Genomic DNA, 115,343 nt, shown 5'->3' with positions numbered 1-115,343 from the left:
GAACTCCCCGACCGCACCCGAAAGCATCACCCGATTGCCCACCTCCAGGTCGCGTTTCACCTTGTGCGGGTGGAAGAACGTGGCCTGCACGGCATGTGGCGCGCTGCCCAACATGACGGAGAGGAACTGGCCCTTGCGATTACGCATGCTCTTCAGTTCCGCCGAGGTGATGAAACCCACCAGCGTGGTGTGCTCCCCAGGCTTGGCGCGTTCCCCGTCCTGCTCGTCACGCAGGCTGAAGTCAGTGCTGTATCGGCGTGGGTAATGGTGAAGAAGGTCTTCGACCGTCAGCAGACCGAATTCGGCATCGAGGACGTCGGAGGCCTTGTGGCCCAACACATGATCCAGGCGGTCGGAAAGATTTACCACTGTGCCCCGTCACTCAACACCGATGTGGACAATATCGGTGTGCTGCCCGGTGCGATAGATCATCACCTCGACGCCGCCGTGGTGCGATCGGGTGTGCTCGATCAATGACTCGGCAAGGGACTCATCCACCTTGTCCGACAGCAGCACCGTCACCAGCTCACCGCCGGAGGACAGCATGATGCTCACCAAAGCCTTTGTGGCATTGGCGACGTCATGGTTGAGCACCAGCACCTCGTCGCCGATGATGCCCATCGCGTCACCCGGCTCACAGGTGCCGGACCAGGTGAGAGCCCGCTCGGTAGCGACCCGCACCAACCCGAATCGGGTGGCACCCGCGGCGCGCGCCATGGTGTAACTGTCGTCGACCGCCATCCGTTCCGGGTCGTGCACCGCCAACGCCGCCAGCCCCTGCGCCATGGACGCCGACGGTAGCGGGATCACCGTGATTCCCCAGCCGCGCGCCGCCGCACAGACCGCCACCAATTCCTCGGCTGCCATCAAACCGTTGGGCAACACCATGATCTGGTGTGCCCCACTGTCAACTACCGCATCCAGCAGACGTTTCGCACTCGCCGGCGGTTCATCGACACGCAACACCTGGGCACCCTCGCTGGAGAAGAGCGTGGCTGCGCCGTCGCCCTCCGCCAACGCCAGCACCCGGCGGTGCCGATGCCGCCCATCGTGATGTCCCCCGCCCACATCACCGCGCAATGAGGAGATCTGGATCGACTGCGGAACGCCGAATTTCATCCCGGCCTCGATGGCCGCCCCGGCGTCATTGACGTGCGCATGTACGGAGTACCCCATCGAGCCGTCACCGGCGATGGCAATCGAATCCCCCATCGCGTCCAGCTGCGTGCGCAGATCGGCGATCTGCAGCTCGTCACAGCCGCACAGCAAGTACATGACTTCGAACTCGGGTGGCAGCTCACGCGGCGGATCCAGGTTCAGGCCGCCCGAACCGCGCGCCGGTCCGGACACCCACACCTGTGAGGGTGCGCTCTTCGGGGGTGACGGGCTGTACTCGCGGCGGGTCGGTAACTCCCCCGCCACCACGGATACCAGGGCGTCAAGGATGACGACCAGACCTCGCGCCCCGGCATCGACCACACCGTTGTCGGCAAGCACATCGAGCTGCTTGGGCGTCTTCTCCAGCGCGGACACCGCGGCATCGGCGGCGATGGTGACGAGCACGGGCAGATCGTCCGCCTGGGCGCCATCGGCGACCCGGTCAGCCGCCTCGGCGGCGGCGGCGAGCACCGACACGATGGTGCCCTCGACGGGCGTGCTCATCGAGGCGATGACGAACTGCGTCGCCTGACGCAGCGCGCGGCGCACCACCTCGGCCCCGATGAAGTCCTGATCATCGGCGGCGTCGGCGATGCCGCGCACGATCTGCGACAGGATGACCCCGGAGTTGCCGCGGGCGCCATGAACTGCGCCTCGGGCCAGCGCCGCGGCGACCTGCGCAACCGTGGCGCCCTCGCCCAGCGCCTCGGCAGCGTTGACCGCCGAGCGCATGGTGAACAGCATGTTCGTGCCGGTATCGGCATCGGCGACCGGGAACACATTCAATCGGTTGATCTCGTCGCTGCGAGAGATCAGTCCCTCGACAGAGGCGCGCGCCCAATCGAGCAGCGCGGCGCTATCCAATACCGAGAGCCGCATGTGGGAAAGCCTATCTACCGGAGCTGACAGAGTTGAATGGTCTCGACGAAGCTGGGGATCCGCCCTCCGCCGGAGGCCTCATCTTTACCCACATCATCTTCGCCTCAGCGGCTCCTCTACACCCATTTTGGTGTTCACGGGCCGGTCAAGCTATCCTTGCAGGGTTGTGGGCCACCCTGACTGAACAGGTCGTTGGCCGGAATCGCGAGTTTGAGGAGTTTCACTATGGCTGCCGTCTGCGACGTGTGCGGCAAGGGACCCGGCTTCGGCAAGTCGGTTTCGCACTCGCATCGGCGTACCAACCGTCGCTGGAACCCGAACATCCAGACGGTTCACGCCGTCACCTCCCCCGGTGGCAACAAGCAGCGCGTCAACGCCTGCACCTCCTGCATCAAGGCCGGCAAGGTAGTCCGCGGCGCGTAAGCGGCGTGAACCACTGTGTCTTCGCAGTCTGCTGATTACGTCGCCGTTCACAACGGCGTTCTGCACATCACCGTCGCTACTGCGGCCGCTGGTACGTCACTGGACTTCGCCGGTGTAGATGCGGCAGTACCACTGCTGCGCGATCTGCCGACCGAGGTCGGTGCGATCCTGCTGAACAGCAGTGGAGCGAACTTCTGCGCGGGCGGCAATGTGCGCGACTTCGCGTCTGCCGAAGATCGGGCAGCCAAGCTCGACGACCTCGCCGGTCGACTGCATGACTTCGTCCGCGCGGTGGATGCCGCCGATCGCCCCGTGGTGGCCTCGGTGCACGGATGGGCAGCCGGAGGCGGGTTGAGCCTGGTGCTACTCGCCGATATCGCGATCGGTGGCGAATCAACCAAGCTGCGCGCCGCCTACCCGGGAATCGGGTACTCCTCTGACGGTGGCATGTCCTGGGCACTGCCCCGAGTTGTCGGCAAGGCCCGCGCCGCCGACATTCTGCTCACAGACCGGGTTGTCGAGGCTTCTGAGGCACTGTCCATCGGGCTGCTGAGCCGCGTGGTCGCCGACGACGAAGTCCAGGCAACCGCTGTGGCCACCGCCGAGAAGCTGGCGGCCGGTCCCCGCGAGGCGCAGAACCGTATCCGACGGCTGCTGCGTCTGAGCGCCAACAACACCCTCGACGCACAACTGGACCTGGAGCAGGCCAGCATCGCCGAGGCGTCGGTCAGCCCGACGGGTATCGAGGGCGTCGATGCCTTCGTCGGCAAGCGCAAGCCCGTCTGGCCCTGATCTAGCTGACCGCGACGGTCTTCGCGCAAGCGCTCATCCCCGTTCGACGGTCTTCGCGCAAGCGCTCATCCCCGCAGCTTCTTGCGAATCCAGTTCACAACCCACGGGATCGCGACCATATCCGCGGTGACATGCTCACCGGGCAGCGCCCAATAGTCGACCTCAGCGCCATTGGCACGCCACGTATCGCGCAACGCCAAGGCTCCCTCTTCGGGAATGAACAAATCGCCGATCGCCTTGCTGCGTGAGCCGTGATACAGCAGCACCGGCATGGTCGGGGTGAGGGCACCCGGCCGGTTGGCGGCGATAACGTGTTGCCCCAGCTCCGATTCGAACGGCTTCGTTATCGCCGAGAGCAGGTCGAGATCGAACCGCAGTAGACCCGCCGCGGCCAGTGGAGGCTGCGGCATGTCCCTGGCCAGGATTGCGCAGTAGAGCGCGAAGTCGCCGAAAATCTGTACCAATTCCGGGAACTCGCGGGCCTGACCGATGGTGGCGGCAGCGAAAAGCCCCGCCCCCAAACCTCGGTTCATGCTGCCGTACAGCAGGGCGTAATCGGTAGGCGTTCCTCCGGCGGCTGCGGCTGCGATGCGTAACTCCGGTGCGTACGTCGGCTGCAACTGCGCCGCCCACGCGGTGGCGATTGCTCCACCGCTGTATCCATGCATGACGATCGGCGAGTCCGCGAGATCTGGTCTTTCGGAAAGCATTCCACGCACCGAGTCCAGTACCGCGTGTCCCGCCATCTTCCCGGCCGCATACGACATTCGCGGGCCTTCGTGATCCGGGAACAGCACTGCATAGTTCTGTGCCGACAGAAACGGGAACATCGGCGGGTTGTCCCGGTACCACAGGTGCGTCAAGCGATAGGACGGCGTGAACTTCAGTCCCAGAGAGTTGATCGCCTGGTTGCGCACCACCACCGGACGCGAACCCGGCCCATGCCACGGACGCTCCGGCTCGATCAGCGCCGCGGTCACGGGCACGGCATTGCCGGCGGTATCGGTGGAGCGCACCATGATCCGCTGCATGGTCGCCCTGCGTAGCGGAAGGCGCGGCGACACCTGGTCGGTACGGATGACCTCCCCCGGCTGCAGCAGACTCAGATCGCCTGGATCACTGTAGAAGTCGTCGCCCGTGATCGGCGTCGGAAGGATGGCCGAGTAGGGGTCGGCGAGTTGTTCGGCTGAGAGCCGGCGCGCGGCCCAGTCGTTGAGCCGATCCACCACGGCCGGGCTGCGCAGCGCGGTACCGCCCGTCGCCAGGGCGGCCGTCGCACCGCCCAGGGCCGCCAATGCTCCTGTCGACCAACGCATTACGGCAACCGCCAATCGATCGGCTGGGCACCCAACCCGACGAGCAGTTCGTTGGACCGGCTGAAGGGCTTGGAGCCGAAGAATCCGCGTGAGGCCGACAATGGCGACGGATGTACCGATTCGATCGTGGGCACCCCCGCCCCCAACATCGGCTTGAGTGTGGCCGCATCGCGTCCCCACAGAATGGCGACCAACGGTGTGCCCCGCTCGACGAGCGCCCGGATGGCACATTCGGTCACCGTCTCCCAGCCCTTACCGCGGTGTGAGGCCGGGCTGCTTGGTTGCACCGTCAGCACCCTGTTCAACAGCATCACCCCCTGCTGCGACCACGGCGTGAGGTCGCCGTTGGCGGGCTTGGACAGACCAAGATCGCTCTGGTACTCGTCAAAGATGTTGGCCAGGCTGCGCGGCACCGGCCGCACATCGGCCGCCACCGAGAAACTCAGCCCCATGGCGTGCCCGGGCGTCGGATAGGGATCTTGCCCGACGATGAGCACCCGAACGTCTGCCAACGGATAGGTGAAGGCGCGCAGCACGTTTGCCCCGGTGGGTAGATATCCGCGGCCGGAGGAATTCTCCTCGCGGAGGAACTCTCCCATCTTGGTCACCTGATCGGCTACGGGGCGCAGCGCGTCGGCCCAGCCCGGATCAATCAGCTCGGCGAGAGGTCGGGCGGTCACGAAGAGTCAACTTAGCTCACGGATGAGCCGCATGCGCGAAGACCTCTGGTCCGGATGAGCCGCATGCGCGAAGACCTCAAGCGAACGAGTCCCACCCGGTTGCTCGAGTCCACGCGGCACCGTCGACCGTCACTCCCACATCCCCCACCGTCACCCGGCCGATGGCAACCCAGCCCGCCGGGACGGCCCCCGGAAACGTCGCGACAAGGGCGTGGTCCTCTCCGCCGGTCAAGATCCACTCCCAGGGATCGGCGCCGAGCAGCGCCGCGGCACCGGCCAACGGCGCCAAGTACGGCTCCATGCTCGGTGTGCTCAGGTCGATGTGGACCGCGCTCAACTCCGCGATATGTGCCAGATCTGCCAACAGACCGTCGGAGACGTCCGTCATCGCCGTCGCTCCGGCCAGCGCGGCGGCCGGCCCCTGTCCGTACGGCGGCTCAGGCACCAGATGCACCCGTCGCAGCTCAGAGAATTCGTCAATCCCGTCCTGCCACAACCGGAGTCCGGCCGCTGAGGTGCCCAGCACGCCGCAGACCGCGACGGTATCCCCTACCGTGGCTCCGCTACGCGTCACCGGTGTGCGCCCCTGAAGGTCGCCGAGCACCGTCACCGAGACCACCAGTTCACGCGAGCTCACCAAATCTCCACCCGCGATCGATGCCCCCACCCGGGTCGCCTCGGCCCAGACTCCCTCATTGAGCTGGTCAAGGAACTCGATATCCGTCTGGGCGGGTGCACCCACCGCGACCACGAAGGCTGTGACCCGCCCGCCCATCGCCTCGATATCCGCGGCGTTCTGCGCCACCGCTTTTCGGCCGATATCCGAAGGGGACGACCATTCGAACCGAAAATGCCTGTCCTGCACCAACATATCTGTGGAAACCACCACTCGACCGTCGGGCGCGGCAACCACCGCGGCGTCGTCCCCCGGACCGAGTAACACGTCGGCACTGAGATCACGACCCGCGGTGAGACGGCTGATCACGCCGAACTCGCCGGTATCGCCCAGATTTGGCACTCGGTTAGTGTAGGCCCGTGCAATCCGAAGACGGCCCACCACGCAAGCTCCTCATCGGCATCGCGGTGTTCGGTGCCGTCGCCGCCTTGGCCGTGCTCTTCGGTGTGCTGAAGTTCGCACAGTTCCAGGACGACAAAAAGCCCCTGGCGGTCACCAACATCCCAGCACCACAAGCCAATTCACCGCTGTGTATCGACATGACCAAGGCGTATCCCGGCAACATGGCGGGAGATTGGAAGCGGGCGCAGATCCTCGAACCCAAGCCGCCGGCCACGGCCGCATGGCGCCGGGGCAAAGATTCCCTGGTCGCACGCTGCGGCGTCGACCGGCCTGCCGAGTTCGCCGTCGGCACCTCTGTAGAGCAGGTCAACTCCGTGCAGTGGTTTCGGGTCACCGATGCCGCGATCGCAACCACGACCTGGTTCGCCGTGGACCGCGGCGTCTATATCGCGCTGACCATGCCCGATGGTTCGGGTTCGGAGCCCGTGGTCGAGATGTCCGACGCCATCGCCAAAGCGCTACCCGCCGTCAAACCCGACCCGAATCCCCTGCCTCGCTGAATCAGGCGTGGCACCCCACCGCGAACATGCCCGAATATCCGGCAATCGGACCATTCCACGCACTTTTGAGCATGCTCACGGGGTGAGTTAACGCAAGCCGGTGCCGCGCGCCAGCGCGGTGCGCACCATCGCATCCAGCAGTGTCGGATAGTCCACACCGGTGGCCGCCCACATCCGGGGATACATAGAAATGGTGGTGAATCCGGGCATGGTGTTGATCTCGTTGATCAACGGGCCGTCCTCGGTGAGGAAGAAGTCCACCCGGGCCAACCCCTGGCAGTCAATCGCGCGGAACGCCGCCACCGCCAGCTCACGGATCTGATCGCTCACGTCGTCGTCGACCTTGGCCGGCACATCCAATTCGGCGGTGTCGTCCAGGTACTTGGTCTCAAAGTCGTAAAAGGCGCCCGCAGCCGTCTCACCCTGATCCACGCCTTCGACCCGAATCTCACCGAGCACGCTGGCCCGGATGTCGCCGTCGGGGAACTCCAGCACCCCGCACTCCAGTTCTCTACCGACGATGGCGGCCTCGACGATCACCTTCGGATCGAACTGACGCGCGTGTGCAATCGCGGCGGGCAGCTCCTCCCAGGTGCTCACCCGAGAAACACCGAACGACGAGCCCGCCCGAGCGGGCTTGACGAACACCGGCAGCCCCAGGTCCTCCCGCTGATCCAGGGTCAAGGTGGTGTCACGCGGGCGGATCACGATGTACTTGCCGATGGGAAGTCCCTCGGCGGCCAGCAGTTTCTTGGTGAACTCTTTGTCCATACCGGCCGCACTCGCGAGCACGCCCGCGCCCACATAGGGCACTCCGGCCAGCTCCAACAGTCCCTGAATGGTGCCGTCCTCGCCGTAGGGACCATGCAGGACCGGGAACACCACATCCACCGAGGCCAGCACCTGGCCGGCGGCACTCGAATCGACGTTGACCAGCTGACCCGCACGACGCGGATCGGTGGCGAGCACCAACTCGGTACCGGATGCATCGGTGACCTGCGGCAGCCTGCGATCGCTGATCGCCAACTGTGACGGGTCGCCATCGGTCAGCACCCAGCCGCCCTCGGGAGTAACCCCCACCGCGACCACCTCGTAGGCGAGCTGGTCCAGATTGCGCAGGATGCTGCCGGCGGACACGCACGAAATCGCGTGCTCACTGCTGCGACCGCCAAAGACGAGCGCGACCTTGATCCGCTGTTGGTCTTCGCGCGCGCGGCTCCCCGAGGAATTCACAGTGTCAGACCGTACCGGCTGTGAGCGCAGACTCAATGTCGGCCAGCAGATCGTCGGTGTCCTCGATGCCCAGGGAGATCCGCGCGAACCCCTCCGGAACCGCGTCTCCCCAGCGCGCCCGGCGATCGACCGAGGTGTGTACACCGCCGAAACTCGTCGACGAAGCCAGCAGCTCGCTGCGTTGGATCAGCGTGTGCACCGCCTCGGCGCTGGCCAGTTCAATCGAGACCAGCGAACCGAACCTGCTCATCTGCGCGGATGCCACAGGATGTGATGGGTCGCTCGCGAGACCCGGGTACCGCACCGAGGCCACCACGGGATGTTCACGCAGCATCGTCGCGAGCGCGAGCGCGTTCTGGCATTGGCGCTCGAATCGCAACCCGGCAGTGGCGAGGCTGCGCGCACCCAGCCAGGCTTCGAACGGACCCAGGATGGCGCCGGCCCGGGATCGCTCCTGTGCGACGGCCGACACCAAATCCTCACGCGATCCCGCGACATATCCGGCGATGAGGTCGCTGTGCCCGGAGAGTGCCTTCGTCGCGCTGGCGACCACCAGATCGGCACCCAACTCGAGCGGCCGCTGACCCATCGGGGTGGCCGTGGTGTTGTCGACCACCAGCACACCGCCGCGCGCATGGGTCTGGCGGGCCAACAGTGCCAAGTCGACGACATCGAGCCGAGGGTTCGAGGGGGTCTCCGCCACCACCACATCGGCCTGTGCGGCCGCGGCCACCATCTGATCCGAACGTGCCGCGATTACGTTGATCCCCAACGCAGCAAGGTTTTCCGTGGCGTATCGCCGGGTTTGGTAGTAGCCGTCCTCCGGGACCACCAGGGTCTGCCCGGGACGGACCAATGCCCGCAATGTCGAGGCGATCGCGCCCATTCCGGAGCCGAACACCAGCGCGGCATCGGCGTGCTCCAGTGCCGCCAGACCCGATTCCCATTGTCTCCACGAGGGATTCGATGCGCGCCCGTAGGTGTCCAAGGAGTCATCCTCGGGAACCGGCAGATGATAGGCAGAGGCGAATACCGGCCCCGCAAGGAAGGGTTGTCCGGCAACGGGTTCGGCGGTGGCGGCCACTACGGCCCGGGTAGATATCCCTGGCTCTGGCATGTTCTTACTCCGGTTTGGTACTGCGCCCCAACAGTTGGGCGACGGCATCGGTGACGCTCAGTCCGCGATGACAGACGCCATGAACAGCCTCGGTGAGGGGCATCTCGACGTCATAGCTCGATGCCAGCGCCAAGATGGACTCACACGAGGTAACTCCTTCCGCGACCCTACCGCCGGCCGCGTTGCGCGCCTCCTGCAACGTCTCACCGTTGCCTAGCCGCATACCGAAAGTCCGGTTTCTAGAATGTGCCGACGTGCACGTGGCCACCAGATCTCCGACACCTGCCAGCCCCGCCAAGGTGGTGTGGCTGGCTCCCAGCGCCAGTCCCAGCCGGGTGATCTCGGCCAATCCCCGGGTGATGATGGTGGCTATCGTGTTCTCCCCCAAGCCAACTCCGGCGGCCATGCCACAGCTGAGGGCGATCACGTTCTTGCACGCGCCGCCCACCTCACAGCCCACGACATCGGAATTGGTGTAGGGACGGAAGTATCGCGTGGAGAACGCGCGCTGCAGGGCGACGGCCCTCGTCGAATCGGTGCACCCGATCACGGTGGCGGCGGGCTGGCCCGCGGCGATCTCACTGGCCAGATTCGGACCGGTCAGCACCGCGACCCGACTGGGGTCGGTACCCAGCACCTGCGTCACGACCTGGCTCATCCGCATGAGCGTGCCCACCTCGATGCCCTTGGCCAGGCTCACCACCGAAGACCCAGGCTCGATGAGGTCGGCCCACGGGGTCAGATTCGCGCGCAGCGACTGCGACGGCACCGCCAACAGCACCAGCTCGGCACCCTGCAGAGCCTGTTCGGCCACCCCGGTGGCCACTATCGAGGACGGCAGATCCACATCACTGAGGTACACGGAGTTCCGGTGCGTCGCATTGATCTCATCAGCCAATTCGGATCGGCGTGCCCATAAACGGACATCGTGGCCCGCATCGGCAAGCACCTTGCCTAACGCGGTCCCCCAGGAACCAGCACCCATCACCGCAGCTTTGACTGATCGTCTTCCCGCAAGCGGCTCATCCGTGGCCATGGCAGACACCCTAGCGGGGGCTGGCACCATGGAGTACGTGGGCAGACAGGCTGACGCGGACTTCGGCGTGATCATCGCGGTCAAGAACCTGGCGTCCGCGAAGAGCCGGCTGGCCCAATCCCTGACCGGACCCGAGCGAGAGCGGTTGGTGCTGGGCATGCTGAGGCACGCCATCTCGGTGGCGTTCAGCGCCGCCGGCACCGTCGCGGTGGTCAGCCCCGATCCTGCCGCCAAGGCGGCTGCCGGCAGAGCCGGAGCACGGTTCATCTTCGATGACACCCCCGAGGGCCACCTAGATCCGCTGAACAACGCGTTGCGCAGCGCAGCGGTACAGCTACGTGCATCGTCACCGAATCTTGTTGTGTTGCAAGCCGACCTTCCGGTGGTGACGAACGAAGAATTCGCCTCGGCGCTGGCCTCTGCACGCGGATACCCACGCAGTTTCGTCGCCGATCGGCACGGCACCGGCACCGCGGCACTTTTCAGCACCGACGGCGACCTGAACCCGCTGTTCGGAATCGATTCAGCACGGCGCCACCGGGATTCGGGGGCCGTGGAGCTCACCGGAGACTGGCCGGGATTGCGCTGCGACGTGGACACCCCGGAAGATCTGGCCGTGGCGCGCGAGCTGGGCGCCGCACTACCACTCTGAGCCGGTCCGATAACTCTATGATCACAAGGGTGACCACACCGAGTGTCCCCCCGGCCGCAACCACGATCACCTCCGGTGAGGAGCTGCCCGAAGACCGGTACCTCAATCGGGAACTCTCGTGGCTGGATTTCAACTCGCGCGTACTCGCACTTGCCGCAGATGAATCGCTGCCGATCCTGGAACGCGCCAAATTCCTGGCGATCTTCGCGTCCAACCTTGACGAGTTCTACATGGTGCGCGTCGCCGGCCTGAAACGTCGCGACGAGACGGGGCTGTCGGTGCGTTCAGCCGATGGCCTGTCGCCGCGCGAGCAGTTGAAGCTGATCGGCGAGCGCACGCAGGAGATCTCGATCCAGCACGCGCGGGTTTTCAGTGACTCGGTACGCCCCGAGCTGGCCGAGAACGGCATCTTCGTCGTCACCTGGGCCGACCTGTCCGAAGACGAGCGGAGCTATCTCTCCTCGTACTTCACCGACCAGGTCTTCCCGGTGCTGACCCCGCTGGCCGTCGACCCCGCGCATCCGTTCCCCTATATATCCGGTCTGAGTCTGAATCTGGCGATCACCGTTCAGGTCCCCGAGACGGGCGGTCAGCATTTCGCCCGAATCAAGGTGCCCGACAACGTGGATCGTTTTGTCCGGCTGCGTAGCCCCGACGGAACCGGGACCACCCAGACCGCGCGCTTCCTGCCGATGGAAGAGCTCATCTCCGCGCACCTCTCGGCGCTGTTCCCCGGCCTGGTCATCATCGAGCACCACGCGTTTCGCATCACCCGGAACGCCGATTTCGAGGTCGAGGAAGATCGGGACGAGGACCTTCTCCAGGCGCTCGAACGAGAATTGGCCCGACGACGGTTCGGGTCGCCGGTACGCCTCGAGGTCGCCGATGACATGACCGAGCACATGTTGGAACTGCTGCTACGCGAGCTGGATGTGGATCCTGGTGATGTGGTGCAGGTTCCGGGGCTGCTGGACCTGTCGTGCCTGTGGCAGGTCTACGGGGTGGATCGCCCCGCACTCAAGGATCCGACATTCGTGCCGGCGACCCATCCGGCGTTCGGGCAGGGCGAGACCCCGAAGAGCATCTTCTCGACGCTCCGGGACGGCGACGTACTCGTCCATCACCCTTACGACTCGTTCTCCACCAGTGTGCAACGGTTCATCGAGCAGGCCGCCGCCGATCCACAGGTACTGGCCATCAAACAGACGCTGTACCGGACCTCCGGCGACTCCCCCATCGTGAACTCGCTCATCGATGCCGCCGAGGCCGGTAAACAGGTGGTCGCCCTGGTGGAGATCAAGGCCCGCTTCGACGAACAGGCCAATATCAAGTGGGCACGCGCACTGGAAGATGCCGGCGTGCACGTGGTCTACGGCTTGATCGGTCTCAAGACACATTGCAAGACCGCCCTGGTGGTGCGCCGCGAGGGATCTGCCATCCGCCGGTACTGCCACATCGGCACCGGGAACTACAACCCGAAGACCGCCCGGCTCTACGAAGATGTCGGCTTGCTGACCAGCGCACCAGAAATCGGTGCGGACCTCACCGACCTGTTCAACTCCCTGACCGGGTACTCACGAAAGGTCTCCTACCGCAACCTGTTAGTGGCGCCGCACGGGATACGCGCCGGAATCGTCGACCGCATCGACCGCGAGATCGCTGCGCACCGAGCCGGCCAGGACGCCCGAATTCGGCTGAAGATGAATGCGTTGGTCGACGAGCAGGTGATCGATGCGCTCTACCGAGCCTCCCAGGCCGGAGTCCCCATCGAGGTGGTGGTGCGTGGGATCTGCGCACTGCGACCCGGGGTTCCCGAGTACTCCGACAGCATCACCGTACGATCCATTCTCGGCCGGTTCCTTGAACATTCGCGCATCATTCACTTCAACGCCATCAACGAATTCTGGATCGGCAGCGCCGACATGATGCATCGTAATCTGGACAGACGGGTCGAGGTCCTCGCACGCGTCACCGACCCGAAGCTCACCGCACAGCTCGACGATATGTTCACCTCCGCGTTGGACTCCCGGACCCGCTGCTGGGAGCTGCAGCCCGATGGCCAGTGGTTGGCCTCGCCTGCGGACGGCGAGGAAGTGCGCGACCATCAGGTCGAAATGATGAAACGGCACCGCTCGCAAAACGTGACATAAACCAGGTTCTCCCGGCTGAACAACTCTCCCCTGAAGGAGCTTTCGTGCCCGATCCGACCACGCGGACCGGTGCGGCGGTCCTTGCCGCCGGAGCCGCCCTCTGGCGGTACCAGGACAGCCCTGGCCAGGAGGACGCTGCCGGCGCCATCGAAGTGGCCCTGGTGCACCGACCACGATACGACGATTGGTCACTACCCAAAGGGAAACTCGACCCCGGTGAGACGGCGGCGATCGCGGCGGTCCGGGAGATCGCCGAGGAGACCGGATTTACCGCTCGTCTCGGCCGTCGACTGCCGTCGGTGAGTTATCCGGTGAGCCAGGGAACCAAGCGCGTCAGATACTGGGCGGCGCAGGCCATAGACGGCAAGTTCGAGGCCAATCACGAAGTCGACGAGATCAAGTGGCTTCCCGTGGCAACTGCGATCAAAACGGTCAGCTATGCGGTAGACCGGAAAGTACTGCGAAACTTCGCAAAGCATGAAATTGACACCCGGACATTGATTATCGTGCGCCACGCAAAGGCGGGGCGAAAGGAACGCTATTCGGGGGACGACACCCTGCGGCCACTGGATAAAAAGGGCCGCGCCCAATCCGAGGCGCTTACCGGCCAATTACTTGCATTCGGGGCCAGTGCGATTCATGCCGCCGATCGACTGCGCTGCCGCCAGACCGTGGAACCGCTTGCCGAGGAGCTGAACACGGTGATATTCAGCGAGCCGGCGCTCAGTGAAGAGGCCTATTGGGCAGACCGCAAGCGGGCGCATCGCAGAATTCTCGAAATCGCGGGATTGGACGGCGTGCGGGTGCTATGCACACAAGGTCAGGTCATCCCGGACCTCATCGAGTGGTGGGCGCAGCGCGACGGTGTCCGCCCCGATAAGTCGCGTAACCGCAAGGGCAGCATGTGGGTGCTGTCGATCTGCGGCCAGAAGCTGCTGGCCGCAGATCATCTGGACAGCCCCCTGCCCGCCGTCGGCTGGCAGCAGCACTAGCCCACAAAGCAACATCGGGCCCCACCTGCACGGTGGGACCCGATGTTGTCTTGTGAAACTACTTGCGGCCCTTCTTGGCCGGAGCCTTCTTGGCCGGGGCCTTCTTGGCGGGAGCCTTGGCCACAACCTTCTTGGCGGGAGCCTTCGCCACAACCTTCTTGGCGGGAGCCTTGGTCACGGCCTTCTTGACCGGAGCCTTCTTCGCGGGAGCAGCCTTCTTGACGACTGCCTTCTTGACCGGAGCAGCAGCCTTCTTGACAACTGCCTTCTTGACCGGAGCAGCCTTCTTGGCAGGCGCGGCCTTCTTGGCCGGAGCCTTCTTGGCCGGGGCGGCCTTCTTGGCGGCGGCACGCTTGGCCGGGGCGGCGGTGGAACCACGCTTCACAGCGGGACCGTCGGCCGGAAGCTTCTGCGAGCCAGAGACAACTGCCTTGAACTGTGCACCGGGACGGAACGTCGGTACCGACGTCGGCTTCACCTTGACAGTCTCACCGGTACGCGGGTTGCGGGCGACACGAGCGGCGCGGCGGCGCTGCTCGAAAACGCCAAAACCGGTGATTGTCACGCTCTCACCCTTGTGCACGGTGCGAACGATGGTGTCGACGACGTGCTCCACCGCAGCGGTGGCTTGCCGGCGATCCGAGCCCAACTTCTGTGTCAGAACGTCGATGAGCTCTGCTTTGTTCATGTAAAACCCTCCGAAGCCAGTGGTCCACTTTGAACCGACTTCGAACACGGTAAACCCAACTGCACGTGATTTCCAAGTGCCACGCGTAATTTCGGCAAAATTCTCTGAGCTTTTTATCGGGCCATATGCCGACCAAAAGCAATGCCCTTGCCCCCCAAGGGCGCCCAATCAGCTACTCAGAAGGCTCCAAAGTGCGGGGTTTGAACTCCGGTCGCGAGGCCTCAAAAGCCGCAATTTCATCGACTTTTCGCAGCGTAAGGCCTATATCGTCCAATCCTTCGAGCAGCCGCCACCGGGTGTAGTCGTCAATCTCAAACGGCACCACCACCGTTCCGGCGGTCACTGTCCGATCCTCAAGATTCACAGTGAGTTCCAAACCTGGATTCTGCTCGATCAGTTTCCACAGCAGCTCGATGTTGGACTGATCCACCAGTCCCGCAACCAGACCGGCCTTACCGGCGTTGCCCCGGAAGATGTCTCCGAAACGGGACGACAGTACTACTCGAAATCCGTAGTCCATCAACGCCCACACGGCGTGCTCACGGGATGATCCGGTGCCGAAATCAGGCCCAGCGACCAGCACACTGCCTCGGTTGAACGGTTCCAGATTGAGAATGAACGAGGGATCGGTACGCCAGCCGGCGAAGAGTCCGTCCTCGAAACCCGTTCGGGTGACACGCTTGAGGTACACCGCCGGGATGATCTGATCGGTATCGACGTTGGAACGACGCAGCGGCACACCAATTCCGGTGTGAGTGTCGAATGCCTCCACTATTTCCTCTCCCTGCTGGCCTAGAGCGCGGATTTTGCCAAATCAGCTGGCGATGAGAGCTTTCCCCGCACCGCCGTGGCCGCGGCGACGGCCGGTGACACCAAGTGAGTCCGGCCGCCCTTACCCTGGCGCCCTTCGAAGTTTCGGTTCGATGTCGAGGCGCACCGTTGCCCTGGTGAGAGCTGATCAGGATTCATGCCCAGACACATCGAGCAGCCCGCCTGGCGCCATTGAGCGCCCGCGGCGGTGAAAATCTCACCCAGCCCCTCGGATTCGGCCTGCGCGCGCACCCGCATCGAGCCGGGAACGATGAGCATGGTGACCCCATCGGCGACCTTCCGCTCTCGTAGCACGTCCGCCACCGCCCGCAGATCCTCGATCCGCCCGTTGGTGCAGGACCCGACGAACACGGTGTCCACCGGGATCTCACGCATCGGGGTACCCGGCGTGAGATCCATATAGGTCAGCGCCTTCTCGGCCGCCGACCGCTCCTCTTCGTCAGCCATCTGCTCCGGATCGGGCACCTCGGCACTCAGGGGCACTCCCTGACCCGGATTGGTGCCCCAGGTGACGAAGGGCGTCAAAGTACTGGCATCGATGTGCACTTCCGCGTCGAACTGAGCGCCCTCGTCCGTGCGCAGCGAGTCCCATTCGGCCACAGCGGCATCCCACAGCTCACCCTTGGGCGCGTGCGAGCGGTCCTTCAGATAGGCATATGTCGTCTCGTCGGGAGCGACCATCCCCGCTCGCGCGCCCGCCTCAATAGACATATTGCACATGGTCATTCGGGCCTCCATCGACATCTCCTCGACGGCCTGCCCTCGGTACTCCAGGACGTATCCCTGACCGCCACCGGTGCCGATCTTTGCGATGACCGCCAAAATGACATCCTTGCTGGTGACACCGACCGGGAGGGGGCCATCGATGTTGATGGCCATGGTCCGAAATGGCCTCAGCGGCAAGGTCTGCGTGGCCAGCACGTGCTCGACCTCGGAGGTCCCGATGCCCATCGCCAGTGCTCCGAAGGCTCCGTGCGTGGAGGTGTGGCTGTCACCGCATACGACAGTGGTACCCGGCTGGGTCAAACCCAGCTGCGGTCCGACCACGTGCACGATGCCCTGTTCCGCGTCTCCCATTGGGTGCAGGCGGATACCGAATTCTTTACAGTTCTTCCGGAGGGTCTCGACTTGAGTGCGGGACACCGGATCGGCGATCGGCTTGTCGATATCGATCGTCGGCACATTGTGATCCTCGGTCGCGATCGTCAGATCCGGACGGCGCACCGGGCGTCCGGCAAGACGCAGACCGTCGAACGCCTGCGGACTGGTCACCTCGTGGACCAAGTGCAGGTCGATATAGATGAGGTCGGGCTCACGCGCCTCGCCCTCACCGGTTCCGCGTACCACTACGTGGGAGTCCCAGACCTTCTCTGCCAGGGTCCTGGGCTGTTGGACACTAGTCATCATTGGCTCCGTGCTGATTGCGTCTCAATATTTGGAACGTTAGTATCGTCCTGTGAGACAGCATAGCGGCATCGGCGTCCTCGACAAAGCGGTGCAGGTCCTGACCGCCATAGGCGACTCGCCCTGCGGGCTCGCCGAATTGTGCGATCGCACGGGACTGCCCCGCGCCACCGCCCACCGACTCGCGGCGGGGTTGGAAGTGCACCGACTCCTGTCCCGCGACGGCGACGGACAGTGGCAGCTCGGCGCCGGACTGACCGAACTCGCGGCCCATGTCAACGATCCGCTGCTGAGCGCCAGCGCCCAAGTGCTGCCCAAGCTGCGCGAAATCACCGGCGAGAGCGTGCAGCTGTACCGGCGAGAAGGCACCGTACGGATATGCGTGGCGGCACTCGAACCACCAGCGGGGCTTCGCGATACCGTCCCGGTCGGCTCGCGGCTACCCATGTCCGCCGGGTCGGGCGCCAAAGTGTTACTTGCCCACAGTGATCCGGCCACGCAGGCGGCGGTGCTCCCCGGCGCGACGTTCACCGAACGCGCGCTTGCCGATGTGCGCAAGCGGGGTTGGGCCCAGAGCGCGGCCGAGCGCGAGGCCGGAGTCGCCAGCGTATCGGCGCCCGTTCGCGATCGACACGGCAATGTCATTGCCGCGATATCGGTTTCCGGTCCGATCGATCGGATGGGCCGGCGGCCGGGGGCACGCTGGGCCGCCGATCTCGTTGCCGCCTCCGAGGCGATAACGGCCCGGCTTTAAGCTCCGAATATGGGAAGCAATCAGCGCTCGCAGATCGTCATGTCCGACGAAGAGATCACCGAGTTCATCAACAACTCACGCACCACGACCATGGCCACCATCGGCGCCGACGGGCAGCCGCATTTGGTCGCCATGTGGTACGCGGTGCTCGACGGCGAGGTGTGGTTCGAAACCAAGGCCAAGTCGCAGAAGGTGGTCAATCTCAAGCGCAATCCCACCATCACCTGCCTTATCGAGGACGGACTCACCTACGACACCCTGCGCGGGGTCTCCATTGAGGGCCAGGCCGAGATCGTCGAGGATCCGGACGTGCTGTTCCAGGTGGGCATCAGCGTCTTCGAGCGCTACACCGCGCCGTACACAGAAGAGATGAAGCCCATCGTCGAGACGATGCTCAACAAGCGCATCGCGGTCCGGGTCCGCCCCGCCCGCATCCGGTCCTGGGATCACCGCAAGCTCGGTCTGCCCGCGATGCCGCTCGGCGGCTCCACCGCCCCGCAGCAGTAGGTGCGACTGTGGGCCAGCTTGCGCGCGACGCGTTCGACTCCTTCCGCGAGGGTCTGCGGCATAAGAAGATCAAACGGCCATTGAGCGACGCGCTGGTCCACCACCTGGGCTCCGGTGCGGAGGCCGGACAACATGACGATCGGGTCCGCGAGCTGTGCGCCGAGACCCTCGACATCGACGTGGACGTCGAGAAGGCCGGCACGACTCAAGCGCGCAAATTCGTGATCTGGACCCTGCGTGAGCGCCATCCCGAATTGACCGAGGAGGCGCTACGCGCATTGGGTGATTATCGAGCCAAGAGCTGGCTATAGGTTCCGCATGAAGAGCTGGTACCCCCGATGGGATTCGAACCCACGCTACCGCCGTGAGAGGGCGGCGTCCTAGGCCGCTAGACGACGGGGGCTAGAACATTCCGTGCAATGCGCGTGGCGCGCAGACTTGACAGTCTAGCCCACCGGGGCACATCCACCAAATCACTTGTCGTGCAAATGATTTGCGCTGGGGTACCAGGACTCGAACCTAGAATGGCGGTACCAGAAACCGCTGTGTTGCCAATTACACCATACCCCAATGGCTTCGCAGAACCGCAGGTCAGCGCGCTGACAGCGGACTTTGGAGCCGACGAGCAGACTACCAAACCAAGGGCCATTAACCCGAATCGGTTTGGCCCTCACCCCCATTTTCCCAGGTCCGAGCGTTTCTCAGCCGCGTCAAGGTGCGCTCGGGGCCCAGCAGTTCCATCGATTCGAACAGTGGCGGGCTCACCGTCGCACCGGTAACCGCGACACGCAGCGGCCCGAATGCCTTCCGGGGTTTGAGCTCGAGCCCCTCGATGAGTGCGCCCTTGAGCGCCTCCTCGATGGCCGCGGTAGTCCACCCCTGAAGCGACTCCAGCGCACCGATAGCCGCCTCCAGAACGGGCAGCGAGGCCTCCCCCAATTCCTTGCGAGCCGATCCCGGGTCGATCGCGTACACGTCGTCGTTGAGGAACTTCAGCAGGCCCCAGGCGTCTCCCAGCACCACGACTCGCGTCTGCACCAGATCCGCAGCCACCGCGAAGGCGGTGTCGTCCAGTCCGAGCTCGTATCCGTGCGCGGCGAAGAAGCTGCGCAGCCGCGCCACAAACTCCTCTGGGGCCAACAACCGGATGTGCTCGGCGTTGATGGCATCGGCCTTCTTCTGATCGAACCGTGCCGGATTCGAGTTCACATCGGCGACATCGAAGGCGGCGACCATCTCGGCAAGCGAAAAGATGTCGTGGTCGTCGGCGATCGACCACCCCAACAGGGCAAGGTAATTCAGCAGCCCCTCGGGAATGAATCCTCGATCGCGATGCAGGAACAAGTTGGACTGGGGATCACGCTTGGAGAGCTTCTTGGTGCCCTCGCCCAGCACCGACGGCAGGTGAGCGAACGTGGGTATCGAATCTGCCACCCCGACCCGGATCATGGCCTCATACAAGGCGATCTGGCGCGGCGTCGACGGCAGCAGATCCTCGCCACGCAGCACGTGCGTGATCTTCATCAACGCATCGTCGACCGGGTTCACCAAGGTGTACAACGGATCTCCGTTGCCACGGGTCAGCGCGAAATCGGGCACCACACCCGCCGCGAACGTGGTCTCCCCCCGCACCAGGTCGTTCCAGGTGATGTCGTGATCGGGCATCCGCAGGCGGACGACGGGATCGCGCCCGTCGGCCCGGAACGCCGCGCGCTGCTCATCGGTGAGATCACGGTCGTAGTTGTCGTACCCCAGTTTGGGATTGCGCCCCGCGGCGAGGTGCCGGGCCTCTACTTCTTCCGCCGTGGAAAACGCCTCATAGGCCTCCCCCGCCTCCAGCAGCTTGCGCACCACATCAAGATGCAGCTCCTTGCGCTGCGACTGCCGGTACGGCGCGTACGGACCGCCGATTTCGGGACCCTCATCCCAGTCCAGGCCCAGCCACCGCAGCGCGTCCAGGATCGCCAGATAGCTCTCCTCGCTGTCACGCCCGGCATCGGTGTCCTCGATACGGAATACGAAGTCGCCCCCGCAGTGTCGCGCGTACGCCCAGTTGAACAGTGCGGTGCGAATCAGACCGACATGCGGGGTGCCCGTCGGCGAAGGACAGAAACGAACCCGGACCTTGTTGGATCCAGTGGTGTCACTCATTGTTACTTCGCCTTCCGCACAACGGGATTGGACAGAGTTCCGATGCCTTCGATGGTCACGCTCACCGTGTCGCCGTCGACGATGGGCCCGACGCCCTCGGGAGTTCCGGTGAGGATCACGTCGCCCGGCAGCAGGGTCATCACGGCGGACACCCACTCGACGATCGCTCCGACATCGTGCAACAGCAACGAGGTTCGGCTGCTCTGCCTCACCTGGCCGTTGACCTCGGTCCGGATGGCGAGATCCGAGGGGTCGAGATCCGTCACAATCCACGGCCCCAGCGGGCAGAAGGTGTCGTGCCCCTTGGCTCGTGTCCACTGACCATCGGCTCGCTGGTGATCACGCGCGGACACGTCGTTGCCAATCGTGTATCCCAGAATGTTCTCGGCCGCCCGGGAAGCGGGAACGTCCTTGCACGGCCGGCCGATCACGATGGCGAGTTCGCCCTCGTGGTGCACCTCGGATGCGCTGGGCGGCAGCTGGATCGGCAGACCCGGACCGATGATCGACGTGTTGGGTTTGATGAAGATCACCGGCGACTCCGGCGGGGCACCACCCATTTCGGCGGCATGAGCGGCGTAGTTCTTGCCCATGCACACCACCTTGCTTGCCAGGATCGGTGCCAGCAGCCTGACATCGGCGAGCGGCCACTGCCGCCCCGTAAAGGTCGGGGTACCGAAGGGGTGCTCGGCGATCTCCCGGGCGGTCTCGGTGCCGTCTTCTCCTTCGATACTGACGAAGGCGACACCGTCTGGGCTGGCAATACGTCCTAGGCGCATTTACATGAGCCTAGTTGCCAGGCTTTGCGGCTTCCGCTGTGTCCGTCTTAGCGTCCTCCGCCGGTGTATCACCCCGGATGTTGGCGCGGGTGACCAACGCCACGAGGAAATCCTCCAACCGGTCGCGGGTGATGTCGAGCTCATGGCGAAACCAGGTGGTGACCAGGTCCAGCCCGCCGGAAACCAGCGTGAACGTGGCCAGGTCCAGGTCGGGATCCAACGCGTCATCGGCGGGAAGCAACACACGCCCTTGGTCGGCCATCACCTGCGCCAGGGTCTTGACCAGATCGCGCCTGCGCGCGGCCAGCCCCTCGGTGGCCTGCGATTCGACCAACAGCCTTCCCCGGCGCGGGTCGGCGGTAAGGAACCTGAGGCCGGTGCCGACGGCGGCACGCGTGCGCACCACCGGATCTTTCGATGTGGAGCTCTTGGCGATGGCCTCGATGATGGCGGCCGATCCCGCGAGCATCTGCTCGTCGAGCATCGCGAGCACCAGCTCGTCGGTGCTGCGAAAGCTCTCGTAGAAGTACCGATCGTTGAGTCGGGCCTCGGCGCATACGCCACGGACCGTCAGACCCTTCACACCGCTGCCGGCGACCAGGTCCAGCGCGGCATCCAGCAGCGCCGCGCGTCGTCGTGCGCGTCGTTCACCGGATGTGGCTCCGCCATAGGTCCGGGATGGCATCCGCCGATTGTCGCACTACGGTGCTTGACCTCACGGGTTTTTGTGGTGATGATTCTCACCAGATGGTGAGACCTGTCACCAGATGGTCGCTTTCGACGAGGAAAGGACGCCCCGATGGGGTCAAAGACGGCTTCGAGCCGGGAGAAGCTGCCCAATCCACCGCAGCTTCGCGAGTTCCCGTTCAACGTGTTCGCGCGCTTTCTGCCCGGCCGCGACATCCGCGCAACCGCTGAGCAGCGGGAGTCATTCCGGCACTTCGCGCATATCGGCGACCCGCTCGCCGACGCCGTGGTCGCGATGTTCGCCCGCTTCCCCGCCGGACAGGGGCGTCGCATGTTCGAAACCGCAGTCGAAGAGGGCATCGACGCGGTCGAGAACCCACCCGAAGAGCTCATCGCCTTCTTCGAACAGATCGATGCACGGCCGTACTGGCTCGATGACAAGAAACTCGAACTGGCCGCACGGGTCAGCATGCGCACCGGCGTGGTGGGACTTGGCCTGGCCCTTCCCGGCCTGGCACTGACCGGCGGGTATCTGTCGTCTCGTGCCGACAAACCCCTCGTCGGCACGGGCAATCTACAGGCGATGGCCCCACGCAGGCTCAACGAGACCGCGCAATGGCTCATCGATGTCACCTCGCCCAACGGACTGGATCGATTCTCGGCCGGGTTCAAGGGAATTCCACGCGTACGGCTCATGCACGCGCTGGTGCGCGCGGCCATGAACCGGCGCGACGACTGGGACTTCGAAGCCTGGGACGCCCCCGTCAACCAGATTCAGCTCGCCGGCACACTCATGCTCTTCTCACTGGCCAATCTCGCCGGTTGCCAGGCCATGGGAATGAGCTTCTCCGACACCGAGCGCGAGTCCGTGTTCCATTTCTGGCGGTATGTGGGGCTGCTCATGGGAATTCACCCCGAGCTCGTACCCACTAGCGAGGAAGACACGTGGCGCCTGTTCTGGCTGGAGGCCGATACCGAATTCCTTCCCGACGAGGATTCGTATGCGCTCACCCAGGCATTGCATGCCCCGCTGCCCGGCGAGCCGGTGTTCATGCGGCTCTCGCGCACCTACCTGTCGTCGTACAGCAGGCTCATCCTGGGCAAGACCAATGCCGATCGACTGGGCCTACCCGACAACAAACCGATGCAGGCGGCCGTCGTGGGCACCTCGGTCGTGAACTGGTTCTTCGAGCGCCGCAATGTTCTGCCCGGCATGACCCGTATCAGCGAGGAGATCGGCCAGTTCGCACGACGGCAGATCGTCTCGCAGGGCATGTCGCAATCCGGCGGGGATCGCACGTACCGGCGACACGACAGACTCGCGACGGCAAGCTGACACATCTCATATATTGAGACATCCATTCAACAATCTGGGATGGATGTGGAACCATGGTCACCATGGTTCACGTCGATGAGGTTGGCACAGCGCGCCGTTGGGCGATGCTGGCCATTGCCCTGGGATCCACGGCCGGTGCGAACGTCTTCATCAACGGTGTGGCATTCCTCATACCGGCCCTGCACACCGAGCGTGGGCTCAACCTCGCCAACGCGGGTCTGCTGTCCGCCATGCCCAGCTTTGGGATGGTGTTGACGCTCATCGCCTGGGGCGCACTCGTCGACCGGTTCGGTGAGCGGATCGCGCTGGTGAGCGGGCTCGCGCTGACGGCGCTCGCGGCATTCGCCGCAGCCGAGGCACCGTCGTTGGTGATCACAGGTGTCTTCCTGCTGTTGGGCGGAGCGGCTGCCGCGGCATGCAATTCGGCCAGCGGCCGCGTGGTGGTCGGGTGGTTCCCGCCACATCAACGCGGGACCGTCATGGGCATCCGTCAGATGGCCCAGCCCTTGGGCGTCGCGTTGGGTGCGTTGGTCATTCCCCGCATCGCCGAAAGCCACGGCGTGGCGACGGCACTGCTCTTTCCGGCGGTCGTGTGCGCGGTGTCCTCCGTTGTGTGCCTGGTCGGCATCATCGACCCACCGCGACCGCCCCGTTCGGAAGCACCCCAGGAGCATCTGGCCAATCCCTATCGCGGGTCCCGCATGTTGTGGCTGATCCACGCGGTGTCGGTGCTGCTGGTGGTCCCGCAGGTGGTCGTGTGGACCTTCACGCTGGTGTGGCTGGTGACCGACAGGGGTTGGAGCATCGGGGCGGCCAGCGTCATGGTGACCGTGGCACAGCTGGTCGGCGCCCTGGGCCGGGTCGCGGCCGGAATGTGGTCCGACCGTTGGGGTTCACGCATGAAGCCGATCCGGACCATCGCCGCGGCAGCGTCCGCCACCATGGCACTGCTGGCCATCACCAACCAGCTCGACTGGTCCATCAGCGTCGTCGTCATGCTGGCCGCGTCGGTGATTACCGTGTCGGACAACGGCCTTGCGTACACCTCCATCGCCGAGATCGCCGGACCCTTTTGGAGTGGCCGCGCCCTGGGTGCGCAGAACACCGGTCAGCTGCTCACGGCCGCTGTCGCTCCCCCGGTCTTCGGAGCGCTGGCGTCGGTGGCGGGATTCTCGGCAGTATTCGCGGTGTGCGCGCTGTTCCCCTTGGCGGCAGTCGGTTTGGTGCCGGTGAAGCTGGAGCGTCCGGCCCACTAACGCCGAATGCGAGCCTGACGCGGATTTCCGACTGGATTTCCGCGCGAGGCTCGCACTCGATCAGGACTACAGGAAGCTGGCGATCCGATCACCGGTCGCCGAGGTGGAGAGCTTCTCCTCGCCTCGGGTGGCCAGGTGCTGCTCGACGGCCTTTTCGACGCGAGCAGCGGCCTCGGTCTCACCGAGATGGTCCAGCAGCAGCGAGACCGACACCACGGCGGCGGTGGGATCGGCGATCCCCTGGCCCGCGATATCGGGCGCACTGCCGTGCACGGGTTCGAACATCGACGGGTTCTTACCTGAACCATCGATGTTTCCGCTTGCGGCCAAACCGATTCCACCAGTGACGGCGGCGGTCAGATCGGTGATGATGTCGCCGAACAGGTTGTCGGTGACGATGACGTCGAAGCGGCCCGGATCGGTCACCATATGGATGGTGGCGGCATCGATGTGCTGGTAGGACACCTGCACATCGGGGTGCTCGGCGGCGATTTCGTTCACCGTCCGCGTCCACAGGGATCCGGCGTACTTGAGCACATTGTTCTTGTGCACCAGCGTCAGGTTCTTGCTCCGGGCCTCGGCGCGCTGGAAGGCGTTGCGTACCACGCGCTCCACCCCGAACCGGGTGTTCAAGCTGACCTCGGTGGCCACCTCGTGCGGGGTCTCCACACGGATCGCACCGCCATTACCGGTGTACGGCCCCTCGGTGCCCTCGCGAACCACGACCAGGTCGATGGCCGGGTTGCCGGCCAGCGGCCCGGTAACGCCCGGGTACAACTTGGCCGGCCGCAGGTTGATGTGGTGATCCAGCGCAAAACGTGTGTGCAGCAGCAGACCGCGCTCGAGTACTCCACTCTGCACCGATGGATCACCAATGGCGCCAAGCAGAATGGCGTCGTGGCCGCGTAGCTCGTCGAGCACCGAATCGGGCATCAGCTCGCCGGTGGCCAGGTAACGCTTGGCACCCAAGTCGTATTCGGTCTTCTCGACACCGGGCAGTACGGCATCGAGAATCTTGACGGCCTCGCCGATGACCTCGGGACCGATGCCGTCACCGGCGATGATCGCGAGCTTGGTCATGAAAGATCCACCAGCTCAAGGGTTGTCGCGCCGACGGCGGCGCGGATCTCGTCCAGCACGGCATCCGGGGCGCTGCGGTCGATACGCAGGATGATGGTGGCCGCCTCGCCGGAAGCGTCCTGGCTCAGCTGCGCGGCCTGGATGTTGACGTCGGCAGAACCCAGCACGGTGCCGATCTTGCCGAGGGCACCGGGCACGTCGGCGTAGTTGATGACGAGGTTTTCGCCCTCGGCACGCAGATCGAAGTTGCGCCCGTTGATCTGAACGATCTTCTGCACTTGCTGCGGGCCGGACAGGGTGCCCGCCACGTTGATCACCGAACCATCGGCGTACACAGCGCGCACGTCGACGACACTGCGGTGGTTCGGGCTTTCGGTGGCAGTGCTGATCTCCGCACTCACACCACGCTCTTCGGCGATCGACGGAGCGTTGACGAAGGTCACCTGGTCCTCGATCACCGAGGAGAAGAGTCCACGCAGCGCGGAAAGCTTCAGCACCGCAACATCTTCGGAGGCAAGCTCACCGCGTACGTCGACCGACAACGAGGTGGGCAGCTGCTCGGAGACGGCTCCGATGAGCACACCGAGCTTGCGCACGACCTCAAGCCACGGCGCGACCTCTTCGCTGACAACTCCCCCGCCGACGTTGACGGCGTCCGGTACGAACTCGCCGGCCAGCGCCAGCTTCACGCTGGCGGCCACATCGGTGCCCGCGCGATCCTGCGCCTCGCTGGTGGAGGCGCCCAGGTGCGGGGTCACCACGACCTGGTCGAGCTCGAAGAGCGGGCTGTCGGTGCACGGCTCGGTCGAGAACACGTCGAGCCCGGCGCCGCGGACATGTCCGCTACGGATGGCGTCGGCCAGCGCTGCCTCGTCGATGAGCCCACCGCGTGCGGCGTTGACGATGATGACGCCCGGCTTGGTCTTGGCCAACGCCTCCTTGCCGATGAGGCCCGCGGTCTCCGGGGTCTTCGGCAGGTGCACCGAGATGAAATCTGCCCGACCCAAAAGTTCGTCGAGGGTCAGCAGCTCGATGCCCAGCTGGGCGGCGCGAGCGGCCGACACGTAGGGGTCGTACGCGACGATGTGTGTGCCGAACGCGGCGAGCCGCTGCGCGAACAGCTGCCCGATGCGGCCCAGGCCCACGACGCCGACGGTCTTGCCGAAGATCTCGGTGCCGTTGAACGACGAGCGCTTCCAGGTGTGCGCCTTGAGCGACGCGTCGGCGGCCGGGATCTGCCGCGCGGTGGACAGCAGCAGGGTGACGGCGTGCTCGGCGGCGCTGTGAATGTTGGAGGTGGGTGCGTTGACCACCAGGACACCACGGGCGGTAGCGGCCTTGACGTCGACATTGTCGAGTCCAACGCCGGCGCGTGCGACGATCTTGAGCTTGGTTCCGGCGGCCAACACCTCGGCGTCAACCGTGGTGGCCGAGCGCACCAAGAGTGCATCAGCATCGGGTACCGCGGCCAGCAGCGCGGGGCGGTCGGGGCCATCGACCCAGCGCACCTCCACACCATCACCAAGTGCTTCGACGGTCGACTGGGCAAGTTTGTCGGCAATCAGCACGACTGGACGTTCGCTCACGTCGTCACAGCTTAGTGCCGTGTGCGACGAGGCTCACGTCACACCTGGTCTAGTACCCGATCCGCGTGGCCTCGGCGCGCAGCGCCCCGACGTCAGGATTGGGGTGAAATGCGCGAACAAGCTCGTCAGTCAGTGCCGCCTGGTCCATAACCCGCTGTACAGCGGACTCGGGTATGACGTGGCCCTGCGCGGGGTACAGCCAGTCCAGCTCCCGGGACGCCCGCCATACGACAAGCGGCTCGAACAGGTCCTCACCGCCGTTCCCGTAGTAGCCCCACTGCGTCGGCTTCGGGCTTCCGTGGCGCCATGCGATATCCGCCGGGCTGCGCCACACACAGACGGTCATTTGTGGGGCGCCGTCGTAGTAGTCATACAAGTCGGGGTTCTTCAGATCCGACTTGAACGGCCCCGGCAGATCACCGACGAGGCCCGACCAGTAGTCGTCTTCGTTGTAGGTACTCAACTCCGATTCGTGGTCAAAGCCGCGAATGAAGACACCCTCCTTGGCCGAGAAAATGATCGACCAGTCGTCACCGCCCCCGTCCGTGTACTTCACGAGATCGTCGCCGGGGCGCCAATTCGGTTGGTAGACAGTGCCGGTATCGCCCTTACCAAGCACTCGGCCCTCGACCAAAGCATCGAGCATCGCGATCACGCGGCATCGCCTGCGCAGTTCCGCCGGATCTGGAAGCCTCCCAGCGAACTCCACTACGCTGCTCCCCCGTGTGGCTTTGCGTAGGGCCTTCGGAGTCGAGCACGCAAGGATAATTAAACCCGACAAGACAACTGCACCCGTAGTGAGAAATCCCCGACGGCTTGTGATCCTGCCCACGCGCACAGCCTATTCGCACCTGGGCAAATATCAATCAGTCCGTACCGAGTGTCGATAACTCGGCGTGATCGCGGAAGCCAGTGGCTACCTCACCGATATCGCGTTGTGGTGGGGGTATCCATTCGGTGGTGCCGTCTTTGCGTTTTCGGGTGTTCCAGCCGTGATTGAGCAGGCGGTGGTGTGGTCCGCAGGCGAAGGTGAGGTTGTCGATGTCGGTGGGTCCGCCCTGGGCCCATTCGGTGAGGTGGTGGACCTCGCAGAGATATCCAGGGATCGAACATTCTGGGTGGGTGCAGCCACGATCCTTGGCGTGTAACACGATGCGCTGATCCGGGGAGGCGATGCGTTTGGTGCGTCCCAGATATAGGGGTCTGCCGTCGTCGTCGAAGATCGACAGGTAGTGGTGAGCATGCGATGCCGCGCGGATCAGCTCTCGCATAGGCAGGCGGATGCCGGCGCCGGTAGTGGCGATACCGGCCGCGTCTTCCAACTCTCGCAAGGTGGTGGACACGATGACGGTCACCGGTAGGCCATGATGCGAACCGAGTTCACCAGAGGTGAGAGTGGATCGTAGGCAAGCCCTCAGGGCGTCGTGGTTGCGTTGCGCCGGGGTGCGGGTGTCGTGTTCGGCAGCTTCCGGTGACGGCTCACCATCCACTTGTGGGCTTTGATCGGCCGGATTACACATGCCGGGGGCGGCCAGTTTCGTAAACACCGCATCCAGATAGGCCCGGGTCTCCGGATCCAACAAACCCGAAATCGGGGACATGCCATCAAAACCCTGCGGCCCGATACTCACCCCGCGGCGCCGCGCCCGATCCACATCGCAGAATTCCCCGTCCGGATTCAACAACGCCATCATCCGGCCGGCACCGGTACGCAACTGTTCCGGCCGAAACTGGGAGGCCATGACAGCCAACTGCGCCTCGGCCGCTTGGCGGGTCGGGGCATCGACCACCACCGGCAGCCGGTCAAAGAACTGCCGAATGACTCGGAGGTGTTCCTCGCCGATATCGCCGCGCTCCAACGCTTCGGCGGTGCACGGTAGTTGAGGTTCAAGCACCTCACCGGTGATCGCCCGCCGCGGGGCGAGATGCTCGGCGTCGGCGATCCGCCGCCGGGCCACACCCCTGCTGATATGCAAGCGCCGGGACAACACATCCGGAAACGACGTGCCCCCAAGCTCTACCGGAGACGCCTGCCGCACCAACTGCGCAATCCCGGCGTGTGAGGCAGACAGCAGCCGCCGTTGGGCCACTTCCACCCGCGCCAATACCGCCAGCAGCTCCGAGTTCGAGAACCCGTCCAAGGTGTCAGCGCACACGGCATCAACCGCCGCCTCCAACACCTCAACCGAACTCATGTTCGAATCATAAAGACGTCCACCGACAAAACTGCAGCATTTGTTACCAATGAAGTTATTGGGACAGAAGTGATTTCACACTCCAGAAGAATCAGGGCCATTGCGTTGGCGCCTGCTTCAACGCACCAACGGTGATCCCGACCGACGTGTGTGCCACCGGCGAAGATCAGCGCAGCGATTCAATCCTCGCAGCCAGTACGGTCGTCCATTCGGCGATGTAGTCCTCGTCGGCGATGGTGGCGGTCGGCGCACGGAAGACGGTGCTCGTCGCCCGCTTCCCCAAGAGGGCGTTGACACCCAGTGCCCCAATCGATTCCGCTTCCCGCTTGCCGATACCGGGAGCCCAGCCATGCACCCAATCAGTCAGCTCGGCATAGAGACCGTCGAAGAGTGCGGCATAGGCGTCGTCGAGGCGGGCCAGATGGCCAGCAGGAACACTCGACGCGATTTGCAGCAGCTGCGACTCTTCATCGAGCACCGTCAGTAAGTACCGGCCCATCATCGTCAGCTCATTGCGCAGGTCTCCGAGCCCACCGAAGAGCGCACGGATGTCACGCATCGCACGACGGCGATCGAGCTGACGATCGATACCGGCCTCGAGCAACGCTTCCTTGGACTTGAAGTGGTGATAGAGCCCGCCCGATCCGGGAGTAAGGCCAGCCGCCTTCTCGATCTGCGCGACGCTGGTGGCCTTGTAACCCTGCTCGCCGAAGAGCCGCATGGCCTCGGCGACCAGGCGTTCTTTGGTGGAAATCTCTACCATTGACGTCTCCCAAGTAATCACTTAGTGTCACTCAGTGAGTACTTTAACAGCTGGTTTGGGTCACCGGTAGGAGGTAGTCATGACAAACGGTCAAGTCCCCCGAGGACGGATCCGGCGCACCATGCCACTGGCGGGCTTCACCGCCCGCGCCGCAGGCGGACGACTCGTCGCAGGCCTACGCGAAAAAGCCGGTGACACCGGAGCCGTCGACCGCTTCCACGAAAAGACAGCAGAGCGCTACACCGAACTACTCGGCCACTCCAAAGGCGTCCTCATGAAAGCCGGCCAGATCTTCTCCACCCTCGACACCAGCCTCAGTGGCTCCCTGACTCCGTACGCCCGCGCGCTGACGAGGTTGCAAACGCAATCGCCCCCGATGGACTCCAGCTTGGCCCGCCGGGTACTCGAGGACGACTTAAATCTCTGTCTAGGTGAGCTTTTCGCAGACTTCGACGACGAGCCAATATCTTCGGCCTCTATCGGCCAAGTCCATCGCGCGACGCTTCATGACGGCCGTGATGTCGTCGTGAAGATCCAGTACCCCGGTGTAGCGCAGGCCATCCGGGATGACCTTGCCAACACCGAGCTACTCGCCACCTTTCTGCGGGTGGCCCTATCGGCGACAGGGATTGACAGCCAGGCCGATATACGGGGCATCGCCGCTGAGATCGCCGACCGGATCAGCGAAGAACTCGACTACCGCAATGAAGCCGCCAACATCCGCGCCTTTGGCAACCTGTATCGCGACCACCCATTCATTCGGGTGCCTGACCTGGTTGACGAGGCATCCGGCGACCGGGTGCTCACCATGACGTTCGTGGACGGAATGGGTTGGAGCGAGGCGCAGGGCGCCAATCAAGAGCTCAAGGATACCTGGGCAGAGGCCCTGTGGCGCTTTGTCTACGGGTCCTTCCAGCACTCATCGCTCTATCACGCCGACCCGCACCCCGGTAACTACCGTTTTGGCCTAGACGGCAGCATCGGCGTCGTCGACTTCGGCTGTGTCAAAGAGTTTCAAGAATTTAGGCGGTACGGCTGGACATTGATGGGTCAGGCAATGTTCCAGGACGACAGGCGAGGGCTTCGCCGGTTAGCAGTCCAGTACGGCGTCCTGCCTGCCGATTCCACGGCTTCGGCCGACGCGGTGCATCACTGGATTACCAGCTTCAGCCCGGGGCTGTCCCTGGCACAACCAGTGCGGTACACACCCGAGCTGATGGAGGAATTCCTTGCCGCGGTGAATATCTCCAACCCCAATGCCGGATCGCGCCATCTGACCATCCCGCCCGAAATGTTCATGCTGAGCCGCATCACCATGGGTGTTACCTCCTCGATGACGACGCTCGGCGCGACGGTCAATCTGCGCGCGATCCTGTCGGACATGGCGGGTGTCGACGAGCCCTCCACTCCCCTTGGTATCCAGCATGTGGCCTGGGTGCGAGAGCGAGGGCTCCCGTTCGGATTAGAACCGCGAGATCAGCCAAAGGTTGGTGCCCGACTATGAGTGACAGACACATTCCACACGGACGGGTCCGGCGCACCATGCCGCTGGCGGGATTCACCGCCCGCGCCGCAGGCGGACGACTCGTCGCAGGCCTACGCGAAAAAGCCGGTGACACCGGAGCCGTCGACCGCTTCCACGAAAAGACAGCAGAGCGCTACACCGAACTACTCGGCCACTCCAAAGGCGTCCTCATGAAAGCCGGCCAGATCTTCTCCAGTATCGATATGAGCGGTTCCAACGACGGCAGGATTTCCCCCTACGAACGGGCATTGACTCGGCTCCAGACCCAATCCCCACCTATGGAGCCAGCACTGGCACGCAGCGTCCTCGAATCGGAGCTCGGCATGCCGGTACGTCAGGCATACGCCACGTTCACAGAGGAGCCGATCTCTGCGGCTTCGATTGGGCAGGTCCATCGCGCGACACTTCATGACGGCCGTGATGTCGTCGTGAAGATCCAGTACCCCGGTGTGGCACAAGCAATTCAGGACGACCTCGCGAACACCGAGCTCGTCACCACATTCCTGCGAGTCACCTTTGCACTGCTGGACCGTAGGTACGCGATTGACCTGCCCGGAACCGCACGCGATATCTCACATCAAATCAAGGAAGAGCTGGACTACAAGCAGGAAGCGGCAAACATATCCGCGTTCCACCAACTGTTCCGCGGCCATCCGTTCATCCGAGTACCCGAAGCCGTGCCCGAACTGTCTACAGGGCGAGTCCTCACGATGACCTATGTCGACGGGATCGACTGGGCCGAAGCGCAACAAGCCGACCAGGATCTGAAAAATAATTGGGCGGAGGCACTTTGGCGATTCAGTCTCGCACCGCTACAACACGACTCCGCCTTCTACACGGATCTGCATCCAGGGAACTATCGGTTCGGACTGGACGGCAGCCTCGGGATCGTGGACTTCGGATCTGTGAAGACCCTTTCCGAGAGACATCGTCTCGCCTGGATTCGAATGGTCGCCGCAAGCATCCAGCAGCGATCAGCCGATCTCTATTCCACGATGAAGGAAGCAGGCTTCCTCCCTGCCGAGTCCACTATGTCCAACGAAGAAGCTCTGCGGTGGATGAATGACATCAACACTGACGCAACGCTTCCGCAACCGGTCACCTACACGCCTCAATTGATAGACCGTAACCTCAACGCGCTCGACAGCTCCCTCTCACGACGGATCTCTCTTCCACCGGACCTGATCTATCTTGTGCGTTTTCCGCTTGGCGTTCGGTCCGCAATGTCGAAGCTCGGAGCTACAGTCAGCGCGCGGTCGGCCGCCGCAGACATGATCGGAATCGCGGAACCTGAGACTCCCCTGGGCGTTCGGCATGTGGCGTGGGTGCGTGAACGCGGATTGCCCTTCGGACTGGAACCACGGGGCCAGTCAGAAGTTGGTGCCCGACCGTGAGCAACAATCAGATTCCCCACGGCCGAATCCGGCGCACCATGCCACTGGCGGGCTTCACCGCCCGCGCCGCAGGCGGACGACTCGTCGCAGGCCTACGTCAAAAGGCCGGCGACGCCGGAGCCGTCGACCGTTTCCACGAGCGCACCGCTGAGCGCTACACCGAGCTACTCGGACACTCCAAAGGCGTCCTCATGAAAGCCGGCCAGATCTTCTCGGTCGCAGATATCGCCTCCCATGGATACGCACAACTCTCGCCCTACCAGAATGCGTTGACGCGGCTACAGGCCGACGCACCACCCATGCATCCCCTCCTGGCACGCCAAGCCCTTGAAGAGGATCTCGGTACATCGATCGAGGAGCTGTTCTCCGAATTCAGCGACGGCCCGATGGCTGCGGCGTCGATCGGACAGGTGCATCGCGCGACCCTGCATGACGGCCGCCGAGTTGCCGTCAAGATCCAGTACCCCGGTGTGGCACATGCCATTAGGCATGATCTGTCCAACGCGGAACTCATGGCCACCTTCCTGCGCTTCGCGACGGGGATTGCCGGCCCTAAGCCGCAGTTGGACCACCGGCAGATGGCCGATGAGGTCGCCGCGCGGATATCCGAGGAATTGGACTACCGGCACGAGGCCGCCAATATTCAGGCCTTCGCCGCGTTGTATGAGGGCCATCCATTCATCCGGATACCCGAGGTGATCCCCGAAGCATCCGGCAATCGGGTACTCACCATGACATATCTCGACGGCCTGGATTGGATGGCGGCACAACAAGCCGATCAGGACCTCAAAAATGTCTGGGTGGAGGCCATCTGGCGTTTCAGCACCGGATCGTTTCGGCACGCCAATCTGTTTCATGCCGACCCGCACCCGGGCAATTACCGGTTCGGGATGGACGGTTCGGTCGGTTTCGTCGACTTCGGTTGCATCAAGGTGGTCCCCGAGTCCCTGCGGTATCGGCTCGTACAAATGATTCGGGCCGCCGCCGATGAACGCGGAGAAGACCTGCGCCAGCTGATGGTCGAGGCCGGCTACTTCGCCATCGATTCGCCGTTGTCAGCGCAGGACGTCTTTCAATGGCTCGGGGCAACCGTGCAAGACATCCGTGCCCCGCAACCAGTGACCTTCACCCGTGAGGTGTCAACCAACGCCACCCGATCCCTGCTGAATTTCCAGACGCTGCATCAGATGTCGATACCGAGCGATTTGGTGTTCCTGGCCCGGATCAACCTGAACATCAGCGCCTTGTCGGCAACGCTCAACGCGACCGGGCACACTCGTGCGCTGCTGGATGATCTCGACGGTGTCGCCGAACCCGTTTCCCCACTAGGTAAACAGCATGTCGCATGGGTGCGTGATCGCGGCCTGCCCTTCGGATTGGATCGCCATGACCACCGCTAACCCCATCGCCCCGCGGATCCCCTGGGATTCAAGGGACCCTTACCAGTACTACGAAAACCTGCGGTCACGCGGCGACGTGGTCTGGGACGAGAATGCCGGTACCTGGCTGGTTCTCGGTTATCAGGCCGCCCGCGAGGTGCTGGGCGGCAGCGGCTGGTCGAGTGACCCGCTGGCCAGCCCCCAGATGCGCGCCGCGGCCCCCGAATACCTCGACATGTCCAACTTCGGTAGAAACATGCTCTTCGCCGACGGGCCGGACCACACCGAGCTCAGAGGCTCGGTCCGCGACGTATTCACCCCCGGATTCATCGCCGGTCTGCGCGAGGGCGTGCAGTGCATCGCCTCACACGTCGTCGAATACCCCTTGACAGGCGAATCTTTCGACTTCATGGCCGATATCGCCTTGCCGCTACCGATCGCCATCATCGGTGAATGGCTTGGCCTCGACGACTCGTCGTCAGCCGTCCTGCGCGAGGAATCCCCCATCATCATCCAGATGTTGGGCGCCTTCGCCGACGTCGATACCGTCATGGCGGGCACCGCGGCCGGGGCCACCCTCGCCACCGAACTGCTGCCTCTGGCGGCGGATCGGCGAGCACACCCCGGTGATGATCTCCTCAGCTTGATCGCATCCGATACCAATCTGTCCCTCGAAGACGTCGTCACCATGGCCTTCATGGTTGCCATAGCGGGCCACGAGACGACGGCAAATCTCCTGGGGGCAAGCATGGTCCGTCTGTTGGCGCCACGCGAAGACGGTTCGCAACTGGCCGACCACATCGACCCGGATGATCCGGCAGTCATCACCGAACTGCTTCGACTCGACGGTCCGGTATTGGCCACGGCGCGTGTGGCGACCGAAGAACACCATCTCGGCGGCAACACGATCCAAGAGGGCCAGACCGTTCTCATTGCCATCGCCGCCGCAAACCGCGATCCGCAGGTGTTCGTGGAACCCGCTGAGTTCCGGCCAGATCGCAAGAGCACCCCGCCGCTGGCCTTCGGATACGGCACACACCACTGCCTGGGATCGGCGCTGGCCAGGCTGGAAACCACGGTGGCCCTTCACGAGATCCTGGCGCGCAGACCGGTGATCACCGGCCCCGTGAGTTGGCGCGACACTCCCGCCATCCGCGGACCACGCAGCATTCCGTTGCGTTTCCAAATTTAGCTGATGCCGCGGCGCGCTTTCGTCTACGCAGCTACAACAACCCGAGCAACTGCAGATCGGTGACGTATTTGAGAATGACCGGCGCCGAGACGTGCGGAATATCCTGGTGTGGACCAATTTTCGCACGACGCACGGCAGCCTGAAAGCGATCGGCCGGGGCGTACGACCCGCGTGTCGGCTCCGGCGCCCGCAGCTGCCCATGCTGTTTCAACACCATCAACATCTGTAGTACGGAACTCTGGCGCTGTCGGTCCGGCAACGCACGTAGACCGGCCTCGAACCGCTGCAGCCAATTTCCGAAGTCACCGATTCGCTCGACCGAATGACCCGCCTCTATCAACCAGTCGACGTATTGGTCGATCCCGATGCCATCGTCATGCGGGTTCATCACGTGATAGGTCTCGAACCCGTCGACCACTTGAGCACCCAGGGTGGCAATCGCCGCCGCGACAAATTCCACCGGAAGCCCGTCGAAATGCGCACGCTGCCGATGGCCGTGCCTATCAAGCTGATAGAACGATCCGGGCGCGATGCCGGTAGCCATGATGCTCAACACCATTCGGCTGACCATATCGGCCACGTTCAGTTGACCCGCGTAGCTTGTATCGGCCATGACCATGCTGGAACGAAACACCGCGACCGGCAGCCCGAAGGTGTCGTGCGCTTCCCTGAGGAGAACTTCGGCGGCCCACTTGCTGTTGGCGTAGCCGTTGGCATAACTGGCGTCCACCACGCGGCTGGGGCTGATATCGCGAATATCGGCTGCCTCGGTGAACTTTGGCCGTTCGATCTGACGGCCGACATCTGATGTTGATACGAACGAGTAGGACTTGAGCTTCGTCGTCAGCGCGAGTCGGATCAGTTCGGCGGTCCCGACGACATTGGGTGTGAAAAGCTCGTCATACGGCAGGACGCTGTTGACGAAGGCCGCCGAATCGACGATCAGGTCAACGGATTCAGCCAGTCGCTGCCATGTCTTCGTCTCCAGCCCCAGATCGGGCTCGCCCTTGTCACCCGCGACAACCTCCAGCCGACCGACGGCCAGCGTGTCGAAGTGGGCCATCAACTCTGGATCGCCACTGTCGAAAGACTTCTCGAGACGCCGACGCGCTTCTTCATCAGATGACGCCCGCACCAAACAGGTCAGCGTGCCTCCAGCCCGCGCCATCTCGTTCAGCCAATGCAGTACCAAATGGCGACCAAGGAATCCGGTGGCTCCGGTGAGCAATACCTTTGCCGCGCCGCCCGTCGCATGTGGTCGGGTGTGGTTGGTGGCCAGTGTTGCGACATCAATGAATTTGTCCAGCGTGAGATCGCTGGCACTCACCCGAGTTGCTCCCCTCCCATGCACGGATGCACAGCTCGTTCTCGAGGTTTCGGCGACGGCCGGCGAGCACGCGGCACCATCCACGTGGGTACTCAGGCTTCTCACCGACGGCGCCTCGAAGAGAGTCCACACCGCCAGGTCGACGTCGAGAGCCGTGTTGATCGCGGCGACGACCCTCATCGCTGAGATCGAGTCACCACCGAGATCGAAGAACGAATCGTCGACCCCGACCCGATCAATACCAAGTGCGTGAGCATAAATGTCGGCGATGGTCCGCTCAACGGCGTTCGCCGGAGCCCGGTAACGTGCCGCGTCCCGATATACGGGCGCAGGCAGTGAGCGCTTGTCGAGCTTCCCGTTGACGGTGAGGGGCATTGCCTCGACCGCAACCACTGCGGCCGGGACCATGTACTGCGGGAGCCGCTTCCGCAAGAGGGTTCTCAGCGAGGTCGGATCTGCGGTTCCGGTGACGTAACCGACGAGGCGCTTGTCACCGGGACGGTCCTCCCGGACGATGATCGCCGCGTGTTCCACCCCGTCCAACTCGGCCAGCGCCGACTGTATTTCGCCGAGCTCGATTCGATACCCCCGAATCTTGACCTGTTCATCGGTGCGGCCCAGATACTCAAGCTGACCGTTGTCGCCATATCGCGCCAGGTCGCCGGTGCGATACATCCGCGCGCCCGGGTTCCCGAACGGGCATGCCACAAAACGTGATCCGGTCAATCCCGATCGACGCAGATAGCCGACTCCCAGTCCCGACCCCGCCAAGTACAGTTCGCCGGCGACGCCGGGCGGCACGGGCCGCAACCAGTCATCGAGAACAAACGTCGCACCGCCACGGACCGGTGAGCCGATGGGCACCGAACCTGTTTCGGGTAGCAGAGGCTTGCTGATGGCGGCATAGATCGTCGCTTCCGTCGGGCCGTAGGCATTCAGCATCAGGCGATCGGTCGCCCATCGGTCCATCACCTCGGCCGGGCACGGCTCGCCGGCTACGACCACTGCCATGTTGTCCACACCATCCCGGTCCAACATTGTTATCGCAGAAGGTGTTTGGTGCAGGACGCTGACTTTTTCGGCAACCAGGAGATCGAGCAGACGCCGCGGCGAGCCCGCCACTGTCTCCGGTACGACCATCAGCCGTGCGCCATGCAGCAGCGCGCCCCAGATCTCCCAGACGGAAACGTCAAAGACGAGCGAATGCCACTGAGACCACACCTGGCCCGGCCCCGAGGGCAGGTTGACGGGCAACACCTCCAATAATTGGGTGACATTGCCATGGGTGACGGCCACGCCCTTCGGTACACCCGTGGTACCGGATGTGTAGATCGTGTAGGCGATGTCGTCCGGCCCAGGCGCCCGTAATGTCACCCCGGCAGGCTCATCGACAGCGCGCTCGTCGATTCCGAGAACGGGCACATTCGTTCCGACCAAGCGAGCCCGAAGCTCGCCCGCCGTAACCACGACGATCGGTGCGGCGTCGGCAAGCATGAATTCCAGCCGTGTCGTCGGTACCGCTGGATCTATCGGTACGTAGGCGGCTCCCGTCTTCAGCACCGCCAGGATCGCGACGATCGCGTCATCGGAGCGCGGAATGAACAGCGCCACCGATTCTCGCGGCCCGGCACCGAACGAGGCCAACTGGTTCGCCAACCGGTTGGCCTTGTGATCGAGTTCGCGATAGGTCATCGACCGACCTTGGAACGTCACCGCCACCGCGTGCGGCGCACGGTCGACCTGTCGCGCGAACATCGCCGGAATCGAACCCGATGCCGCTGCGGGCCCAGTCAACACTGCCCGATGGCCCCAGCTGTCGAGTCGTTCGTGCTCGTCGATATCGAGTACATCGATCGATTGGACTCGCCGCGCCGGGTCGGCCGTCATGGCTGCCAGAATCCGTCGGAGTCGTTCGATCAGCGCTTCGACATCAGCCAGGTCGAATGCTGCCCTGTCGTATTCGACGCGAAGGCCGAGCTGATGGCCCGGCAGTGCCATCACCGACAGTGGGTAATGGTTGTATTCGCGGCTGGCGAATTCGGTGATCGTCAACTCATGCGCGCCGATGAACGTGCTGGCATCCACCGGATAGTTCTCGTAGAGGAAAAGGGTGTCGAACAAGCGATCATGACCAGCGAGATGATGAATCTCGTTGAGCGCCAAATGTTCGTGTTCAAGAAGGTCGTTGTGGGTGCTCTGCATGTCGTCCAGCAGCTCAGCCACCGTGGTGGTCGCGCCGGCCCGGGCCCGTACCGGCACCGTATTGATCAGCAGACCCACCATTTCGTCGGCCCCCGTCAACAACGCCGGTCGACCCGACACCACTGTGCCGAAAGCAATGTCATCCGCACCGGTCTGCACCATGAGCAACTGTGCCCATGCGGCGCGCAAGACCGTGCTGACCGTGGTGTGCTGTGAGCGCGCGAGATCACCCAGAGCCTGGGTGATCTCGGCCGACATGCGATACGACTCGACACCGCGCGGACCCGGTGCGCCAGGCGGGGCGACCAGAGTGGGCGTGTCGAATCCCTCCAAAGCCTTGGCCCACGCCGCACGTGCGTCGTCACGATCCTGATCGGCCAGCCAGCCGACAAAACTGCGATACGGCCGCGGCGGCGGGAGGGGCTGTCCGAAGTAGCTTGCGAAGATCTCCTGCAACAGAATCGGCAGTGACCACCCGTCGATCACGACGTGGTGGAACGTGAGGACGAACCGGTGCTTGTTTCCTTCGGTGCGCACCAAAGCCGCCCGGAATGTTGGCCCGGCCAGAAGGTCACACACCGCAATGCGCTCGGCGGCGCACAGCCGCTCGATCTCCTCGGCGGATTCGAGTTCGGTGTGTTGCCAACAAATCATGGGGTCCGCTGGAATGACCTGTACCGGCTCGCCGAACTGCGTGCAGAATCGCGCGACCAGATTCGGATGCCGCTTCACGACGGCGTGCACCGCGTCGTACAGCCGGTGCGGGTCGACGGCACCGATCATCGTGATATCCAATTGCACCGCGTAGACATCGCCGAGGGCGGTGCCCGCCTCGGTGCCGGCCGCGGACGTCGCGATGGTGGAGTGGAACAACAAACCCTGCTGCACCGGGGTGAGTGGCAGCACGTCAGCGATGCGGTGGCGCTTCGTCAGTTCGTCGATCTGATCTTGAGTCAGGCGGGAGGGAAGGATGTCGGACGGGGTCAGTCCGCCGCCGCCATTGCGAACATGAGTGCAGATCCCCGCGAGAGCCTCGAACCACAACTGGCTCAACCGCTGGACCTGAACCGCGTCAACCGCCGAAGGCGCCCATGTCCAGCCCGCCTGTAGCCGCGGCCCCATCCCCGCACTTGATTCCAGGATGCCGGCGTTGACCTCCACGGTGTGCATCATGGGCATCGGTACCGCTGAGGATGCACCGGTCGATAGCAAATTCTCCTGGCTGATTCGCCACAGGTCGTCGGAGATGCCTGTCGCTCCTGCCCCCAGGCGTCCGAGATAGTTGAAGCCGATGGTCGGATCTGAATCCGGAAGGCCGACTTCCGGATTCAGATACCGCAGTAGGCCGTAGGTCAGTGGATCCGGGAGGCCCCGAAGCTGTTCTTTGACGGCCTTCACGGCGGCGCCCAGAGCCGAGCCGCCATCGATCACCTGCGACCATGTCAGCTGGCCCATCGAAAGTGCCACCGGGAACTTGGCGGTAAACCATCCCACTGTCCGCGACAGATCAACATCGGTGACCAATTCTTCGGCGCGGCCATGGCCTTCGACGTCGATACCGATGGGAGCTCCCCCTGCGCCCAGGAATTCGTTCCACGCCAATCCGAACGCGATGAGCAAGATATCTTGCACCCCAGCATGAAACGCCGCCGGAACCTCGCTAAGCAGCATCCGTGTGACGTCGGTATCCAGGGATACCGACAACGAGCCGGCGGTGACGTAGGTGTCCACGCCGGGCCGCACCACAGGCAGCGCCGACGGAACCGCGGATACCGATCGCCAGATATCCGCCGACTCCACCACACCCGCACGTCGTGCGTACTCGTGCAGCAGAGACGCCCATCGAGCGAACGACGTCCCTGAACCCGCCAGCGCCACGTCCTGACCGTTGCGGCGTTGCATCCAGGCAATATTCAAGTCCTCTAACAGGATTCGCCATGACACCCCATCCACCGCGAGATGGTGAATCATCAACGCCAACTGGCCTCCGCCGGGTGCCCACACGGCGCTGAGCATCATTCCGGCTCCCGGATCCAACCGCGAACACGCTGCCCCCAACGCTTCATCGGATAGCGCTTCGACGGTGCGAATGCACGCTCGGGCATCGACAGAACCCTTGTCGGGCACGCGCAGTAACCAGCCGCCATCACCGCTCTCGGCGCGCAGCCGCAGAGTCGCGTGTCGGTCCAGCAGCGCCTGAAGCAGAACGACGATGTCGGCCTCATCGGCCCCAATCGGGGCTTGCAGCACCACCGTCTGGTTGAAGTGGTCGACGGGGCCCTGCACGCTGTGGAGCCAGTGCATGATCGGAGTCGGCTCGACGAGTCCGATGCCTTCATCGACATTCCGGGTGTCGTTGTCGGCCAGCGTCACCACCCTCGACAGCCGGGCCACGGTCTGCTCCACGAAGATGTCACGGGGCCTGCACAAGACACCCGCTGCGCGTGCACGGGAGGTAACTTGCATCGACAAAATGCTGTCGCCGCCCAGGTCGAAGAACGAGTCGTCCACGCCGACCTGATCAACACCGAGCACGTGGGCATATATCCCCGCCAACACCTCCTCCACGGGGGTCGATGGTGCTCGGTAATCCGCACCGAGATTGCGGTATTCGGGTGCGGGAAGCGCGCGCTTGTCCAACTTGCCATTCACCGTCAGGGGCAACGTCTCCATCACCATCACCGCTGCCGGCACCATGTATGCCGGGAGTTGCTCGGCCAGTGCGGCACGAGCGCTGAGCGGATCCGCGGTGCCGGTGATGTAGGCGACGAGCCGCTTGTCACCGGGGCGATCTTCACGGGCGATCACCGCCGCCTGCCGCACCCCGTCCAGTCGCACCAGTGCGGCCTCAATCTCGCCGAGTTCGATCCGATATCCGCGAATCTTCACTTGCTCATCGGCCCGCCCGAAATATTGCAGCTGCCCGTCCGAGCCCCACGACACCAAATCCCCGGTCCGATACATACGGTCGCCCGGCTTCCCAAACGGGCAGGCCACAAACCGCGCCCCCGTCAACGCCGTACGGCGCCAATAGCCGGATCCGAGTCCGGAACCCGCCAGATACAGCTCGCCGACAACACCGTCGGCCACGGGGCGCAGCCACCTGTCGAGCACAAAGAACGCCGCGTGCGCGATCGGCGAACCGATCGGCACCGGTTGACCCGACGTGTCCGCGCGCAGCGGCTCACTCTTGCAGGCCCACATGGTTGTCTCGGTCGGGCCATAGACATTGACCATCACCCGTCCCGGGGCCCACCGACGAACCAACTCGGGCGGGCAAGGCTCGGCACCGATCACCAACGACGTCGACTCCAGCCCGTCCGGTGAGAGCATCCCCGCCGCGGAGGGTGTTTGGGTCAACACCGTGACACCCTCACCAACCAAGAGATCATGGAAGTCCTCCGGCGTGCGCGCCACCGAGTCGGGCACCACCACCAACCGGCCGCCGTGCAGGAGCGCACCCCAGATCTCCCACACCGAGAAATCGAACGCATACGAGTGGAACTGCGTCCACACCTGATCCGGAGACAGTTGCACGCCGATATCCAGCTCGTCGAACAGCTGAACCACATTGTGCTGGGTCACCGCAACACCTTTGGGAACACCAGTGGTGCCGGAGGTGTAGATGAGGTGTGCGAGGTCATCGGGGGATGGCGCTGGTGGTGCCGCACAGGACTGCGCGTAGACGGCAGGGTCGTCGACATCAAATACCCGCACACCGAACCCGTCCAGCCTGTGAAGCAAAGCAGCGGTGGTGACCACGGCAACCGGGGAAGCATCAGCGAGCAGAAACTCGATCCGGGCGGCCGGCAGGGCCGGGTCGATCGGTAGGTATGCGGCCCCGGCCTTGAGCACCGCCAGTATTGCCACGATGGCCTCGGGCGATCGCGAAAAGAGCAGCGCCACAAACTGTCCTGGCCGCACGCCCTCGGCGGCGAGGAAGTGCGCCAACCGATTGGCAGCCTCGTCCAGTTCCCGGTATGTCATGGATTGGCCCGCAAAGGTCAGTGCCAGAGCGTCGGGAGCACGCTCAACCTGCTGGGTGAAAACCCCCGGAATCGACCGCCGAATTTCCGGTCGCTCCTTCAGCATCGCCTGATTGCCCCACGCAGCAAGCTGAGCATGCTCGTCGTCGTCGAGCAGATCCAACGACAACAACGTCCGGCTGGGATCGACACTCATGACTGCCCCTCGCTTCAGCTGTCGGGGCAACCGGCGAGCCGCGATTGGTCGACCAGCCATCCGAATTGCCGCCGATCAACGCCCTCGCCCGCCGGTACCCGCCGTCCCGATTGAACCGCGCTGCCCACGAGCGGTACAACCTTTCGACCGACACCGAAATGTTCATCGCATTGTCCGTGTTCCAGACAGCTTCACGCGGGGCAATGTTTCATAGGCGTACCGAAAGGTAAGGGCATATTGTGTGGGAATGCTCGCCCACGTGGTCCGCACCGGGTAGTAGGTCAGCGTGCTGCGCCTCAATTTCACCGCGAATGACCTTGCTCTGACTCGGTTCCTCCCCATGCCTGCTCCCTTGCTGGAGCTGAAATTCGCGACACGTGCACTGCGGCATGGGATTCGCACACCATGGGGTGAACGGTGGCGCTGTCGTGCGCTGGCCGCTTTCCCCATCGCGGCCGCGCCAGGACGGACAGTGGTGAGTCACTTTTCGTGGTCGTTGTCACCCACCGTGCTGGGGGACAATTTCGATGAGGGCATGCAGTCCATGCAAGAACTGGACCAGCAGCAGGCGCGGGCGGAGCTGGCGGCCTTCGGGCGCGGCCCCACCGAAGGCGCCGGCGCGCCACACTATCTGCGGTATGCCATCGCAGGCGACCGTGAGGCCACTTTGGCGTTGGGGCGCATGACAAAAGACGCATACAGAGCGGTGCTGGAACCATACTGGCCCGACATCCAGGCGAACCATCAGATCGAACTCGTCAGGCAGGGGCGCATGATGGCACGCCACGGCGTGCGGGCCGCGCTGAGCATGATCATCCCGGGCGCGCGCTGGCAGGGCGACTGCCTCGAGATCGACAGCCCACAACGGCACACCATCGCCTTGCGTGGTCGCGGCATCGTATTGACACCTAGCGTCTTCTGGGCGGGGCCACCGCTCGTCGGCGAGCTTGACGATCAACCGGTGGTCCTCGCGTATCCCGCACCCATCGACCTGACCCTCAATATTGACTCCGAATCCGACCCGCTCGCGGCGATACTCGGATCGACCAGGGCGGCCGTGCTGCGCGCACTGACGCAGGAGCACACCACCGGCGATATCGCGCGCGAGCTCGGCATCAGTCCCGCGTCGGCTTCTGAGCACACATCGACGCTGCGGCAAGCCCGGTTGGTACGCAGCCGCCGCGACGGCAAGGCCGTCATTCACGACGCCACCGCTTTGGGAATGGATCTGATCGACGCGAACCGCCGGTAACCAGCAGCGGCGATTACGGCAAGGGGCTCACCTCGATAACAGTTGTGCGCGCCACTGTTGACAACTGGCGTTGTTAACGTCTCCAATAGTAGGCAGCAAACCGCTCCCTGGGAGGCAACGATGCCAAGCACAGCTGCACACGCCACGACACCGCGCTCGGCGGGTATGCCGCCACGAGGTGATGCCAAAACTCGGATTTGGCGACGCGGAGACGGCGCCACCCCCGCCGGTCAACGTACGGGCCCCGATGGAAACCCGGATTACGGCTACTTTGGCCCCGGCTCGGTCACCTGGAAGGTGTTTTTGCATCCCTCCGTGGCCCCGATGATCGTCCTGGTGACGGCACTGCTGGAGGGCAGCCACGAAGGACTGCAAGCCGTCGAGATCAACCACGATCCGGTGTTCACCAAGAGTAAGAGCAACCAGATCGACTTCGATGACACCGTCAAACGCATTCAGCGGACCGCCGGCGTGCCGATACCGATCATCTTCGGGGATACCGCAAGCGCCGACGCCCTTTCGGCGCATCTACGCCATTACCACCGCAACATGAAGGGTGTCATTCCCGGCACGGACCGAACCTACGACGCCCAGGGCCCTGCGCTGGTGCTCTTCGCGCACGTCACGATCATGCATGCGGCGCTGCGAATCTACGAGAACACGCCCGCAACGGGACGGCTCATTCCCCGGCGCCTCCCCAAAGCCGAACGGGATCAATTCTTTTCGGAAGTCAAGACGTTCGCCGAACTGATGGGTGCCGACCCCGACACGGTGCCGGTGACCTCCGAGGAGGTGGCGGCCTACTACGACTCGATCGAATCCGAGTACCGGATGGTGAAAGGCTTCGTGCCGGGCGGCGCGCGGTTCGCACTGTCGGTGATCAGAAACGCACGAGGCTTCGGCGGACTGACGGCCGCCGCGGTCGCCGCAATTACCCTCGTCACCGCCGTCCCCTCCGTCGCGGTGGTGCCACCAAAGGTACGGCGCCATTTGGGAATTCCGCGGATCGCCGACCCGGTGTTGGCCATGCTGCTGCGAGTGGCACAACCCGCATTTGTTCCGTTCACGGTCGAGCCGGTGGCCCGCAAGATCTCTCGGCTATTCATCGGCGATGACGGTATTACGTTGGGAGAGAACGCTCGCGAGCTCATGGAGCGCTCGGCCTAGCGACTCACACCCGTAACGCGGTGAAGGGCGCGACGGGGATCAGCCTGATGATGAACCAGGCCACGAAGACCACCAGGGTGATCGCCGGAACCCACCCGCGCAGCCACGGCGGATTCCAGCCGGATTCCCCCCGCCAGCGGCTGGCCGTCCACGCCCCAAAGCAGACCGCGAGGAATCCCAGGGCCACCAAGCCAACCGCGTTGTAGCGCAATGCGCCCAGCACGTCACCATGCATCAGCGAGTAGACCATGCGCAGGCCACCGCAGCCGGGACAGTCGAGGCCGGTGAGTGCCTTGAACGGGCATACCGGGAGCACTCCCCCGGGCGTCGTCGGGTCTCCGAGCCACACAGCCGCGCAGCCCGCGGCCGTCACGCCCGCCACGGCGGCGGGGGCAGCGAGCCGGGAGACCAAGGAGGGCCGGTGGAAGGTTGTCATCGGTTCATAGGCCGTATCTGCTGGGATCGAGAGCCAAGATCACGATGTTGCCCGCGATTCCCAAGCCAAAACTGAACCACGCCCACGCCTTGGCGGTCTTGGATGCCGACGCCGCTCCCTTCCCGTCGCCCTTGTCCCAGAGCGTGTTCACCTTCACGGCATACACGATCGAGACGATTCCCGCCGGAATGCAGCAGAGCAATGTGGACGCGATAGCCCAGCCCAAATGGCTGGATGGCCGGACGCCGCGTACGCCATCCGCTGGGTAAGGGATAGGCCCGGATAGCGGCATCGCGGACTGCTCCGCGAAACCTGGCGGGGGTCGATTCTCGCGGGGCGGAAGATAACCGGAGGGCGGGAGGTCGCCATCCCTCTGGGGCTCATCTGCCATACCGAATACCGTAGCGGCGAAGGGTTCGCCTGAAAACACAAAGCCCCCGACACTCCGAAGAGTGCGGGGGCCTTGCGTTCAGATAAACAGAGACTAGGCGGTCTCGGTGATCGGCCGGTCGACCCAGCTCATCAGGTCGCGCAGCTTCTTGCCGGTGACCTCGATCGGGTGCTCGGCGTTCTCCTTGCGCAGACCTTCGAGCTCCTTGTTGCCACCCTCGACGTTGGCGACGAGGCGCTTGACGAAGGTGCCGTCCTGGATGTCCGTGAGGATGTCCTTCATGCGCTGCTTGGTGCCGGCGTCGATGACACGCGGACCCGACAGGTATCCACCGAATTCGGCGGTGTCGGACACCGAGTAGTTCATACGTGCGATGCCGCCCTCGTACATGAGGTCGACGATCAGCTTGAGCTCGTGCAGCACCTCGAAGTACGCCATCTCGGGGGCATATCCGGCCTCGACCATGACATCGAAACCGGTCTTGACCAGTTCCTCGGTGCCGCCGCAGAGCACGGCCTGCTCACCGAACAGGTCGGTCTCGGTCTCTTCCTTGAAGTCGGTCTTGATGACGCCGGCGCGGGTGCCACCGATGCCCTTGGCGTAGGACAGCGCGAGCGCCTGGCCCTCACCCTTGGGGTCCTGGTGCACGGCGATGAGCGCGGGCACACCCTTGCCATCGACGAACTGACGACGCACCAGGTGGCCGGGGCCCTTCGGGGCAACCATGGCGACGGTGACGTTGGCCGGAGGCTTGATCAGACCGAAGTGGATGTTCAGGCCGTGTCCGAAGAACAGCGCGTCGCCGTCCTTGAGATGCGGCTCGATCTCCTTCGTGAAGATCTCGGCCTGCGCGGTGTCAGGCGCGAGGACCATGATGACGTCGGCCCACTTGGCGACCTCTTCAGGAGTGTCGACCTCAAGGCCCTGCTCGGTGACCTTCTCGCGGGACTTGGAACCCTCGCGCAGACCGACCTTCACCTGAACGCCGGAGTCGCGCAGGCTCAGTGAGTGCGCGTGTCCCTGGCTGCCGTACCCGATAACGCCGACCTTGCGTCCCTGAATCAGGGTCAGGTCCGCATCATCGTCGTAGAACATCTCAACTGCCACAGTGCTTTTCCCTTCTTACCTTCACTTTTAAGTATTACTTCGCGGCGGCGATGGACCGCGGGCCGCGCGACAACGCGACCACACCGGATTGCACGATCTCCCGAATACCGTACGGGTCCAGCATCCGCAGCAGTGCATCCAGCTTGGACTGGGTGCCTGTTGCCTCGATGGTCACCGACTCCGGCGACACATCGACAACCTTGGCGCGGAACAGGTTCACCACTTCGATGACCTGTGCGCGCACCGTCGCATCGGCACGCACCTTGACGAGCATCAGCTCGCGCGCCACCGAGTTGTCCTCGTCCTGTTCGACGATCTTGATCACGTTGATGAGCTTGTTGAGCTGCTTGGTGACCTGTTCGAGCGGAAAATCGTCGACGGTGACGACGATTGTCATGCGCGAAATACCTTTGACTTCGGTCGGGCCCACCGCCAGCGACGCGATGTTGAAGCCGCGCCGCGAGAACAGCGCCGAGACACGGGCGAGTACACCGGGACGGTCCTCGACCAGAACGCTCAGGGTATGGGTGCTGGTCATCGTGACCCTTCCTGCTCCGCAGTTTCATCATCGTCGAACAGCGGCCGGATGCCCCGGGCCGCCTGGATCTCGTCATTGCTGGTGCCTGCGGCGACCATCGGCCACACCTGGGCGTCGGCACCGACGATGAAGTCGATGACCACCGGGCGATCATTGATGGCCCGCGCCTCTTCGATCACCTTGGCGACGTCCTCTTCACGCTCGCAACGCAATCCGACGCAGCCGAGCGCCTCGGCCAGCTTGACGAAATCGGGGATGCGACGCGAGTGTGTCGCCAGGTCGGTCTGCGAGTAGCGCTGGTCGTAAAACAGGGTCTGCCACTGACGCACCATGCCCAGGTTGCCGTTGTTGATGAGCGCCACCTTGATGGGCACGCCCTCGATGGCGCAGGTGGCCAATTCCTGGTTGGTCATCTGGAAGCAGCCGTCACCGTCGATCGCCCACACCTCGGCCTCGGGCCGCGCCATCTTGGCACCCATGGCAGCGGGCACCGCGAAGCCCATGGTGCCCAGACCACCGGAGTTGAGCCAGGTGCGCGGGTTCTCGTACTTGATGAACTGCGCGGCCCACATCTGGTGCTGCCCGACACCCGCCACGTAGACCGCGTCGGGGCCGGCGATCTTGCCCAGGGTTTCGATGACGAACTCCGGGCCCAGGCTGCCGTCGTGCTGTGCGTCGTATCCCAGCGGGTACGTGCTGCGGATACCGCCCAGGTACTCCCACCACTCGGACAGAGGATCCGCCACGGTGCCAGCAGCTCGGTCCGCCCGGATTGCCTCGGTCAGCTCGGCGATGACGTTCTTCACGTCCCCGACGATCGGCACATCGGCGTGGCGGTTCTTACCGATCTCGGCGGGGTCGATATCGGCATGAATCACCTTGGCGTCCGGCGCGAACGAATCCAGCTGCCCGGTGACGCGGTCGTCGAACCGCGCGCCCAGGGTGATCAGCAGATCACTGCGCTGCAGTGCTGCCACCGCGCCGACGGTGCCGTGCATCCCGGGCATACCCATGTGCAGCTCGTGACTGTCGGGGAATGCACCGCGCGCCATAAGGGTGGTGACGACGGGGATGCCGGTCAGTTCGGCCAATTCCTTCAGTTCCGGAGCTGCGTCCGCGCGGATGACACCGCCACCGACGTACAGCACCGGACGCTTGGCGGCGGCGATCAGCCGGACCGCCTCACGGACCTGCTTGCCATGCGGCTTGGTGACGGGCTTGTAGCCGGGCAGGTAGATCTGCGGCGGCCAGCTGAATGTCGTCTGCGCTTGCAGGACGTCCTTGGGGATATCCACGAGGACCGCACCGGGCCGACCGCTCTGCGCAATGTAGAAGGCCTCCGCGATGACCCGGGGGATCTCCTCGGCGTTGTTCACCAGGAAGTTGTGCTTGGTGATCGGCATGGTGATACCGGAGATGTCGGCTTCCTGGAAGGCGTCCGTGCCGATGAGGCCCCGCCCCACCTGCCCGGTGATGGCGACCACCGGGATGGAGTCCATCTGCGCATCGGCCAGCGGGGTGACCAAGTTGGTGGCGCCCGGGCCGGAGGTGGCCATCATGACGCCGACCTTGCCGCTGGCGTGTGCGTACCCACTGGCGGCGTGCCCGCCACCCTGCTCGTGCCGCACCAGGACATGCCGGACCTTGACCGAGTCATAGAGCGGGTCGTACACAGGCAGCACCGCACCGCCGGGAATACCGAAGATGACCTCGACGCCGAGCTCCTCGAGCGACCGCACTACCGACTGCGCGCCGGTGACGCGCTGGGGTGCGACGGTGTTCGCTTCCGGGGCTGCTGCTGGGGCGGGCCCAGCAGCAGAAGCCGGCTTGGGCTTTGCAGGTGCGCTCATGGTGCTCAGTCCTTACTGTTCTAAAACCCTGTTGTGTTCGTACTGAAACCTATGGCAACAAAAAACCCCCGCCAGCGGTCTGCTGTACGAGGGTTGCGCGTCGAGTGTGCGCGAGTTGCCTTGGACTCGGGCTACGCGTCGACGCGCATACCGATTACTACGAGCAAGGCGGGGTTGTTCACACCGCGTACGGTAGCCGTTTCTGGAGGTCCGAGTCAAATCCCTGCTAAGAGCGGCTTCGCCGAGCGTGAAGCCACTGCGGGATCCGGACCGATTTTCCGCAACCGCTTCACTGTCGGCGACAATGGATGAATGGCCGAGGCGAAACGCACAGTGATCCGCACGTCCCCGATGGCGCATTTCGTGACGGGGTTTCTGGCGCTGGGCATGCTGAGCTTCGTCCTCGCTCTCCCCATCCTGGCGCCGGTGCTCCTCATCCCGATCGCCCTGTCCTACGCGATCGCCAGGTACCGGACCGCCGTCGACACCGAGTCCGCACAGGTCCGCACGTTGACGTCCACGCGGACAGTGCCGTGGTCGGATATCGAGGGACTCAGCTTCGACAGGCACGCGTGGGCGCAGGCGAATCTCACCGACGGCACCACCATGCGACTGCCCGGCGTCACCTTCTCGACGCTGCCGATCCTGTCGGCCGCCAGTAACGGCCGCGTGCCCAACCCCTATGAGGGTGTTCAGCGCTAGGCCGCGACCGCCCGCTCCTGAATGCCCCACGGCGCACCGAACGTATTGAGCCGATCCAGGAACGGCAGGCTGTCGAACGCTTCCGGCCCGAGTACACCGGCACCGCTCCAGGCGCCCTCGGCAAGCAGCTCCAGAGCCACCACCGGGTTCACCGCCGTCTGCCACACCACACATTGCGCACCGTCGCGGGCCATCGTCCATTCGTTGTCGACGACGTGATGCAGATAGACCTCCCGGGGCCGGCCGTCCTTCCCGGTGCCGGTGACCCATAGCCCCGCGCAGGTGGCCCCGCTCATCAGGTGCCCAAGCCCGGCCGGATCCGGCAGGCATGCCGCCACCACATCACGTGGGCTGACGGCCGCGTTACTGCCGTTCGCGTGCACGCTCACCGGGGCGGTGCTGTCCAGACCGACCAGATGCAAAGTGCGCAGCACGTTGATGAACTCGGCGCCAAGACCGTATTTGAACGTGACCCTGCGGGCGTTCACCCAACGCGGCATGAGCACCACTTCCTCATGCTCGACATTGACGCATTCGACGGGCCCGATACCACCCGGGAAGTCGAAAACCTCCGGCTCACTGAAGGGTTCGGTGGTGAAGAACCCCTTGCCGCGTTCCCAGATCAGGGGTGGGTTGAGGCATTCCTCAATGGTCGTCCAGATGGAGAACGACGGGGCGAACCGATAGCCCTGCACCTCCAGGTTGGACCCGTCACGGGTACCGAGCTCGTCGATCTCGGAGAACAGGTGATCGGCGGCGTACCGCGCGAACACATCGCTGAGGCCCGGCTCCACGCCGATGCCGACCAGCGCCAACAACCCTGCGGCCTGCCACTTTTCGGCTGCGGCGAACTGTTCGTCGCCGAGCATCACGCCGGGCAGCTCATAGGGCTTGTCCGGGTGGCGGTGCGACAGGCTCATCGCCATATCGAGGTAGGTCACCCCGGCGGCGAAGCATCCGTCGAAGACGCCCATGACAAACCGGGGATCGACTGCGTTGAGCGCGTGGGTGATTCGATGCTCTCGACACAGCGCAGCGACATCATCGGCACTGGAGGCGTCGATGCGGGCCGCGGTGAATCGGGGGTCGTCGAGTCGATCCACCACCGCCTGCGCGCGTGCGATGTCGTAGTCCGCGATCACCAGCGCGTCGAAGAACTCCCGCCGCGCCGCGATGAACGCGGCGGCGCTGCCTACTCCCCCGGCACCAACGATGAGTACCCGCATGGCTATAACCGGGCCCAGGCCTCAGTGAGGACGCCGCGCAGAATCTGCTCGATCGCGTCGAACTCGCGCGGCCCGCTGATCAACGGTGGCGCAAGCTGAATCACCGGGTCACCCCTGTCGTCGGCACGGCAGTACAGGCCCGCATCCCAGAGCGCCGTGGACAGGAAGCCGCGCAGCAGTCTTTCGCTTTCCTCGCCACTGAACGTCTCCTTGGTGTCTTTGTCTTTGACCAACTCGATTCCGTAGAAGTACCCCTCCCCGCGCACGTCACCGACGATCGGCAGGTCGTGGAGTTTCTCCAGCGTGGCGCGGAACACCGGCGCGTTCTGCCGCACCCGATCGTTGAGCCCTTCACGTTCGAAGATGTCCAGATTGGCCAGCGCCACTGCGGCCGAAACCGGATGGCCGCCAAAGGTATATCCATGCGGAAAGGTGGTCTTGCCGTCATTGAAGGGCTCGAACAGTCGGTCGGTGGCGATCATCGCACCGATGGGCGAATACCCGGATGTCATGCCCTTGGCACAGGTGATGATGTCGGGTTGGTATCCGAAGTCCTCGCAGGCGAACATCGATCCGATGCGGCCAAAGGCGCAGATCACCTCGTCGGACACCAGCAGCACGTCGTACTCGTCGCAGATTTCGCGCACCCGCTCGAAGTAACCCGGCGGCGGCGGGAAGCAACCGCCGGCGTTCTGCACAGGCTCCAGGAACACCGCGGCGACGGTATCGGGCCCCTCAAATTCGATGGCCTCGGCGATCCGGTCGGCACAGTAGCGGCCGAACGCCTTGGGGTCATGCGCATATGGCTCCGGTGCCCGGTAGAAGTTGGTGTTCGGAGCCCGGAAGCCACCCGGGGTAAGCGGCTCGAAGGGCGCCTTGAACGCGGGCAATCCGGTGATGGCCAACGCGCCCTGCGGGGTTCCGTGGTAGGCGATGGCACGCGAAATCACCTTGTGCTTACCGGGTTTCCCGGTCAGTTTGAAGAACTGTTTGGCCAGCTTCCACGCGCTTTCCACCGCTTCTCCCCCACCAGTGGTGAAGAACACGCGGTTCAAGTCACCCGGCGCGTATGCGGCGAGGCGATCGGCCAGCTCTATCGCCGGCGGGGTGACATAGGACCACAGCGGAAAATACGCGAGCGTCTCGGCTTGCCGCGCAGCCGCTTGCGCGAGTTCGGCGCGGCCATGCCCGGCCTGCACGACGAACAGTCCGGATAGGCCGTCCAGATAACTCTTACCGCGGTCATCCCAGATCCTCACCCCCTCGCCGCGTGTGATGACGGGTGGTGCGATACCGGCACCGTGCCGGGCGAAGTGCCCCCACAGATGCCGAGACGCCTTCGCCTCTAGGTCGCCAGAAACGTCTTGTGCTATATCAACGGATGTCACCGTGTACCCCAATTATATTGCTGTTTAACTAATTTCAGATAGACCAGGGTCTCCGTGGAGGTGACCCCAGGCACCGCACGAATCTGCTTGTTGAGCAGGTCCAGCAGGTCGTCGTCGTCTTCGCAGACCACCTCGACGATCGCGTCGAAGGTCCCGGCAGTCAGCACCACGTAGTCGACGGCGGCCAGTTCGGCCAGTCGATCGGCGACCTCGGTGGTATCGCCGGAGCATTTGATGCCGATCATGGCCTGGCGTTTGAATCCGAGCTGCATCGGATCGGTGACCGCGACGATCTGCATGACGCCGGCGTCGATCATGCGTTGCACACGCTGCCGCACCGCGGCCTCGGAGAGGCCCACCGACTTTCCGATCGTGGCGTAGGGACGCCGGCCGTCTTGCTGAAGTTCCTCGACGATCGCCTTGGATGCATCGTCGAGCTGGAACGCCGCGGACCCGCTACTCGGGTCTGCAACCCGTAGCTGGCCCCGCATCAAACCTCGTGTCGTATTGGCCACGAGCTCGATTGTGCACGGATTCCATCGTTTTTCGCAATGATTTACGACGGATACCCACGAAAAACGAACAATCCGCGATGGAATCCGTGGCTTCACGCGCCGATTTTCGATACGGTGGCCGGGTGAGCGTTCCCAGCAGTTGGATCAACGGCAACCCGGTAGCGACCAGCGGAGAAACGCATCGTGTGATCAACCCGGCGACGGGCTCGGCCATCGCGGACCTGGCCCTGGCGACTCCTGCCGATGTGGATGCGGCGGTGTCGGCGGCCAGGGCCGCCGGACCCGCCTGGGCCTCGTCGACACCCGCCGACCGCTCAGCCGTCTTGGTCAAATTGGCCGCGGTCATGGCCGCCAATGCCGACACACTGGTAGCCGAGGAAGTCGCGCAGACCGGCAAACCGGTGCGTTTGGCCACCGAGTTCGACGTGCCCGGCAGCATCGACAACGTCGAATTTTTCGCCGGCGCCGCAAGGCATCTGGAGGGCAAGGCGACGGCCGAATACTCGGCCGACCACACCTCTAGCATCCGGCGGGAGGCCGCCGGTGTGGTGGCCACGATCACCCCGTGGAACTACCCGTTGCAGATGGCAGTGTGGAAGGTGCTGCCCGCGCTCGCGGCGGGATGCACGGTGGTGATCAAGCCGAGCGAGCTGACGCCGCTAACCACACTCACCCTCGCACGTCTGGCCGCGGAGGCCGGGCTGCCCGATGGTGTGCTCAACGTCGTCACCGGGCGCGGCGATGATGTCGGCAGCGCGCTCGTGGGCCACCCCGACGTGGATCTGGTGACCTTCACCGGTTCCACGGCGGTGGGCCGAAAGGTCATGGCAGCAGCGGCAGTTCACGGCCATCGAACACAGTTGGAGCTCGGCGGCAAAGCCCCCTTCGTGGTTTTTGACGATGCCGATCTGGACGCCGCGATCCAGGGGGCCGTCGCGGGGGCCATCATCAATTCCGGTCAGGACTGCACGGCAGCCACCCGCGCCATCGTCGCCCGCGATGTGTACGACGACTTCGTCGCCGGGGTCGGCGAGGTGATGAACAAGGTCGTCGTCGGCGATCCTCGTGATCCCGACACCGATATCGGGCCGTTGATCTCGGCCGCGCATCGCGCCAGGGTTTCGAGCATCGTGGACCGCGCGCCGGCGCAGGGCGGCCGAATCGTCACCGGCGCCAGCTCTCCCGATCTACCGGGTTCCTTCTATCGGCCCACGCTGATCGCCGATGTCGCGGAGACCTCCGAGGTCTACCGCGACGAGATCTTCGGCCCGGTGCTGACGGTGCGCTCGTTCACCGACGACGATGACGGATTACGGCAGGCCAATGACACCGCCTACGGCCTTGCCGCTTCGGCCTGGACACGCGATGTGTACCGGGCACAGCGAGCATCACGGGAAATCAAGGCGGGTTGCGTGTGGATCAACGACCACATCCCGATCATCAGCGAGATGCCCCATGGCGGATTCGGCGCGTCCGGGTTCGGCAAGGACATGTCGGACTACTCGCTCGAGGAGTACCTCACCGTCAAACATGTCATGAGCGATATCAACGGCGTCTCCGACAAGGATTGGCACCGGATAATTTTCGCGAAGCGCTAGGCCGGCGCGTCCAAATTGTGGTTGATAATCGCCGCGAGCCGGGTAAGGCTGGACGTGATGGCACGGCGATCGGCACCGGTCAGCTCCACGAAGACCTCGTGCTGCCGTGCCCGAAAGGCTGACTGCGCCTTGATCACCCGTGCACGCCCGTCCGTCGTGAGACCCACCAAGACCAGTCTGTCATCGGATGACGAACGGGTGCGCTCGACCACTCCCCGCTCTTCCAGCTGCTTGAGGGCGCGAGTGGCCGTCGGCACCGCGACCCCCGCTGTCCCGGCGAGCTGGCTCACGGACATCAGCTCCCGGTCAAGCAGCGGCGCCAGCAGCTCAAGCTGAGAGCGGCTCATGCCCGCCTGCGTGCCCGCGGGCGATGTCCGCCCCCTGCGCATCGCGAAGTAGAGCGCGTCCGTGGCCGCCACAAGCTCTTCGATCTCGCGCGCACTGTTCCCACTCGGCTGTCCTGGCACACCCACAGTGTAAGGGTTAGCATGATAATAGTTAGCATGCTAACGTTATGAACGAAGCCAGCGGAAGGACAGACACATGCGGGTAGCGATCATCGGCGCCGGAATTGGTGGGCTCACCGCAGCAGCGGCGTTGCGCACCAAGGATATCGACGTCGTCGTCCACGAGAAGGCGCACGAACTACGCGAAGTGGGCGCGGGCGTGGTCGTCGCAAGCAACGGTCTGCGCGCACTCGACGAAGTGGGCCTGGGCGATCGAGTGCGTGCGATCGGCACCCCGATCGGTCACACGCTCTGGCATACCTGGCAGGGAGAAAGCGTTCCGGTACCGGCCGCGTGGCCATCGGTCAGCCCCGATCGCCCGGTCACCTCCCTGCCTGTGCACCGCGGCGAACTGCAGCAGGCCTTGCTCGGCGCGCTGCCGGAGGGAACGGTCCATCTGGGGCGTCCATGCCACGACATCGTCGAGACTGCCGACGAGGTTCGAATCCTTTTCGCCGATGGATCCGAGGAACGAGCCGACGTCGCCGTGGGCGCCGACGGTATCCACTCGGTGGTGCAGCGCGTGGTGGCAGATCCGGTCGAGCTGTCCAGCGATGGCGTCATGGCCTACCGCGGCTTGATCCCCGTCGAACGCCTCGAGGGCGCCATCGATCTGAATTCCATGCAAATGTGGCTGGGCCCGGGGCGCAGCTTCCTGATCTATCCGGTATCGCAGGGCCGGCTGCTCAACGTGGTGGCCTTCACCCCAAGCAATCTCGATGCCGAGGAATCCTGGACCGCCCCCGGCGATGTGGCGGAGTTGGCGCACCAGTTCGAGGGCTGGGACGAGCCGGTGCTCACAGTCGTCGGGGGGATGACGGAGACCTTCCGCTGGGGGCTGTATGACCGAAAGCCGTTGAACCGCTGGACCACCGATCGCATCGCACTTCTGGGTGATGCCGCGCATCCGATGACGCCGCACCTCGGCCAGGGCGCGAACATGTCGATTGAGGACGGGGTTGTGCTGGCCACCGTGCTCGCCAACGCACCGATCACCGAAGTTCCCCGACGCCTGTCCTTGTACGAATCACTGCGCCGTGACCGCACCAGCCGGGTGCAACGCAATGCCCGTGCCTCGGGACGCGTCTATCGCTCCGTCGACCTGACCGCGCAGCAGCAGGCGGCACAGCTCACCGAAATCCTTGCCGACAACTGGATTCCCGACTATGACGCCGCCGGGGCGGCACTCGCCGCCCTCTAGTCCTTGGTGAATTCCTCACCCGTCTGCGGGTTCACCGCGACCTCACCTTGCGGGAGATTGGACAGATCGCCCGCGATCACGGTGTGCTGCGCCTCGACCGCGTCGGGCAACCCGAAATGGGTTGTCGGCGCGGCGGGCGCCAGCACCAGGTCGGCACTGCGCCGCGGCAGCGTCACGCCTTGGAAGAACGGCGGAGCCGCCACCCGCCACAGCAGCATCAGCACCACACCGAGAATCAGGGCACCAACGCCGACAACCGCGACGGCCCCGACCCCGAACACGGTGACGTTGTTACCGGCGTCGTCGATGAGCCAGCTGGGCTTGGCGTACTGGATGAGTCCGTAGATGAAGACGATGGTCAGAGTGATTCCACCGACCAGCGGCATGACGCCGCGCATCATGAGATCGCGGAAGCTGTCCGTGAGCGTCTTGCGGTAGAACCACGCGCACGCAAAACCGGTCAGCCCGTAGTAGAAGGCGATCATCAGGCCCACCGAGCCGATCAGCGCGGTCAGCAGGTTGGTGCTGATCGCGGTGAACAACACGTAGAAGACGATCGAAATCGCACCCATCGCGATCGTGGACGTCGACGGCGTCAGATACGTGCGATGAATCGATGCGAATGAATCCGGCAGTGCCTTGTAGACACCCATCGACAACGTGGTGCGGGCCGTCGGCAGGATCGTGGTCTGAGTACAGGCGGAGGCCGAGGTCAGAATGGACGCCGACAGCAAGAGCATCCCGAGGTGCCCAAGGAAGCTGTTACCGAACAATTCCGGACCGATGGCCTTGAACACGTCGGCGGCGTTCTCCTGGTTTCCCAGCCCGATACCCTCGGTGCCCACACCGGCGAACGCCACCGCGGCCACGCTCACCAACGCATAGGTGGCCAGCAGCAAGAACGTCGAGATGACCGCCGCACGACCGGGAGTGCGTCCGGGATCGTCCGACTCCTCGTTGCAGGCCACCGCGGTGTCCCAGCCCCAGTAGATGAAGATCGTCGTCAAGACTGCCGGCGCGATGACGGTGCCGAAATCCATGCCGCCCGGCCAGAACCACGACAACGACGGTATGAGCGAGTAGCCCTCGGCGTTATGGGTATAGACCTTGATCAGCGCCACGATCGCGAAGGCGACCAACACCACCACTTCGACGGTCAGCAGCCAGTACTGCAACCGCGCCGACACCTCGATGCCCCGGTAACAGATGTAGGTCATGATCACGATCCAGATGACACCCGCCACCGTCGACCACAGCACACTGTCGGCCAGGCCCGACGCCGACGACCAGCCGAGGTCGCCGACGAATGTGAAGGAATAGGCCCCGGCGACCTGAGCGAGGTTGGCCAGGCAGATGACGTCGGCGGCGATGATGCCCCAGCCGCCCAGCCACCCGACGATCGGCCCGAAGGTCCGTGAGGCCCAGGTGAAGGTGGTGCCGCAGTCGGGTTCGGCCTTGTTCAACTCCTGATAGGCGACCGCGATGAGATACATCGGAATGAAGGAGATCAGCACGATTGCGGGCGCCTTCACCCCGGCGAGCAGCGCACCCCCACTGGCGACAATCAACCCGAGGGTCGCGGCCAGACTGTACGCGGGCGCGGTAGAGGCGAGACCGACCACGACGCTGGACAACAGCCCCAGCGCTCCGCCCTTAAGACCCTTGCTCTCGACGGGGATGTCTGAACTCATGGGCAGCAGAATACGTTTTCCGTTGCGCTTTCGCCCAAGATGAGCGGAATTCGTTTAGGTAGCGCGTTCCGACACCGAATTCCGCAACAGGGCTGACGTGGGATCGACCCGCCGAAACAACGGTTTACGACGCATTTCCCGAGAAGCCGACGCGCGATACGGCGTGTCGGCGCAGGAAGGGACAACTAGGCCAGCGGATTCGTCCCGTTGAGGAACACCCAGATGGCGGCCGCCGCACCGAAGCCCAGCAGCACCGCGGCGAAGGAACCGATGAACGGCCTGCGGGCCCAGCCGCGACCAGCGTCAAACCCGTACCGACCAGGGCCGACAAGGATCACCGCGACAATCGCCACGATCATCAGCAGCTCGAATTCGTGCCCGTCGGGCCAGAAGATGGCGTAACGGTTGGCCTTATCGGAGACCATGTCCGACAGCAGCACGTTGACCATGAAGGCCAACGCGGCCGCACCCGCCAGCGGGGTCAGCAGGCCCAGAACCAGCAGCACCCCGGCGCCCAGCTCCGCCGTCACACCGACATAAGTAAGGATGTCGGCGTATTTGAAGCCGCGGTCACCCAGTGTCGCCTCGAACCCGCTGAGCCCTGTCCCGCCCCACCAGCCGAAAACCTTGCGCAGACCGTGGGCGATGAGCACCGCGCCCACCCCGACACGCAGCAAAAACAGCCCCAGATCCTGGGTCCCACGACGGTCGCCCGCAGGGTCCTGGGTGCCCCACGGCGCAGCATGGCGCGCGTGCACCGCCTCGGACGATATTTTGGTAGTGGCAGGTTCGGCGTAAGGCAGCGGCGCTGGATCGTACAACGGTCCAACCTCTTTCACATTGTGGGAGCTCGTCAGCCTCTCCGCCTGGTAATGCGGGATTGCCGTGGTCTCGAAGTCGCCGCCGTACGTAGCCGACGGCACATCGTCTTCAGGGTCGACCAATTCGGGCGGCTTACGCCACACCTGCGGATCGTCCGAATGACCGGTCACGGGCCCCAGACTAAGTCCATTGGAGGCCCGAATGTGGCGAGCAACGCCGTAAGGTCCGTAATCTTGCGGGCATGCTCATTCGCTCCAGCCCCGTGACGGGACCGACCAATGAGCCATCGGGGAAAAAACTGCTAGTCGGTTCGATGGCGACGGCGGCCGCAGCGGTGACGCTGCTCTCGGGTTGTGTCCGGTTCGATCCCACCCAGGATCAGCCGTTTACCGAGGTGCCTCGCCGGGGGGTCGCCCAGACCACAACCACCCCACCGCCGCCGTTACCGGGTAAACCGTTCCCCAAGCAATGCCCCGCCGACGGTGTGATGCAGGGATGCCTGGAAGCCACCAGCGGACTCATCATGGGCAGCGACGGCAAGACGGCGTTGGTCGCCGAGCGCGCGACCGGTGCCATCAAGGAGATCGCGACGAGCGCCGAGCCGAAGGTGAAGACGACCATCCCGGTCGACCCGTCCGGCGACGGCGGCCTGTCCGATATCGTGCTCTCCCCCTCCTACCAACAGGACCGGCTGATGTACGCCTACATCAGCACCCCGACCGACAACCGGGTGGTTCGCGTCGCCGACGGTGACGTGCCCAAGGACATTCTCACCGGAATACCCAAGGGTCCCACCGGCAATGCCGGATCACTGGCGTTCACCAGCCCCACCACGCTGGTCGTCCAGACCGGAACCGGCGGCAACGCGGGTGCAGCGAATGATCCGAACTCTTTGGCCGGCAAGGTGATCCGCATCGAGCAACCCACCACCGTGGGGCAGACGCCGCCGACAACCGCGATCAGCGGTTTGGGTGACGGCGGCGCCATGTGCGTGGACGCCGCCAACGGCACGCTCTATGTCACCGATCGATCCCCGGCGGGCGACCGGCTGCAAAAGCTCACCAAGGACGGCAAGATCTCGACGGTGTGGACCTGGCCGGATAAGCCCGGGGTGGCCGGATGCGCCGCACTCGACAGCTCGGTGATGGTCAACCTGGTGTTCAATCAGACCACCGTTGTGGTGCGCCAGAACCCCGAAACAGGAGCGGTCACCGGCGATCCTGAGGTGCTGCGGCAAAAGGAACAGCACGGCCACGTGCGGGCGCTGAAGCTCTCCCCCGACGGCAATGTCTGGGGCGGTTCCATCAACAAGGACTTCGGAACCGCCACCGACACCGAGGACGTGGTGTTCCCGCTGTTCCCGAAGGGCGGCGGATTCCCCCGCGCGAACGACGACCTGGACTAATCAGCCCTGGCCGCAGGCCTTGAGCACCAAGTCCTTGACCAGCGCGGCATCGGCCTGCCCCTTGGTGGCCTTCATCACCGCGCCGACGATGGCACCCGCGGCCGCCACCTTGCCATCGCGGATCTTCTGCGCGACATCGGGATTGGCGGCCAGCGCCTCGTCGACGGCGGCCTGGATCACCGAGTCGTCGCGCATCACGACCAGACCGCGATCGTTCATCACCTGCTCGGGTTCGCCCTCGCCGGCAAGAACACCATCGACCACCTGGCGCGCCAGCTTGTTGGACAGCTTGCCGTCCTTGACCAAGGCGGCAACGGCAGCCACCTGGGTGGGTGTGATGGGGAGCTCGGCCAGCTCGACCTCACGCGAATTGGCTTGTTGCACCAAGTAGTTACCCCACCACGAGCGTGCCTCTTCACTGCTGGCACCCTCGGCAACGGTGGCCTGCACGAGTTCAACGGCTCCGTTGTTGACCAGATCGCGCATCACCTCGTCGGAGACGCCCCACTCCTGCTGAATGCGACCCAGCCGCAGCCAGGGCAGCTCCGGAAGAGTGCCACGCAGCCGCTCGATCAGCTCGGTGCTGGGCGCCACGGGTTCGAGGTCGGGTTCGGGGAAGTACCGATAGTCCTCGGCGGTCTCCTTGCGGCGTCCGGCGCTGGTGCTGCCGTCCTGCTCCAGGAAATGCCGTGTCTCCTGAATGACTTCCTCGCCCGCGTCCAGAACCGCCGCCTGGCGCCGCATCTCGTAGCGCACCGCCACCTCGACACTCTTGAGCGAGTTGACGTTCTTGGTCTCGGTGCGGGTACCGAACTCGTCGGCACCGGCGGGCATCAGCGATACGTTGGCGTCGCAGCGCATGGATCCGTGATCCATGCGCACATCGGAAACATCCAAGGCGCGCAACAGGTCCCGTAGTGCCGTCACATAGGCGCGGGCGATCTCGGGCGCCCGCTCCCCGGTGCCTTCGATGGGCTTGGTGACGATTTCGACGAGCGGAACTCCGGCCCGGTTGTAGTCCAGGAGAGATTCGGTCGCGCCGGAGATCCGGCCGGTCTCACCGCCGATGTGGGTCAGCTTGCCGGTGTCCTCCTCCATGTGGGCGCGCTCGATCTGCACCCGCCAGATGGTGCCGTCCTCCAGTGGGACGTCGAGGTAGCCGTTGAACGCGATCGGCTCGTCGTACTGGGAAATCTGGTAGTTCTTCGGCTGGTCCGGATAAAAGTAGTTCTTGCGGGCGAACCGGCCCCACGGGGCGATCTCACAGTTCAGCGCCAGACCGATGCGGATGGCCGACTCGACGGCCTTTTCGTTCACCACCGGCAGCGAGCCCGGCAAGCCCAGACATACGGGGCAAATCTGGGTGTTGGGCTCCGCGCCGAATGTGGTGGGGCATCCGCAGAACATCTTGGTGGCCGTGGACAGCTCGACGTGAACCTCCATGCCGAGCACCGGCTCGTATCGGGTCAGCACGTCGTCATAGTCCAGCAGTTCTGTCATGCTGCGATCCTAATAGGTCGGCTTTGCGGGCCGAGCAGACATGTATTGCACAGAAAACGCAGGTAGCGCCCGCACTACATGTCTGTTCGCGGGTACGGTCGCCTCATGAGCCACAACGTGTTGGTCATCGGCATCGATCCGTATTTGATCGATTTCACCACGCCGGACTTCGCCACAGTGGAGCTGACCGCAGACGATATCCAGTCCGGTCTGGAACAGTCGGCGGCGATCCTGAATGCCGAGGGCTATGCCGCTGAACTGTGCCTCATCAGCCTGGCACTGGGTGAGGTCACCGCGCAGGTGACCCAGGCCCTCGAGACGCGGTCACCGGACTGCGTGGTGATCGGCGCCGGCATACGCACCATGCCCTCGAACCTTCAGCTTTTCGAGACAGTGCTCAACGTCGTCCACAAGCACGCACCCCAGGCAACGATCTGCTTCAACACCGTGCCCACCGACACGGTCGCCGCCGTCGAACGGTGGATTTGACCGCTAGTTGCCGACGTAGCTCGAGCCGCTCCTGATCAGATGGCAGACCGCGCCGTGCCCGGCGGTCCTCGGCGCGTTGTCCGTCCGTGACACCGCCACGCGGCCATTCACCTTCACCCGGCACGTCACCGACCCCGGATCATCCCCGGGGTGTGAACCCGAGAACACCAGTGACTGTCCGTCACCGTCGTAGTCGAAGCTCGTGGACCAGGGCAAGCCGACCGTGTCCACGGCGTACCCACCATCGGGTCCGTTGTAGCCGACCATCACGCCCTCGCCGAACGTCCCCGACAGCTCGAACTCGATCGACGTGGCAGCAAAGGCAGTACCCGGCGCCGACAGCTGCAGACCGGCGCAAAGCACGGCCCCCATCGCCACCCTCCCGATTACATACGTAATTGACGATTCCATGCGCGCATTAGATCACCATGTGCGGTGGTAAGCACCGGAATCTCAGCCGAAGAACGCGGCGGCGTCCTCGTAGCGATTCTTCGGGACCAGCTTGAGCTGACGGGTCGCTTCCGACAGCGGCACCCGCCCGATGTCCTGTCCACGCAGCGACACCATCACGCCGTACTCCCCCGCGTGTGCGGCGTCCGCGGCGTTGACGCCGAAGCGCGTCGCGAGCACCCGATCGAATGGTGTCGGGGTGCCGCCGCGCTGCACGTGACCGAGGACGGTGGTGCGCACCTCCTTGTTGATGCGCTTTTCGATCTCGGCTCCCAGCTGCTGGGCCACCCCGGTGAACCGCTGATGCCCGAACTCGTCAATTCCGCCGTCGCGTAACTCCATTGACCCCTCGGCCGGCTTGGCCCCCTCGGCCACCACACAGATGAAATGCGAATCGCCGCGCTGGAAGCGCCCTTTGATCAGGCGGCACACCTCTTCCACGTCGTACGGCACTTCGGGGATCAGGGTCATATGCGCACCTGAGGCCAATCCGGAATGCAGCGCGATCCAGCCCGCATGCCGGCCCATCACCTCGACCAGCATCACTCGCTGGTGGGATTCGGCCGTGCTGTGCAGCCGGTCGATGGCATCGGTGGCGATGGTCAGCGCGGTGTCGAACCCGAAAGTCACATCGGTGCAATCGATGTCGTTGTCGATTGTCTTGGGCACACCAACGACCGGCACGTTCTCGTCGGCCAGCCAGCTGGCCGCGGTGAGAGTGCCCTCGCCGCCGATCGGGATGAGCACATCGATCCCGTTGTCGTCGAGGGTCTGCTTGATCTGATCCAGCCCGGCACGCAGCTTGTCCGGATTGGTGCGTGCGGTGCCGAGCACCGTCCCACCCTTGGTCAGCAGCCGATCATTGCGGTCGTCGTTGGCCAGCTGGATACGCCGGTTCTCCAACAGACCCCGCCACCCGTCCTGAAATCCGACGACCTGCGAGTCGTAGCGGTTGGCGCAGGTTCGCACCACCGCACGGATGACAGCGTTCAGGCCAGGACAGTCACCGCCGCCGGTAAGCACTCCGATACGCATAGCCCCCATCATGCCCGTGAGCCGGTCAGACGGCAGCGCTACGAAGCCTTGGGTAGGCGGCTCTGGATGTTCAGCCTGAACCCGGCCCATACCGCGCGGCGGTCGGCGCCCAGGTTCTGCTCGACACGCGGCTCCCGGTCGAAGACCATCACCGGCCAGTCCGGACCGCGGTATTGCGGCCAGTCCTGGCTCGGAACACCGTTGCGCGCGAACGCCACCCAACGTTGTTGCACGTCATCGACGACCCGCGAGGCATCTCGGTGGGTAAAGCTGCCGGCCAAGACGGGGCCGGCGGGACCCCGATAGTTACCGAAAACCGCCGGCAGCTCGGTGGCGTGGGATCCTTCCAAACCGGCGGCCCGCACCGTCCAGGGCGCATAGTCGAACTGGTAGACGTACACCGGTGCGAATTGTTGATGGGCACGGGCAATCCGCCATACCGAGGATGTGAAGAACATGTCCCCCGCCAACCGCAGGCGCGCCTCCCTCGAGGGGTATCCGGGATAGGCGGCAATGATCCGTTCCCGGTAACCGGGCCCTCCGCGCCCAAGGATCTCCTGCTGCTCGGCCTCGGACAGCGGCATTACCTTGATGGCCTTGGTGAAGAGCCGGGCCTCATCGGCGTTACTGCCAATGATCAATGGAACCCTTTGCGCTTCACCACTTTCCATGGCTTCCACGGGAGGCTTCGGGAGATAACTACCGTCGACGGACGGCCCGAAGGGGAACCCGCCCAGCGCGATCAACTTGCGCTGGGCGCGTAGGAGCTGCCGCGGTGAGGCATTCATGACGGTCGCGGCCGCGTCATCGGCCGTGGCACCAAGCAATTCGGCGAACCGCCGGGCGTCGTGTGCGATCGCATCGGCGCTCGCGGCGAGGCCGCTGGCCGTGCTCTGGATGATCGCGCGCTGGAACAGACCCGCGGCGGCCGGCGTCGCCATCAGGGTCTCGACGCCGCTGCCGCCCGCGCTCTCACCAAAAATGGTGACGTTGTCCGGATCGCCGCCGAAGGCACCGATGTTGTCGCGGACCCATTGCAGGGCGAGCACGAGATCACGCAGGTACAGGTTGCTCTCGATGACGTGTTCGCCGTCGGACAACGACGACAGGTCGAAGGCCCCCAACGCGCCGACCCGGTAGTTCGCCGACACATAGACGCATCCACGGCGCGCCAGGATCGAACCCTCGTACGGCGGGCTGCTCGAACTGCCCAGGAAGTAGCCACCGCCGTAGATGTAGAACATCACCGGCAGCGGTCCGTCGGGCAGCTCCTCGGGGGCAACCACATTGAGCGTCAGACAGTCCTCGCTGCGCCGTTTTTGGGGCGTGAACACCTTGGGCTGAATCGGCGCGGCACCGAAACGCCGGCAGGTACGCACCCCCGCCCACGGCTGGACGGGACGCGGCGCCCGCATCCGCAACGGTCCCACCGGCGGTTCGGCGTACGGGACACCGCGGAAGCGCCGCATGCCGCGCCGCACGAAACCTTCGATCTCACCACTGGTTGTCGCTACACGTAGGGGCGCCGGTGCCATGGGAGCGAACCTAGCGGGGGCCACGGCCCAGCGCTAGTCGCGCACCAAATTCCCTACTTGGCAACGAGTTTCCATCAGTTGTTCAGATCGGGGCAGGAGACGTCGACATATGCGGTGGTGGACGAGAGCGCACTGGTCTGGCCGGCGGACACCCCGTGCACGTCCGTCACCGTGCATTGCGACAACGGCGCCGATACGCTGCCGTTGATCTGCACCGAATACCCCTGCTTCTGCAGATTTGTCACCGTGTCACCCGCGTTACCGCCGCCGGTGCTCGTGGACGCCGTGGCGGTCCCGGCCAACCCCACGGCAGCCGCCGCGAAAGCCGAAGCGGTAATGGCGGCGAATGCGAACTTCTTCATGATGGCGCTCCTTGGTAGTTGTGCCGCGGGACCATTTCCGGCGACATCACAAGGCTCGGCGCGAAAGGCATGTGTTCTTTGAGCGCCCACTGAAGATTCGATGGAGAAATCGGCGGGCTACCACAGGCCCAATTAGGGCCATGAACAGCAGTTTCGGTACCGGAATCGCCGCCGGGCGCTATCGGTGCGCCAAGGAAACTCTGAAGTTTCGATGAAGAAGTGTCCCCGAGGCACAGCGACCTTCGACGGGGACGGGTCGGTCAGTGCACCATGGGCACATGCACGGTTCTTCCCACGATGCCGCAGCGGTGCCTGCCCCGGACTATCGGGCCCTGGTGGTCGACGATGAGGTACCGCTGGCCGAGGTGGTCGCAAGCTATCTCCGGCGGGAGTCGTTCGAGGTTCACCTCGCCCACGACGGCCGTCGCGCACTCGATTTGGCGCGTGAGGTCGATCCCGATGTGGTGATCCTCGATATCGGCCTGCCGGGCGTGGACGGTATCGAGGTCTGCCGGCAGCTTCGCGTCTTCTCCGACGCCTATGTGGTGATGTTGACCGCGCGGGACACCGAGGTGGACACCATCGTCGGGCTTTCCGTCGGAGCCGACGACTACGTCACCAAACCCTTCAGCCCACGGGAGGTCGTCGCCAGGGTGCGCGCCATGCTTCGGCGACCCCGCCGCGTGCCCGCACCGTCGGACGAATTGGCTCCGGATCTGAGCCCGCCGCGCGTGTTCGGAGCGTTGCGTATCAACGTGGACGGCCGTGAGGTACATGTCGGCGAAGCGCCAGTCACGCTGACTCGCACCGAATTTGACGTACTTGCGGCCCTCTCGTCCCGGCCGGGCATCGTGCTGAGCAGAAAGCAATTGCTCGACGCGGTATGGGGCGACACGTGGGTAGGAAACGACAACATCGTCGATGTCCACATCGGGCATCTGCGCCAAAAACTGGGCGACAACCCGGCACTGCCGCGATACGTGGCGACTGTGCGCGGCGTCGGCTATCGCATGGGTTCCGGATCGTGACACGTCCCCAATACGGCATCGGACTACGGCTACTGGTGGTGAACTCGGTGGTGGTCCTCGCCGGGATCGCCACCACCAGCGTGGTCGCCGCCATCGTGGGGCCCCCGATGTTCCGCCGCCTGATGGATCAGCAGGTAGCACCCGGCGCCGGTAACGATCACCCGTACGAGCGCGCCTTCCGCCATGCCACCGCGATGTCCATCGGGTTCGCCGTCGTGGTGTCGGCCCTGGCCGCACTCACCCTGAGTTGGTATCTGAGTCGACGGGTACATCGCTCGGCCACTTCACTGTCACAGGCGGCATCCGCTGTTGCCGACGGGCACTACGACATTCGGGTGCCACCGCCACTGCTGGGCAAGGAATTCGACGCTGTCGCAGCGGCTTTCAACAAGATGGCGCAGCGACTCGGCGCCGTGGACGAAGCGCGCCGGCAGATGCTGGCCGACCTGGCGCACGAGATCAGAACTCCGGTCGCGGTGCTTGAGGCGTACATGGAAGCAGTGGAAGACGGTGTGCAGCAACTGGATCAACGGACCGTGGCCACACTGCGGGATCAAACCCGTCGCCTGACGCGGTTCAGTATCGATGTCAATGCCCTCTCGGTGGCCGAGAGCCGCACCACATCGATCGACGCGCGGTTGGTATCACCCAACGACTTGGTCAACACGACGGTCGCCGCGTTCGTGCCGCGCTACCAGTCAAAGGGAGTTGTCCTGCAGGCCCACGCCGAGGACGCACTACCGGACGTATGGGCCGACCCCGAGCGGATTGGCCAGGTATTGAGCAACCTGCTCGACAATGCCCTGCGCCATACCGGCCCGGGTGGGCACGTCACCGTGACGGCGGCGGCCACCGGCGCCGGTACGACGATCACCGTCTCCGATACCGGCGACGGTGTCCCGGCCGAACATCTGGACAGACTGTTCGATCGTTTCTATCGCGCCGACGCCGCCCGCGATCGACAGCACGGCGGAGCAGGCATCGGGTTGTCGATCGCCAAAGCGCTTGTCGAAGCGCACGATGGGCGCATCGAGGCACACAGCGCGGGACATGGAGCGGGCACCACGTTCACGGTGTACCTGCCCACCGCGGGTGATCGCCCCGACAGCACCGCCGGCTAGCGGCCCGGTTGAATCACCGTGGGACGCGTCTTGGTTGCCGGCACCGTTGCCAGCGGCGCCTTGTTATCGGGATCGGGCGCCGAGCTCATATGCGGATCGTTGGAGTGGATACAGGCCTTGTCGGTCTGCACCGAGCAGGTCACCCGCTGCGCCGAGTCACTGCCGGGAGTCTCCAAGACCGCCGGCGCGGCCGCGAGTACACCACACAACGCCAGGGTGGCGACGTAGGAAGGCACGCGCGGCATGCCTCCACGGTACGCAGCCGACTGCCGATAACCGTCGTATTTCAACTGCCAGTTGGCTGTGGATTCCTACAGCGCCGCGGGCAACGCGCCCCGGGCGGTCTCATACGCCGCACCCACCCGGTACAGGCGGTCGTCGGCGAGCGCCGGCGCCATGATCTGCAGCCCCACCGGAAGCCCGTCGTCGGCGGAAAGACCGGAGGGCACCGACATTCCGCAGTGCCCGGCCAGGTTCAGCGGCAGTGTGCACAGGTCGAACTGGTACATGGCCAGCGGGTCATCGACCTTCTCCCCCAACCGGAATGCGGTCGTAGGCGTGGCCGGGGTGACCAGCACATCGACCTGCTCGTAGGCGCGCTCCAGGTCACGTTTGATCAGGGTACGTACCTTCTGCGCCCGGCCGTAGTAGGCGTCGTAGTAGCCGGCGGATAGCGCGTAGGTGCCGATCATGATGCGCCGCTTGACCTCTGGACCAAAGCCCGCCGCCCGGGTAAGCGCCATGACTTCCTCGGCGCTATGCGTTCCGTCGTCCCCCACCCGCATGCCGTATCGCATCGCATCGAATCGGGCCAGGTTGGAGGACACCTCCGACGGCAGGATCAAGTAGTAGGCCGGGAGTGCGTATTCGAAATGCGGACAAGACACCTCGACCACGTCGGCGCCCAGCGCGGTCAGCTGCTCGACGGCGGCATCGAACGATGCGATCACGCCCGGCTGATACCCGTCGCCGCGCAGCTGCGAGACCACACCGACACGAACACCCTTGAGATCACCGGCGGCACCGGCGCGAGCCGCGGCCACGACATCGGGCACCGGCTCGTCGACCGAGGTGGAGTCGCGCGGGTCATGGCCCGCGATCACCTGATGCAGCAGCGCGGTATCCAAAACCGTGCGTGCACAAGGGCCGCCCTGATCCAGCGACGAGGCGCAGGCCACCAGCCCGTAACGGGAGACGGTGCCGTAGGTGGGCTTGACCCCGACCGTCGCGGTCAGCGCCGCGGGCTGGCGGATCGAGCCACCGGTGTCGGTACCGATGGCCAGCGGCGCCTGGAAGGCCGCCAACGCGGCAGCACTACCACCGCCCGAACCACCCGGCACCCGCTCGACGTCCCAGGGGTTGCGGGTGGGGCCGTACGCGGAGTTCTCGGTGGAGGAGCCCATCGCGAACTCGTCCATGTTCGTCTTGCCCAGGATCGGGATCCCGGCCGCGCGCAGCCGCGCGGTCACGGTCGCGTCGTAGGGCGGTACCCAGTTCTCCAGGATCTTCGACCCACACGTGGTCGGCATGTCCCGGGTGGTGAAGACATCCTTGAGCGCCAGCGGAACACCGGCAAGAGCAGAAGCGGGCTGATCACCGCGCGCTATCGCGTCGTCGGTGTCCTTGGCGGCGGCCAGGGCCTGCTCTCCCGCCACGTGCAGGAAGGCCCGGTAGGTCGCGTCGGTGCTGGCGATCTGATCCAGATGCGCGCGTGTCACCTCAACGGATGACACCTCGCCGGAATGGATCAACGCGGCCAGTGCGGCGGCGTCCTGCCTAATGAGCTCAGAGGCCGGTCGGCTCATCATTCCTCCCCAAGAATCTGCGGCACCGCGAAACGGCCCTCGGCCACCCGAGGGGCCTGCGCCAGCGCCTCATCAGGGGTGAGGCAATCGGCAATCACGTCAGGCCGTGTGACATTGACCGCATCGAGCGGGGAGCTCGTCGCATCAACCTCGTCCAGCTCATCGGTGGAAACGGCACTGATCTGGCTGACGTGGCCGAGGATCGCGTCGAGTTGCCCGGCGTATCCGTCCAGCTCAGCGTCGGTCAGCGCAAGCCGGGCCAGTCTGGCCAGGTGCGCGACCTCGTCACGGGATATGGCGCTCACGGCTAGACAGCCTAGAGGGCGGCACTGCCCGACCTATGCCACAGTGTTGGACGTGCCGTCATATCTGCTGCGCCTCCAGCTCGCCGACCGCCCCGGCAGTCTGGGGTCGGTCGCCGTCGCGCTCGGCACGGTGGGTGCGGACATCTTGTCCCTGGACGTCGTCGAACGTGGTCCGGGCTACGCCATCGACGACCTGGTCATCGACCTTCCACCGGGCTCCATGCCCGATTCATTGATCACCGCCGCCGAGGCGCTGAACGGGGTGCATGTGCATTCCATCCGCCCGCACACCGGCCTGTTGGAAGCGCACCGCGAGCTGGAACTGATCGACAGGGTGGCCGCCGCGGGGGCATCCGCCCGCCTCGAGGTGCTCGCTCACGAAGCCCCCCACGTACTCCGCGCGAACTGGTGCACCGTGGTGCGGCAAGACGGCACCGGCTTCATTCGGGTGGCCGGCAGCGCGGGGGCCCCGGAAACCCAGGCCACCTCCGCCCCCTGGCTACCGCTGAGCCGCGCGCAGGTTCTCGACCCGACCGCAGATTGGGTGCCCCAACTGTGGAAAGACATGGACACCACACTGGCGGCCGCGCCGCTGGGCTCGGGTGACACCGCGGTGGTGCTGGGCCGTCCCGGCGGACCGGAGTTCCGGCCCTCGGAAGTGGCGCGTCTGGGCTATCTGGCCGGGATCGTCGCAACCTTGGTGCGGTAGCGGTCGGTTCACAGGAACGGCACAGCCAATTCCCTGAATCGCGCGGCACACTCACTGACGTGACTGACATCGACGCGTCCATGAGCCGGACAAGGGAACGACTCATCTTCGCCGCCATTCTGCTGACGATCGCCGTGGTGTACCTCTGGGACATCAGCCAGAACGGGTGGTCCAATGCCTTCTACGCGGCAGCCGTCCAATCGGGCAGCGAGAGCTGGAAGGCATGGTTCTTCGGCAGCTTCGATCCGCAGAACTACGTGACAGTCGACAAGCCGGCCGGCGGTCTGTGGTTGATGGGATTGTCTGCCAGGCTCTTTGGCTTCTCCAGCGCCAGCATGCTCATCCCCCAGGCTGTCCTTGCGATCACCAGCGCGGCCCTGATCCGCGCCGCGGTGCGGCGGCAGGCAGGTCCGAGCGCGGGCCTGCTCGCGGCGGCCCTATTCGCTCTCATCCCGGTGGCCTCGGTGATGTTCCGGCACTCCAACCCCGACGCACCGATGGTGTTCGGCATGGTGGTGGCCGCGTACTTCACCACGCGCGCCATCGACTCCGAGCGCGCGCGGAGCGCCGCCGGCTGGCTGGCACTGGCCGGAGTCGGCATCGGATTCGCGTTTCTATGCAAGACCCTCGAAGGTCTGCTGGTAGCTCCCGCGCTACTCCTGGCCTACCTGGTGTCCGCGAAATGGCCTTGGAAGACAACACTTCTGCACATCATCGGCGCCGGCGTCGCCCTGTTGGCCTCGTCGGGATGGTGGATGGCTGCCGTCGCGCTGACCCCAGCGGCTAGTCGCCCGTACGTCGACAACTCCACGGACAACAGTGAGTGGACACTGGCGGTTGGCTACAACGGCCTGGATCGCCTGCTGGGCGACAACTCCAATGGAATGGGCGGCGGCCGCGGCAGCGGGCCCGGATTCTCGGGCACCCCGGGCATCTTCCGGCTGTTCCAGGACACTCAGGCCGATCACATCGCGTGGCTTCTTCCCACGGCGTTCATCGCGCTGATCCTCGGACTGATCATCGTCGGCAAGACACCGCAGACGGCGGGCTGGACGGGCCGCCTGCGCGCCATCACCACCAATCCCGCCGGGGCAGGGCTCGTTTTATGGGGCACCTGGATGGTGTCCAACTACGTGATCCTGAGCTACATGGCCAAGCAGTTCCATCCGTACTACACCTCGGCAATGGCTCCGGCCATCGCCGGCTCCCTGGCGATCGGCACGGTACTGCTGTGGCGGCATCGGTCCGAGCGGATCGGCAAGTTCGGGCTGAGCGCACTCACGCTCAGCGCCACCATCATGGCGTTCGTCCTCCTGCGGCGCATTCCGGCCTGGCTGCCTTGGCTGCGGTGGGTTCTGCTGATCGGCGGTCTCGTGGTGGCGGTTGTCCTCGCACTCGGCGCACTGGAGCGCAGCGCCCGCCTGCGCTACGCCATCGCCGCTGTGGCGCTTGTGGTTTCACTGGGAGGTTCGTTCGCCTTCACCATCGCCAACGTGACCACCCCGAAGGTGGGCGGGTTGTCCTCGTCGGGACCGGCGATCGCCAAGGACGACAAGTTCGGCGGTCAGCCACCCGAGCCGCTAGATCCCGCATTGGCCGCCCAGATCAAGGATTCGGGCGCCCGATGGCCGGTGGCGACCACCAACACCCGCACGGCCGCGCCCATTCAGTTGGAGACGAATGCTCCGGTGATGGCGATTGGCGGGTTCTCCGGGCGCGATAACCCGATCACCCTGCAGCAGTTCATCGAATACACCCAGGACGGCGCCGTCCAGTTCTATGCCGAGTCCGTCAAGGACAAAGACAAGGACAAGCAGAAGGAACAACCACAGCAGGACGACGACACCAAGCGGGTGGCCGACGAGGTTCAGAAGTGGGTCGAGACCCACTTCTCCTCCAAGGATTACGGTGATCTACGAGTGTTCGATCTCTCGATTCCGCCGAAGTCGTAGAGGTCCAGGCGTCGACGGGCCACCCGGCACTACGCGGGCGGCCCGTCGGCCAGCAGGGCCCGGAAACCGTCCTCATCGAGGATGGTCAGCCCTAGCTCGACGGCCTTGTCGTACTTGGACCCTGGCGCGTCACCGACGACCACAAACGCCGTCTTCTTGGACACCGAGCTCGCGGACTTGCCACCCCGGGCGATGATGGCCTCCTTGGCCTCATCACGGGAAAACCCTGGGAGCGAGCCGGTTACGACGATAGACAGCCCTTCCAGGTTGCGCGGTATCGACTCGTCACGCTCATCGGCAGTCCGCACACCCGCGGTGCGCCACTTGTCGACGATGGCCCGATGCCAGTCGACGGTGAACCAATCCACCACGGCCGCGGCGATGGTGGCTCCCACGCCTTCGACGGCGGCCAGTTGTTCGACGGACGCACCCTCGATGGCCTCCAGGTCACCGAACTCGGTGGCCAGCGCACGGGCCGCGGTGGGGCCGACATGGCGAATCGAGAGCGCCACCAACACCCGCCACAGTGGCTGTTGTTTCGCCTTGTCCAGGTTGTCCAGTAGCCGACTTCCGTTGGCGGACAACGCCCCGCTCTTGGTCTTGAACAGATCGGTCCGCAGTAGGTCATCGGCGGTAAGGCTGAAGAGATCGCCCTCGTCCTCGATGACGCCGGCCGAGAGCAGCGCGATCGCCGCCTCATAACCGAGGGCCTCGATATCGAATGCGCCACGCCCCGCCACGTGGAAGACCCGCTCACGCAGTTGCGCGGGACAGCTACGCGAGTTGGGGCAACGGATGTCCGCGTCACCCTCCTTCTCATGTGCCAGCGTGGTGCCGCATTCGGGACATGTTGTGGGCATGACGAATTCGCGCTCGGACCCATTTCGCAGATCGGCGACAGGCCCCAGCACCTCGGGGATGACGTCACCGGCCTTACGGATCACCACGGTGTCACCGATCAGCACACCCTTGCGTGTGACCTCCGAGGCGTTGTGCAGGGTGGCCAAGGACACCGTGGATCCGGCCACCTTCACCGGGGTCATGTACGCGAACGGGGTGACCCGTCCGGTGCGGCCCACGCTCACCCGGATGTCGAGCAGCTCGGTCGTCGCCTCTTCGGGCGGATATTTGTAGGCGATGGCCCAGCGGGGCGCGCGCGAGGTACTACCGAGGCGGCGCTGCAGCGCCACGGTATCGACCTTGACCACGAGGCCGTCGATCTCGTGTTCCACGTCGTGGCGGTGCTCGGCCCAATAGTTCACGCGTTCCTGTACCTGGGCGATACCGCGCACCTTGGTGGTGTGCGTCGAGACGGGTAAACCCCACTCTCCCAACGCCAAGTAGGCGTCATGCAGACTCTCCGGCGAGAAACCCTCGGCGCGGCCAAGCCCGTGGCAGATCATCCGTAGCCGTCGCCGGGCGGTGATCGCCGGGTTCTTTTGCCGCAGGCTGCCCGCGGCGCTATTGCGCGGGTTGGCGAACGGCGGTTTGCCCTCCTCGACCAGGGAAGCGTTCAGCACCTCGAAATCCTCCAGCCGGAAGAACACCTCGCCGCGCACCTCCAGGAGCGCGGGTATCGGGTATTCCTTTGACTCCGTGAGCCTTTCCGGCACATCCTCGATGGTCCGGGCGTTCAGGGTGACATCCTCGCCGCTGCGCCCGTCCCCGCGGGTGGCCCCACGCACCAGCACGCCGTTCTCGTACACCAGCGCGAGCGCCACGCCGTCGATCTTCAGTTCACACAGATATTCCGGCTCTTCCCCGATGTCGCCGCGCACCCGGGCATCCCAGGCCACCAGCTCCTCGGAACTGAATGCGTTGTCCAGGCTCAGCATTCGCTCCAGGTGATCGACCGACCTGAATTCGGTGACGAAACCCGCACCACCCACCAGCTGTGTGGGGGAATCCGGTGTACGCAGCTCGGGGTACTGCTCTTCCAGCGCCGTCAGTCGTTGCAGCAGCTCGTCGAACTGGCCGTCCGAGACAACCGGGGCGTCCTTGACGTAGTAACGGAACTGATGGCCACGCACCTCGTCGGCCAGCTCGCCCCATTGGCGCTGGATGTCGGAATCCATACCCGGCAGGCTAACGGACCCACCCGACAGCTCCCGAACCCTACGATGTGCCCATGGGCACACACCCCATCATGTTCACCGAGCACGATCCCGGCCTGGCTGAACTGCGCGAACTGGCGCTCGCATTGCCGGAAGCGGCCGAACAGATCTCGTGGGGCCGACCCGTCTTCAAGGCGGGCAAGATCTTCGCGATGTTCGGCGGCAACGCAAAAGGCGCCACCAAGGGTGAGATGACCGCCTACCCGTACTCGGTACTGATCAAGGTGGACGATTCCGAACGCACCGCACTCTTACAGGACGAACGCTTCTACTATCCGGCGTACATGGGGCCCTACGGCTGGCTCGGACTGGATTTCACCGCCTCCGAGGTGGACTGGGACGAGGTCGCCGAGCTCCTGGATGCCTCATACCGCTTGATCGCCACCAAACGGCTGCTCAAGCTGCTGGATCAGGACGACAGAACCTTTTGACAATCCCCCCGCTCTACCTCAAAATTTGCCTACCACTCACAGAGACAGGCTGGGGCGCACAGTGTCTGTTGCCAATCGATTCTGCAGTGTCCTGGCCGGGGCGGCACTAACCGCCATCGCCGCGGCGCCTTCCGCACGCGCCGACGGTCCTCTGGTGTTTCCCGGGATGGAGATCATTCAGGGAACCCAGAGCTGCACGCTCGGATACGTCGATCCCGGTGCCCGGATCGGTCTCACCGCGGGCCATTGCGCCATGGATACCGACGGCCCGGTGTACGACTCGGCAGGCGACCTCATCGGCGCCCTCGTCATCGCCGGCTCCAACCTTCACGACGGCGACCGGATCGACGGCACCAAGTACGTGATCGACTACGAGGCCATCAAATTCCGTGACGACGTGGCGATCAACGACATACTCCCCAACGGGATTCGACTCGAACGCGGTAGCGGGATCCAGCCGCAGACCGGGCTGCCGGTCTGCCGCAACGGCGTCACGACCGGCGAGGCCTGCGGCACCGTCACCACGGTCAACAATGGCTGGTTCGAGATCGACGGACTACCCGCCGACCATGGCGACTCGGGCAGCGCGGTGTACTCGATCACCTCGCCAGGGCACGGCGCCATCGTCGGAATCGCACGCGGCATCACCCGTAACATCGATACCGGCGTGGTCCAGACCACCGCGATTTCCTGGTCGACTGTGCTCAATCAACTGCGGGAAGACCTCGAAAAATCACCCGACGCCACCCCGCCACCTGGGGATTCACCTGCCCCAACCGCACTTCCTGCACCACAGGACGCCCGATTCGCATAGGCTCGTAGCGACACAGAGAGTCGTGCCGCGTGCTCTCCTGATGCTGGTCGGGCTTTATTGACGGTGAACGTGGCAGACAGAGAGCTACGGCGTGACCAGTGTCGGCGATGAGAGTCGACGGACCGGCCCATGGGGACGGCTGACGGTGTGTGCAGCGGCCGTCACCGCTCTGACCGGCGTTGGTCTTGCCAACCCGGTTGCGGCACATGCGGACCCACTGATCTACCCCGGTATGGAAATCATCCAGCGCCCACCCGGTAAGGAATCGCTGAGCTGCACGCTCGGTTTCGTGGACCCGGCCGCGCGCGTTGGCGTCACCGCGGGGCATTGCGGTGGCAACGGTCCGGTGTTCACCAACGACGGCCTCCGCATCGGACAGCTCGCGGTGGCCCAGTCCAACATCCAGCCCGAGGGTCCGCTGTCGCGCGACGACTACCGCATCGACTACGAGGGCATCGCCTTCGACGACGGCGTACCGATCAACAATGTGCTGCCCAACGGGCTGCGACTCGGAGTTGATCCGGCGGTCGTGCCCCGGGACGGCCTGCCCGTGTGCCGAGTGGGTATCACCACCGGCGAGGCGTGCGGCGCCATCGCCGGATTCGGCAACGGCTGGTTCCTGGTGGACGGCCTGCCCGCCGACCACGGAGACTCCGGTAGCGCCGTGTACACCGTCACCTCACCGGGCAACGCGGCCATCGTCGGAATCGTCAGCGCGCGCTTCACGGCCAACCAGACCCATCGCGAATCCACCGTGGCGCTGTCCTGGCCCACGGTGCAGCAGCAGATCCGGGACGATATCGCGGCCGCGCGCCGCCCCGGCGAGGGCAGCGTCGCGAACCCGGTCGCGATCAGCCCCCAGGCACCACCGCCGGTCGCGATCAACCCGCAGGCACCATCGATGGTCCTGCCGCCCGCGCCCTCAGATGACCGGCCCTCCGGTCCCGCGAGAATTGTTGTCCCCTAACACTCATGCGCCCGTTTTTGTGGATAACCACCATCGTTGCGGTGCTGTGCGCGCTCCCCGCCGTGTATCCAGCGCCGACACATGCCGATCCCCCGCTCGTATATCCCGGCATGCTGATCTACCAGGGCTCGCTCAGCTGCACGCTCGGTTATGTCGATCCCGGACTCCGCGTGGGTATCACCGCCGGGCACTGCTTCAACGGCGACGGCATCATCCGCAACGGCGACGGTGCCGCCGTGGGGCACAAGGTGATGGCACATGACAACCGTCCCCCCGAGGGCCCGGTCTACGAGAACGAGTACACGATCGACTACGAGGCCATCTCCATCGATGACGGATTGCCGCTGAACGACGTCCTGGCCAACGGTCAGCGCCTCGAACGCGATGACACGGTCGCTCCCGACGTCGGCATGCCCGTCTGCCGGACCGGTCACACCACCGGCGACGCGTGCGGATCGGTGACGCGACTTGGCAACGGCTGGTTCAGGTTTAACGGCCCGGTGATCGGCAAGGGCGATTCCGGCGGCCCGGTCTACACCCACGTCGGCGACCGCACGGTGCTCGTCGGCATCATTCGCGGTTTCATGACGAGCCAGTCCGGCGACGATGTGCAGTCCTGGGCAATGTCGTGGCCGTCGGTGATCAAACAGCTGCGCGAGGACCGCACCGGCCTGCTGCCCGCCTGAGCGTCGATTATCCGGACCCGTAGGCTCAGGCCATGTCTGACTGGAAAGCCTTCACCGTCGAGATCACCGGGCACATCGCCCAGGTCACCCTCATCGGCCCCGGTAAGGGCAACGCGATGGGACCGGACTTCTGGCGGGAACTGCCGCTGATCTTCACCGAGCTGGATGCCGACCCGGAGGTACGGGCGGTCGTTCTCGCCGCCGCGGGTGCGCATTTCAGCTACGGGTTGGACCTGGCGGCCATGGCAGGCACCTTCATGCCGCTGCTGGCCGAGAAGGCACTGGCCAAACCGCGTACCGACTTCCTCGACGAGATCCGCCGGCTGCAGGCCTCGGTGACCGCCGTCGCCGAGTGCCGCAAGCCGGTCATCGCCGCGATTCAGGGCTGGTGCATCGGCGGCGGCGTCGACCTCATCGCGGCCGCCGACATCCGGTACGCAAGCTCCGAGGCGAAGTTCAGCGTGCGCGAAGCCAAGGTCGCCATCGTGGCCGATATCGGCTCGCTGCACCGGCTTCCGCCGATCATCGGCGACGGCCACCTGCGTGAACTGGCGTTCACCGGCAAGGACATCGACGCCGCCCGGGCCGAGAAGATCGGTCTGGTCAACGACGTTTTCGATACCCCCGAGGCGACCCTGGCGGCCGCACACGCCACCGCCGCCGAGATCGCGGCCAATCCGCCGCTGGTGGTGCAGGGCGTCAAGGACGTCTTGGGCCGCGAACGCGAGAACGTCGTCGCCGACGGCCTCAAGTACGTCTCGACCTGGAACGCCGCGTTCTTGCCGTCGGAGGACCTCCAGGAAGCCATCGGCGCGGTCTTCGAGAAGCGGGAACCCGACTTCAAGGGACGTTAGGGGCGATACCTACCCCAGTGCACGGCATCCTGCAGGGGGCGCCCACTGCGCCAGCCGAATCGCTCCAGATCGGGCCGCTCCGCGAACTCGTGCACCGGCCCCACACACAGCCAGGCGATCGGCCGGATGTGCGGTGGCGCGCCGATTAATTCGGACAGGAACTGTTCCTCGTAGAAGGACACCCAGCCGACACCGATCCCCTCGGCGACCGCCGCAAGCCACAGGTTCTGGATGGCAAGAACCGCCGAGAACAGGCCAACATCGGAGATGGTGTGGCGCCCCAGGATGTGTGGGCCGCCCCGCCCGTGGTCATACGTGACGACCACGCCGGTGCCGCTCTCCCGGATGCCTTCGATTTTGATGGGATCAAAGGTGTTTCGTCGTTCCTCCGGGAGACTGTCGGCGAACCTTTGTCGGTGATCGGCAACATGCGCCGCGAAGGTGTCCAGCGCTTCGGTCTCGCGCACCACCACGAAGTCCCATGGCTGACTGTTCCCGACGCTGGGCGCGCGATGGGCGGCCTGCAGCAGCTTCATCAACGTCGCATCGTCGATGACCTGCCCGGTGAACTCGGCCCGCACGTCCCGGCGAGTGGCGATGGCCTGATAGACGTCCATCACAGCGCCTCCGCGTCCGCGTTGATAAGGTCACTGACCTTGCGCGTCAATTCGGTTGCCGTGCGCGCCCATTCGAAGTCGGCACCGGCCAAACCACAGCTGGTGCTGATGCCTATCCGATCGCGCAGCACCGCCCGCCCGAAGCCGAGTTTGTCGGCAAGCGCGGCGGTGCGGGTGGCCAGCACCTCGGCCGAAACGGGCATACTCGGCGCACTGGACGGAATCACGCCCAGCACAGCGGCCTTACCGGTGTCCAGCACCGCGGCCAAACCATCGAGCGCCTGCGCGTCGGCCAGATAGGCGGCATCTACCGCAATCCCACGAATATTGGCTCTACGCAACAGTTCCCAGGGAGGTTCGGCCGCGCAGCAATGCACCAGCAGCTCACCACCGACCGCCTCGGCGCACTGATCCAACAACGAGATCGCGGTGGGCACATCGATCGGATGCACCGGTGAGAACATGCTGGTCCCGGAGAGCCTGCCCTCCAGTGCGGCAGGCAGAGACGGCTCATCGAGCTGCACCACGATGCGTGCGCCGAGCCGACGAGAAAGGTTGGCTTGATGAATGGCCAAACCCTCGGCCAACGACGCCGCGAGATCACGGACCGCGCCCGGGTCGGTGATGGCACGGTGACCATTGGGCAGTTCCAGCTGTGCCGCCAGAGTCACCGGCCCCGGCGCCTGCACCTTGACGGCGCGGTCGCTGCCGCGATGGCCGCCGCGCTCCCACTCCTCCTCGAGCGCGTCCACGTCCTCGTCCAGGAATCCACGCGCCCGCCGGACCACCGCACCAGGGCGAGCGGTGGTCCGATACCCGGTGGGCACCACATCGATGGCGATATCTACCAACAGCGCGGCGGCCCGCCCGATCAGATCGGCACCCACCCCACGTGCCGGCAGCTCCACGATATGGGCCAGCGGCAGCTCGGCCGTCACGATCTCGGTCGCGGGCCGCACCTGCTGGCCCGGCCAGGACCCGACACCCGTTCCGTTCGCCCATGTAGTCACAGACAAGAACGTTAGGCGGTGCGTGCCAGGAGATCCTCGATCGGCCCCTTGGCGAAGTACACGACGAACAACGCCGCCACCACATACAGCAGCGGGTGCACGGAACGAAGCCGAGACCCGCGCTCCCCCGACACCAGGGCAAGGACCACCCAGCTGATGAACCCGACACCGATGCCGTTGGCGATCGAATACGTGAACGGCATGGTCACCACGGTCAGGAAGCAGGGCAGCGCGTAGTCGAATCGGGTGAGGTCGATGCTGCGAAGCTGACCGATCATCATCGCCCCGACTACCACCAGTGCCGGCGCGGCAGCCTCCAGCGGCACAACCGAATACAGCGGTGTGAAGAACATGGCCGCCAGGAACAGCAGTCCGGTCACCACATTGGCCAGTCCGGTTCGGGCGCCCTCGGCGATCCCGGAGGCCGACTCGACGAACACGGTGTTGGACGACGAGGAGGAGACACCCCCGATCACGGCGCCCACCCCTTCGACGCTGAGCGCCCGCCCGATTCCCGGCAGGGTGCCGTGCTGGTCGGCCAGACCGGCCTCCTTGCCCAGGCCTGTCATGGTGCCCATCGCGTCGAAGAAGTTCGAGAGCACCAACGCGAAAACCAGCACCGTCGCCGACAGCACCCCCACCCGGGTGAAGGCGCCGAACATGTCCACCTGGCCGAGCAGGCTCAGATCCGGCATACCGCCCGCGGACATCGGCCAGTTGGGCACCGTGAGATTCCACCCCTTGGTGTCGGCGGGTTGGGCACCGCGGTCGAACAAGGCCTGCACGATCATCGACACGACAGTCATCGCCACGATGCCGATCAGTAATCCGCCACGAACCTTGCGCACCACCAGGATTCCCATCAGCAGCACACCCACGGCGAAGATCAGCGTCGGGACGGTGGCCACCGAGTTGTTGATGCCCAGACCCACGGGCACCGTGGTATTCGCGGCATCGGGGATGCGCCGCACAAAGCCGGCGTCGACGAACCCGATGAACGCGATGAAGCACCCGATTCCGGCGGCGATGGCGGCCTTCAGCTCGTCGGGAATCGCATGGAAGACTGCGGCGCGAAAGCCCGAGATACCCAGCGCCACAATGATAATGCCGTCGACAATCACCAAGCCCATGGCCTCGGGCCAGCTCATCTGGGACGCGAACGACACCGCGAGAAGGCTGTTGATACCCAACCCCGCGGCAAGCGCAAACGGATAGTTGGCGATGAATCCGAACAGGATCGACATGACCCCGGCGGCCAGGGCCGTGACCGCCGCTACCTGCCCTACCGGCAGCACGTGACCCAGCACGTCGACGTTGTGCGCGCGTCCCGGCTCACCACCGATGATGAGTGGGTTGAGCACCACGATGTAGGCCATCGCGAAGAAGGTGACGATCCCGCCACGCACCTCGCGCCCGACTGTCGACTGCCGTTCAGTTATCCGGAAGAACCGGTCCAGGAGCGCAGTCATAGCCGTTGAACGTACAGGCCGTGGCTACCTGCCGCCCGACGGAACCGCTCTCCGGGCTCGCCGACGAGGAAGGACTTTCCACTCCCGGCAGAGGACCTTCGTCACTAGCGGCGCCATACGGGCACTCGATCAAATGTAAGTGTCACTTTTAGACACAGATAACCCTGAAACCGAGGACCGCATCCATGCCGCAGAAGGAATTCACCGACCGTGAGCTTTTGCATGAGCTCGAACCCGTGGTCGAGGAGAACATCCATCGCCACCTCGGGGTGTTCAAAGAGTGGAACCCCCATGATTACGTCCCGTGGACCGAGGGCAAGAACTACAAGGCCCTCGGCGGTCAGGACTGGGATCCAGTGCAATGCAAGCTCTCCGAGGTGGCGAGGGTGGCCATGGTCACCAACCTGCTCACCGAGGACAACCTGCCCGCCTATCACCGCGAGATCGCGATGAACTTCACCATGGACGGGCCCTGGGGCACCTGGGTCAACCGCTGGACAGCAGAAGAAAACCGCCACAGCATCGCCATCCGCGACTACCTGGTGGTCACCCGCTCCGTCGATCCCGTGGAGCTGGAAAAGCTACGCATGGAACAGATGACCCGAGGATTCTCCCCCGGCCAGAACCGCCAGGGCGGCGATCATATGTTCGCCGACAGCCTGTTCGACTCGGTGGTGTACGTGTCATTCCAGGAGCTGGCCACCCGCGTCTCGCACCGCAACACCGGCGTCGCCTGCGCAGAACCCATCGCCCAGGAGCTCCTCAAACACATCTCCCATGACGAGAACCTGCACATGATCTTCTACCGCAACATGGTCGAGGCCGGTCTCGAAATTGCGCCAGATCAGGCCCTGAAGTCGATCCACAAGGTGCTCGACAACTTCACGATGCCCGGCTACACGATCCCCGGATTCCGCCGCAACGCCGTCACCATCGCCACCGGCGGCATTTACGACCCGCAATTGCACCTCGCCGAGGTGGTGCAGCCCGTGCTGCGCAAGTGGCACATCTTCGAGCGCGATGACATCAGCGGCGAGGGCGAGTGGTACCGCGAGGACCTGGACCGCATCATCACCGACCTCAAGAAGACAGCCTCCGACTTCGAGGAGGTCAAGGCCAGGTACCTGGAACGTCAGGCCAGGCGCGCCGAGCGCCAGGCCGCCAAGGTGTGACCCTCTGACGTAACGCCGACGTGGGCAAACGGCGATAGGCCGTTCAGTACCATTGATCGGGGCCATCTTCGGGCCTGCGGCCAGGAGAGGGAACACATGCGCGGGTTGGGGATGCTCTCGGCGGTGATCGGTATTGCCGCGGTGGTGGCGGCGACCGCGGGCGTGCCCTCGATCGCTTCGGCCGAGCCTGCCGCGGGTGCCCAGCTGGTCTCGATCGGGGATTCGTTCATGGCCGCGGGGTCGAATGCCGCCGCAATCACCGGCCCCGTCGGCACCGCGTGCAACCAGGCAACAGACAACGTCGCGCATTTGGTGGCTTCGTCGTTCCCGCAGATGACATTCGCCGACTACTCGTGCGTGGGTGCACTGTCCACCGATGTGTTCACGACCTCGACCCGGGGCCCGCAGATCGTTGGACTGTCCCCCGATACGAAGGTGGCGATCGTGTCCATCGGCGGCAACGACGCCGGCTTCGAGCAGATCGCCACCGACTGCCTGTTCGCGTTGAGCTGCCCGCCGGAAAAGAAGGCGCAGTTCAGCGCCAACGTGGCCTCGGTGGGCCCGAAACTGACGGGCGCGTACGCCGCGATACGCCGGGCGGCGCCGAATGCGCGCGTCTTCACCGTCGGCTACTTGCCGATCCTGCCCGCGGATGCCAAGGGATGTCTGGTCGGACTGATCAACACCCAGGAAACCATCACCTTCCTCAATGGCCTGCAGCGCCAGCTCAATGACACGATCATCGCCGAGTCCGCCAAGGCGGGTTTCACACCGGTTATCCCGGCGACCAGTAGCGACCACAGCGTGTGTGCCGCCGACTTCCAGCGCTACGTCTCGATGACCGGAACCGGCGCCGGCGATGAGGGAATTCCCATGCACCCCACCGCTCCTGGCCGCCAGTATGTCGCCGAGCGCGTAGCCATCGCGATGCGCTCGGCGGGGGTTTAACCGCGCCCCACCAGACGGCTGTCGGGGGAAGATCCGGGATCGATACCCATCAGCCCGACACCGGTGATGATCGGAAGGTCCAACGCCGACAACAATCCTGGCTTCGCCGCGTAGACAGCCGGGATCGCGTTGACCATGCGCGCGGCACCGGCAATACGCGCACCGAGGTCGTGGTCGTGGTCTTCCGCCAGCTCGAGCTCACAGAGAATGTCCGGCGATCCGTTGATCTCGACACGATAGACGCCGCGGCCACTGGCACCACCGAAACCGAGATCCCTGGGCGCCATGGATATCCGCGGCTGCGGCCAATGCGGCGCCAGATCGTCGTGCATTCGGCTGACATGGTCGACGACGACAGTTCGGCCACCCTCGACGTACCCGGTGAGGATCGATCTCATCGCGCCAACGGTTCCCGCTTCGACACGGCCCGTTGGGGTGTCGAATGATTCTTCGGCAACGAGCCGTTCAACGCTCTCTTCGATTCTCTCGATCTCGCAACCAAGGCCATGAGCAATCTGATGCACGGTCGGACCCCAACCAGACGTGAAGATGCCCGGTGCCGCCGCGAACGCCGCAAACTCGGGAGGCTTTCCGAATCCGAGAATCTCGTAGACCGCGCCCGCGTCCGGATAGGTGGCGTAGTTGAACATCTCGGTCACCCGAATCGACGTGATGGAGCGCGAGACTCCGGACAGCGCCAGGGGCAGTACATCATTCGCGAATCCTGTGTCGATGCCTGTCGTGAAGAACGATGACCCACCTGCCAGTGCAGCGTCAGCAAGGGGCTGGGTCAGTGCGTTGTCGACGGCCTCTGGATAAACCAAGGGCACCACCGAGCAGGACACCACGTTCTTGCCCGCGCGCAGAAGCGAGACCATGTCGGCGATGGCCTCGAGTGGGCGCAGGTTGGCTGCCGCCGCATAGACCACGACATCCGCATCGCTGTTCACAAGCGAATCCGGGTCCGCAGTGGCAAGGACACCGACAGGCTCGGTCCCGCACAGTTCTCCCGCATCGCGACCCACCTTGGCCTGGCTGTGCACCACGACGTCGGTCAACGCGAGGTCGGGATGGTCGATCACCGCCCGTAGTGCGACGACACCCATTGAACCCGGACCCCACACGCCAACCTTGATCATGTTTCTCCTAATATTTAGAGCCAGTTCGAAATAATCGGAGGGATCGTAGGGAGGACCTCAGACGATGTCAACGGTCAAATCGCCACCCACCCAACGAGTGGTCGACATCATTACCGCACTGGCCAATTCACCATCGGCAAGTACATTGACCGAGCTGGCGCGGACCTGCGCGATCACCACGTCGACCTGTTCGCTGCTCCTGCATGATCTGGAACAGCGCGGATGGGTACACAGACGCGAAGACCGACGTTATGCCCTGGGCAGTGGGCTACTTCCCATTGTCCATGGCCTTCGCCGGCAACACCCCCTCTTGGACAAGGGTCGAGATGCGCTGCTGTTTCTTCACGAGACGCTGGGCGCGGCGTGCTCGTTGTCGAAGATCGGTTCGAGGAACATCTCGGTGATCGACGCGGTGGGACACCCCAGCGATGCAGAACTCGACCTGGGACAGCGCTTTCCCATCGACCCGCCATTCGGATTGGTGGCCATGGCATGGCGCGACCAACCGGCCATCGACCAATGGCTGCGCCAGGTCGAACCGCGACTGACCCGCGCCGACGTCGACCAGCATGTGCGCGTGCTCGCCGACATCCGAGCTCGCGGCTATGGCGCGTGGCGATTCGACGAGGACCATCCCGGACTACACGAGCGGTTGACGGCGATGTTGGAGTCGGTCGACTCAACCTCACGCCTCGCTCGCCAACTCACCACCCTCATGACCATCGTCAGTCTGCAATCGGTGACTGAGATACTTGAAAGTGAGCTTTCGACAACAGAATTCGTGGTACTGCCGATTTTCGGGCAAGATGGCCAACCCGAATATCAGATACAGATCCACCTCGGGCAGAACAATGGGCTCTCACTCGAACACCTTGACGAGACACTCACGTGTGCGCAGGCACGACTGGTGCCCGCGCTCTGAATCAACCGCTGAACTACCGCGTGATGATGGCGCTGCCGAGCACCTCGTCGCCCTCGGTATCGGGCCGATACAGCACGACCGTCTGCCCGGGAGCAACGCCCCGCAGGGCCGTGCGCAGCCGAACCTGAATCCGGTCGGCCTCGGGATCTACCACCGCGTCGACCACCGATCCGTGCGCGCGTACCTGAACCTGGCATTCGATGGGCTCGGCCGGAACCTGGCCGGAAGTCCACACCACCGGCTCTCCCCCGAACTCCCAGATCTCAAGGTCCTCAACGGTTCCCACGCGTACGGTGGCCGTATCGGCGTCGATCGACGTGACGTACCGGGGACGGCCGTCCGCGGCCGGACCCATCAGCCCCAGCCCCTTGCGCTGACCGATGGTGAACTCATGCACGCCCGCATGGGTGGCCAGCACACTGCCGTCGGCATCCACCACATTCCCGCGGCGCACACCGATGCGCGCGCCCAGGAACGCCTGCGTGTCTCCGGATGGGATGAAGCAGATGTCATGGCTGTCGGGCTTGTTCGCCACGAGTAGCCCACGCTGCTCGGCCTCCGCCCGAATGTCGGGCTTGGGGCTGTCCCCGACCGGGAACAGCGCCCGGCTCAGCTGTTCCGGTGTCAGCACCCCGAGCACATACGACTGGTCCTTGTCCGCGTCGACCGCGCGACGCAGCCGGCCGTCCTGCAGGCGCGCGTAGTGACCGGTGGCCACCGCGTCGAAGCCCAGGGCGATGGCCCGATCGGCCAGTGCCGCGAACTTGATCTTCTCGTTGCACTTCACGCACGGATTCGGGGTACGGCCCTCGGCATATGCCTCGACGAAGTCGTCGATGACATCCTCTTTGAATCGATCGGCGAAATCCCATACGTAGAAAGGAATTCCGAGCATGTCGGCGACGCGGCGCGCATCAGCCGCATCCTCTTTCGAACAGCATCCCCGGGATCCGGTGCGCAGGGTGCCCGGCGCGGCCGACAACGCCAGGTGCACGCCCACCACATCGTGCCCGGCGTCCACCATGCGGGCGGCGGCGACCGAGGAGTCCACTCCTCCGCTCATGGCGGCGAGCACTCTCATGACCGGCCCCCTGCGCTGGCCAGGGCAGCGGCCCGGGCCCGAGGAACGGCGGCATGCAAGGCCTCAAGCGCACGATCCACATCCGATGCCACCGAGGTGTGGCCGAAGGTGAAGCGCAGCGAGCCGCGGGCAGCTTCGGGGTCGATTCCCATTTCGATGAGCACATGCGAGGGACGCGCCACACCCGCCGTACACGCCGAGCCGGTGGAACACTCGATGCCGTTGGCATCCAACAACATCAGCAGGGAGTCACCCTCGCATCCGGCAAAGGTGAAATGTGCGTTCCCGGGCAGTCTGCCGCAGCCGGACGCACCGTTGAGGGTGGAACCCTCGATCTGCGTCAACACCTGATCGATCAGGGCATCCCGCAGTGTCGCCAGCGCGGCCGATCCCTCACACCGTTCCGCGACGGCCGCGACGAGTGCTGTCGACATCGCCACGATGGCGGCGGTGTCGGGCGTGCCCGATCGAATGTCGCGCTCGTGTCCGCCCCCGTGAAGCAATGGAACACAGGCGGTTTCACGCCGCAGCAGCAGAGCGCCCACACCCATCGGGCCGCCGAACTTGTGCGCTGCCACACTCATCGCCGACAGTCCGCTCACCGCGAAGTCGACGTCGAGCTGGCCGACCGCACCGATAGCATCGCTGTGCATGGGGATGTCGAACTCAGCAGCGATGGAAGCCAATTCGCAAATCGGGTTGATGGTGCCGACCTCGTTGTTGGCCCACATCACCGTGATGAGTGCGACGTCGTCATGCTCGGCAAGGGCTGCGCGCAGTGCGCCGGGCGTCACGGTGCCTGCATCGTCGACCGGCAGCCACGTCACCTCGGCGCCCTCGTGGTCGGCGAGCCACTGCACGGCGTCCAACACGGCGTGGTGCTCTACGGCGCTGGAAATGATGCGCATGCGCCGCGCGTCGGCGTCGCGTCGTGCCCAGTAGATGCCCTTGACGGCGAGATTGTCGCTCTCGGTTCCGCCGGCGGTGAAGATCACTTCCGAGGGGCGGGCCCCCAGTGCCGCGGCGATCGACTCACGCGATTCCTCTACCCGCCGGCGCGCATCGCGCCCGGAGCCGTGCAACGAGGCGGCGTTCCCGGTCTGCGCCATGGTGGCAGCCATCGCCTCGATGGCAGCGGGGCGCATCGGGGTGGTGGCGGCATGGTCCAAGTAGACCGATCGGGGCATAACGCATCCAGGATAGCGGGCGGGTACCCCGTGGTCAGATTCGACGGAGGCGAGCATCTTCGCCCTGTCGCTACCGACCCGCCGCTGCAGACTACCGTCCGGCCGCCCGCCTCTGAGCGACACACTGTCCCGCGAATCCGCGTTGTCGCTCGTAGCCGGGCATCTTGGCATTCGCCCTGACGCACCCGGTGGCTGCCGATCAGGCTGCGATCGGCTCCGGGTGCTCGGGGTGGCTGTGGAATTGGGGCGTGAGGTCTCCGGCGCGCACGGCGGCCTCACAGCGGGCCGCCAGGTCACGGCGGCTCTCACCGGGCAATTGCAACCCGGCCACCTGAATATGCGCCACCGTCATCCGCGTCGCGGTGATCCGGCGAATGGACGCCATCAGGGTGTCCTCACCGACGTAGGCCGGCACGGTCGAGAGCTCCCCACCGCGATGGTGGTACGTGAGCCGTAGCGGCTGCACCGGTCGCTGTGCATCGATGGCCGCCTGGAACATGGCCGGACGAAATGATCCGTACGCGCGACCGCACCAGGTCGTGCCCTCCGGGAATGCCACCACCGTCTGACCGGTCTTCAGCCGCGAGGCAACGGTGTCCACCACCCGGGGCAGCGTCCGCAGATTTCCTCGTTCGATCGGAATGACCCGCATCATCCGGGCGATGACACCCAGACCGGGCCAATCGATCAGATCCGCCCGGGCGACGAACGAGCCCGGAAGAACCGCACCGATGGCGAAGACGTCGACCCAGGACACGTGACCCGCCACCACGAGAGAACCCCGAATATCGCGAATCGGCCCGCCTGAGACCGAGATGCGTACGCCAAGGCAGCGCAGCATCAGCCGGCAGTAACCGCGCTGCCAACGCACCCGCCCGGGAAGCGGGATCCCGAGCAGTGGCGCGAGTGTCAACAACGTGATCGCCATGGCAATACGCGTCGTGGTCCGGACGGTCCGCGTTACCGGTCCGGGTTCGTCGATGGGATTGGCCCGCATGCAGCTGTCGTCACAGGTTGCCTTGGGCAACCAGGCGTGAGCGTATTCGGGTGCCATCGTTATTCCGATTCCGAGGACACCGCTGCAGTGCCGATTTCGGAGGCCGCACCAACCGATCTCAGCCGCTTGAGATACCGCACGTCGGCTTCGTCCTTGTTGAGCAGCGCCATGAAGTCGGCCACGCCGAAATCAGGATCGTGTGCGGGCTCGCCGAGGACCTTGGCGCCGAGCCGCAGATATCCGCGCATCAACGCGGGAACCTGCACCTTGGCGGGCGGGGCGATGTCGTCGAGGCCCATCCCGTCGACAACGACCGGGTTGTACGGACGCACCGTGTACTCCGGGGCCGCGGCATGCCGCTTCATCACGAAGTCACGCACGGCACGCACCTGGCTACCGGGCGCATGTTCGGGACCGTCCTGCATCGGAACCGACACGCATCCGGTGACGTAGGTGTAGTCACAGCGATCGAGGTAAGCCAGGATTCCCGCCCACATCAAGAGCACCACCGCACCGTTGCGGTGATCGCCCCGCACCACGGCGCGACCCATCTCCACCAGCTGAGGACGCAGCGCGTCCAGTCCGCTGATATCGAATTCCGTTGCGCTGTAAAGCCCTCCGGCCGCGATAGCGCCGGGCGGAGGAAGCATCCGGTAGCAGCCCACCACGTCACCCGAGGTGTCCTCGCGTACCAGCAGGTGATCGCAGTGCTCATCGAAACGGTCGGCATCGCGTCCCTCGAACGCTTCCGGCGTACTGGCGAGCTGGAACCCAGGCTCGCTGCTGAACACGTCGTATCGAAGCCGTTGCACGGCATCGATATCGGCGGGATCGTTCGACAGCAGCAGGGTGTACTGGGGGCCCAGCGGAGCTTCCCCGTTTTTCCCCGCTACCTCTGGCATGGACTGATCTGCGGCGATGAGAACTGACGCGGTACTCATGACTGCGAGATTCGCGGAGTTATGCGGCGGAACGGCATCGGAAGCGTGTCGTGTCCATGCACGATCAGTTAATTGCGGCGTTCAGTACGCCAAATGCGTGCTTGCGGAAGTAAATCGCTAAAGCAAACGCGGAGCTAACAGACGCTACGTAGACACTCGCTCGCAGGTCATCGCCGGGCGATCCAATCGGCGAATCTCGTCTGCGTCAGCACCCCGTCATCACCGGTGACCAGGCTGAAGCCATCCACGGGTGTCCCGAAATAGGTGGCGCCTGGGTCGACCACCACCGTCTTGTCGTCACCACGTGCGTCAAGCACCGCCTGTGCCATCTCGGCGAACGAAAACTTTTCTGGGCCGCCGATATTGATGATGCCATTGCGCGGTTCCGCCTCCCCGGCCTGAGCCACCTGTGCGGACACGTCGTCTGCGGCAATCAGCTGAATTCTGGCATCAGGTACACGAACCTCGTCGCCGACGACGAGTGTGTCGGTGATGGACTCTGCGAACTCCTGGAACTGAGTGGCCCGCACGATGGTGTACGGCAATCCGGATTCGGTAATGATGTTCTCCTGCGCCACTTTCGCCCTCATATACCCGCTGTCCGGCAGGCCATCCGCACCGACAATGGAAAGTGCGACGTAGTGGCCGACGCCAGTCTGGTTCGCCGCATCAATGAGATTGCGTGCCGCGGCAGTGAAGAAATCCATCACGGGTCCGTCCTCGAACGAGGGAGAATTGACCACGTCGATAACCACATTCGATCCGGTGAGCGCCTCCACCAGACCGTCACCGGTCAACACATTCGCGCCAGAGGACAACGACGCCGACACCACTTCATGACCGTCGGCGGTGAGCAAAGAAGCCACCCGGGAACCGATTTGGCCGGTGGCACCCACAACTGTGATTTTCATTGTGCGATTACCTTTCTCGTCACGCATACACGGTCGCAGCTCGACGCCGAATTCGGAAACGTTCCGTCATTTCACTGCCGTCTCGACCGACGCACTGACGGCGCAGCAGAGGCATCTCAGGAAGGCGGGCTACGCCGGAACTCGTGAACGTAGTTCGTTCGCGATCTTCTGCAGGGTGTTCTCGGTTTCAGGCGGGCCGGTGAGCATGGCCACCGCCAACGTATCGCGGGACGCGCCGGAGGTAGACGCGAAGGAACACGTCATCGCGATCCGAACCACGCGCATGCCGTTCCCGAGAGTGCCCGTCACCCGGGCGTACGCCGTGACATCGTCGACAGGCTTCCAGAATTGAGCGTCGACAGGCAGCTTTGCGCGCACCTTGTCCTGCGCCGGCCGCGCGCACCCGTCGGCACACCGACTGGACCCTATCCAGCCGGCTGCTCCGCGCGTGGTGATCTCGTCCATGCAGGTGATGCGCTTGTCCAACGGTTTGTTCTCCGTGTGCGTGCATCCCCACCCGTCCGGGAGGTTGAAATCGAACGGCAGGTAGGTGGGCATCGAGATAGGCACAAGCTTTTCGCCCGGACTGTATGTCGGGCCACCCAGCGACCCCGTCGACCCGTTAGGGGGTGGAATCACCCCCGGAGTCGCCCCTGGGGGCATCGTCGCGCGGCTGGGCGCCAGCGGGGACTCTCCGGGTGACATGACGGCGATACCCGTGATGCTGCGCTGGGATCCGACGATGACGACCGCGACAACGAGCCCCAGGACGAGAATCCCCATAAACGCCGAAAGGACTATCCAGGGCGCTCGACGCGGTGGTCGAGGCTCTGGATAGTCCAGTGGCGTACCGTAAGCCGCCCCCCGGGGTTGGATGTCGCCCTCGGGGTGGCTCCAAGGCTCCATATCAGGGCTACTTAGCCCTTACGAGCCTTCACGGCGTCGGTGAGCTGCGGTGCAACGTTGAACAGGTCGCCCACCACACCGAAGTCGGCGATCTCGAAGATGGGAGCTTCCTCGTCCTTGTTGACCGCGACGATGGTCTTCGACGTCTGCATACCGGCGCGGTGCTGGATGGCACCGGAGATACCCAGAGCGATGTACAGCTGCGGCGACACGGTCTTACCGGTCTGGCCCACCTGGAACTGACCCGGGTAGTAGCCCGAGTCGACCGCGGCACGCGAGGCACCGACGGCGGCGCCGAGCGAATCGGCGAGGGCCTCCACGACGCTGAACTTGTCGGCGCTACCGACACCACGACCGCCGGACACGACGATGCTGGCCTCGGTGAGCTCCGGACGATCGCCACCGACCACAGGCTGGCGCGAGGTGACCTTGGTGGCGTTCTCGGCGGGCGCGGGCACCTCGACGGTGACCTGCTCGCCGGCACCGGCGGCCGGCGCGGCCTCGACTGCACCAGGACGCACGGTGAAGACCGGGGCGTCGCCATTGGCCTGTGCCTCGACGGTGAACGCGCCACCGAAGATCGAGTGCAGACCCTTGCCACCCTCACGGACCTCGACCACGTCGGTCAGCAGACCCGAGCCCAGGCGTGCGGCCAGACGTCCGGCCACCTCCTTGCCCTCGGTGGTGGCGGCGATCAGGATGCCGGCGGGGCTGGCCGATTCCGCCAGGCTGGCGAGAATGTCCACCTTCGGGGTCACCAGGTAGCTGTCGACCACGTCGGACTCGGCGACGTAGATCTTGGCGGCGCCGGCTTCCTTGAGGCCGTCGATCAGCGGCGCGGCGGTGCCGGCGGGGCCGGCAACGACGGCCGAGGGCTCGCCCAGGACGCGGGCGGCGGTGATGAGCTCGGCGCTCACCTTCTTCAGCGCACCCTCAGAATGCTCAACGAGCACAAGTACTTCAGCCATAACTTTGCTTTCTCGTTTCTGTATTAGGGGGTCGACTAGATGATCTTTTGCGCAACCAGGAACTCGGCGACCTTGGTGCCGCCTTCGCCCTCGTCGGTGATCTTCTCGCCCGCGGTCTTGGAGGCCTTGGGGGTCGAGGACAGCACGGTGGAACCGGCGTTCGCGACACCTACCTCGTCGGCATCCACACCGATCTCGGCGAGGGTCAGCACGGCGACTTCCTTCTTCTTCGCGGCCATGATGCCCTTGAAGGACGGGAAGCGAGGCTCGTTGATCTTCTCGGTGACGCTGACGATGGCCGGCAGGGTGGCCTCGACCTCGAACACGCCCTCGTCGGTCTCGCGCTCACCCTTGACGACGCCACCTTCGACGGTCAGCTTGCGCAGGTGAGTCAGCTGGGGCAGGCCCAGGTACTCGGCGATGATCGCGGGGATGGCACCGGAACGGCCGTCAGTGGCCTCGTTACCGGCGATGACCAGCTCGACGCCCTCAACCTGACCCAACGCGCGGGCCAGGGCCCAGCCGGTCTGGATGGCGTCGGATCCGTGCAGGCCCGGGTCGAGCAGGTGAACTGCCTTGTCGGCACCCATCGACAGAGCCTTGCGGATGGCCTCGCTGGCCTTCTCGGGACCAGCCGAGACCACGGTCACGACCGAGTCGCCGCCCTCGCGCTCCTTGATGAGCAGTGCTTCCTCGACGGCACGCTCGTTGATCTCGTCCAGCACCGCGTCGGCGGCTTCCCGGTCGAGCGTGAAGTCACCGTCGGTGAGCTTGCGCTCTGACCAGGTATCTGGGACCTGCTTGATCAGGACCGCGATGTTCGTCATAAGTCTCCGATCGTCCTTCCTCTTCGCTGTCTGCCAGCGGTGTGCTGGCCATCTGCTCTGTGCTTCCCCGCGGACCCACGTCGGCCGGTCGCACTGTCACATTTTCGTGACTAATCCGGCTGATCTTATTACTCACGGGTAACATACGGAGTTCGCCCGTACACCATAACCGGTTCACTCCTGGTTTCCGGCCTGTGATCTGGGCCACCAGTATTAAGACACGGTGTTCACCCGATAGCCTGCCAAACAATGAACTCGCACCTGACCGACCCGCACCCGGCTGATCCTCTTCGCGCAAGCGGCCCATCAGCCGGCGATCCGGACGCCACCCTGGCGCTGACCGGGGAGCGGACCGTGCCCGGCATCGCCGAGGAAAACTACTGGTTCCGCCGCCACGAGGTCGTCTACGAACGGCTCCGCAGCCTCTGCGCGGGCCGCAGGGTGCTGGAGGCCGGCAGCGGCGAGGGTTACGGCGCCGACATGCTGGCCCAGGTGGCCGAACATGTCATCGGACTGGACTACGACGAGTCCGCGATCGCGCATGTGAAAGCTCGCTACCCCCGCGTGGATATGCGCGCCGGGAACCTCGCGGACCTTCCGCTCGCCGACGGTTCGGTGGACGTGGTGGTGAACTTCCAGGTGATCGAACACCTGTGGGATCAGGGTCAGTTCATCCGTGAGTGCGCTCGGGTGCTGAGCCCCGGTGGCTCGCTGCTGATCAGTACCCCGAATCGGATCACCTTCTCCCCCGGCCGCGATACCCCACTCAATCCGTTCCACACGCGCGAGCTCAATGGCGCCGAGCTCACCGAACTCCTTGAGGAGAACGGTTTTTCGGTGCAGTCGATGAATGGCGTGTTTCACGGACCACGGCTGCGTGAGCTGGACGCGAAGTACGGCGGTTCCATCATCGACGCACAGATCGAGCGCGCGGTCGCGGGCGCTCCGTGGCCGGCGGACCTGCTGGCGGACATCGCGGGTTTGACCACCGCCGATTTCGAGATTGTCGACGCGACGGAACGCGATATCGACCAAAGCCTGGATCTGGTGTCCATTGCCACGATTCCCGGTGATAGCCGGTGACCGAGTGACGGAATACACGAAGCCCGTACCGGGGCTCTTCACCATGGTGCTGCATACGCACCTGCCGTGGCTCGCCAACCACGGACGCTGGCCGGTGGGCGAGGAATGGCTGTACCAGTCCTGGTCGGCCGCGTATCTGCCGCTGTTCAAGGTGCTGCGGACACTGGCCGCCGAAGGCCGGGAAAATCTGATCACCCTGGGCATCACCCCGGTGGTGGCCGCGCAACTGGATGATCCGCACTGCCTCACCGGACTGCATAGCTGGCTGGCCAACTGGCAGCTGCGCGCGTTCGAGGCTGCCACCATCGCCAGCACTGATGCCGAGCCGGGCACCGCATCGAGCCCGGAAATGTTGCGGGCTTTCGGGGTTCGCGAACACCGAACCGCGACAGACGCCCTCAACGAATTCGACGTGTACTGGCGTCACGGCGGCAGCGGCCCACTGCGCAGTCTCATCGATGCAAACGCCATTGAGCTGCTGGGCGGCCCGCTCGCTCACCCGTTCCAACCGCTGCTGCACCCCCGGCTGCGCGAATTCGCGCTGCGTGAGGGGCTGGCCGATGCCGCACAACGTTTCGGGCATGCCCCGACCGGCATCTGGGCACCGGAATGCGCGTATGCCCCGGGCATGGAGGAAGGTTACGCGGCGGCGGGCGTCAAGCACTTCATGGTGGATGGCCCGTCCCTGCAAGGTGATACGTCACTGGGCCGCCCGGTGGGCGACTCCGACGTGGTTGCCTTCGGCCGCGACCTGACGGTGAGTTATCGCGTGTGGTCACCGAAGTCCGGGTATCCCGGCAATGCCGCGTACCGCGACTTCCACACCTACGACCATGACACCGGTCTCAAGCCGGCCCGCGTCACGGGGCGCAATGTGCCGTCCGAATCGAAGGCGCCATACGATCCCGAGCGCGCCGATGCCGCCATCGATGTCCATGTCCGCGATTTCGTCGAGACCGTCCGTCAGCGCCTGATCGACGAGTCCGACCGGATCGGCCGCCCCGCGCATGTCATCGCCGCATTCGACACCGAGCTGTACGGCCACTGGTGGTACGAAGGGCCTACCTGGCTCGAACGCGTGCTGCGCGCACTGCCGGAAGCCGGCGTACAGGTCGGCACGCTGGAACAGGCCCGCGAGCGGGGTTTCGTGGGCAAGCCCTTCGACTTGCCGGCCAGCTCATGGGGTTCCGGCAAGGACTGGCACGTGTGGAACGGCGAGAAGGTCGCTGATCTGGTGCAGCTGAACACCGAGGTGGTCGATACCGCTCTCACCGCGGTGGACAAGGCACTGAACGAACAACCGGCGCCGCATACCCGCAATCGGGTGGCAGATCAGATCCTGCGCGAGGCACTGTTGACCGTATCCAGCGACTGGCCGTTCATGGTCAGCAAGGATTCGGCCGCCGACTACGCGCGCTACCGCGCTCACCTGCACGCCCACGCCACCCGCGAGATCGCCGCCGCACTGGCCAGCGGACGCCACGACGCGGCAACTCGGCTGGCGGACGGTTGGAACCGCGCGGACGGACTGTTCGGCGCGCTCGATGCCAGGAGGCTTCCGCGATGAGAATCTTGATGGTCTCCTGGGAGTACCCGCCGGTGGTGATCGGCGGGCTGGGCCGCCATGTGCATCACCTGTCCACCGAACTGGCCGCCGCCGGGCACGACGTCGTCGTGCTTACCCGGCACCCGTCGGGCACCGACCCGGCCAGCCACCCGACATCCGACGAGATCTCCGAAGGTGTCCGGGTGGTCGCGGCTGCCGAGGATCCACACGATTTCGACTTCGGCACCGACATGATGGCCTGGACGCTGGCCATGGGACATGCCATGGTTCGTGCGGGATTGGCGTTGGGCCTCAAGGGATCTGGCGATTGGCGTCCCGATGTGGTCCATGCCCACGATTGGCTGGTGGCCCACCCGGCGATCGCCCTCGCCGAGCATTTCGATGTGCCGCTGGTATCGACGCTGCACGCCACCGAGGCCGGCCGGCACAGCGGCTGGGTGTCGGGGCGCATCAGCCGACAGGTGCATTCGGTGGAATGGTGGCTGGCTCGCGAATCGGACTCGCTGATCACCTGCTCCGCGTCGATGCTGGACGAGGTGACCCAACTATTTGGGCCGGAACTGCCGCAGGTGCACGTCATCCGCAACGGAATCGATGTCACCCGTTGGGTATTCGCTCCCCGACTGCCCGCAGACGACACTCCGCCGGTGGTACTTTTCGTGGGACGACTCGAATACGAGAAGGGCATCCACGACGCCATCGCGGCCCTGCCCAAGATCCGTCGGGCACACCCCGGAACGGTGCTGGCGGTGGCCGGTGATGGCACGCAACAGGATTGGCTGCTCGAACAGGCACGCAAGCACAAGGTCCTCAAGTCCGTCCAGTTCCTCGGCAACCTGGATCATGAGGGGTTGTTGGCGTGGCTGCATCGCGCCGACGCCATCCTGCTGCCCAGCCACTACGAGCCGTTCGGCATCGTGGCCCTGGAAGCCGCGGCTGCGGGCACCCCCCTGGTGACCTCCACCGTTGGTGGCCTCGGCGAGGCCGTCATCGACGGTGAGACCGGATTGTCCTTCGCACCACGCGATGTGGCGGGAATCGCCGATGCGGTCAAGCGCACCCTTGACGACCCCGCCGCCGCTGCCGAGCGCGCCGTCGCAGCGCGGGCCCGGCTCACCGCGGACTTCGACTGGGCCACCGTCGCCGATGAAACCGCACAGGTGTACTTGGCAGCCAAGCGCCGCGAGCGAGAGCCCCTGGGCCGCAGCGTCATCGTCGAGCGCCCACTGCCGGACAGGTAAACCAGCCATCCGCAAGCAACAGAAAGTGAGCCGCAGATGACGGCTGGTGCGGCGGCTCGCGCTGCTGAACTGTTCGAGTCCGACCCCCAGTTCCGGGCCGCCATGCCCGACGCGGAGGTGATGGACTCCCTGCTCGCGCCCGGCTTGCGTTTGTCGCAGGTGCTCCATGCTCTGCTGACCGGTTACGCGGATCGTCCGGTCATGGGCTTCCGGTCTCGTGAGTCGGTGGTCGACCCCACCACCGGGCGCACGGTCGACCGCCTCCTCCCGGCCTTCGAAACCATCACCTACGGGCAACTCCTCGCCGACATCTCGGCCATTCTCGCCGAGTGGCAGCACGGCGAGAATGCCATCGGGGCCGGCGACTTCGTCGCCACCATTGGCTTCTCCAGTCCCGACTACGTCACCCTCGACCTGGCCACGCTGATGAATGGGTCGGTATCGATTCCGTTGCAACACAACACATCGGCAACCCAGCTGCGCATGATGCTGGAGGAAACCAGCCCACGATTGGTGGCGGCAAGCGCCGACAGTCTCGATCTCGCGGTGGAGGCCGCGATCGGGTTGCCCGATCTACGGCGGGTGGTGGTGTTCGACTACCGCTCCGAAACCGATGATCATCGCGAAAAGCTCATTGCCGCAAAGGAACGCCTGCAGGCGGCCGGCATGCACGTGGTCGTGGAGCCGCTCGCGGAGGTCATCGCGAAGGGCCGGGATCTGCCCGAGCCCGCGCTGCACACCGACGGCGACGATCAGAGCACAGCGCTGATCATGTACACCTCCGGGAGCACCGGCGCCCCCAAGGGGGCGATGTTCACGGAGTGGACGGTCACCCGCTTCTGGTCCTCGGGTGCCGCACCCAACCGGGACACCCCGATCATCAACGTCAACTTCCTGCCGCTCAACCACCTGGCCGGCCGGGTGGGGCTACTGACGGCCTTCATCCCCGGTGGCACCTGCTACTTCGTCCCCGAGAGCGATCTGTCCACGCTCTTCGAGGATTGGCAGCTGGCACGTCCCACTCACATGGGCGTGGTTCCCCGAGTGGTCGACATGCTTTTCCAGCACTACCAGACGCGGGTGGACGCACTCGTAGCCGATGGAGCCGACGCCGACACCGCCGATCGGTTGGCCAAAACCGAACTGCGCGAAGATGTCCTGGGTGGACGGGTAATCGCCGGGATGCTCGCGACGGCGCCACTGTCGCCCGAGATGAAGACCTTCCTGGAATCCTCGCTAAGCTTCCACCTGCTTGACCTCTACGGCCTGACGGAGGTCGGCGGTGTCTTCCGGGATGGCAAGATCTCCCGACCGCCGGTGCTCGACTACAGGCTCGTCGATGTTCCCGAACTCGGGTATTACACCACCGACAAGCCGCATCCCCGTGGCGAATTGCTGGTCAAGAGCGCCACGGCAACCCCCGGGTATTACAAGCGCCCCGATGTCACCGCCGAGGTGTTCGACGCCGACGGTTACTACCGAACCGGCGATGTCATGGCGGAGGTCGCGCCAGATCAGCTGGTGTACGTGGACAGGCGCAACAACGTCATCAAGCTCGCCCAGGGCGAGTTCGTCGCGGTCGCGAACCTGGAGACGGTATACGTCGGCGCGCCGCTGGTGCGCCAGATCTTCGTCTACGGCAACAGTGAACGCTCGTACCTGCTCGCGGTGGTGGTGCCTACCGAAGAAGCCTTGCGTGTTCACCCAGATCCCGCCGAGTTGAAGAATTCAATCCGGGAATCACTGCAGCGGACCGCACGCGCCAACCACTTGCATTCGTATGAACTACCGGCCGATTTGATCATCGAGACCACCCCGTTCACCATCGAGAGCGGGATGCTCGCGGCGGTCGGTAAGCCCATACGCCCCAAGATGATTGAGCACTATGGTGACCGGCTTGAGCAACTCTATGTCGATCTCGCCGAGGCCCGTGTCCAAGAGCTACGGCAACTACGCGACACGGCGCAACAACGCCCGGTCATCGATACCGTCACCGAGGCCGCGCAGGCCCTCCTCGGCATGTCCGCGGACGCGGTCCGCCCGGAGCACCATTTCATCGACCTCGGCGGGGATTCACTGTCCGCGTTGACGTTTTCCAATCTCCTCCGGGATCTCTTCGATGTCGAGGTTCCCGTCGGCGTGATCACCGGTCCCGCGGCCGATCTGCGCAAGCTCGCCCTCTACATCGAGCACGAGCGCGAGAGCAGTACGGCCACCGCCGCCAGTGTGCACGGGGCGGGCGCATCTGTCATCAACGCGGCAGAGCTCACGCTCGACAAGTTCATCGATGCCGAAACACTCCGCAAGGCTGCGGAACTGGATCCGCCCGTGAGCGCCGTCAACACCGTCTTACTCACCGGCGCCAACGGGTACCTGGGAAGATTCCTCTGCCTGGAGTGGCTGCAACGTCTGACGCGGACGGATGGACAGCTGATATGCCTAGTGCGCGGCGACAATGACGAGGAGGCGTTGGCCCGTCTTGAAGCCGCGTACGGCGAAACCGATCAAGCGCTACTGGACGAGTTCCGCGCCTTGGCCCGGCGCCATCTGCGAGTGATTGCCGCCGACATCGCCGAGCCGCGCTTCGGTGTGGACGACGCCACGTGGGAGCAGCTGGCTCACGATGTCGACAAGATCGTCCATCCGGCCGCGCTGGTGAATCACGTGTTGCCCTACAACCAGCTGTTCGGACCCAACGTCTTTGGCACGGCAGAGATTATCCGCCTGGCGCTGACCGCGCGGATGAAGCCAGTCACCTATCTTTCGACGATGGCCGTCGCCATGACGGTGCCCGATTTCGATGAGGACGGCGATATCCGCACGGTGAGCCCCACCCGGCACATCGACACGGGCTACGCCAACGGATATGCCAACAGCAAGTGGGCCGGTGAGGTGCTGCTGCGGGAGGCGCATGATCTGTGCGGCCTGCCGGCCAGCGTCTTCCGCTCCGACATGATTCTCACGCACCGCCGCTATAGCGGTCAGCTCAATGTCACCGACGCCTTCACGCGCATGCTGCTCAGCCTGGTCCTCACCGGTATCGCGCCGCGGAGCTTCTATCAGGGCGACGGCAGCGGTTCTCGGCCGCGTGCCCATTACGAGGGGCTGCCAGTCGATTTCGTCACGGAGGCCATTACCAGCCTCGGCCTGTCCACCACCGAGGGATTCTGGTCATACGACGTGATGAATCCTCACGATGACGGCATTTCCGTGGACACCTTCGTCGACTGGCTGGTGGAAGATGGGCATTCCATCGACATCATCGACGATTACCACGAATGGCTGTCCCGATTCGAGACGGCGTTGCGCGGGCTGCCGGACGAGCTGAGGCGCGCCTCGGTGCTTCCGCTCCTGGATGCCTACCGGGTACCGGGCAATCCTCGCCGTGGCGCCACCGCACCTACCAGCGTGTTCCGGAAAGCCGTGCAGGAAAACAACATCGGTGGCGACAGCGCCGACATTCCGCAGATCGATCGCGCGTTGATCGCCAAGTACATATCCGATTTACGGGCCCACGGGCTCCTGTAACCGCAAGGGGCTCAGGCTTCACTCCCCTCAGCGGCGCGACTTGAGCAGTTTCATCGTGAGCCGCGAGTCGACACGCGCGATGGCAGGGTCACCCATGAGCTTGATACTCAACCACTGCTCATAGGCGGCGAGGTCGGCCGTCTGCACCCGGATGAAGTAGTCAGGAATACCGAACATGCGCCGGAGTTCGGCGACTTCATCCATGGCGACAAGACGCTCCTCGAATGACGCGACCGTGGCGAGGTCCTTGGCGACGAGATCCGCGTAAATGATCACCTCGAAGTCGCGCCCGAGCGCCGCTGGATTCACCAGAGCGGTGTAGCCGGTAATGACACCCTCGGCCTCCAATCGGCGCACCCGGCGCAGACACGGCGCCGGAGTAAGGCCCACCCGGTCCGCCAACTCCTGGTTCGTCAACCGGCCCTGAACCTGCAGTTGATCGATTATTGCGCGATCAAGATGATCCATGCATTTATATTGCCACTCAGTGCGTCTAATCAGCAATATTGACAAGCATCATGCGCGCTTATCTCCCTATGATTGCTCCATGACTCACGGAAGCCTTGCCACGAAGCCCCGTCAGCGGGGTGAGCTGGCCAAAGCCGCGGGCCACGCAGGCGTGGTCTGGACGGGATTGTTTGCCCTCGGCATCGGACTGGGTGTCGTTCTCACCGCACACGGACTCCCGTGGTGGCTTGCGCCGATCATCTCCGGGGTGTTGTTCGCCGGCTCGGTCGAGTTCATCTTGATCGGCATGCTGTCGGCCGGCGCCTCGGTGCCTGCGATCGCACTGACCACCTTCCTCGTCAACTCCCGCCATCTGTTCTACGGAATGTCTTTCCCCCTCGACCAGGTCAACGGACGAATCGGCAAGTCCTACAGCATGTTCGCACTGTGCGACGAGGCGTATGCGCTGATCACCGCGCTGGGCAGCCGGGCCTTGAACTCACGCCGGATCCTGTGGACCCAATGCGGACTACACCTCTCATGGGTTGCGGGGGCAACTGCGGGCGGTCTTGCCGGAGCCTCCGTCCTCAGCGGACTCAAAGGGCTGGACTTCGTACTCATCGCGATGTTCTTGGTGCTCACCCTTGATACCTACCGTTCCCGCCCCGATATCCCGTGCGTGGCACTCGCCGTGACCGCGGCACTCGCAGCGCTGGTGATTGCGCCGGGCGCGATGGTGCTCGTGGCCATGTGTTGCTACACGGCGGCGCTGATTGCCCGATACCACCTCACCCGTGGTTCCCGTGCGAAAGGCCGGCCCGTCCATGCCTGAACCCGCCTATATCGCAGCGGCTTTGACGTCTGCCGTAGCGGTCACGTTCGCATTGCGCGCCATACCGTTCGCCGCCCGCAATGCGATCAAGAACAGCAAGCTGGCCGCCGACCTGGGGCGCTGGATACCGCTGGGCGCCACCGCCATTCTCGCGGTGTATTGCCTGTCGACCATCAACATCGCCGGGCCGACGCACGGTGCCGGACCCATCGTCGGGGTGGTAATGACGGTGGGCGTACATATCTGGCGACGCAACGCGGTGCTCAGTATCGTGGTCGGCACTCTCGCATGCTTACTCATCACCAACCTGGCTTAGGCGCCCTTCGGAATCATCGCCAGTTGGCGACTCTGCACGACCACGTGACCGGCAGAGTCCAGAATGAGGTGATCTTCCTCGAACCAGGTCGGACCGAGAACCGTCGCATGTGCCATCACTCGTAGCCAGCCAGGAGCGGGCCGACGGCGCAGGTAGGTGGTGAGTTGCACGGTCGGTGCCCAGCCGAACATCCCGCGGTTCATCGTGACCGGCGCACTGATATCGCCCGCCATCAGCGCGAAGAGCAGCGAGGTGTCCGGATCGGCCTCATCTGTTTCGAAGGGGCGCAACCACATCCGGTTAATCGGGTCACCGGTCTGACCTTTCAAGAACACAGCCGTGGCGGGGTCTACCCGCAAATCGCACCCCTGTGCCACATGAACCACCTGCCCCATCGGGTGGTCGGCGGTCACTCGAATCGCCTCCGCCGAAGGTTCTACGGGCATCTGGGACAAGGCATGGGGTTCTCGATGAATCGGCTCTCCGGCGTCCAGCATGCCCAAGGTGACAGCCGCCGAGGCCGCGACTCGGTGGTCCTGTGACAGCTGCACGTCCACCTGGCACACCTGGGTACCCCTTTTGCGCACCGTCGTGACCAGGCGCACCTCGCCCGGGTCCGGCGCGTACAAGTAGTTGGCGCTCACCGCCACCGGCTGTAACGCTGTTGGTGCGCCCGCGTTCACCATGGTGCGCCGGGCCGCGGCGGCACACACCGCCATCATGCAGCCGCCGTGAACCTTCGGCCCGATGGTCCAGATCGGGTCGATGACCGCAACGTGGTGTCCCAATCCGTGGTCATACAGAGCCGTCAATGTCGCAAAGGGACTGTCGACGGCGGTGGTTTCGGTCATGGACGTTCCTTCCGGGTCACTGGCTTACCAGCACTGGCATGGGGGCGGTAACGGGATCGATGGGAGTGGGCCTGCTCCTGACCTTCAGCGGCCACCAGAACCACCGCCCGAGAAGGGCCGCCACCGACGGAGTGATCAGCGAGCGGACCACAAGGGTGTCGAAGAGCAGGCCCAGACCGATCGTGGTGCCGATCTGGCCAACAGAACGCAAGTCGCTTGCCACCATGGAGATCATCGTGAATGCGAACACCATGCCGGCCGCGGTGACCACACCGCCCGTGGCGCCCATCGCACGGATGAGCCCGGTCTTGAGGCCGCCACCGATCTCTTCCTTCATCCGGGATACCACCAGCAGGTTGTAATCGGAACCCACCGCCAGCAGCACTATCACGGACATCGCGATCACCAGCCACTGCAGCTCAATACCCAACATGTACTGCCAGATAAGAACTGAGAGGCCAAAAGAGGCCGCCAACGAAAGCACAACCGTTCCCACGATGACCAACGATGCGACGAAAGCCCTTGTAATCAGCAGCATCACGATGAAGATCAAAATAATCGCGGCCAGCGCGGCGATGAACAGGTCGTAGTGGGCACCTTCCTGTATGTCCTTGTAGGTGGCGGCGGTGCCACCCAGGTAGAACTTCGCGTTGGCAAGCGGCGTTCCCTTCACCGCTTCGTTGGCCGCTTGCAGTTCGGCGCCGACATGTGAGATGCCTTCCAGCATCGCAGGATCGACGTCGTGGGTGATGATGATGCGTGCCGCCTTCCCGTCGGGAGAAAGCATCAGCTGCATGCCACGCTGGAAATCCGGGCTGTTGAATGCCTCCGGTGGCAGATAGAACATGTCATCGTTCTTGGCATCGTCGAACGTCTGTCCCATGACCGCGGAAGTATCGGTCAATTGCGTGATCTGGGTCAGCATCTCCCCGAAGGTGCTGTGCAGCGTCAGGATCAGGTCCCGCACCTCGGTGGCGATGGCGATCATCGGCGGTATCTGGGCAGCGATCTGCGGTGTCACCGCCTCGACCTTGTCCATTTGGTCGGCGAGTGCCCGAGTGTTATCCGATAACTTGTCGAAGCCGTCCAGCGCACCGAACACCGACCGCATGGCCCAACAGGCCGGAATGTCAAAACAGTGTTGCTCCCAATAGAAGTAGTTGCGCAAGGGCCTGAAGAAGTCATCGAAGTCCGCAAATTGATCCCGGAGTTCCGCAGTGGTGGATTGCATGTCGCGGGTGGCGGCCGCAGCACCATGAGTCGCATCGGACAGCTGGACTGTTAGGTCATGGAGTCTTTGCATGATGGCGATGATCGCGGTGAGGTGATCGGCCATCTTCAGGGTGTCGTCGAGTCGCGCCTTCATGAATTGCAGGTTTTCTCGCATAGATACGCCTTGCACGCTCATCTGGAACGGTACCGACCCGTGTTCCATCGGCGGCCCAAGTGGTCGGGTGATGCTCTGAACGCGGGCAATTCCCGGAACCCGGAAGATGTTCTTGGCGATCCGATCCAGCACCAGCATGTCGCGTGGGTTTCGCAGGTCGTGATCGGCCTCCACCATCAGCATGTCGGGATTCATTCTGGCCGAGGTGAAATGCTGCTCCGCCGCGGCATAGCCGATATTTGCAGGAACATCTGACGGCAGGTAGAGGCGATTGTCGTAGTTGGTCCGGTAACCGGGCAACGCGAGCACACCCACCAGGGCCACCGCGGCGGCAGAGGCAAGAATAGGCAACGGCCACCGCACTATCGCGGCTCCGAGCTTGCGCCAGCCCCGAGTCTTGTTTTCCCGCTTGGGGTCCAGCAGTCCAAATCTGCTACTGATGACAAGCACCGCGGGCGCGAAGGACAGCGCCATCGCGAGGATGGCGAGCATTCCCAGCGTGCACGGGACCGCCAATGTGTTGAAGTAGTTCAACCGGGTGAAATGCAGGCACATCATCGCACCGGCGATCGTCAAGCCTGAGCCGAGAATGACATGGGTGACGCTGGATAGTGTTGTGTAATAGGCAGTTTCTCGATCCTCCCCCGCATTGCGCGCCTCGTGATAACGGCCCACGAGGAAGATCCAATAATCCGTGCCCGCGGCGATGGCGAGCGCGGTGAGGATGCTGACGACGAACGTCGACAAGCCGAAGGCGTGCACCGACCCGAGCACAGCGATGAGACCTCGCGCCAGGCTCATCTCCGTGAGCACTACGACCAACGCGATGCCGGTAGAGACAACCGAGCGATAGACGACCAGCAGCATGATCGCGATGACCACCAAGGTCACGAGGGTCATCTTCGTCATGCTCTTGTCGCCGGCCTCATTGGTGTCCGCGACCAACGCCGCCTGGCCGGTGACATGGGACCTGATGCCGAGGGGTGGGTTTGAGTCCTCGACGATACGGCGCACGGCGTCCACCGATTCCACACCCTGAGTGGAGCCCTGGTTCCCCGCCAGATGCACCTGGACGTACGCTGCCTTGCCATCCTCGCTCTGAGAGCCGGCCGAGGTGATCCGGTCACCCCAAAAGTCCTGAACGTGTTCGACATGCTCGGTATCGCGCTCCAGGTGCCGCACGAGCTCGTCGTAATAGCGGTGCGCGACATCACCGAGTGGTTCGTCACCCTCCAACACGACCATCAGCACACTGTCAGAACTGAATTCGCCGAACTTCTCACCAATGTGTTTCATAGCGATGACCGATGGCGCGTCTTGCGGTGACAGTGATACGGCGTTGTTCTTGCCGACGATCTCCAGCTTCGGCACCAAGAGATTGGTGGCCGCTGCCGCCGCCAACCAGAACAGGATGATCGGCACGGACAGTACGCGCACCCAGCGGGCGTACCGCGATCGCCGGGCAGATGCGTGGGCGACGCTCATGCCGCCTTCACCAGACACGATGTCGATGCACCGAAACCATCGGACGCCTGCTCGTCGCGCAGTTCACCGTTCACGGTGATACGGCAGCCCAACGCCGAACCATTGCCCTGCGCAATGATATTCGCAAAGACACTGGGCACAGTGGTGGTGAGGGTGAGGGTCCAGGGCAATGCCGTGAAATGGGTGTCACGCGACTCTGCGCGTTCGTCGATGTAACTGATCAGTCCGGCAGTGTCCGCAGGTCCGTACACCTCGTATGTCACGTACTTAGGGACGGTCGACACAATGTTCTCTCCACGAGCCTGACCGCCCGCGTGTACATCGGATCCGAACTTTCCATGGAACCGGTGGATGACCAGCCCACCCACTCCGGCCACCGCGACGATCACCAGGACAATCCACATTCGGCCCAATGCGCCCAATAGCCGCTTCATCGCTGGCTCCCAGTGCAGACCTCAGCGTAAATCACGCTGCGTCCACACACTTTTCGATCTTCAGCCGACAGCATGAGAGATGACCTTACGGCCATAAACTTACAACTGTAAAGTTGACGTGCGTCACGCGGCGCCGGCCACCAGGTAGACGCACCAAACCCCGAGCGTGAGCCCACCCTCGCGCTCGAGCAAACGAAGGAAAGCTGACTTTACGGGTGTTAACATATGAGCATGGTTCAGCAAGCCCGCCAGCGTAACTCGCGAGGTCAGGGTGCGCTTCTGCGTGACGAAATCCTCTCCGCGGCCACACGTGTCATCGACGACGCCCAGACCGAGGGCGAGGTATCACTGCGCAGCATCGCCCGCGCGGCAGGGATTGCCGCCCCGTCCGTCTACTCACATTTCGACGACCGCGATGACGTGCTTGATGCGGTCGCCGAGTCCAGTTGGGCACAGGTATGCGAGGAAATCGCCGAGCGCAGCAGCACCGGAAGTACCCCTCGTGACCGCCTTGTATTGGGCTGCCAGGCGTACGTGTCATTCGCACAGCGTTACCCACTGCGATATGCCCTGATGACCCAATCTGCCGATATCCCCTCGGCCGCCAAACAGGCACTCGAGATCGTGACCCGGGGCCTGTTGGCATGCCGCGGCAAGCAGGCACGCGCGAGCGCCGCATCGGGCAAGATCGCCGCCGCTCTGTCCGTCGCACTGCACGGCGTCGCGATGTTGCACCGCACCGATGTCCCGAATCTATGGCTCAGCGATTTCAGCACCGACGAAATCATCGGCAGCCTTGTCGATTCGGCGATCTTGCAGCAGGACAAGATGAGCACCTCACCTGATCGGCGAGCCGGCGAGCACCGGGCGCAAACCAAGAAGCCGAAGACGGCGTAACAAACAGCTAGCTGCCCCAACTGGCGATAAGCGCCTGAGTCGCGCCGACGCCTCCGCCGAGGAACGCCGCGGTCAGCTGTGCCGCCATATCCGAGTCCGCCCCCGAGTCCAGCACCGCCTTCATATTGGCCGATACCGCGGCCGCGATCATGGGCACGCATGTCAGAGCGACAACGCGCACCTTCTCGTCGAGCGCGGGTGTCGTCGACGCCGCCTCAAGGAGCCCATGGCGAATGGCCTCGTTGACGATTGCCTGACCACCATGCCGGCCGTTGGGACTGTTGGGATCCAGGAGCAACCGCAGGATGTGGGGGTGCTCGGCAACGTACGCGTAGATGGGCGAAATCCGCCGATGGAACGAATCGGTGGGGTCAGCAGCGACATAGGCGCTTCCCATCGCCGCCTCGACCGCGTCCCATACGCGTGCGTACTCGCGGTTGAAAAGCTGCTCCAGCAGCGCGTCCTTGCTCCCGAAGTGTGCGTACAGCGTCTGCTTGGTGGTACCGGAGCCCTCAGCGATCTGCTCCATCGTCACGGATCTGAAACCCAGCGTGGCGACGGTGGGCAGTGCCGCATCCAGCAGGTCATCTAGGGTATGTCGGCGTCCGTGCTTCTCTGTTGCCAATTTGGTAACAGAGATTTTCAGATTATCTTGACTCGACAGTCTGACTGTGCTGGACTCCACAGCGTGACTATAGGGTTGCTCGGCAGACGTGCGGAGCTAAACGCAAGTCCCGACACCAGGGCAGGTCACCGGCGCGGCGCAGCCCCCATCCCCGCCCCGCGCTCAAAGTGTCGCTCCCGCATTTAGCCTTCGACTGTATGCGTTTGCTATCGCGATACTATATGCGTGCAACGAGCATTAAATACGGACCGCACAATTTTTACGGTCTCATATAACTCAGGATCATTCTCCGGAAGGTCTTGCCGCCAGACAAGACAAGTAGATATCCAAGTCTCCAGTCCCCGCACTGGCAGACATATCTCATTTTTCTGGAGATATTTCGAACTATTGAAAGTCGACAACGGCGCGAGCGTAAACCCCGCGCCCATCTCAATAAGTTCAGTGGCAGTTTCGGCATCGCACGGCATCGAAGATTGCGTAATTTCAGCCGCCTCGAGGTTCAGCTCGAACTGACGACCAAATTCCGCATCTGAATCACCCGTCGGCCTGACATATGCCATCTGAGACAGTTCTGCGGCGTAGACGGATCGCCGGGTTCCGTAGTCGGACCTGGAAAGCACTGCGCCCATCTCCTCCTCATGGACCACCTCGCCAATCAGACCCAAGGTGTCGAAGGGCGGCCTGATCAGCCCAAAAGCCAGTTCCCCGCGCCGAACGCCCACGAGTATTTCGCTGCTCAGCTGGGGTGATATGCCGAACCTCGTCCCATCAATGCACAACTCGATATCGATCAACTTCTTACGCAGGTCAGGATGAAGAAGAGGCGGCACACCACAGGTCACCGACCTGGCCGAACTCAGCACAGAGCGCTCCGCCGCCAGCTTCGGAAGCTCGTCAAAAAGCGAGAGAATGTGCCGCGCGACGGGGACCAGACGGGCACCATCCCTGGTCAGTTCCACGCGACGGGTATCACGAATAAACAACCGCACTTGTAGCGCGTTTTCCATATCGCGAATTCTTCGACTCAGCGGCGGAAGAGAAACACAAAGCGCTTTGGCGGCCTGTGTGAAGCTCAGCCTCTCCGCGACCGCGACAAAGCATCTTAGGTCGTAAACATCCGGACGGCCATGACTCACAGCAGAATAATATATGAGCGTTACCCAGATGGTGGCTTCAGGACAGCTCCCATTCTTCCTGTTTTGGAAATACAGTGTTGCCGAATTGGAAACACCGTCGCCGAGAAGTTCGCAAAACTGCGTGATAGTTTCAGCAGCCGAGCCAGTTAGCTGAAATAGCTATTGGATCGGGTTGCAAAATCGCAGCGGAGGGGCATGTAGGCCACATTATTTACATCTTTTGTTCACTCAATGGCCACCCTCCTGCCGCAGTGGAGGATCGGCCGCTTGACGAAGCGGCCGGGCAGCACGGATACCAGGCCGAATGCCGGTGCGGAAACGGGCTCCAATCTCTCCCAATTTCGGGGCATACAAAGTTGAGAACGTACGAGAAGGGGTAAGAAATGACCGATACAGCGACCGATGTAGACGATTCGCCACTGAGGAACTTCGCCAAGAACGCCTGGCTTTACGTCCTTGGTCTGGGGATTGCCGCAATTGCCGTAGGTGCAATTGTCTTGGCATGGCCGGGCCGAACCTTGCTTGTTCTGGGTGTCTTTTTTGGAATCTACTTGCTGCTCAGCGGCCTCGTGGAGATCGTGCTCGCCTTCGCGCCGCACCTGCGCGGCTGGACACGATTCGTCAGCGTCATCACCGGCATCCTGTCCATCGTTCTTGGGGTGATCTGCCTGCGAGATCAGTTGGAATCCGTCCTGCTCCTCGCGGTGTGGATCGGCGCGGGCTGGATCATCACCGGTATCGGCCGGGTGGTGGCCGGCTTCGCCACCCGGGCGCCCGGCAGCGGCTGGTCCGTACTGCTCGGCGTGGTGCTCACCCTTGGCGGCATCGTTCTGATCGTTTACCCCGCTGACTCCATTGCCACGCTGGCCCTGGTATCCGGAATCTGGCTCATCGCAATTGGCGTCGCGCAGGTAATTGATGCCATTCAGCTCAAGCGCCGTACCGGGCAGGTCAAGGACTTCATCGATAGTCGATTCGAGAACTAAGCAGATACGCAATCCATCAATCCCATGGCTACCAGGAGAGTGTAAAAGCAATGACGTCTGTACCTATCCAGCGTGATCTGACAGCTTCCCCGGACATTTCGGCGGACTTCAACAAGCTGCTCGCGGGGCTGCAATTGGACATCGCCGACACCGGCGGAGAGGTGACCTTCACCGGCCAGGATCCGATCCTGCCCAGCAACCACCGGTTGGGCGCCATCATGGCGATGGGCATGATGGCCCCGGCGGTCGCCACACAGATCCTGTACCGCCTGCGAGGCGGACCGGAGCAGGACCTGTCGGTGGATCTGCGGCGCGCGGTAGCGCATATCAACCCGACCTACAACTTCGCCCCAACCGTGGGCGGGTATGCGATGCTTCCCGCCGCGGCGACAGCGAATCCATTCGGTTTCAGCATCTATCCGACCAAGGATGACCGCTGGTACCTGCCCACCGCCGTCTATCCCAAGGCACTCCTGCAATGGCTGGGCCTCCTGAAATCCGGGTTTGACGCGAAGTCCGTCGGCCAGGCCATCGGTCAGTGGAACGCCCAGGACCTCGAGGATGCGGCCGGTGCCCAGGGGATGATCGGCGCGATGTGTCGTACCCCCGAGGAGTGGTACGCACATCCACAGGGTCAATACCTGGCCCAGACGCCCATGATCGAAATCGTCAAGATCGGCGATTCGGATCCGGAGCTGCCCGCGCTGACACATCCCAACCGCCCGTTGTCGGGTATCAAGGCCGCCGCCATGACGCACGTCATCGCCGGCCCGGTGGTCGGGCGCGTACTTGCCGAGCAGGGTGCTCAAGTTCTCGACTTGTCCAATCCCGCTGTGGAGTACGAGGCTCTGGTCGAGGACTGTCATCTGGGCGCTCGGTCCACATGGTCCGACCTGAATCAGCAGAAGTATCGAGACCAGGCCCTGCAGTTGATCAAGGGCGCAGACGTCTTTGTCGAAAACTATCGCGGGCGCAAGATCGCGAACTTCGGGTTCTCGCCGGAAGCGGTCGCCGAGGCCCGGCCGGGCATCATCTACACCTCCGTCCGCGGCTTCGGCTGGGAGGGCCCGTGGATCGATCGCGGCGGTTTCGACATGGACGCCAACTGCGTCACGGGGTACACCACGCTGGAAGGGTCACCCGAGAAACCGTTGCTGCCGCCGACCGTCATCCTCAACGACTACCTGGCCGGGTACCTCACCAGTGCGGGAGTCCTTGCGGCACTGATACTCCGAGCAAAGCACGGAGGCAGCTATCACGTACGGACATCATTGTCGCGATTCTCCATGTGGTACTCCGAGCTTGGCGTCTTCAACCCGGACTATGTCGCAGAGTCTCTGAAGAAGCCTGAGCACCAACCCATCCTGCCCGACGGGCTGGAGTTGAGCTCCGCGTTCGGCCGGCATGTGCGTCTCGAGCCCGGCATCACCTATTCGAAGACACCCGGTCATTGGGAAGGTCTCGGCGGCTACCCCGTGGTCGGCCCACAGGGCTCCTCCGATCCCGTCTGGGTCTAGTTCTCGACCAATTCACGAAAACCACTATCAGGTAAGGAAAAACATGACACTGAAGAATCGCTTCAACGGCCTCGTCGACCGCGCCAAGCAGGGGCAGGATCACCTCGAGGCCGCGCAGGACAAGGCCAAGGCCGACCTGCAACAGGACGTCGACGCCGCCAAGGCCAAAGCCAAGGCCCACCACGAGAACGTCGAGGCGAAGGTGGGTGCCGCCGAGGACAAGGCCAGCTCTGCCTGGTCTGACCTGAAAGACAGCTGGAACACTCACGTTTCGAAGGTCAAGAGCGACTTCAGCGCCAAGGAAGCGAAGCTCGACGCCAAGCTTGCCGCGCAAGAAGCCGACCTCGCCGAGTCCGATGCCTCGTACGCGATCGACGTCGCCCTGTCGGCGATCGAGGAAGCCGAAGACGCCGTTGTCTACGCGATCTACGCCCGCAAGTACTCCGACGACCTGGGCTAGTCACCAGTCCGGATTGGGACAGCGCCCGGTGCCTGCCGCGTTGGCGGTTACCGGGCGCCCCCCGAAGAAGAGGCATCCAACATGGCGAAGCGAGTAACCGTCACGCTCATCGACGATCTCGACGGTGTGGCGCATGCTGACGAGACCATTGAGTTCGAACTCGATGGCATTTACTACGCCATCGATTTGTCAGCCAAGAATGCGGAACGACTGCGCGACGAATTCTCGGTATGGATCGAGCGCGCACGCAGGATGCATTTGCACGCTCCGCGGGGCCAGCAGTCTGGCCCACGCCGGCGAACCACGACGGATCGTCGTCGCGGCAAAGCGATTCGCGAGTGGGCGCAGCGCAATGGCCGTCCTGTCGCCGCGCACGGCAGGATTTCCGCAGAGATCGTCGACGCCTACCGGCGCGACGCCCAACCGATGGGGACATTCCAGTGACCACAAAATTGGATTCTGCGGTGGCAGAACACGAGAACGAGACGGGGCAACCGGAGTCCGGCGAGGAATCGTCCACCGCTGTAGATGAAGGTAAAGACACCACGAAGGACGCAAGCCCGCCACGGCGCGTCTTTGACGTTCTCCTGCGACGGTCGCTGATTTCCACGGCGCTGCTCGTCGCGGCCGCCGTGACGATCGGCCTCCTCGCGTGGTCCCTGCACAGCAGCCAACGATCGGAACGTGAGGCGCGTGCCGCCCTGGTATCGATGCAGGATGCCGCCGGCGCCCGGCAACGGTCCGAACAAATCGCCCTCGACTATTCCCGCGGTGCCGCCGAGATGGACTTCAAGGATATTCCGGCGTGGACGAAACGCCTGACCGCCAACACCTCTCCGGAGCTGACCAAGAAACTCAAGGACGCCGCCACGTCCATGGAACAAATCGTGGTTCCCCTGCAGTGGGTGTCTACTCCGACACCGATCACCTCGGCGGTCCGCTCCGAGCGCGACGGGGTGTACGTGGTCAATAGCTTTCTGAGCGTCATGACCAAAAATGTCCAGGCGCCCAACGGAGTTCAATCGACAGCCACCTACACCGTGACCATCAACTCGAAGGACAACTGGGTCATCACCGATGTGGGCGGGGTCGACTCGGCCATGAGGGCGGGAAAGTAGCAACCAGATGTCCGAACTGTTGGCGGGAAACCGGAATCGGCAGAACCGAGTCATGCGCCGCACTGGTCTCGCGGTCGTCGCATTGGCGGTGGTGGGCGCTGTCGGCATCACCGCAATCCCGCGGTGGAAACCAGCGCACACCGTCGAGATCACCCTGTCGACACCTGTTGTCGGCCAGGGTATTCGCGACCACTCCCCCGTGATGCTGCGTGGCGTCGTCATCGGCACCGTGACATCGATCACCCGCAACGATACCGTCTCGGAGGTGACCCTGGGCATCGACCGGGACGTGGCACAGGGAGTCAACGATTCGTTGGGCTATGACTTTCGCCCGGCCAACATGCTCGGAAAGTCGGTGGTGAATCTCATACCGCGCGGCTCCGGAAGCCCGTTGGCCGACGGACTACGGATCGAACGGGGCCCTGAGGCCAATGCGACGATGGCGCAACTGCTGAGCAATACCTCCACGGTCATCAACGGTGTTGTCACCGACGCGATGGTCAAATCCATTCTGCGTAGCGTGCAGTACACCAATGCGCTTATGCCGCTTATCGAGACCGGCTTCGTCTTCACCAACCTCCTGCTGCAGACCCAGACTGTCGACGCCGGCACGACGATGCGCACAGTGGGCACGCTGCTGCAACCACTGCCAGGTCTGACCGAGGTCATGCTGACGACTCAGCACAACATGTACACACTCAAAGGCCGGGAAGCCCTCATCGAGCGCTGGCCCGACGTGCTGTCGGTCCTGACACTTGTCCAAGGCGATGGACTCCTGGGACCTGCCGCGGCGGCGTTGGCGCGTCCACGTGTGGCTGCCGGGCCGGCGACCGAGATCGCGAGATCCTTCGCCGACTCGTTGAGCACTCAGTTGGAGTTCTCACGTGGGGGTGTACGCATCGATAGATTGCTGGCCGGTCTGCAGACCGCGTACTCGGCGGCCGACCCCAATGATGAAGGCGCCAAAGCGGTCAGGCTTCGCGTCATGCTCGAGCCGCTCCCGGTCTTCCAGTCCACGCTTCCGCCGCTCTCTACCGGACCGGACGGCACCGGAGGACCTGCCGCGGCCGGGGAGCCATATCCCCCGGGAGCGCTGCCCGCGGGGCCACAGGACCCCACCAACCAGCCGGATACCGGCCCGCAGTACGCCCACGCCCATCAA

The 115,343-nt window shown here is 64.3% G+C and carries 105 protein-coding genes and 2 tRNA genes (2 of these 107 only partly in view); 47 read left to right on the top strand and 60 right to left on the bottom strand.

Annotated elements, in window-relative coordinates:
- Positions 1-369, bottom strand: partial view of an ATP-dependent DNA helicase RecG gene (recG, locus tag BKG76_RS19160; RefSeq protein WP_070939000.1) — the beginning only. Its footprint begins 1,872 nt before the window's first position; only the first 369 of its 2,241 coding nucleotides appear in the window; its start codon is at positions 367-369; the stop codon falls past the left edge of the window.
- A gap of 9 nt (positions 370-378) precedes the next feature.
- Complete coding sequence (locus BKG76_RS19155) at positions 379-2,037, bottom strand: DAK2 domain-containing protein (protein WP_070938999.1); 1,659 nt, start codon at positions 2,035-2,037, stop codon at positions 379-381.
- A gap of 225 nt (positions 2,038-2,262) precedes the next feature.
- On the opposite strand from BKG76_RS19155, the gene rpmB reads away from it, so the two are divergent.
- Together rpmB and BKG76_RS19145 are read left to right on the top strand one after the other, a co-directional pair.
- On the top strand, positions 2,263-2,460 hold the full coding sequence (gene rpmB / locus BKG76_RS19150) for a 50S ribosomal protein L28 (protein WP_005056915.1): 198 nt from the start codon (positions 2,263-2,265) through the stop codon (positions 2,458-2,460).
- 15 nt (positions 2,461-2,475) lie between these two features.
- Positions 2,476-3,252: an enoyl-CoA hydratase/isomerase family protein gene (locus tag BKG76_RS19145; RefSeq protein ID WP_070938998.1), complete on the top strand. Its 777-nt coding sequence runs from the start codon at positions 2,476-2,478 to the stop codon at positions 3,250-3,252.
- A gap of 65 nt (positions 3,253-3,317) precedes the next feature.
- Here the strand turns inward: BKG76_RS19145 and BKG76_RS19140 are convergent, their stop codons facing one another.
- From BKG76_RS19140 to BKG76_RS19130, 3 genes are all read right to left on the bottom strand, one after another.
- The gene (locus tag BKG76_RS19140; protein ID WP_070938997.1) at positions 3,318-4,568 is read right to left on the bottom strand and encodes a lipase family protein; all 1,251 of its coding nucleotides are present in this window, start codon (positions 4,566-4,568) and stop codon (positions 3,318-3,320) included.
- Entirely contained in the window at positions 4,568-5,248 is a 681-nt protein-coding gene (locus BKG76_RS19135; protein WP_070938996.1) for a uracil-DNA glycosylase, read from the bottom strand. Before BKG76_RS19135 ends, BKG76_RS19140 begins: the two co-directional genes overlap by 1 nt.
- 76 nt (positions 5,249-5,324) lie before the next feature.
- Positions 5,325-6,266 (bottom strand): thiamine-phosphate kinase, encoded by a 942-nt coding sequence (locus BKG76_RS19130; protein WP_070938995.1) that lies wholly within the window; start codon positions 6,264-6,266, stop codon positions 5,325-5,327.
- A 17-nt stretch (positions 6,267-6,283) separates the two neighbouring features.
- Here BKG76_RS19130 and BKG76_RS19125 point away from each other — a divergent pair, with 17 nt between their 5' ends.
- Complete coding sequence (locus BKG76_RS19125; protein WP_070938994.1) at positions 6,284-6,826, top strand: DUF3515 domain-containing protein; 543 nt, start codon at positions 6,284-6,286, stop codon at positions 6,824-6,826.
- Between the two features lie 87 nt (positions 6,827-6,913).
- Here BKG76_RS19125 and BKG76_RS19120 read toward each other — a convergent pair whose 3' ends face one another.
- The 3 genes from BKG76_RS19120 to BKG76_RS19110 are packed head-to-tail and all read right to left on the bottom strand — an operon-like array spanning position 6,914 to position 10,212.
- Positions 6,914-8,059: a D-alanine--D-alanine ligase family protein gene (locus BKG76_RS19120; RefSeq protein WP_070938993.1), complete on the bottom strand. Its 1,146-nt coding sequence runs from the start codon at positions 8,057-8,059 to the stop codon at positions 6,914-6,916.
- A 4-nt stretch (positions 8,060-8,063) separates the two neighbouring features.
- Positions 8,064-9,176 carry a cystathionine gamma-lyase gene (locus BKG76_RS19115; RefSeq protein WP_070938992.1) on the bottom strand — a complete coding sequence of 371 codons (1,113 nt, stop codon included), beginning with the start codon at positions 9,174-9,176 and terminating at the stop codon, positions 8,064-8,066.
- Positions 9,177-9,180: 4 nt separating this feature from the next.
- Complete coding sequence (locus tag BKG76_RS19110; protein ID WP_109420806.1) at positions 9,181-10,212, bottom strand: NAD(P)H-dependent glycerol-3-phosphate dehydrogenase; 1,032 nt, start codon at positions 10,210-10,212, stop codon at positions 9,181-9,183.
- Between the two features lie 28 nt (positions 10,213-10,240).
- Here BKG76_RS19110 and cofC point away from each other — a divergent pair, with 28 nt between their 5' ends.
- Genes cofC through mutT1 form a run of 3 tightly spaced genes read left to right on the top strand, consistent with a single transcriptional unit; the run spans position 10,241 to position 14,006 of the window.
- Positions 10,241-10,864, top strand: a complete 624-nt coding sequence (gene cofC / locus BKG76_RS19105) for a 2-phospho-L-lactate guanylyltransferase (protein WP_070939368.1) — start codon at positions 10,241-10,243, stop codon at positions 10,862-10,864.
- A 17-nt stretch (positions 10,865-10,881) separates the two neighbouring features.
- Entirely contained in the window at positions 10,882-13,014 is a 2,133-nt protein-coding gene (locus BKG76_RS19100) for an RNA degradosome polyphosphate kinase (RefSeq protein WP_070938990.1), read from the top strand.
- A 44-nt stretch (positions 13,015-13,058) separates the two neighbouring features.
- Positions 13,059-14,006: an 8-oxo-(d)GTP phosphatase MutT1 gene (gene mutT1, locus BKG76_RS19095; protein ID WP_070938989.1), complete on the top strand. Its 948-nt coding sequence runs from the start codon at positions 13,059-13,061 to the stop codon at positions 14,004-14,006.
- A 58-nt stretch (positions 14,007-14,064) separates the two neighbouring features.
- On the opposite strand, the gene BKG76_RS19090 is transcribed toward mutT1, so the two are convergent.
- The 3 genes from BKG76_RS19090 to leuC form a co-directional block, all read right to left on the bottom strand.
- Positions 14,065-14,694: an HU family DNA-binding protein gene (locus BKG76_RS19090; RefSeq protein WP_070938988.1), complete on the bottom strand. Its 630-nt coding sequence runs from the start codon at positions 14,692-14,694 to the stop codon at positions 14,065-14,067.
- A 172-nt stretch (positions 14,695-14,866) separates the two neighbouring features.
- The gene (leuD, locus tag BKG76_RS19085; protein ID WP_070938987.1) at positions 14,867-15,466 is read right to left on the bottom strand and encodes a 3-isopropylmalate dehydratase small subunit; all 600 of its coding nucleotides are present in this window, start codon (positions 15,464-15,466) and stop codon (positions 14,867-14,869) included.
- Between the two features lie 20 nt (positions 15,467-15,486).
- Positions 15,487-16,929, bottom strand: coding sequence for a 3-isopropylmalate dehydratase large subunit (leuC, locus tag BKG76_RS19080; RefSeq protein ID WP_070939367.1), 1,443 nt, complete (start codon positions 16,927-16,929; stop codon positions 15,487-15,489).
- Positions 16,930-16,981: 52 nt separating this feature from the next.
- Between leuC and BKG76_RS19075 the strand changes: the two genes are divergently transcribed.
- The 3 genes from BKG76_RS19075 to BKG76_RS19065 are packed head-to-tail and all read left to right on the top strand — an operon-like array spanning position 16,982 to position 18,501.
- A complete protein-coding gene (locus BKG76_RS19075; RefSeq protein ID WP_070938986.1) occupies positions 16,982-17,683 on the top strand; it encodes an IclR family transcriptional regulator in 702 nt (233 codons plus the stop codon).
- 9 nt (positions 17,684-17,692) lie between these two features.
- A complete protein-coding gene (locus BKG76_RS19070; RefSeq protein WP_070938985.1) occupies positions 17,693-18,190 on the top strand; it encodes a pyridoxamine 5'-phosphate oxidase family protein in 498 nt (165 codons plus the stop codon).
- An 8-nt stretch (positions 18,191-18,198) separates the two neighbouring features.
- Positions 18,199-18,501, top strand: coding sequence for a hypothetical protein (locus BKG76_RS19065; protein ID WP_070938984.1), 303 nt, complete (start codon positions 18,199-18,201; stop codon positions 18,499-18,501).
- A 16-nt stretch (positions 18,502-18,517) separates the two neighbouring features.
- Here the strand turns inward: BKG76_RS19065 and BKG76_RS19060 are convergent.
- From BKG76_RS19060 to BKG76_RS19040, 5 genes are all read right to left on the bottom strand, one after another.
- Positions 18,518-18,593 (bottom strand) — tRNA-Glu (locus BKG76_RS19060).
- A 95-nt stretch (positions 18,594-18,688) separates the two neighbouring features.
- A tRNA-Gln gene (locus BKG76_RS19055) sits at positions 18,689-18,760 on the bottom strand.
- Between the two features lie 78 nt (positions 18,761-18,838).
- Positions 18,839-20,341: a glutamate--tRNA ligase gene (gene gltX / locus BKG76_RS19050; RefSeq protein WP_070938983.1), complete on the bottom strand. Its 1,503-nt coding sequence runs from the start codon at positions 20,339-20,341 to the stop codon at positions 18,839-18,841.
- A 2-nt stretch (positions 20,342-20,343) separates the two neighbouring features.
- The gene (locus tag BKG76_RS19045; protein WP_070938982.1) at positions 20,344-21,120 is read right to left on the bottom strand and encodes a fumarylacetoacetate hydrolase family protein; all 777 of its coding nucleotides are present in this window, start codon (positions 21,118-21,120) and stop codon (positions 20,344-20,346) included.
- A 10-nt stretch (positions 21,121-21,130) separates the two neighbouring features.
- Positions 21,131-21,805 carry a TetR/AcrR family transcriptional regulator gene (locus BKG76_RS19040; protein ID WP_070938981.1) on the bottom strand — a complete coding sequence of 225 codons (675 nt, stop codon included), beginning with the start codon at positions 21,803-21,805 and terminating at the stop codon, positions 21,131-21,133.
- Positions 21,806-21,919: 114 nt separating this feature from the next.
- On the opposite strand from BKG76_RS19040, the gene BKG76_RS19035 reads away from it, so the two are divergent.
- Together BKG76_RS19035 and BKG76_RS19030 are read left to right on the top strand one after the other, a co-directional pair.
- On the top strand, positions 21,920-23,143 hold the full coding sequence (locus tag BKG76_RS19035; RefSeq protein WP_070938980.1) for an oxygenase MpaB family protein: 1,224 nt from the start codon (positions 21,920-21,922) through the stop codon (positions 23,141-23,143).
- A 53-nt stretch (positions 23,144-23,196) separates the two neighbouring features.
- Complete coding sequence (locus tag BKG76_RS19030) at positions 23,197-24,399, top strand: MFS transporter (RefSeq protein ID WP_070938979.1); 1,203 nt, start codon at positions 23,197-23,199, stop codon at positions 24,397-24,399.
- A gap of 66 nt (positions 24,400-24,465) precedes the next feature.
- Here BKG76_RS19030 and BKG76_RS19025 read toward each other — a convergent pair whose 3' ends face one another.
- The 5 genes from BKG76_RS19025 to BKG76_RS19005 form a co-directional block, all read right to left on the bottom strand.
- A complete protein-coding gene (locus BKG76_RS19025; protein ID WP_070938978.1) occupies positions 24,466-25,479 on the bottom strand; it encodes a 3-isopropylmalate dehydrogenase in 1,014 nt (337 codons plus the stop codon).
- The gene (gene serA / locus BKG76_RS19020; RefSeq protein WP_030094107.1) at positions 25,476-27,047 is read right to left on the bottom strand and encodes a phosphoglycerate dehydrogenase; all 1,572 of its coding nucleotides are present in this window, start codon (positions 27,045-27,047) and stop codon (positions 25,476-25,478) included. Before serA ends, BKG76_RS19025 begins: the two co-directional genes overlap by 4 nt.
- Before the next feature lie 67 nt (positions 27,048-27,114).
- Positions 27,115-27,774: a hypothetical protein gene (locus BKG76_RS19015; RefSeq protein WP_070938976.1), complete on the bottom strand. Its 660-nt coding sequence runs from the start codon at positions 27,772-27,774 to the stop codon at positions 27,115-27,117.
- A 157-nt stretch (positions 27,775-27,931) separates the two neighbouring features.
- A complete protein-coding gene (locus tag BKG76_RS19010; RefSeq protein ID WP_070938975.1) occupies positions 27,932-29,260 on the bottom strand; it encodes an HNH endonuclease signature motif containing protein in 1,329 nt (442 codons plus the stop codon).
- 166 nt (positions 29,261-29,426) lie between these two features.
- Positions 29,427-30,023 carry a TetR/AcrR family transcriptional regulator gene (locus tag BKG76_RS19005; RefSeq protein WP_070938974.1) on the bottom strand — a complete coding sequence of 199 codons (597 nt, stop codon included), beginning with the start codon at positions 30,021-30,023 and terminating at the stop codon, positions 29,427-29,429.
- Between the two features lie 79 nt (positions 30,024-30,102).
- On the opposite strand from BKG76_RS19005, the gene BKG76_RS19000 reads away from it, so the two are divergent.
- The 4 genes from BKG76_RS19000 to BKG76_RS18985 are packed head-to-tail and all read left to right on the top strand — an operon-like array spanning position 30,103 to position 35,513.
- Positions 30,103-31,527 carry an ABC1 kinase family protein gene (locus tag BKG76_RS19000; protein WP_070938973.1) on the top strand — a complete coding sequence of 475 codons (1,425 nt, stop codon included), beginning with the start codon at positions 30,103-30,105 and terminating at the stop codon, positions 31,525-31,527.
- Positions 31,524-32,942 carry an ABC1 kinase family protein gene (locus BKG76_RS18995; RefSeq protein ID WP_456237973.1) on the top strand — a complete coding sequence of 473 codons (1,419 nt, stop codon included), beginning with the start codon at positions 31,524-31,526 and terminating at the stop codon, positions 32,940-32,942. The genes BKG76_RS19000 and BKG76_RS18995 overlap by 4 nt, the downstream gene beginning before the upstream one ends.
- On the top strand, positions 32,939-34,342 hold the full coding sequence (locus tag BKG76_RS18990) for an ABC1 kinase family protein (RefSeq protein ID WP_070938971.1): 1,404 nt from the start codon (positions 32,939-32,941) through the stop codon (positions 34,340-34,342). The genes BKG76_RS18995 and BKG76_RS18990 overlap by 4 nt, the downstream gene beginning before the upstream one ends.
- Positions 34,329-35,513, top strand: coding sequence for a cytochrome P450 (locus BKG76_RS18985; RefSeq protein WP_070938970.1), 1,185 nt, complete (start codon positions 34,329-34,331; stop codon positions 35,511-35,513). The genes BKG76_RS18990 and BKG76_RS18985 overlap by 14 nt, the downstream gene beginning before the upstream one ends.
- A gap of 31 nt (positions 35,514-35,544) precedes the next feature.
- Here BKG76_RS18985 and BKG76_RS18980 read toward each other — a convergent pair whose 3' ends face one another.
- The gene (locus tag BKG76_RS18980) at positions 35,545-43,224 is read right to left on the bottom strand and encodes a non-ribosomal peptide synthetase (protein WP_070938969.1); all 7,680 of its coding nucleotides are present in this window, start codon (positions 43,222-43,224) and stop codon (positions 35,545-35,547) included.
- Positions 43,225-43,510: 286 nt separating this feature from the next.
- Between BKG76_RS18980 and BKG76_RS18975 the strand changes: the two genes are divergently transcribed.
- Both BKG76_RS18975 and BKG76_RS18970 read left to right on the top strand, forming a co-directional pair.
- The gene (locus BKG76_RS18975; RefSeq protein ID WP_070938968.1) at positions 43,511-44,476 is read left to right on the top strand and encodes an ArsR/SmtB family transcription factor; all 966 of its coding nucleotides are present in this window, start codon (positions 43,511-43,513) and stop codon (positions 44,474-44,476) included.
- A gap of 120 nt (positions 44,477-44,596) precedes the next feature.
- A complete protein-coding gene (locus BKG76_RS18970) occupies positions 44,597-45,643 on the top strand; it encodes an oxygenase MpaB family protein (RefSeq protein ID WP_070938967.1) in 1,047 nt (348 codons plus the stop codon).
- A 4-nt stretch (positions 45,644-45,647) separates the two neighbouring features.
- On the opposite strand, the gene BKG76_RS18965 is transcribed toward BKG76_RS18970, so the two are convergent.
- The 5 genes from BKG76_RS18965 to BKG76_RS18945 form a co-directional block, all read right to left on the bottom strand.
- Positions 45,648-46,079, bottom strand: coding sequence for a DUF2752 domain-containing protein (locus BKG76_RS18965; RefSeq protein WP_070938966.1), 432 nt, complete (start codon positions 46,077-46,079; stop codon positions 45,648-45,650).
- 4 nt (positions 46,080-46,083) lie between these two features.
- The gene (locus tag BKG76_RS18960) at positions 46,084-46,470 is read right to left on the bottom strand and encodes a CD225/dispanin family protein (protein WP_207543774.1); all 387 of its coding nucleotides are present in this window, start codon (positions 46,468-46,470) and stop codon (positions 46,084-46,086) included.
- A 93-nt stretch (positions 46,471-46,563) separates the two neighbouring features.
- A complete protein-coding gene (gene ilvC / locus BKG76_RS18955; RefSeq protein ID WP_174544373.1) occupies positions 46,564-47,565 on the bottom strand; it encodes a ketol-acid reductoisomerase in 1,002 nt (333 codons plus the stop codon).
- Positions 47,566-47,611: 46 nt separating this feature from the next.
- Positions 47,612-48,115, bottom strand: a complete 504-nt coding sequence (gene ilvN, locus BKG76_RS18950; protein ID WP_070938964.1) for an acetolactate synthase small subunit — start codon at positions 48,113-48,115, stop codon at positions 47,612-47,614.
- On the bottom strand, positions 48,112-49,965 hold the full coding sequence (locus tag BKG76_RS18945) for an acetolactate synthase large subunit (protein WP_070938963.1): 1,854 nt from the start codon (positions 49,963-49,965) through the stop codon (positions 48,112-48,114). The genes ilvN and BKG76_RS18945 overlap by 4 nt, the downstream gene beginning before the upstream one ends.
- Before the next feature lie 312 nt (positions 49,966-50,277).
- On the opposite strand from BKG76_RS18945, the gene BKG76_RS18940 reads away from it, so the two are divergent.
- Complete coding sequence (locus BKG76_RS18940; protein ID WP_070938962.1) at positions 50,278-50,667, top strand: PH domain-containing protein; 390 nt, start codon at positions 50,278-50,280, stop codon at positions 50,665-50,667.
- Here BKG76_RS18940 and BKG76_RS18935 read toward each other — a convergent pair.
- The 3 genes from BKG76_RS18935 to BKG76_RS18925 are packed head-to-tail and all read right to left on the bottom strand — an operon-like array spanning position 50,664 to position 53,796.
- Positions 50,664-51,893 carry a saccharopine dehydrogenase family protein gene (locus tag BKG76_RS18935; RefSeq protein ID WP_070938961.1) on the bottom strand — a complete coding sequence of 410 codons (1,230 nt, stop codon included), beginning with the start codon at positions 51,891-51,893 and terminating at the stop codon, positions 50,664-50,666. The two genes, BKG76_RS18940 and BKG76_RS18935, sit on opposite strands and share 4 nt — an antisense overlap.
- A 2-nt stretch (positions 51,894-51,895) precedes the next feature.
- Positions 51,896-53,281 carry an aspartate aminotransferase family protein gene (locus BKG76_RS18930; RefSeq protein WP_070938960.1) on the bottom strand — a complete coding sequence of 462 codons (1,386 nt, stop codon included), beginning with the start codon at positions 53,279-53,281 and terminating at the stop codon, positions 51,896-51,898.
- On the bottom strand, positions 53,278-53,796 hold the full coding sequence (locus BKG76_RS18925; RefSeq protein ID WP_078282772.1) for an Lrp/AsnC family transcriptional regulator: 519 nt from the start codon (positions 53,794-53,796) through the stop codon (positions 53,278-53,280). The genes BKG76_RS18930 and BKG76_RS18925 overlap by 4 nt, the downstream gene beginning before the upstream one ends.
- A gap of 122 nt (positions 53,797-53,918) precedes the next feature.
- Here BKG76_RS18925 and BKG76_RS18920 point away from each other — a divergent pair, with 122 nt between their 5' ends.
- Complete coding sequence (locus BKG76_RS18920) at positions 53,919-55,394, top strand: gamma-aminobutyraldehyde dehydrogenase (RefSeq protein ID WP_109420905.1); 1,476 nt, start codon at positions 53,919-53,921, stop codon at positions 55,392-55,394.
- Here BKG76_RS18920 and BKG76_RS18915 read toward each other — a convergent pair.
- Complete coding sequence (locus BKG76_RS18915; RefSeq protein ID WP_109420904.1) at positions 55,391-55,861, bottom strand: MarR family winged helix-turn-helix transcriptional regulator; 471 nt, start codon at positions 55,859-55,861, stop codon at positions 55,391-55,393. The two genes, BKG76_RS18920 and BKG76_RS18915, sit on opposite strands and share 4 nt — an antisense overlap.
- A gap of 76 nt (positions 55,862-55,937) precedes the next feature.
- Here BKG76_RS18915 and BKG76_RS18910 point away from each other — a divergent pair, with 76 nt between their 5' ends.
- On the top strand, positions 55,938-57,101 hold the full coding sequence (locus tag BKG76_RS18910; RefSeq protein WP_070938957.1) for an FAD-dependent monooxygenase: 1,164 nt from the start codon (positions 55,938-55,940) through the stop codon (positions 57,099-57,101).
- On the opposite strand, the gene BKG76_RS18905 is transcribed toward BKG76_RS18910, so the two are convergent.
- Together BKG76_RS18905 and BKG76_RS18900 are read right to left on the bottom strand one after the other, a co-directional pair.
- Entirely contained in the window at positions 57,098-58,792 is a 1,695-nt protein-coding gene (locus BKG76_RS18905) for an APC family permease (protein WP_070938956.1), read from the bottom strand. The two genes, BKG76_RS18910 and BKG76_RS18905, sit on opposite strands and share 4 nt — an antisense overlap.
- Before the next feature lie 185 nt (positions 58,793-58,977).
- Complete coding sequence (locus BKG76_RS18900) at positions 58,978-59,784, bottom strand: DoxX family protein (protein ID WP_070938955.1); 807 nt, start codon at positions 59,782-59,784, stop codon at positions 58,978-58,980.
- 71 nt (positions 59,785-59,855) lie between these two features.
- Here BKG76_RS18900 and BKG76_RS18895 point away from each other — a divergent pair, with 71 nt between their 5' ends.
- Complete coding sequence (locus tag BKG76_RS18895; protein WP_070938954.1) at positions 59,856-61,019, top strand: PQQ-dependent sugar dehydrogenase; 1,164 nt, start codon at positions 59,856-59,858, stop codon at positions 61,017-61,019.
- On the opposite strand, the gene gatB is transcribed toward BKG76_RS18895, so the two are convergent.
- Complete coding sequence (gene gatB, locus BKG76_RS18890; RefSeq protein ID WP_070938953.1) at positions 61,020-62,519, bottom strand: Asp-tRNA(Asn)/Glu-tRNA(Gln) amidotransferase subunit GatB; 1,500 nt, start codon at positions 62,517-62,519, stop codon at positions 61,020-61,022. It lies immediately after the preceding gene.
- A 105-nt stretch (positions 62,520-62,624) separates the two neighbouring features.
- Between gatB and BKG76_RS18885 the strand changes: the two genes are divergently transcribed.
- A complete protein-coding gene (locus BKG76_RS18885; RefSeq protein ID WP_070938952.1) occupies positions 62,625-63,008 on the top strand; it encodes a hypothetical protein in 384 nt (127 codons plus the stop codon).
- A gap of 3 nt (positions 63,009-63,011) precedes the next feature.
- Here the strand turns inward: BKG76_RS18885 and BKG76_RS18880 are convergent, their stop codons facing one another.
- From BKG76_RS18880 to BKG76_RS18865, 4 genes are all read right to left on the bottom strand, one after another.
- On the bottom strand, positions 63,012-63,380 hold the full coding sequence (locus BKG76_RS18880; RefSeq protein WP_070938951.1) for an MmpS family transport accessory protein: 369 nt from the start codon (positions 63,378-63,380) through the stop codon (positions 63,012-63,014).
- A gap of 81 nt (positions 63,381-63,461) precedes the next feature.
- Complete coding sequence (locus BKG76_RS18875) at positions 63,462-64,493, bottom strand: ATP-dependent 6-phosphofructokinase (RefSeq protein ID WP_070938950.1); 1,032 nt, start codon at positions 64,491-64,493, stop codon at positions 63,462-63,464.
- Positions 64,494-64,531: 38 nt separating this feature from the next.
- Positions 64,532-66,028 carry a carboxylesterase/lipase family protein gene (locus BKG76_RS18870; protein WP_070938949.1) on the bottom strand — a complete coding sequence of 499 codons (1,497 nt, stop codon included), beginning with the start codon at positions 66,026-66,028 and terminating at the stop codon, positions 64,532-64,534.
- Positions 66,029-66,102: 74 nt separating this feature from the next.
- Entirely contained in the window at positions 66,103-66,390 is a 288-nt protein-coding gene (locus BKG76_RS18865; protein ID WP_070938948.1) for a hypothetical protein, read from the bottom strand.
- 278 nt (positions 66,391-66,668) lie between these two features.
- Here BKG76_RS18865 and BKG76_RS18860 point away from each other — a divergent pair, with 278 nt between their 5' ends.
- Together BKG76_RS18860 and BKG76_RS18855 are read left to right on the top strand one after the other, a co-directional pair.
- Positions 66,669-67,418, top strand: coding sequence for a response regulator transcription factor (locus BKG76_RS18860; protein WP_070938947.1), 750 nt, complete (start codon positions 66,669-66,671; stop codon positions 67,416-67,418).
- The gene (locus tag BKG76_RS18855; protein WP_070938946.1) at positions 67,415-68,539 is read left to right on the top strand and encodes a HAMP domain-containing sensor histidine kinase; all 1,125 of its coding nucleotides are present in this window, start codon (positions 67,415-67,417) and stop codon (positions 68,537-68,539) included. Before BKG76_RS18860 ends, BKG76_RS18855 begins: the two co-directional genes overlap by 4 nt.
- Here the strand turns inward: BKG76_RS18855 and BKG76_RS18850 are convergent.
- The 3 genes from BKG76_RS18850 to gatC all read right to left on the bottom strand — a co-directional run bounded on the left by BKG76_RS18850 (position 68,536) and on the right by gatC (position 70,649).
- Positions 68,536-68,784, bottom strand: a complete 249-nt coding sequence (locus tag BKG76_RS18850; protein WP_070938945.1) for a hypothetical protein — start codon at positions 68,782-68,784, stop codon at positions 68,536-68,538. The two genes, BKG76_RS18855 and BKG76_RS18850, sit on opposite strands and share 4 nt — an antisense overlap.
- A 66-nt stretch (positions 68,785-68,850) precedes the next feature.
- Positions 68,851-70,344: an Asp-tRNA(Asn)/Glu-tRNA(Gln) amidotransferase subunit GatA gene (gene gatA / locus BKG76_RS18845; RefSeq protein ID WP_070938944.1), complete on the bottom strand. Its 1,494-nt coding sequence runs from the start codon at positions 70,342-70,344 to the stop codon at positions 68,851-68,853.
- On the bottom strand, positions 70,344-70,649 hold the full coding sequence (gene gatC, locus BKG76_RS18840) for an Asp-tRNA(Asn)/Glu-tRNA(Gln) amidotransferase subunit GatC (protein ID WP_070938943.1): 306 nt from the start codon (positions 70,647-70,649) through the stop codon (positions 70,344-70,346). The genes gatA and gatC overlap by 1 nt, the downstream gene beginning before the upstream one ends.
- A gap of 52 nt (positions 70,650-70,701) precedes the next feature.
- Between gatC and BKG76_RS18835 the strand changes: the two genes are divergently transcribed.
- Complete coding sequence (locus BKG76_RS18835; RefSeq protein WP_109420903.1) at positions 70,702-71,358, top strand: ACT domain-containing protein; 657 nt, start codon at positions 70,702-70,704, stop codon at positions 71,356-71,358.
- Positions 71,359-71,438: 80 nt separating this feature from the next.
- A complete protein-coding gene (locus BKG76_RS18830; RefSeq protein ID WP_070938941.1) occupies positions 71,439-73,310 on the top strand; it encodes an ArnT family glycosyltransferase in 1,872 nt (623 codons plus the stop codon).
- 29 nt (positions 73,311-73,339) lie between these two features.
- On the opposite strand, the gene ligA is transcribed toward BKG76_RS18830, so the two are convergent.
- Positions 73,340-75,385: an NAD-dependent DNA ligase LigA gene (gene ligA, locus BKG76_RS18825; RefSeq protein WP_070938940.1), complete on the bottom strand. Its 2,046-nt coding sequence runs from the start codon at positions 75,383-75,385 to the stop codon at positions 73,340-73,342.
- Between the two features lie 53 nt (positions 75,386-75,438).
- Between ligA and BKG76_RS18820 the strand changes: the two genes are divergently transcribed.
- The 5 genes from BKG76_RS18820 to BKG76_RS18800 all read left to right on the top strand — a co-directional run bounded on the left by BKG76_RS18820 (position 75,439) and on the right by BKG76_RS18800 (position 79,176).
- The gene (locus BKG76_RS18820) at positions 75,439-75,855 is read left to right on the top strand and encodes an MmcQ/YjbR family DNA-binding protein (protein WP_070938939.1); all 417 of its coding nucleotides are present in this window, start codon (positions 75,439-75,441) and stop codon (positions 75,853-75,855) included.
- Between the two features lie 61 nt (positions 75,856-75,916).
- Positions 75,917-76,669, top strand: a complete 753-nt coding sequence (locus BKG76_RS18815; protein WP_070938938.1) for an Rv1815 family serine proteinase — start codon at positions 75,917-75,919, stop codon at positions 76,667-76,669.
- Between the two features lie 91 nt (positions 76,670-76,760).
- Positions 76,761-77,636, top strand: coding sequence for an Rv1815 family serine proteinase (locus BKG76_RS18810; RefSeq protein ID WP_070938937.1), 876 nt, complete (start codon positions 76,761-76,763; stop codon positions 77,634-77,636).
- A gap of 5 nt (positions 77,637-77,641) precedes the next feature.
- Entirely contained in the window at positions 77,642-78,322 is a 681-nt protein-coding gene (locus BKG76_RS18805; RefSeq protein WP_070938936.1) for an Rv1815 family serine proteinase, read from the top strand.
- A gap of 32 nt (positions 78,323-78,354) precedes the next feature.
- Positions 78,355-79,176 carry a crotonase/enoyl-CoA hydratase family protein gene (locus BKG76_RS18800; RefSeq protein WP_070938935.1) on the top strand — a complete coding sequence of 274 codons (822 nt, stop codon included), beginning with the start codon at positions 78,355-78,357 and terminating at the stop codon, positions 79,174-79,176.
- Here the strand turns inward: BKG76_RS18800 and bluB are convergent.
- Genes bluB through BKG76_RS18785 form a run of 3 tightly spaced genes read right to left on the bottom strand, consistent with a single transcriptional unit; the run spans position 79,173 to position 82,272 of the window.
- Entirely contained in the window at positions 79,173-79,793 is a 621-nt protein-coding gene (bluB, locus tag BKG76_RS18795) for a 5,6-dimethylbenzimidazole synthase (RefSeq protein ID WP_070938934.1), read from the bottom strand. The genes BKG76_RS18800 and bluB overlap by 4 nt on opposite strands.
- Positions 79,793-80,803 (bottom strand): methionine synthase, encoded by a 1,011-nt coding sequence (locus BKG76_RS18790; RefSeq protein WP_070938933.1) that lies wholly within the window; start codon positions 80,801-80,803, stop codon positions 79,793-79,795. Before BKG76_RS18790 ends, bluB begins: the two co-directional genes overlap by 1 nt.
- An 11-nt stretch (positions 80,804-80,814) precedes the next feature.
- The gene (locus BKG76_RS18785) at positions 80,815-82,272 is read right to left on the bottom strand and encodes an NCS2 family permease (RefSeq protein ID WP_070938932.1); all 1,458 of its coding nucleotides are present in this window, start codon (positions 82,270-82,272) and stop codon (positions 80,815-80,817) included.
- Positions 82,273-82,457: 185 nt separating this feature from the next.
- Between BKG76_RS18785 and BKG76_RS18780 the strand changes: the two genes are divergently transcribed.
- The gene (locus tag BKG76_RS18780) at positions 82,458-83,444 is read left to right on the top strand and encodes an acyl-ACP desaturase (RefSeq protein WP_070938931.1); all 987 of its coding nucleotides are present in this window, start codon (positions 82,458-82,460) and stop codon (positions 83,442-83,444) included.
- 96 nt (positions 83,445-83,540) lie between these two features.
- The gene (locus BKG76_RS18775) at positions 83,541-84,392 is read left to right on the top strand and encodes an SGNH/GDSL hydrolase family protein (RefSeq protein WP_070938930.1); all 852 of its coding nucleotides are present in this window, start codon (positions 83,541-83,543) and stop codon (positions 84,390-84,392) included.
- Here BKG76_RS18775 and BKG76_RS18770 read toward each other — a convergent pair.
- Complete coding sequence (locus BKG76_RS18770) at positions 84,389-85,531, bottom strand: NAD(P)H-dependent amine dehydrogenase family protein (RefSeq protein WP_083338094.1); 1,143 nt, start codon at positions 85,529-85,531, stop codon at positions 84,389-84,391. The genes BKG76_RS18775 and BKG76_RS18770 overlap by 4 nt on opposite strands.
- Before the next feature lie 64 nt (positions 85,532-85,595).
- Between BKG76_RS18770 and BKG76_RS18765 the strand changes: the two genes are divergently transcribed.
- Entirely contained in the window at positions 85,596-86,453 is an 858-nt protein-coding gene (locus tag BKG76_RS18765; protein WP_070938929.1) for an IclR family transcriptional regulator, read from the top strand.
- Between the two features lie 13 nt (positions 86,454-86,466).
- Here the strand turns inward: BKG76_RS18765 and mnmA are convergent, their stop codons facing one another.
- The 8 genes from mnmA to BKG76_RS18725 form a co-directional block, all read right to left on the bottom strand.
- Positions 86,467-87,534 (bottom strand): tRNA 2-thiouridine(34) synthase MnmA, encoded by a 1,068-nt coding sequence (gene mnmA / locus BKG76_RS18760; RefSeq protein ID WP_070938928.1) that lies wholly within the window; start codon positions 87,532-87,534, stop codon positions 86,467-86,469.
- Positions 87,531-88,721: a cysteine desulfurase family protein gene (locus BKG76_RS18755; RefSeq protein WP_070938927.1), complete on the bottom strand. Its 1,191-nt coding sequence runs from the start codon at positions 88,719-88,721 to the stop codon at positions 87,531-87,533. Before BKG76_RS18755 ends, mnmA begins: the two co-directional genes overlap by 4 nt.
- 199 nt (positions 88,722-88,920) lie before the next feature.
- A complete protein-coding gene (locus BKG76_RS18750) occupies positions 88,921-89,775 on the bottom strand; it encodes a lysophospholipid acyltransferase family protein (RefSeq protein ID WP_070938926.1) in 855 nt (284 codons plus the stop codon).
- Between the two features lie 2 nt (positions 89,776-89,777).
- Positions 89,778-90,659, bottom strand: a complete 882-nt coding sequence (locus BKG76_RS18745; protein WP_070938925.1) for a GNAT family N-acetyltransferase — start codon at positions 90,657-90,659, stop codon at positions 89,778-89,780.
- A gap of 167 nt (positions 90,660-90,826) precedes the next feature.
- The gene (locus BKG76_RS18740; RefSeq protein ID WP_070938924.1) at positions 90,827-91,570 is read right to left on the bottom strand and encodes an SDR family oxidoreductase; all 744 of its coding nucleotides are present in this window, start codon (positions 91,568-91,570) and stop codon (positions 90,827-90,829) included.
- A 129-nt stretch (positions 91,571-91,699) separates the two neighbouring features.
- Positions 91,700-92,353 carry a hypothetical protein gene (locus BKG76_RS18735; protein ID WP_070938923.1) on the bottom strand — a complete coding sequence of 218 codons (654 nt, stop codon included), beginning with the start codon at positions 92,351-92,353 and terminating at the stop codon, positions 91,700-91,702.
- A gap of 134 nt (positions 92,354-92,487) precedes the next feature.
- Entirely contained in the window at positions 92,488-93,444 is a 957-nt protein-coding gene (locus BKG76_RS18730) for an electron transfer flavoprotein subunit alpha/FixB family protein (protein WP_070938922.1), read from the bottom strand.
- 35 nt (positions 93,445-93,479) lie between these two features.
- Positions 93,480-94,271, bottom strand: a complete 792-nt coding sequence (locus BKG76_RS18725; protein ID WP_070938921.1) for an electron transfer flavoprotein subunit beta/FixA family protein — start codon at positions 94,269-94,271, stop codon at positions 93,480-93,482.
- Positions 94,272-94,520: 249 nt separating this feature from the next.
- Here BKG76_RS18725 and BKG76_RS18720 point away from each other — a divergent pair, with 249 nt between their 5' ends.
- Genes BKG76_RS18720 through car form a run of 4 tightly spaced genes read left to right on the top strand, consistent with a single transcriptional unit; the run spans position 94,521 to position 101,690 of the window.
- The gene (locus tag BKG76_RS18720) at positions 94,521-95,354 is read left to right on the top strand and encodes a class I SAM-dependent methyltransferase (protein ID WP_070938920.1); all 834 of its coding nucleotides are present in this window, start codon (positions 94,521-94,523) and stop codon (positions 95,352-95,354) included.
- A 43-nt stretch (positions 95,355-95,397) separates the two neighbouring features.
- Positions 95,398-96,921, top strand: a complete 1,524-nt coding sequence (locus BKG76_RS18715) for a 1,4-alpha-glucan branching protein domain-containing protein (RefSeq protein ID WP_070939364.1) — start codon at positions 95,398-95,400, stop codon at positions 96,919-96,921.
- On the top strand, positions 96,918-98,162 hold the full coding sequence (locus tag BKG76_RS18710; protein WP_070938919.1) for a glycosyltransferase family 4 protein: 1,245 nt from the start codon (positions 96,918-96,920) through the stop codon (positions 98,160-98,162). The genes BKG76_RS18715 and BKG76_RS18710 overlap by 4 nt, the downstream gene beginning before the upstream one ends.
- A gap of 36 nt (positions 98,163-98,198) precedes the next feature.
- On the top strand, positions 98,199-101,690 hold the full coding sequence (car, locus tag BKG76_RS18705; protein WP_070938918.1) for a carboxylic acid reductase: 3,492 nt from the start codon (positions 98,199-98,201) through the stop codon (positions 101,688-101,690).
- A 27-nt stretch (positions 101,691-101,717) separates the two neighbouring features.
- Here the strand turns inward: car and BKG76_RS18700 are convergent, their stop codons facing one another.
- Complete coding sequence (locus tag BKG76_RS18700; protein ID WP_070938917.1) at positions 101,718-102,158, bottom strand: Lrp/AsnC family transcriptional regulator; 441 nt, start codon at positions 102,156-102,158, stop codon at positions 101,718-101,720.
- A gap of 79 nt (positions 102,159-102,237) precedes the next feature.
- Here BKG76_RS18700 and BKG76_RS18695 point away from each other — a divergent pair, with 79 nt between their 5' ends.
- Complete coding sequence (locus tag BKG76_RS18695) at positions 102,238-102,969, top strand: AzlC family ABC transporter permease (protein WP_070938916.1); 732 nt, start codon at positions 102,238-102,240, stop codon at positions 102,967-102,969.
- Positions 102,962-103,285: a branched-chain amino acid transporter permease gene (locus tag BKG76_RS18690; RefSeq protein ID WP_070939363.1), complete on the top strand. Its 324-nt coding sequence runs from the start codon at positions 102,962-102,964 to the stop codon at positions 103,283-103,285. The genes BKG76_RS18695 and BKG76_RS18690 overlap by 8 nt, the downstream gene beginning before the upstream one ends.
- Here the strand turns inward: BKG76_RS18690 and BKG76_RS18685 are convergent.
- From BKG76_RS18685 to BKG76_RS18675, 3 genes are read right to left on the bottom strand one after another with little or no spacing between them, the layout of a single operon-like run.
- A complete protein-coding gene (locus BKG76_RS18685; protein WP_070938915.1) occupies positions 103,282-104,136 on the bottom strand; it encodes a thioesterase family protein in 855 nt (284 codons plus the stop codon). The genes BKG76_RS18690 and BKG76_RS18685 overlap by 4 nt on opposite strands.
- 16 nt (positions 104,137-104,152) lie before the next feature.
- On the bottom strand, positions 104,153-107,008 hold the full coding sequence (locus BKG76_RS18680) for an MMPL/RND family transporter (RefSeq protein ID WP_070938914.1): 2,856 nt from the start codon (positions 107,006-107,008) through the stop codon (positions 104,153-104,155).
- A complete protein-coding gene (locus tag BKG76_RS18675; protein WP_070938913.1) occupies positions 107,005-107,442 on the bottom strand; it encodes an MmpS family transport accessory protein in 438 nt (145 codons plus the stop codon). The genes BKG76_RS18680 and BKG76_RS18675 overlap by 4 nt, the downstream gene beginning before the upstream one ends.
- A 231-nt stretch (positions 107,443-107,673) precedes the next feature.
- Between BKG76_RS18675 and BKG76_RS18670 the strand changes: the two genes are divergently transcribed.
- Positions 107,674-108,339 carry a TetR/AcrR family transcriptional regulator gene (locus tag BKG76_RS18670; RefSeq protein ID WP_070939362.1) on the top strand — a complete coding sequence of 222 codons (666 nt, stop codon included), beginning with the start codon at positions 107,674-107,676 and terminating at the stop codon, positions 108,337-108,339.
- Between the two features lie 7 nt (positions 108,340-108,346).
- Here the strand turns inward: BKG76_RS18670 and BKG76_RS18665 are convergent, their stop codons facing one another.
- Positions 108,347-109,024: a TetR/AcrR family transcriptional regulator gene (locus tag BKG76_RS18665; RefSeq protein WP_083338093.1), complete on the bottom strand. Its 678-nt coding sequence runs from the start codon at positions 109,022-109,024 to the stop codon at positions 108,347-108,349.
- A 146-nt stretch (positions 109,025-109,170) separates the two neighbouring features.
- Complete coding sequence (locus BKG76_RS18660) at positions 109,171-110,100, bottom strand: LysR family transcriptional regulator (protein ID WP_083338092.1); 930 nt, start codon at positions 110,098-110,100, stop codon at positions 109,171-109,173.
- 383 nt (positions 110,101-110,483) lie between these two features.
- Between BKG76_RS18660 and BKG76_RS18655 the strand changes: the two genes are divergently transcribed.
- The 6 genes from BKG76_RS18655 to BKG76_RS18630 form a co-directional block, all read left to right on the top strand.
- A complete protein-coding gene (locus BKG76_RS18655; protein WP_070938910.1) occupies positions 110,484-111,086 on the top strand; it encodes an HdeD family acid-resistance protein in 603 nt (200 codons plus the stop codon).
- Positions 111,087-111,136: 50 nt separating this feature from the next.
- Entirely contained in the window at positions 111,137-112,603 is a 1,467-nt protein-coding gene (locus BKG76_RS18650) for a CoA transferase (RefSeq protein ID WP_070938909.1), read from the top strand.
- A 43-nt stretch (positions 112,604-112,646) separates the two neighbouring features.
- A complete protein-coding gene (locus BKG76_RS18645; protein WP_070938908.1) occupies positions 112,647-113,063 on the top strand; it encodes a hypothetical protein in 417 nt (138 codons plus the stop codon).
- Between the two features lie 81 nt (positions 113,064-113,144).
- Complete coding sequence (locus BKG76_RS18640) at positions 113,145-113,507, top strand: histone-like nucleoid-structuring protein Lsr2 (RefSeq protein WP_070938907.1); 363 nt, start codon at positions 113,145-113,147, stop codon at positions 113,505-113,507.
- A complete protein-coding gene (locus BKG76_RS18635; protein WP_236737583.1) occupies positions 113,504-114,181 on the top strand; it encodes a hypothetical protein in 678 nt (225 codons plus the stop codon). Before BKG76_RS18640 ends, BKG76_RS18635 begins: the two co-directional genes overlap by 4 nt.
- Positions 114,182-114,188: 7 nt before the next feature.
- Positions 114,189-115,343: the 5' portion of an MlaD family protein gene (locus BKG76_RS18630; RefSeq protein ID WP_070938906.1), read on the top strand. Its footprint extends 18 nt past the window's final position; only the first 1,155 of its 1,173 coding nucleotides appear in the window; its start codon is at positions 114,189-114,191; the stop codon falls past the right edge of the window.

The organism is Mycobacteroides franklinii, from assembly GCF_001853795.1.
In the GTDB taxonomy this organism is placed as follows: Bacteria; Actinomycetota; Actinomycetes; order Mycobacteriales; family Mycobacteriaceae; genus Mycobacterium; species Mycobacterium franklinii.
Note: the sequence above shows the minus strand (reverse complement) of the source record. Positions and strands in the feature narration are given on the sequence as shown.

What these genes read in the sequence shown, in the direction of transcription:
- BKG76_RS18850 (WP_070938945.1), bottom strand. Translation starts at nt 68,784, where the DNA reads ATGCCGCGCGTGCCTTCCTACGTCGCCACCCTGGCGTTGTGTGGTGTA.
- ligA (WP_070938940.1), bottom strand. Translation starts at nt 75,385, where the DNA reads ATGGATTCCGACATCCAGCGCCAATGGGGCGAGCTGGCCGACGAGGTG.
- BKG76_RS18755 (WP_070938927.1), bottom strand. Translation starts at nt 88,721, where the DNA reads ATGCCCCGATCGGTCTACTTGGACCATGCCGCCACCACCCCGATGCGC.
- gatA (WP_070938944.1), bottom strand. Translation starts at nt 70,344, where the DNA reads ATGAGCCGACCGGCCTCTGAGCTCATTAGGCAGGACGCCGCCGCACTG.
- BKG76_RS18715 (WP_070939364.1), top strand. Translation starts at nt 95,398, where the DNA reads ATGGTGCTGCATACGCACCTGCCGTGGCTCGCCAACCACGGACGCTGG.
- BKG76_RS18675 (WP_070938913.1), bottom strand. Translation starts at nt 107,442, where the DNA reads ATGAAGCGGCTATTGGGCGCATTGGGCCGAATGTGGATTGTCCTGGTG.
- BKG76_RS19155 (WP_070938999.1), bottom strand. Translation starts at nt 2,037, where the DNA reads ATGCGGCTCTCGGTATTGGATAGCGCCGCGCTGCTCGATTGGGCGCGC.
- BKG76_RS18650 (WP_070938909.1), top strand. Translation starts at nt 111,137, where the DNA reads ATGACGTCTGTACCTATCCAGCGTGATCTGACAGCTTCCCCGGACATT.
- BKG76_RS18910 (WP_070938957.1), top strand. Translation starts at nt 55,938, where the DNA reads ATGCGGGTAGCGATCATCGGCGCCGGAATTGGTGGGCTCACCGCAGCA.
- BKG76_RS18995 (WP_456237973.1), top strand. Translation starts at nt 31,524, where the DNA reads ATGAGTGACAGACACATTCCACACGGACGGGTCCGGCGCACCATGCCG.
- BKG76_RS18940 (WP_070938962.1), top strand. Translation starts at nt 50,278, where the DNA reads ATGGCCGAGGCGAAACGCACAGTGATCCGCACGTCCCCGATGGCGCAT.
- BKG76_RS18800 (WP_070938935.1), top strand. Translation starts at nt 78,355, where the DNA reads ATGTCTGACTGGAAAGCCTTCACCGTCGAGATCACCGGGCACATCGCC.
- BKG76_RS18740 (WP_070938924.1), bottom strand. Translation starts at nt 91,570, where the DNA reads ATGAAAATCACAGTTGTGGGTGCCACCGGCCAAATCGGTTCCCGGGTG.
- BKG76_RS18895 (WP_070938954.1), top strand. Translation starts at nt 59,856, where the DNA reads ATGCTCATTCGCTCCAGCCCCGTGACGGGACCGACCAATGAGCCATCG.
- leuC (WP_070939367.1), bottom strand. Translation starts at nt 16,929, where the DNA reads ATGACTAGTGTCCAACAGCCCAGGACCCTGGCAGAGAAGGTCTGGGAC.
- BKG76_RS19090 (WP_070938988.1), bottom strand. Translation starts at nt 14,694, where the DNA reads ATGAACAAAGCAGAGCTCATCGACGTTCTGACACAGAAGTTGGGCTCG.
- BKG76_RS18685 (WP_070938915.1), bottom strand. Translation starts at nt 104,136, where the DNA reads ATGACCGAAACCACCGCCGTCGACAGTCCCTTTGCGACATTGACGGCT.
- mnmA (WP_070938928.1), bottom strand. Translation starts at nt 87,534, where the DNA reads ATGAGAGTGCTCGCCGCCATGAGCGGAGGAGTGGACTCCTCGGTCGCC.
- ilvN (WP_070938964.1), bottom strand. Translation starts at nt 48,115, where the DNA reads ATGACCAGCACCCATACCCTGAGCGTTCTGGTCGAGGACCGTCCCGGT.
- BKG76_RS18770 (WP_083338094.1), bottom strand. Translation starts at nt 85,531, where the DNA reads ATGATCAAGGTTGGCGTGTGGGGTCCGGGTTCAATGGGTGTCGTCGCA.
- BKG76_RS18670 (WP_070939362.1), top strand. Translation starts at nt 107,674, where the DNA reads ATGGTTCAGCAAGCCCGCCAGCGTAACTCGCGAGGTCAGGGTGCGCTT.
- BKG76_RS18765 (WP_070938929.1), top strand. Translation starts at nt 85,596, where the DNA reads ATGTCAACGGTCAAATCGCCACCCACCCAACGAGTGGTCGACATCATT.
- car (WP_070938918.1), top strand. Translation starts at nt 98,199, where the DNA reads ATGACGGCTGGTGCGGCGGCTCGCGCTGCTGAACTGTTCGAGTCCGAC.
- BKG76_RS19115 (WP_070938992.1), bottom strand. Translation starts at nt 9,176, where the DNA reads ATGCCAGAGCCAGGGATATCTACCCGGGCCGTAGTGGCCGCCACCGCC.
- BKG76_RS18865 (WP_070938948.1), bottom strand. Translation starts at nt 66,390, where the DNA reads ATGAAGAAGTTCGCATTCGCCGCCATTACCGCTTCGGCTTTCGCGGCG.
- BKG76_RS18645 (WP_070938908.1), top strand. Translation starts at nt 112,647, where the DNA reads ATGACACTGAAGAATCGCTTCAACGGCCTCGTCGACCGCGCCAAGCAG.
- BKG76_RS18965 (WP_070938966.1), bottom strand. Translation starts at nt 46,079, where the DNA reads ATGACAACCTTCCACCGGCCCTCCTTGGTCTCCCGGCTCGCTGCCCCC.
- bluB (WP_070938934.1), bottom strand. Translation starts at nt 79,793, where the DNA reads ATGGACGTCTATCAGGCCATCGCCACTCGCCGGGACGTGCGGGCCGAG.
- BKG76_RS18870 (WP_070938949.1), bottom strand. Translation starts at nt 66,028, where the DNA reads ATGGCACCGGCGCCCCTACGTGTAGCGACAACCAGTGGTGAGATCGAA.
- BKG76_RS18680 (WP_070938914.1), bottom strand. Translation starts at nt 107,008, where the DNA reads ATGAGCGTCGCCCACGCATCTGCCCGGCGATCGCGGTACGCCCGCTGG.
- BKG76_RS18745 (WP_070938925.1), bottom strand. Translation starts at nt 90,659, where the DNA reads ATGAGTACCGCGTCAGTTCTCATCGCCGCAGATCAGTCCATGCCAGAG.
- BKG76_RS18880 (WP_070938951.1), bottom strand. Translation starts at nt 63,380, where the DNA reads ATGGGGGCCGTGCTTTGCGCCGGTCTGCAGCTGTCGGCGCCGGGTACT.
- BKG76_RS18885 (WP_070938952.1), top strand. Translation starts at nt 62,625, where the DNA reads ATGAGCCACAACGTGTTGGTCATCGGCATCGATCCGTATTTGATCGAT.
- gatB (WP_070938953.1), bottom strand. Translation starts at nt 62,519, where the DNA reads ATGACAGAACTGCTGGACTATGACGACGTGCTGACCCGATACGAGCCG.
- cofC (WP_070939368.1), top strand. Translation starts at nt 10,241, where the DNA reads ATGGAGTACGTGGGCAGACAGGCTGACGCGGACTTCGGCGTGATCATC.
- ilvC (WP_174544373.1), bottom strand. Translation starts at nt 47,565, where the DNA reads ATGTTCTACGACGATGATGCGGACCTGACCCTGATTCAGGGACGCAAG.
- BKG76_RS19110 (WP_109420806.1), bottom strand. Translation starts at nt 10,212, where the DNA reads ATGGCCACGGATGAGCCGCTTGCGGGAAGACGATCAGTCAAAGCTGCG.
- BKG76_RS19005 (WP_070938974.1), bottom strand. Translation starts at nt 30,023, where the DNA reads ATGGTAGAGATTTCCACCAAAGAACGCCTGGTCGCCGAGGCCATGCGG.
- BKG76_RS18640 (WP_070938907.1), top strand. Translation starts at nt 113,145, where the DNA reads ATGGCGAAGCGAGTAACCGTCACGCTCATCGACGATCTCGACGGTGTG.
- BKG76_RS19025 (WP_070938978.1), bottom strand. Translation starts at nt 25,479, where the DNA reads ATGACCAAGCTCGCGATCATCGCCGGTGACGGCATCGGTCCCGAGGTC.
- BKG76_RS19070 (WP_070938985.1), top strand. Translation starts at nt 17,693, where the DNA reads ATGGGAAGCAATCAGCGCTCGCAGATCGTCATGTCCGACGAAGAGATC.
- BKG76_RS18725 (WP_070938921.1), bottom strand. Translation starts at nt 94,271, where the DNA reads ATGACGAACATCGCGGTCCTGATCAAGCAGGTCCCAGATACCTGGTCA.
- BKG76_RS18860 (WP_070938947.1), top strand. Translation starts at nt 66,669, where the DNA reads ATGCACGGTTCTTCCCACGATGCCGCAGCGGTGCCTGCCCCGGACTAT.
- BKG76_RS18820 (WP_070938939.1), top strand. Translation starts at nt 75,439, where the DNA reads ATGGGCACACACCCCATCATGTTCACCGAGCACGATCCCGGCCTGGCT.
- BKG76_RS18720 (WP_070938920.1), top strand. Translation starts at nt 94,521, where the DNA reads ATGAACTCGCACCTGACCGACCCGCACCCGGCTGATCCTCTTCGCGCA.
- BKG76_RS18700 (WP_070938917.1), bottom strand. Translation starts at nt 102,158, where the DNA reads ATGGATCATCTTGATCGCGCAATAATCGATCAACTGCAGGTTCAGGGC.
- BKG76_RS18785 (WP_070938932.1), bottom strand. Translation starts at nt 82,272, where the DNA reads ATGACTGCGCTCCTGGACCGGTTCTTCCGGATAACTGAACGGCAGTCG.
- BKG76_RS18710 (WP_070938919.1), top strand. Translation starts at nt 96,918, where the DNA reads ATGAGAATCTTGATGGTCTCCTGGGAGTACCCGCCGGTGGTGATCGGC.
- BKG76_RS18655 (WP_070938910.1), top strand. Translation starts at nt 110,484, where the DNA reads ATGACCGATACAGCGACCGATGTAGACGATTCGCCACTGAGGAACTTC.
- rpmB (WP_005056915.1), top strand. Translation starts at nt 2,263, where the DNA reads ATGGCTGCCGTCTGCGACGTGTGCGGCAAGGGACCCGGCTTCGGCAAG.
- BKG76_RS18935 (WP_070938961.1), bottom strand. Translation starts at nt 51,893, where the DNA reads ATGCGGGTACTCATCGTTGGTGCCGGGGGAGTAGGCAGCGCCGCCGCG.
- BKG76_RS19010 (WP_070938975.1), bottom strand. Translation starts at nt 29,260, where the DNA reads ATGAGTTCGGTTGAGGTGTTGGAGGCGGCGGTTGATGCCGTGTGCGCT.
- BKG76_RS18960 (WP_207543774.1), bottom strand. Translation starts at nt 46,470, where the DNA reads ATGGCAGATGAGCCCCAGAGGGATGGCGACCTCCCGCCCTCCGGTTAT.
- BKG76_RS19140 (WP_070938997.1), bottom strand. Translation starts at nt 4,568, where the DNA reads ATGCGTTGGTCGACAGGAGCATTGGCGGCCCTGGGCGGTGCGACGGCC.
- BKG76_RS19040 (WP_070938981.1), bottom strand. Translation starts at nt 21,805, where the DNA reads ATGCCATCCCGGACCTATGGCGGAGCCACATCCGGTGAACGACGCGCA.
- BKG76_RS18695 (WP_070938916.1), top strand. Translation starts at nt 102,238, where the DNA reads ATGACTCACGGAAGCCTTGCCACGAAGCCCCGTCAGCGGGGTGAGCTG.
- gltX (WP_070938983.1), bottom strand. Translation starts at nt 20,341, where the DNA reads ATGAGTGACACCACTGGATCCAACAAGGTCCGGGTTCGTTTCTGTCCT.
- BKG76_RS18875 (WP_070938950.1), bottom strand. Translation starts at nt 64,493, where the DNA reads ATGCGTATCGGAGTGCTTACCGGCGGCGGTGACTGTCCTGGCCTGAAC.
- BKG76_RS18905 (WP_070938956.1), bottom strand. Translation starts at nt 58,792, where the DNA reads ATGAGTTCAGACATCCCCGTCGAGAGCAAGGGTCTTAAGGGCGGAGCG.
- BKG76_RS19000 (WP_070938973.1), top strand. Translation starts at nt 30,103, where the DNA reads ATGACAAACGGTCAAGTCCCCCGAGGACGGATCCGGCGCACCATGCCA.
- BKG76_RS18980 (WP_070938969.1), bottom strand. Translation starts at nt 43,224, where the DNA reads ATGAGTGTCGATCCCAGCCGGACGTTGTTGTCGTTGGATCTGCTCGAC.
- BKG76_RS18945 (WP_070938963.1), bottom strand. Translation starts at nt 49,965, where the DNA reads ATGAGCGCACCTGCAAAGCCCAAGCCGGCTTCTGCTGCTGGGCCCGCC.
- BKG76_RS18730 (WP_070938922.1), bottom strand. Translation starts at nt 93,444, where the DNA reads ATGGCTGAAGTACTTGTGCTCGTTGAGCATTCTGAGGGTGCGCTGAAG.
- BKG76_RS18775 (WP_070938930.1), top strand. Translation starts at nt 83,541, where the DNA reads ATGCGCGGGTTGGGGATGCTCTCGGCGGTGATCGGTATTGCCGCGGTG.
- BKG76_RS18750 (WP_070938926.1), bottom strand. Translation starts at nt 89,775, where the DNA reads ATGGCACCCGAATACGCTCACGCCTGGTTGCCCAAGGCAACCTGTGAC.
- BKG76_RS18805 (WP_070938936.1), top strand. Translation starts at nt 77,642, where the DNA reads ATGCGCCCGTTTTTGTGGATAACCACCATCGTTGCGGTGCTGTGCGCG.
- BKG76_RS18690 (WP_070939363.1), top strand. Translation starts at nt 102,962, where the DNA reads ATGCCTGAACCCGCCTATATCGCAGCGGCTTTGACGTCTGCCGTAGCG.
- BKG76_RS19045 (WP_070938982.1), bottom strand. Translation starts at nt 21,120, where the DNA reads ATGCGCCTAGGACGTATTGCCAGCCCAGACGGTGTCGCCTTCGTCAGT.
- BKG76_RS18830 (WP_070938941.1), top strand. Translation starts at nt 71,439, where the DNA reads ATGAGCCGGACAAGGGAACGACTCATCTTCGCCGCCATTCTGCTGACG.
- BKG76_RS18780 (WP_070938931.1), top strand. Translation starts at nt 82,458, where the DNA reads ATGCCGCAGAAGGAATTCACCGACCGTGAGCTTTTGCATGAGCTCGAA.
- BKG76_RS18735 (WP_070938923.1), bottom strand. Translation starts at nt 92,353, where the DNA reads ATGGGGATTCTCGTCCTGGGGCTCGTTGTCGCGGTCGTCATCGTCGGA.
- BKG76_RS18970 (WP_070938967.1), top strand. Translation starts at nt 44,597, where the DNA reads ATGCCAAGCACAGCTGCACACGCCACGACACCGCGCTCGGCGGGTATG.
- BKG76_RS19035 (WP_070938980.1), top strand. Translation starts at nt 21,920, where the DNA reads ATGGGGTCAAAGACGGCTTCGAGCCGGGAGAAGCTGCCCAATCCACCG.
- BKG76_RS18985 (WP_070938970.1), top strand. Translation starts at nt 34,329, where the DNA reads ATGACCACCGCTAACCCCATCGCCCCGCGGATCCCCTGGGATTCAAGG.
- BKG76_RS19030 (WP_070938979.1), top strand. Translation starts at nt 23,197, where the DNA reads ATGGTCACCATGGTTCACGTCGATGAGGTTGGCACAGCGCGCCGTTGG.
- BKG76_RS19100 (WP_070938990.1), top strand. Translation starts at nt 10,882, where the DNA reads ATGATCACAAGGGTGACCACACCGAGTGTCCCCCCGGCCGCAACCACG.